The sequence below is a fragment of the Pseudoalteromonas sp. MB47 genome, assembly GCF_011319765.1.
GTDB classification, from domain to species: Bacteria; Pseudomonadota; Gammaproteobacteria; order Enterobacterales; family Alteromonadaceae; genus Pseudoalteromonas; species Pseudoalteromonas simplex.
In genome coordinates this window covers 230,686-346,028 of record NZ_VFBD01000020.1, presented here as the reverse complement: position 1 = coordinate 346,028, position 115,343 = coordinate 230,686, and the positions used below count along the sequence as shown (strand labels likewise).

Genomic DNA, 115,343 nt, shown 5'->3' with positions numbered 1-115,343 from the left:
TCAGATAAAGCATTTTTAGCCGATTGGACTAAAGCGATAATGACCGAATACCCAAACTTTAATATTGTTGGTGAAGAGTGGACAACCAACCCAGCAATTGCATCTTATTGGCAGCGTGGCAAAGTCAATCAAGATGGTTATACCTCTGAGTTACCAAGTGTAATGGACTTTTCATTACAAGAGGCGTTGATCCAAGCACTTAACGAAGAAGAAAGCTGGAATACAGGTTGGGTTAAAGTGTATCAATCGCTGGCGAATGACTTTTTGTATGCTGATACAGATAACATTTTAGTGTTTGCAGATAACCATGACATGAGCCGTGTTTACACTGAGCTGGGTCAAGACCTAGCAAAAACTAAATTAGCCATGACGCTGCTGTTAACAACTCGTGGTATTCCACAAATCTATTACGGTACTGAGCTGCTGCTCGATAACACACCTAGTAATGACCACGGTGATATTCGCATTGATTTCCCGGGTGGGTTTAAAGGTCAAAAAGCGAATGCCTTCACAGGTAAGGGGCTTTCAGCTGATCAGCAAGAGATGTTAGCTAGCATGAAAAAACTGCTTAAGCTTCGTCAAGAAAAACCAGCGTTAAGCGAAGGTCGTTTAATGCATTTTTCACCCAAGCAAGGCGTTTACAGCTATGTGAGAGAGCACAATGGCCAAACTGTATTGGTTGTTCTTAACAAAAACCAACAAGCTATTGATTGGGATTTAAGCTACATGCAAGAAGTGCTGAAAGGCAATAATAAAGGACGCGATTTAATCAGCGAAGAGCGTGTTGATCTTGCTGCGCCAATCCGCTTAAAAGCTATGCAAGCACGCTTAATCGAACTTGAATAATTGCAACTAATAGGCTGAATACGTATGCATTTACTGTCCGTATGCAGCCCTTAACATTAGTATGAACTTATATTTACAGAAAAATGAAGTAATGATGACAACATACAAACTAACTGCGTTAGTAGTGGCTTCGGTTTTAGGTTTAACTGCCTGTGGTAACGATGCGCCAGTACAGCAGAACACGCAACAGCAGCAATCAGAATCTAGCCAAGCAGCTATCTCTAAGCCTGTGGTTTACCAAGTATTCACTCGATTATTTGGTAACACTAACACCACCAATAAACCGTGGGGCACATTAGAAGAAAATGGGGTAGGTAAATTCGCTGATTTTAATGATGCAGCATTACAAGGCATTAAAGAGCTAGGAACAACACATGTTTGGTACACTGGTGTACCGCGTCATGCTTTAGTAACTGACTATACCGAATACGGTTTGTCTCAAGATGACCCTGATGTTGTAAAAGGCCGTGCAGGCTCGCCTTATGCAGTGAAAGACTATTACGATGTTAATCCTGATTTAGCAATTAACCCTGAGCGCCGCTTAGAAGAGTTTGTCGAGCTAATCAATCGCACTCATAAGCAGGGTATGAAAGTGGTTATTGATATTGTGCCAAACCACGTAGCGCGTAACTATGAGTCGGTTGCTAAGCCTGAAGGCGTAAAGGATTTTGGTGCTGAAGATGACACGACGAAAACCTATGCTCGCGATAATAACTTTTATTATGTAACAGGGCAGTCATTTCAAGTGCCAACAAGCGATAGCTACCAAGTGTTAGGTGGTAACTCGCATCCTCTTGCTGATAATCAATTTGCCGAAACCCCAGCAAAATGGACGGGCAATGGGGCCCGTGCCGCTAAACCTGACATTAATGATTGGTACGAAACAGTTAAAATCAATTACGGTGTGAAACCAGACGGTAGCTACGACTTCCCAACACTACCGGATGATTACGCTGATAAAGATTACCGTGCGCACTACGCATTTTGGCAAGACAAAGATCTACCAAATAGCTGGTATAAATTCCGCGATATCGCGCTTTATTGGTTAGATAAAGGTGTTGATGGTTTCCGTTATGATATGGCCGAGATGGTGCCTGTTGAGTTTTGGAGCTTTTTAAATTCATCAATCAAGATGCAAAAAAGCGATGCCTTTATTTTGGCTGAGGTATATAACCCAACGCTTTACCGCCCATATATCCAACAAGGTAAGATGGATTACCTTTACGACAAAGTCGGTTTTTACGACACGGTTAAAGCTGTAATGCAAGGCAAGCAATCAGCGGATACTATTTTCGATATTCAAAGCCAAGTGGCGGATATTGAAGAGCATATGCTGCACTTCTTAGAAAACCATGATGAGCAACGTATTGCTAGCCCAGATTTCGCTGGTAGTAGTGAAAAAGGTAAGCCAGCGATGGTGGTATCTACATTGATGTCGCGCTCGCCAACATTACTTTATTTTGGTCAAGCTGTCGGTGAAGATGGCTCTGAGGACGGTGGTTTTGGCGACCCAACGCGTACCAGCATTTTCGATTATATGGGTGTACCTGCGCATCAAGCATGGATGAATAATGGTAAATTCGATGGCGGTGCGCTTTCAAAGCAGCAAGCTGATCTTCGCACTTACTACACTAAGTTAATGTCGTTAAACACACTTCCTGCCATTGTTGGTGGTGACATGCAAGCGATTGAATTGACAGGCTCAGAGCAAGTCATTGCATTCACGCGAAAGCTAGGTCAACAACTGGTGCTCGTCGTAAGTAATTTTTCAGAAAACCCTCAAGATGTTGAACTAACACTTAACCAAACGTTGTTACCTAAGCTTAATCACAGTGGCTTAACGTTAATTGATAACCTAGAAAATCATGCCGACATTGCGATTTCTGAGGCAGCTACGAATGCGCCAATTCAATTACAGCTGAATGGCTTAAGCAGTGCAGTATTTACCTTAAAGGCTGACTATGAATAATAACAAACCAACGCTGAGCTTTTGGCAAATATGGAATATGTGTTTTGGATTCCTTGGTATCCAATTTGGCTTCGCATTACAAAACGGTAATGTAAGCCGTATTTTTCAAACTTTAGGTGCCAATGTTGATGATATTCCAATCCTTTGGGTTGCAGCACCATTAACAGGTCTAATTGTACAACCGATCATCGGTTACTGGAGCGATAAAACTTGGAATAAGTTAGGTCGTCGTCGTCCGTTCTTTTTCTATGGGGCTATTTTAACGACGTTATCGTTATTCATCATGCCTAACTCACCAAGCCTTTGGATTGCGGCGGGTATGTTATGGATCATGGATGCGTCAATTAACGTGACTATGGAGCCATTCCGCGCCCTTGTTAGTGATAACCTACCGAAAAAACAACGTGCAACTGGTTATGCGATGCAAAGCTTCTTCATTGGTGTTGGTGCGGTTGTTGCGTCTGCATTACCTTGGATGATGACTAACTGGTTCGATATTGCTAATACGGCACCTGCTGGGCAAATTCCAGATTCTGTAAAATTTTCGTTTTACTTTGGTGCAGTAGTTTTATTAGTTGCTGTGTTTTGGACCGTCTTTACTACTAAAGAATATTCACCAGAAGAACTTGAAAGCTTTCATGAACAAGAGCAAAGCGATGACTCGAGTGATGTTCAAAGTGATGTAAACTTTAACAAAGGCGCTGCAATCTTTACGGTTCTTGGTCTAGTAGTACTTGGTATTGTAACGGGTCTATCGCTTGAAAAAGAGCTTTATTTACTCGCTGGTGGTTTGATTAGCTTTGGTGTTATTCAATTTATTGCTGGTGCTTTAAAGGCTAAAAGCGCAACCAGTGGTGGCTTTTATCAAGTTGTGAATGATGTATTCACTATGCCAGAAACGATGAAACAATTGGCTTGGGTACAATTTTTTAGCTGGTTCTCATTGTTTGCAATGTGGATTTACACCACGTCGGCAGTAACTAGCTTCCACTACGGCAGCAGTGATACAAGCTCTCTTGCCTACAATAACGGTGCGGATTGGGTTGGTGTATTATTTGCCGCTTACAATGGTTTTGCTGCCATTGCAGCACTGTGTATTCCGATTATTGTTAAAAAAGTAGGGCTAAAAATGGCCCATGCTCTCAACCTAGTGTTAGGTGCATTGGGTCTGGTCAGCTTCATTATTATCAAAGATCCAAGTTTACTGATCTGGCCAATGATTGGAGTAGGGTTTGCTTGGGCGTCAATTCTCTCTTTACCATACGCAATGTTAAGTACCTCAGTACCAAGTAAAAAAATGGGTGTGTACATGGGTATTTTTAACTTCTTTATTGTTATTCCGCAGCTGTTAGCGGCAAGCGTATTAGGCCTAATTTTACGTCACTTTTTTGATAATCAACCGATTTATGCGTTAGTGCTAGGTGCAGTGTCATTCGTACTAGCAGCAATAGCTGTACTGCGCGTTAAGCAACAATAATAAGGACACACAATGAAAAAATTTAATCTTATTACAGCAAGCTTGTTAGCGTTAGGTTTAACAGCTTGTAGTTCAGAGCAATCAGTTAATACAGCCGCTGAGCAAGTGTCGGCGCCTGGCGCACCGGGCGTTGAGCCTTTTTGGGCATACTCAGGTAAAACGGGTATTGGTACCTCTTACGAGCAATACCAAGACGGCCACTACAGCGACGCAGCTGCTACTGGCAAAGTATCAAAAGTTTGGTTTTCAATCGCTAAAGGCATGATCACAGAAACCATGTTTGGTTTAATTCACCAAGCACAAATCAAAGATATGCAGTTTGTTGTAGTCGGTAAAGACTTTACCGTTACAGAGAGCGATGATCTCGATGTAAGCATTGATTATTTATACAAAGACGACGCTGGTCGCCCATTATCGCTTGCTTATAAAGTCGTTAGTAAAGATAAACAAGGTCGTTTCACTTTAGAAAAGCATATTTTTACAGATCCAAATGGCCAAACATTGTTTGTTCGTAGCGTATTTAATACCGACCTTGAAGGTGTGAAAGCCTACGTTAATGTGAACCCTTACATTGATAACAACGGTTTAGATGATTTTGCAAAAGTCACTGATAAGGGTCTAGTTGCGTGGCAAGATGATAACTTTTTATCTTTACAAGCCGCTCAACCATTTAAGCAAGCAAGCGTTGGCTTTACGGGTGTAAGTGATGGCTTAAAAGAGTTAAAAGCATCGCAATCACTATCAACGACTTACCAAAATACTGGTGATAAGTCGGGTAATGTAAGCTTACTTGCAGAGCTTGGTGAAGTATCAAAAAACACCACCTTTGATTTAGCGTTAAGCTTTGGTAACTCTGAAGCTGCAAGCTTAAAAGAAGGTCAAGCGAGTTTAAATCAAGGTTACCAAAAAGTGCTTGCAGCATATAACGGTGAAGGTGCTGCAATTGGTTGGCAAGACTATTTAGCAAGCCTTGAACCTTTGAGCACATTAACTAACAGCACCGCAGATAATGGTAAGTTACTTTATACCAGCGCCATGGTTTTAAAAGCACAAGAAGATAAAACGCATGCTGGTGCTTTAATTGCGTCACTGTCTAACCCTTGGGGTGAAACAGTATCAGCTAAAACAGGTTCTACCGGTTATAAAGCGGTTTGGGTACGTGATTTCTATCAAGTTGCGATGGCATTTATGGCCATGGGTGATACACGTACCGCAAAAACGGCGTTTGAATATCTAGAAAAAGTACAAGTAACAGATAACACACCAGGCAATGGTGGTGACACGGGTTGGTTCTTACAAAAGACTCACGTTGATGGTGAGCTTGAGTGGGTAGGTGTTCAGCTTGACCAAACAGCAATGCCAATTATGTTAGCGTGGAAACTACATCAAGCTGGCGTTCTTAGCTCTCAAGAGCTCACAGATTGGTATGGCAAAATGTTAAAGCCAGCTGCTGATTTCTTAGTTGATGGGGGCCTTGCGAAAATTCTTTGGAACGACACGCAAATTACACCGCCTGCTACGCAACAGGAGCGTTGGGAAGAACAAAATGGTTTCTCTCCATCAACAACGGCTGCGGTTGTTGCAGGCTTAGTCACGGCTGCTGATATTGCTAAAAAAGCAGGTGACACAAAAAATGCAGAGCGTTACCTAGCAACGGCTAAAACCTACAACAGTGAAATTGAAAGCACCATGTTTACGACTCAAGGTAACCTTAAGTCTGAAAATAGCGATGGTGAATATTTCATTCGTATTGGTCAAGACAAAGATCCAAACTCATCAACCACGCTTAATGCCAATAACGGTCGTGAAGGCTTTGATAAAAAGCAAATCCTTGATGGTGGTTTCTTAGAGCTTGTACGTTATGGTGTTCGTGATGCACTTGCGCCAAGCATTGTAAAAACATTACCAGAATACGATGACGAAACCTTAGTCGATAATCTGCAAGTGCGTTACACCTTTAATTTTGCTGATGGCTCAGGGTCATTCCCTGGTTACCGTCGCTATGGTAACGATGGTTACGGTGAAGATGAAGTGACAGGTAACAACTATGCTGAAGGTGGCAATAACACCCCTGGTCAACGTGGTCGTGTATGGCCGTTTTTCACAGGTGAGCGTGGTCACTATGAAATCGCTGCGGCAAACGCAACCAACAGCCTAGATGCGATGAAGCAACAAGCGATTAAAGACACCTATGTAAAAGGTATGGAAGCATTTGCCAATGAAGGCATGATGTTACCTGAACAAGTTTGGGATGGCGTAGGTAACAATAAAGCAGGCTATCAGTTAGGTGAGGGGACAAACTCAGCGACACCGCTTGCTTGGACTCATGCAGAATATATCAAGTTACTCCGTTCAGTGAGTGATAAACATGTATGGGATCATTACCCAGTGGTTGAAAAAGCCCTCAAGTAATACCTTATTAATAAGCCGCAATTCATTTGCGGCTTTTTAGTTTAAATTTGAGTAGACATTATGTTTAAGAAATTAATTTGTTTAACCTTGATGCTATTTTCAGGTGTCACTTTTGCAAATGTGATAATCCCTAAGGTGTCAGAAGGGCATCTTGATGTTAAGAAAAACTTTAGTTCAAAGTATGTTGAGAGCCGTTTTTTAAATATCTGGTTACCACCAGGTTATAGAAACACACGTAAGTATGATGTTTTATATATGCATGATGGTCGAATGTTGTTTGATGCCAAAACAACATGGAATAAACAAGAATGGCAAGTTGATGAAGTTGCCGCGAAGTTAATTCAAAGCGGTAAAGTTAAGCCATTTATTGTTGTTGGCATTCCAAATGCGGTAGAAAATCGTCATAGCGAGTATTTTCCGCAAAAAGTATTTGAAAGTTTAGCAAAGCAAAAACAAGCAGATTTATTTGAGTTAGAGAGGTATCCAGGGCAAAAGCTGTTTTACTCTAAGGTTTATTCAGACAACTATGCTCGCTTTGTTGTTGAAGAAGTCATTCCCTTTATTGAGGATAACTATTCAGTAAATAAAGGTTTTGAACATCGGTATATCGCAGGATCAAGCATGGGAGGGCTTATTTCTTGGTATACATTACTTCAATATCCAAATGAGTTTGCCGGCGCAATTTGTATGTCTACGCATTGGCCAGGGATTTTTACTTATGACAAACAAGTATTTACTGCTTTCAAGCAGTATATTTCTGACAATATTGGCAAACTAACAACACAAAAAGTTTACTTCGATTATGGAGATGGCACATTAGACTCCATGTATCCTGATCTTCAAAAACAAATTGATAATGTATTTATGCAACACGGTTATCCAGCTTCGTTATGGCAGAGTCAATATTTCCCAGGTGCGACGCATGCAGAAGTTGATTGGGCTAAGCGATTGCAAATCCCACTTGAGTTTATGTTCAGAGCAAACTCGCAAGCACTGTAATATTTGATTGATTAAAAGAATCGAACTGCTTCTGCTAGAGTAAATGTCTGTATTAGCCGTATTCATAGCACGAAGCTATATCGATGAAGTAAATATTTAATTACATACCCAATATTTATTGGGCATGGCTTTTGGTATAAGGAAAAATAATGTTAAAAAAACTAGCTTTATGTGCTCTATTAGCAGTAAGTACGCAAAGTAAAGCGGATGACTATTTGCTTTACTTTATGGGGGGCCAATCAAATATGGAAGGATTTGGCTTTAATAAAGATTTACCTGCGCAGTATAAAAAACCAGTTGAAAATACCTTACTCTTTTTTGGTAACCCTGTTGCTGATGATGCATTAAATGGTGGTAAAGGTGTTTGGACTAATTTAATGCCTGGTTTTGGAACAGGGGCAAGATCGACAGATCATTCAATTACTTTATCTGATAGATTTGGCCCTGAATTGAGTTTTGGTAAACGCTTATCTGAGATCACTGATAAGAAAATAGCCATTATTAAATATGCGCGGGGTGGCTCATCTATTGCGCTTGGGGCATCTGGCTTTGGTACGTGGGGGCAGAACTATGCTGACAACACCAAGATCAACCAATGGGATAACTTTCAAACTACCGTAAGAGCTGCGTTAGCTAACAATGATATAGATGGTGATGGTGAAGCAGATACTTTAGTCCCAGCAGGGATCATTTGGATGCAAGGCGAGGCCGATGCCTATCATGAGCAAGCATCTAAGGTTTATTTAGCTAATTTAACAAGCCTTATGAATGATATGAAAATGGCATTTGGTGATAAGGAGTTACCAATCATCCTTGGCAGAATCGAAGACTCTGGTAAAACACCTGAAACACGCATGATGCCACATATTGAGAGTGTATGGAATGCTCAGAAAAAGTACGTTAAATCAAATGCTAATGCTCATTTAGTTGCCTTTGATGAGCCTGTCGAATTCATTGAAGATAAATGGCACTATAAAAGTAATTACTATATAAAACTAGGTAACCTTTTTGCAGAGAAAGCAGCCGAAACATTAGCTAAGTAAGTTTCTTTTAAATATCTAATTAAATAATTAAACCGCCGAATTAACCTCGGCGGTTTTTTGTTTATAATAGGGCCAAATTTAAAATGGAATTTACCATGAATAAGCAAAATTTTATTCTTGTTATACTTATTCTCATTGCTTTACCTGTGTGCTTAATTAAAGCTGAGGCAGCTGAACTTAAACCCTTCACTACAGATGGTTGCAGCTCTTTTCCTGATGGAACGATAGAACACAAAAACTTATGGTTAGCTTGCTGCACTGCCCATGATCTCGCTTATTGGCAAGGCGGTACTTTTAAGCAACGTGAGCAAGCTGATATAGATTTAAAAGCGTGTGTTGCACAAGTGGGTGAACAAGAAATTGCGGTATTGATGCTTGCCGGTGTCAGAGTGGGAGGGACACCTTTTTTACCTACCAGCTTTCGCTGGGGTTATGGCTGGCCATACCCCAAGTTTTATAGCGAACTCACTGAGCAAGAACGCTTACAAGTTGAAAGCCGTTTAGCAGAATACGCTGATACTGAACAGCATTAATACTTAATAAAGAGAATGGGCAGAGAGCAACTTATTCGAGTTTTTTATAATTTTTAAAATGGAGTTTGTAGATGATCAAAACAGCCGGGATGTTATTTTTATTATTTGCTCTTAATTCTCAAGCAGAAAGCTTTCAATCTAAACTTGTTGAAGCTGCTAAAGAGCGTACTGAACACTTTGTAGTTTATAACGGAAGTTATCGAAAAATAGACTATCCCAATGGTGATGTGCCTAAGAATATAGGTGTATGTACCGACGTGGTTATTCGTACTTACAGAGCTTTAGGAATTGATTTACAAGCGCTTGTACATGAGGATATGCGCGACAACTTTAGCTTATATCCTTCAAAACGAATTTGGGGCTTAACCAAACCAGATACCAATATTGACCATCGCAGGGTACCTAACCTACAAGTGTTTTTTGAAAGACATGGTGAAAGTCATGTTACTAGTAAAGCAGCTGCTGACTATCAAGCAGGTGATATTGTGACTTGGGTTCTACCTAATAATAGGCCTCATATAGGTATCGTTACAGATGAACTATCGAAAGATAAATTAAGACCTCTGATTGTTCATAACATAGGCTGGGGGCCGAAAATGGAAGATATGCTATTCACTTACAAAATTACAGGGCATTACCGATATAAACCCTAACATTCACATTAGGCTTCAATTAGTTACCACTTTAATATACATTTAAGATATTCATGTACCTTAATTGGGTTTAGCTTAATTTTACTTAAAAGGGATTTATATGAAAAATGTGAGTAAATGCATTGCCAGCTTTTTGTTGCTACTTCCGACGACTATTTTTGCTTCTCAAGAAGTTGTGATCGAAAAGTCAGATAAATTTACCGAACTGTCAAAAGACTTAAAGATAAGTGTTAGAACTGGCCCTACAAAAAATGCCAAAATTTATGACTTTTCGACCAAAAAAATAACCATCAACGATGAGCATGGTGCGCCTTTTCAACGTTACTATTTGCAAATTGCCACAGCAGATAAAGAATGGGTTAAGGAAATCATTACGTTTGATGATAAAACAAATATAATTGATTTAAATGCACTACTTTTTGGTCAATTGGTAGACACTTCTGAACTGAAGAAATTAGACTCAGCGCATGCTTTTTCTTTATATAATCGCCTTGAAAGTGTTCTTTCTGAAGAATATGGCACATTTGAACAGGTTTACAATGATGGCCTTGCTGATTATTTAACTTATATGTCGATAGACGCTGGTTTTGAGAATTACATAGCAAGAACCGGGGGAGCGGGCGATAAACTCACAGAGTCACTAAAAGAAATAAAGATGCCGCCTCTTGTTGAACACCAACAATTAATAAGTGAGTTTATTAAGGCTGTAAATCAAAAAGACAAAACATGGTTGTTGGCCCAGCAAAGACCTAATTCCTCACAGCGAGACTCGGGAATTTATGCGCGCGGTTTAAACGTGCTGTTTGAGTATTTTGATAGCATAGGTAACCCTACAAAGTTTAGTGTTACCCGAGAAACACAAGGTCGCTCTTATGACCTTAATTCTAATACACACTTTATTGTTGAATTGCTTGAGCACAAAGGCCGACGAGAAAAAATAGAGATGGAGTTTATGTTTGTAGATACATATGGTGGCCGCTTTATTGCTGAATACGACATTACAGGTGTGCGTTTTCGTTAAGTAACGGTTTTAAGTAAAGCAGAAAAGCCGCAGGTTACGAAAAAATGCGGCTTTGATATTTCTTGGTTACAGCCCTGCTTTTTTAGCGCGGGCAGCGTGTAGTTTTTTGTAACTTTCGATTAAACGAAGGTGCCTGTCTAAGCCCTGAAGTTTCATGCTGGTTTCTGTTAAACCATAGAACATTACATCGCCGTTGATTGAGCCAACGACTGCATCCATCGTTTCTTGACCAAACATACGGGTGAAGCTATGAATGTAATCTTCAATCTCAAGGTCATCGCTGAGTGCAACTTCTAACGTTGCATGCATTGCTTGGTAGAATAGGCCGCGTTCAACAATGGTATTATCGTTATACTGTAAGAATGCTTCAACAAGCTCCATTGCTGCTTCTAAATCACCAAGTGCTAAGTAAATAAGTAGCTTCAGCTCAAGAATCGTTAACTGACCCCATACTGTGTTTTCATCAAACTCAATGCCGATTAAGGTGATGATATCAATGTAGTTATCAAGTTCACTTTCTTCTAAACGCTCAACTAAATCTGCAAGTTGATCTTCTGATAAACGATGCAGGTTCAGGATATCTTCACGGAAGTTAAGTGCTTTATTGGTATTATCCCAAATCAAGTCTTCCACTGGATACACTTCTGAGTAATCAGGCACTAAAATGCGGCATGCAGTACCAAGATCTGAGAACTCAGCAATGTAAGCTTCTTTACCTAAGCTTTCTAAAATACCGAATAAGCTCGCTGTTTCTTCTTCATTGCTACCTGAGAAATCCCATTCAACAAACTCATAATCGTGTTTAGCGCTGAAGAAACGCCATGAGATCACGCCAGTTGAATCAATAAAGTGCTCTACAAAGTTTTCTGGCTCCGACACAGCCATACTATTGAACGTTGGCTTAGGCACATCGTTTAAGCCTTCAAAGCTTCTGCCTTGTAATAACTCAGTTAAGCTGCGCTCTAACGCAACCTCAAAGCTTGGGTGCGCGCCAAAAGAAGCAAATACACCGCCTGTTTTAGGGTTCATAAGTGTTACGCACATCACAGGGAACTGACCACCTAGCGAGGCGTCTTTTACTACAACAGGGAAACCTTGTTCTTCAAGACCATTAATACCCGCAACAATACCTGGGTATTTATTTAAAACGTCCTCTGGTACGTCTGGTAAAACTATTTCTTGCTCAATGATTTGACGTTTAACGGCACGCTCGAAAATTTCAGATAAACATTGTACTTTTGCTTCGGCAAAATTGTTACCTGCGCTCATACCATTACTTAAGAATAAGTTTTCGATTAGGTTTGAAGGGAAGTAAACAGTTTCACCGTCAGAGTGGCGTACATAAGGAATCGAACAAATGCCACGTTCTTTATTACCTGAGTTGGTATCGATTAGGTGTGAGCCACACAGCTCACCATCTGGATTATAAATTTCACGGGTATAGTCATCTAAAATGCCATCAGGTAGAGAGTCATCGTCAGTCAGTGCAAACCACTTTTCATTTGGGTAATGAACAAACGCGCTATTGGCAATGTCTTCACCTAAGAATTGATCGTTATAGAAGAAGTTACAGTTTAAGCGCTCAATAAATTCGCCTAAAGCTGAGCATAGTGCGCTTTCTTTCGTTGCACCTTTACCATTGGTAAAACACATAGGCGAGGCTGCATCACGAATATGAAGTGACCATACATTTGGCACAATATTACGCCAAGAAGAAATTTCGATTTTCATCCCTAACTCTTCAAGGATGGCCGTCATATTTGCGATGGTTTCTTCAAGTGGTAAATCTTTACCTAAAATAAATGTGTTGCTGTCATCACCGGGTTTTGCCATCAGCATTGCTTGCGCATCAGCTTCGATGCTTTCAACAGTATCGATTTTAAATTCTGGGCCAGTCTGAATAACACGTTTAACTGTACAGCGCTCGACAGAGCGTAAAATACCTGTGCGATCTTTCTCAGAAAGGCTTTCTGGTAACTCAACCTGAATTTGGAAAATTTGGTTATAGCGGTCTTCTGGGTCAACGATATTGTTTTGCGCAACACGAATACCGTCAGTCGGGATATCACGTGAATTACAATACACTTTAATAAAGTAAGCCGCACACAATGCAGAAGATGCTAAGAAGTAATCGAATGGACTTGGTGCAGTGCCATCACCCTTATAGCGAATAGGTTGGTCTGCAATGACAGAGAAATCATCAAACTTTGCTTCAAGTCTGAGGTTGTCGAGAAAATTAACTTTAATTTCCATTAAAAAATTCCACCTTTGTGCGCGTTGTTATCTAAAGCATTGTTAGCCAGATAAGCATTTTCAACATAATAGGTGTAATTATCTGCTTTTTCGAAGTAATAGTCTTGGGTAAATCGAAAAAAAACTGATTTTAATGCAATAAGTGTCTGGTTAGGGAGGGAGTAGGCGATAACAAAGCTGTTATCGCTAAAAATTAAACACTTGAACCGCGAATAATTAACCGAGGTGGTAAAAGGGTATTCTCGACATCTTCACCACGAATAAGTTTGAGCAGGTTATCGACCAACATTTGTCCGGCGAGGGTGGTGTCTTGCTGAACAGTGGTAAGTGGTGGGTTTACAAAGCTGGCAACCGCAATATTATCAAAGCCAACAACGTGCACATCATCAGGAACCTTTATTTTTGCTTCTTTCAATGCGCGAATAGCTCCAATCGCAATAAGGTCACTGGCAGCAAATAATGAGTTAAAACGAATGTTATTTGCTAAGAGTGAACGAGTTGCGTGATAGCCTGATTCTTCTGTAGAAATAGCATTTGCCATCTTACGTTCGTTTAAATTCACGCCCTTGGCTAGAAATGCATCTTTAAAGCCTTGGTAGCGAGCAAAAAATTCTGGACTATGCTCAGATGCATCACCAATAAATGCACAATCGGTTCTTCCTGTTGCGAGTAAATGTTCTGCTGCTAATGTACCACCGCCGTAGTTATCACAGCTCACAGTTAAATCTGGGCGGTTATCGACGCTTGCACCCCAACAGACAAATTTAGTGTGCTGATCTATTAGGGTTTTAAATTTAGGTTGATAATCAAGGTAATCACCATAACCAAGCAGTATTAAGCCATCTGCACGATGGCTGTCTTCGTAATCGGCTTGCCAATCAGAGCTGCTCGACTGAAACGATACCAGTAAGTCGTAGCCTTCTTTTGCACAGGCTCTGGTTATACTGCCAAGCATCGCCAAAAAGAAAGGGTTTATTTGTGATTCATCCGAAGTGGGATCTTCAAATAATAACAGGGCGAGGGTGCTACTTTGCTGTGTTCTTAAGTTACTGGCATTTTTATCAACTTTGTAGTTGAGCTGCTTGGCTACCTCATGAACACGTCGACGGGTTTCTTCGTTGACCAAAGGGCTATTTCGCAGCGCGCGAGACACGGTTGACTGCGACACACCCGCATAATGTGCAATGTCAAAAGATGTCGCCTTACCTTTCATATGGTTACCAAATAACAGAACTAGTGATTGCCATTTTCGGCTATTTAATATTTTTTTCAAGCTATTTGTGATAAGCAGCGAGAGTGTGGCTGTTCTGTACACAGTTAGGTATTTTTTATGTGTTTATAAATGCCTTTTCGATACTTAATACGCAGGTTTTCTCATTAAATACGTATGCATGCACAAATAATGAAAATTTTTATTGATCCAAATCTGACACCGGTGTCATAATGTCACTGTTTTATCATTTTGTTGTCAAAACGTATTTGGCTGCCCATTCATTTGGGCAGCATTTTTTTAATACAAAAGATAGCTTCTTTGAGGCAATGACCCAAAGTTTAGCAGACACAGTGGCTTTGCCATTGAAAACTAGAACAATAAGCGGCAACTAGCTTAGACAAATAGAGAAAACATCATGAACACACAGACAACCACAGAATTCGCTCCTATTCTTGTTGCCGATATCGGCGGCACTAACGCTCGTTTCGCTTTAATCACTGACTTTAATGCACAAACTAACCAGTTTGTTATCGAGCACAATTTAACTTTTCCAAGTGCAGATTTTGGCTCTTTAGAAAGTGCGATTAACCAGTACTTTAGTCAAATTTCGTTTCCAAAGCCAAGCCGTGCATGTTTAGCAGTAGCTGGCCCGATTAAAGCAGGTCAAGTTCATTTAACTAACCTTGGCTGGCACTTTAACGTTGCCGATTTAAAAGCTGAGTTTTCATTTGAGCAACTTGAAGTAATCAACGACTTTGCAGCATTTGCTTATGCGGCACCTTATTTAGATGATTCGCAAAATATGGCTGTTAAAGCAGGTCAGGCGGATGAAAATGCGAATATCGCAGTTATGGGGCCTGGTACAGGTTTTGGTGCTGCATGTTTAGTTCGCACATCACAAGGCAGTGCTGTTCTTAGCTGTGAAGCAGGGCACATTACCCTTGCAGCTGTCACAGACTTAGACCGTAGACTGATTACTGAGCTTAAAAAGCAATTAAATCATGTTTCTGTGGAGACTGTGTTCTCAGGCCCTGGTATTGCTCATTTATATGGCGCTATGGCTGCGGTAAAAGGCGTTGAAGCGAAGAATTTAGATGCAGCACAAATTAGCGAGTTAGCAACCACTGGTCAATGCGAAGTCTGTGATGCAACACTTAATCAATTTTGTGATTGGATTGGTAGTGTAGCAGGGGACTTAGCCCTGACATTTGGTGCGTTAGGTGGCGTATTTATTGGTGGTGGTATTTTACCTCGTATGCAACAACGTTTATTATCTAGTCGATTTGTTGAACGTTTTGCAGACAAAGGCATTATGTCGCAATATACTTCACAGATCCCTGTTACGCTTGTAACACAAGACAACATTCCATTCATTGGTGCTGCTGCGTGTATACATGTTAAAAGTAACGCGTAATTAGCAGTTGGATGTAGAGCGGATGAAGAAAGTAACCATCAACAGTGTCGCCAGCTATGCCGGTGTATCGAAAAAAACAGTATCTCGCGTGCTTAACAATGAGCCAAACGTGAGTGATGCAACGCGCGAAAAAGTACTTAAAGTATTTAAAGAGCTCGATTACACGCCAAACCCAATCGCTAGAGGTTTAGCACAAAACCGTAGTTTTATTATTGGTTGCTTGTACGATAATCCTAGTAAAAGCTATATTACCCGGGTGCAAACTGGTGCCTTAGCGGCGTGCCATGAACTTAACTACAACTTATTGATCCATCCTTGCGAATTACGCGGTGATGAATTAATTAGTAACATTGAGCAATTAATTCAAACTTCTCGTTTAGACGGTATTGTATTGACCCCGCCATTTTCAGATTTTCCTGAACTTGTAAGCTTTTTAAAGTCGAAGAAGATCCCGTATGCTCGTGTCGCCTCTGCGGTACTTGAAGACGACTCTATTTCGGTAAGAAGTAATGACGAACAAGGGGCTTTTGAAATAACAGAGCATCTTATTAAGCTGGGTCATAAAGAAATCGCCTTCATTAAAGGTCACCCTGATCACAGTGCCACAGAGCAGCGTTTTAAAGGTTATCGAAGAGCACTTGCCTCAAATGGTATTGAGTTTGATGAACGCTTAGTTGAAGAAGGTAACTTCAGTTATCACTCTGGTGTTGATAGTGCCCGTACAATTTTAGATTTAAACCCTCGCCCAACAGCAGTTTTTGCTTCAAATGATTACATGGCAGCGGCAGTACTAAAACTTGCTACGCAAATGCAGTTAAGAGTGCCTGATGATATCTCTATTGCAGGGTTTGATAACGCACCAATTGCACGTCATATTTGGCCAGGGTTAACGACCATTGCACAACCGGTTGAAGAGATGACTCAGCAAGCAGTTAAGCAATTGATCACTCATATTGGTGATCCACAAGAGTCGCCTTATCAAGTAACCCTTGAAGCAAAACTCATTACGCGTGAGTCGACAGCAGCAATTAAATAAATTTCATCTTGTTTTTTTCACAGTAGCCCGAGAATGAGTGACGCGTTCTCGGGCTTTTTTATTTCAGGCTAAAAATTTTCATGATAACGCTATAAGTTACTGTTTTTAATTAAAACCAACCTCAAAGCTTGTCTTGTCTATACGCCTTTGATAGTGGTACTCCACATGAATTCTACTCATATTCTACTAAAATAAAATTGTTCATTATTTGGTCATTTAAAAAAATTAAACTAAATTTAACAGATAAGGTTGACACCGGTGTCACAGTCATGAGTTAATACAGTGACACCGGTGTCAGGTTGGTTGTGAGAGACAGCCTGTCAGCGTACCTTTGAACGGGTAAATCAAAGTTGCTCAGTACAATTATTTTCGTGGAGTCTGTAATTGTTACTGAGCCTTTATCCTCTAACTATAGAGATGAGTCGAATTTATATGTTGCATCCTCGTATCCAAGAAGTCACCGAACGCGTTATCGAACGCAGTAAAGAGACCCGCCAAGCTTATTTAGAGCGAATCGCGCACGCAAAAAAACAAACAAGAGTTCGTGCAGGTTTAGGCTGTGGTAATATTGCACACGTTATGGCTGCTTGTAGCAGCGATGACAAAGCTCGCTTAAAAGCAGACGAGCAACCAAACCTAGCTATCATCAACGCTTATAACGACATGCTTTCAGCGCATGTTCCTTACAAAGATTATCCGGAAATCATCAAAAGCCTTGCCACTAAGTTCGATGCTACAGCACAAGTTGCTGGCGGCGTACCTGCTATGTGCGACGGTGTTACTCAAGGCCGTGATGGTATGGAACTATCATTGTTCTCACGTGATGTGATTGCAATGTCTACAGCGGTTTCTTTATCGCATGACGTGTTCGACGGTGTTTTCTGTTTAGGTGTGTGTGACAAGATTGTCCCTGGACTTTTAATTGGTGCCTTATCATTTGGTCATTTACCAACGTATTTCTTACCAGCAGGTCCAATGCAATCGGGTATCCCGAATAAAGAAAAAGCCCGTGTTCGTCAAAAATTTGCACAAGGCTTAGTAAGTCGCGAAGAGCTGTTAGAAGCTGAAAGCGCATCGTATCACAGTGCGGGTACGTGTACTTTCTACGGTACCGCTAACTCGAATCAAATGTTAATGGAAATCATGGGTCTACATTTACCAGGTAGCTCTTTCATTAACCCTTACACAGAACTTCGTGATGGTTTAACAGGTCATGCTGTCGAAACCATGTTAAAGCAGTTAATCGAAACAAAAGATGCTAACTGCCTAGCTGACGTAGTCAGTGAAAAAACAATTATTAATGGTTTAGTAGGCTTGTTATCAACAGGCGGCTCAACTAACCACGCAATCCACTTAGTAGCAATTGCGAAAGCAGCGGGTGTAATCCTTACTTGGAAAGACATGGCTGACTTATCAGAAGTTGTGCCACTTCTTACACGTATTTACCCGAACGGCTCAGCAGATGTAAACCACTTCCAAGCAGCCGGCGGTATGGGCTTCTTAATGAAGCAACTACTTAGCAAAGGTTACTTACATAACGACGTGAAAACGATTGTCGGTGATGGCCTTGAGGCATACACCACAGAGCCAATGCTAGATAAAGATTCATCAGTGATCATGACTAACAGCACAGGCCCAAGCAAAGTTAAATGGGTTGCGTGTCCTGAAAAATCACATGATGAAGAAGTGTTACGTCCGATTGATAACCCGTTTAGCAAGCAGGGTGGTTTACAGCTTCTTACAGGTAACCTTGGCAAAGCCGTTATTAAAGTTTCTGCAGTGGCTGAATCTCACCAAGTTGTTTCTGCACCAGCTAAAGTATTTAGCTCACAAGGTGAGTTACAAGAAGCATATAGCCGCGGTGAGTTAAATACAGACTTTATTGCCGTAATTAAAGAGCAAGGTCCAAAAGCGAAAGGCATGCCTGAGCTTCACAAATTAACGCCAGTAATGGCAACACTACAAGACCAAGGCTACAAAGTGGCGATTGTGACTGACGGCCGTATGTCGGGTGCATCAGGTAAAGTTCCTGCTGCAATCCACTTAGCACCAGAAGCGGTTGAAGGTGGTGTAATCGCAAAAATTCACGAAGGTGATTTAGTGACGCTTGATGCACCAGCGGGTGTATTGAAAGTACACGTAAGCGATGAAGAATTAGCAAAACGTGAATTACAACTTAGCCAACCAAGCCAAACATATGGTACAGGCCGAGAGTTATTCGCAGGTTTCAGAAATATAGTAAGTAGTGCAGACCTTGGCGCAAGTGCCTTTGGTTTAGAATAATAATACGCCGTTACTGGGCTATGAGGAACAAACAATGAGCATTGAGAAAATTTTATCATCGGCACCTGTGGTACCGGTTGTTGTTATCGAAAAACTTGAAGATGCAGCACCCCTTGCACGTGCGCTTTATAACGGTGGCTTAAAAGCACTAGAAATTACTTTACGTACGCCGATTGCGGCAGAAGCTGTAAAGCTAATGAAAGAAGCCGTACCAGAAGCATACGTTGGCACAGGTACCGTGGTTGATAAAGCGACATTTAATGCATCTGTTGAAGCCGGTGCTGACTTCATGGTTAGCCCAGGTGTAAACGACGAGTTATTAGCACTGGCTAAAGACACTGGTATTCCATTTTTACCAGGTGCAGCAACACCAAGTGAAGTAATGAAATTAGCAAGCCATGGCTTTAAGTTCTTAAAGTTCTTCCCTGCAGAAGCAGCGGGTGGCACAGCAATGCTGAAATCAATTGGTGGTCCTTTACCACAAGTAACATTTTGCCCTACAGGCGGTATTAGCCTTGAAACAGCACCTAATTACCTGGCACTTAAAAATGTAATCTGTGTAGGTGGTACTTGGATGTTAGATAAACAACTTATTGAAAACAAAGACTGGCAAGCCATTGAAGCGCTTGCTCGCCAAGCAAGTGAAGTAAAATAATTAACGGGAGATATTAGAATGATTAATGTTGCAATTAATGGCTATGGACGTATCGGTCGTAACGTATTACGTGCCCTTTATGAGTCAGCTCAAAACAACGAAATCAAAATCGTTGCAATCAACGATTTAGCACCAGCAAATGTTAACGCGCATTTAACTCAATTTGACTCAGTACACGGTCAATTTTCTCAAAAAGTAACACTTGCTGAAAACACTATGCTAATTGGTAATGACGAAATTACCCTTACGCAAGAGCGTGATCCTGCAAACTTACCTTGGAAAGCACTAAACGTAGATATCGTTTTAGAATGTACTGGTTTATTCACGTCACGTGACGCAGCGGCTAAACACATTGAAGCGGGTGCTAAAAAAGTTATTGTTTCTGCACCTGGTACTGACATGGATGCAACAGTTGTTCACGGTGTTAACAGCGAAGTATTAAACGCAGACAGCAACATCATTTCAAATGCATCTTGTACAACAAACTGTTTAGCACCGATTGCAAAAGCAATCAACGACACAGTCGGTATCGAGCAAGGTAGCATGACAACAATTCATGCTTACACAAACGATCAAAACTTATCTGACGTTTATCACCCAGACTTATACCGTGCACGTAGCGCAACTCAGTCAATGATCCCAACGAAAACAGGTGCAGCTAAAGCAGTTGGTTTAGTACTTCCTGAACTTGCGGGTAAACTTGACGGCATGGCAGTACGTGTACCAACAATCAACGTTTCTTTAGTAGACTTAACGTTTGTTGCTAAGCGCGAAACAACTGCAGCAGAAATCAACGAAGTCGTTAAAGCAGCATCAGAAGGTGCAATGCAAGGTATTCTTGAATACAACGAACTACCACTTGTTTCTATCGACTTTAACCACAACCCAGCGTCTTCAATCTTCGATTCTACCCAAACTAAAGTAGATGGTAAGCTTGTTAAAGTGATGGCTTGGTACGATAACGAGTGGGGTTTCTCAAACCGCATGTTAGACCAAGTTAAAGCGCTAGGTCAGTTCTTATAATAGAACAGTAAAAGTTTAAGCTTTATCCAACAAAGCCACGTTTATCGTGGCTTTTTTGGTTTTAGTGCTTAGTTACTTCCTTAATATGGATTGATATAAATACTAAGCTATTTGATTTTTCTGTAAATTTTAAAAATAATGTTAAATGCTAAAAGGGGAAAGACGGTAACAATGGAATAAAACATAGATTGCCTAGTATCCAAAGGTGATGAAAGCCAGTGATATGTTATGGCTAAAAAAATTATAAAATAGATTGTTAAGTTAATTATTTTTATCATTATCCGACGCTCGTTGCTTTTTTAGCAAGTAGGACAAATAGTTTAAGTAAATAATAATTATTACTCCTGTTGAGAAGAAAGTAATATTTTGCAGCATGTCAGTGGAGGAGTGTAGCCATCCTAAAATGGCAATCACCTCAATCAAAAATACCCCTGCTGCTAATCTACTCATGTATTTCATTGCTAAATCGCTATTTAAGAATCAAAGTAGGCATTTTTCTTCATATATAAGATTAATAATAAGATAACACCCATCATGTTTTGGATAAGTATTATCTAAATTTAGTCTTTTGTATTTTTATTCCCTGCATTTCTGTGTTTTGATTAATTTTTTATGTAGAAAAATTACTATAAATGAAATAAATATAAATGATGGAAGTACATAAATAAAAAGAAAAGGAGCATTTTCAACCCTTTGTTCTTCATTCATAAATGGAATAGAGAGTTTCTTATAAGCTTCTAAAAACAACATGAAATTCGCGAATGCGCTAACTAAAATAAGACTTATATTCAAAAGATATGACTTAGCCTTTGACATAGTTATTTAATCTCCCAAAACCAAATATCTTTGCTGTTGTTAAGATCTGATACTACACCAAAGAATTCATATATTGATCTTGTCAGCATACCACCACTAGTAATTTGATCTTCATTCCAAAGATCGATGTGGTCCCCACTACGGTTAGTAACAGACTCACTGCCTCGTTGCCAATAATCTTTAAAAAATATAATTCCAGTTTTACCATCTAGGTCATCTTGGAAAGTTTTTGGATTAATTTTTTGTAGATCACCTAACCAATTAAAGTTTGAAGTTTTAAGCCAACTGGCCATTTCTTCTGCTAAAAGAATATGTTTCATGCCCGCGTGTCCCCAGCATTTCTTAACCTTAGCTCCTGCAGTTGATACGCCAGATTTAATTAATGCGTCACTTAAGTTAATAGCGCAATAGTTTCCGAATGGGGAAGAGCTATTAGTTTGCTTATTTTGACATCTTGCTCTGATCAGTTCTTTTTCAGGAAAGTTTTCCCATAAATCATTAAATTGTAACATTTTATATCCTTATAATAGAGATGGTCTTGATTGTAAATATCTTCAAAGGTTTGAACAAAATCGACTAAAGTTCATTTTTTGTAATTAATTACTATCGAGTATGGTACTTCAATAATTGCTGCTAATACTCTAAGTTAATCAGCCGAATTGCTTGGTAAATCGTATGGTAGGTTATTTATTGAGAAAGTAGACATTTTTATTCCTTTAAAAATAATTTACTTGTGCAGGTTAGTTTGTTCCTCATTTAAAGTCAATGAGGATTCTTTTGTATTTTAGTTGGCTACTTACATTTGATTCTATCGATACTTGCTAACAAACATTCACGCTGCTTTATAATGTCTTACTTTACAATATTTGTTCCTAAATTCTTCTGTGTTATGCTGCGAAAAATTGATAAATGGATTTTTATATCATGACACGTCTTTATCATCGGCTATTTAGAGCTGAGCAGTTTCAAGTGGGTGAGGGCAATATCAGTGGTTATATTGCTTGCTTCTTAGCGGTATTATCCTGTTTAGGGGTATTAGCTTTTCATTTTCCAGAGTACTTAACGACCCCAGAGCTCAGGCAAAACTACAGTGTTGAGTTTTTACGTCAGCTAATGTTTGTGGCATTAATTATTTCGGGCAGTTTAGGGCTTTTGAATTTTGTTCGTAATACTAATAAACGGCTGGGTGCAACGGCTTGGGTATTTATAGTTGTGGCAATTGCATTTGGCGGTCCGAATGTTGAAGTGGGCGACTTTAAAGATAATACGCCGTACTTGGGGCTGGATTGGTTCATTCTTGACTTACTTGGCTCCACACTGATTTTTATTCTAATTGAGAAGCTACTGCCGCACCGTAAAGAACAAAAAATTCTCCGCTCTGAGTGGCAGGGTGATTTAAATCATTTCTTTGTTAATCACTTAATTATTGGTTTTGTGTTGCTGGCAACCAATCAGTTCGTGCATCATGCTTTTGGCTGGGCTGTGTCTGATACAGTGCAAGGCTTTATTATTCAACTGCCATTTTTACTCCAATTATTTTTAATCATTTTAGTTGCTGATTTAATGCAGTACTTTGTGCATAGGGCTTATCACGAAGTGCCCCTGCTTTGGCGTTTTCATGCCGTGCATCACAGTGCAAAAGAGATGGATTGGCTTGCTGGCTCTCGTCAACATATTTTAGAAATACTCGTGACGCGCAGCTTAGTGCTTACGCCAATTTTTGTGCTCGGCTTTCCATCGGATGTCATTAGCTTATATGTCATTATTGTTGGCTTTCAGGCTGTGTTTAACCACGCTAATGTTCGGGTGAAGTTTGGTTGGCTAAAGTATTTGCTGGTTACACCTCAGTTTCATCATTGGCATCATTCATCTGATAAAGCGGCCATTGACCGTAACTATGCTGCGCATTTTTCTTTTTTAGATTATCTTTTTGGCACTGCTGTGAAAGGTCAAGCAGAGTGGCCCGATAAATATGGTGTGGTTGGCGATTACATGCCCGAAGGTATGTTAAAGCAGCAGGTGTTCCCGTTTAAAAAGCAAAAATAAAGCCTCATAGAGGCTTTATTTATAATTACACTACACTCATAATCGCGAAACTAGCTCAGAAAGGCGAGGGCGTTTGTCTGAGTTTAGTACCAAGCACTCTTGAGCGATGTCAGAAAGCATCTTAGTAATGTCGTTTTGTTCACTCACTACGGTCAGTAGATCATCAATGAAATAACCAAGGGCGCGCACTTCAATGCCTTCTAATAGCTGCTGTTGATCAGGCGTCAGCATTGATAAGTCTGTTGCTGCACCAAAGTCACCGAATAATAACTCGCCCTGTGAATTGATCATGCTGTTATGGGCATAAATGTCACCATGGCTTACTTGCTTTTGATGCAAATGAGCGAGGGTACTGGCCATTTGCTTGACGATTTTTAGCACCACTTCTGGCGCGTACTGGCAGTTGTCTTCGAAGGTATCACGGGTACAGCTTGCAAGGGAGGGTGGCAAACCAAGATTCGTGAACTCTTTACTGATAAGCTCCATCACTAAACCAAGTTGTTTCTCTTCATCGACATAGCCCAATGCTTTAATGAGATTTGGATGCTCACTGGCTTTTAAACAACAATTTAGCTCATCGAGTGGATAGCCATCACTGGTGATCTCGCCTTTAAATAACTTAAGGGCAACAGGACGTTGATGCCAATTGGCCAAATGAATAACCCCAGACGCACCTTGGCCAATCTGCTTTTTAACTTGGATTTCATTCAGTGTGATTTTGCTAAACTGCTCACAGTGTAAGCTAGTTGAGCGATTTAAATCGTTACCAGAGAAGGCAAGCCAAGCAAGTTTCGGTAAAGCTAAAAGCCAATCTTCAACTTTTGTAAGCTTATTGGCACTTAAACGTATTAGCTCAAGCTCGTTACAATTAGCCATTGAAGCTGGTAAATGAGTTAACTGATTACCTGCCAGTGCGAGCTTTTTAAGCTTGCTGTACTCACCAAATGAATCAGGTAAAGCGGGGATTTGATTATCCGTTAAGATCAGCCATTCAATCTGCGTTGGCAAACAGTGCGCTTTAAATTCAGTAATTTGATTACCTTTAAATGCCACCATGATTAAGTTAGGGCATTCTCTTAGCACGTCTGGAATATGTTTAAACTGATTAAATGATAAAAACAGCCGTTTGAGATTTTTTAATTTGTAAAAATCGTCAGGTAAATCACTTAGCTGGTTATTAGATAAATCGAGGATTTCTAACGTATCGGCTAGAGTATAAATTTCTTTTGGGAACTCGGTTAGTTTTGCAACAAGCTGAAGCCGTGTACAACCTTGTAGAGAACCGGCTTTTAACTCTTCGAGGGTATTCAATGTTGATTCCTTTGGGCTAAAAGGTAAAAGGCCAACTTGGTTGGCCTTTTTAATTAAAACTGTGCGTTATGGTAAACGTTTTGTACGTCGTCACAGTCTTCTAGCATGGCTAAAAAGCGTTCCATGACTTCAACGTCTTCACCTGCAATGGGTGCTTCTACTTGCGGCACAAAAGCAATTAGATCTTCGTGGAAATCAGTAATTCCCATTTCTTCAAGTGCTGTTCGGGTGTTGTTGTATTCAGTGTGTGGCGCGAATACCGTCACTTTACCGTCTTCAACTTCTACATCCGTTACATCTACATCAGCCATCATTAGCGCTTCTAAAACAGCTTCGTCATCATCACCATCAAAGACAAAAATAGCAAGGTGATCAAATAAGTGTGATACTGAGTTTTGCGCGCCAATTTTTGCATTTGCTTTAGTAAAACAAACACGTACGTCAGCGAATGTACGTTTGTTGTTGTCGGTTAAACAGTCAACAATGATCATACAGTTACCCGGGCCGTAACCTTCATAGCGAGTTGCTACATAATCTTCGCCGCCACCGCCTTTGGCTTTATCAATTGCACGCTCAATCACGTGCGTAGGTACTTGGTCTTTCTTAGCACGCTCAATTAAGCGACGAAGTGCTAAGTTGCCATCGGGATCAACACCACCATTCTTAGCGCAGATATAAATTTCTTTTCCGTACTTTGAATAAACTTTGGTTTTTGCACCCGCAGTTTTTGCCATTGAGTCTTTTTTGTTTTGATAAGCTCTGCCCATCTGCGTGTTGCCTTTTTGTTATAGATAAAAATAAAGCGGTTATTCTAATCATTTAACCTACTAGTTAACAGTGTTTATTCTTCGCTTTGCTGTAACTGCCACATTCGTGCGTATTCACCATTCGCTGCAAGCAGTTGATGGTGCTGACCTTGCTCAACAACCTGTCCTTGTTTCATAACAATAATTTTGTCTGCGTCAGTAATTGTTGATAAACGATGTGCAATAACCAAGCTGGTATGTCTTTGTGCGACTTCACGCATCGCGCTGAGAATGGCTTGTTCTGAATGTGAATCTAGCGCCGATGTTGCCTCATCAAATAATAAAATGGGTGAACCTTTTAAAATGGCTCTAGCAATTGCAATGCGCTGCTTTTCACCGCCCGACACTTTTAAACCGCGCTCACCAACAAGGGTTTTATCGCCTTTATCTAGGCTGGCAATAAATCCATCTAAATGGGCGAGGCTTATGGCTTTATCAATTTGATCTTCGCTTGCTGTTGGGTTTCCGTAGGCGATGTTTTCGCGAATGCTGGTATTAAATAGCACGGTATCTTGCGGTACGATGGCAATAGCTTGGCGTAAACTTTCAAGTGTCACTGTGCTGATTGCTTGCTCATCGATATAAATTTTACCTGCATCAACATCATAAAAGCGGTAGAGCAGGCGGCTTAGAGTGCTTTTACCTGCGCCACTGGCACCCACAATCGCCACTTTGCTGCCAGAAGTAACCTCAAAGCTTAAGTTATTTAAAATTGGCCGTTGTTTGTCGTAACTAAACGACACATTTTCAAATCGAATAGCCGCTTTGGTTACATTTAATGGTTTTGCATCTTTATCATCGCTAATGGCGGCTTTTCGATTTAATAGCCCCAGCATGTTTTCAAGGTCAGTCAGCGCACGGCGTATCTCACGATAAACAAAGCCTAAAAAGTTAAGCGGTAAAAATAGCTGGATCATGTAAGCATTGATCATCACAAGCTCACCTATTGTCAGCTCTTTATTGACCACTGAACTGGCACCTAGCCACATTAGCGCTGTAATAGCTGCGGCTATAATAAGTGCTTGCCCTGAATTAAGGGCCAGTAACGATAAACGATTTTTTAGCCTTGCTTGCTCCCATTTAGCTAAAAAGCTGTCGTAGGTGTTTGCTTCATATTGCTCATTGTTGAAGTACTTAACGGTTTCGTAATTTAGTAAGCTGTCGATAGCACGGGTATTAGAGTTGTTATCGGCAGCATTTGCTTCACGAATAAATCGGTTACGCCACTGAGTTACAATCACAGTAAAAGCAATGTAACTAGCAACCGCAATTAATGTGACCAGTGCAAACCAAGGTGAAAACAAGGTTGCAAAAATAATGGCTACTGTGATTATTTCAAATAGCGTTGGCACGATGTTAAACATCAAAAAGCGCATTAAAAAACTAAGGCCATTTGTACCACGCTCTATATCGCGACTGATACCACCTGTTTGCCTATCAAGATGAAAAGCAAGTTCTAAACTATGTAAGTGTTTAAATACTTTTAAGCCAATATGACGCATTGCGTGCTCTGTAACACGGCCAAATAATGCATCGCGTACTTCACCAAAAAATACACTGGCAAAGCGCAGTAAACCATAGGCGATCAGCAAGGCAATAGGAACGCTTAATAGCGGGTTGATACTCGCATCAACCGCGTCAATTACTTCTTTTAGTGCCCAAGGCATCAGCAATGTGGCGCCTTTTGCAGCAATAAGCGCTAAGACGGCTAAAATAACGCGGCCTTTAAAGGTCATTAAATAGGGCCAGAGTGTTTTGATGCTTTGTGATAGGTTCATTGCATCAGGCGATCTTGTCACCTGTTCTTTGCGGCTCATTCCACGCATGGGGGTCTCTTAAAATCAATTTGATAAAAATAGGCAAAAGCTTTCGTGTTTTAGGCAAGTGAACTTTGCAAATTTACCTCTATACTGAGTGAAGTATACACCAGTGCATTAGCAAATTAGTTAAATGCATGAGTTAAACACGAAGAAAATTAAGGAGTAAGCATGAAAACTGTCGGTTATGCAGCACATGATTCTGAAAAACCATTAGAGCCGTATCATTTTGAACGCCGTGCACTTCGTGATGAAGATGTATCAATTGAAATTCTGTATTGTGGCGTGTGCCATTCTGACTTACACACGGCAGAAAACGACTGGGGCTGGACTCAGTACCCAGTGGTACCAGGCCATGAAATCGTTGGTCGTGTTCTTGAAGTAGGTAGCGGCGTTACTAAATACAAAGTGGGCGATAATGTTGCTGTGGGTTGTATGGTTGATAGCTGTTTAAGCTGTGACCAATGTCATAACGGTGAAGAGCAGTTTTGTCGCGAAGGGATGGTAGGGACCTATTCAGGACAAGACCGTATTAGTGGTGAGCTCACTCAAGGTGGTTATTCAAAACACATTGTGGTGCGTGAAGAGTTTGTATTGAGTGTGCCAGAAGGCTTAGACCTTGCTAAATGTGCACCTATTTTATGTGCGGGTATCACAACGTATTCGCCACTACGTACGTGGAATGTCGGCCCTGGTAGCCGTGTTGGTGTGATTGGTTTAGGTGGTTTAGGCCACATGGCAATTAAAATCGCAGCTGCAATGGGCGCAAATGTTACAGCTATTAGCCGCAGTGATAAGAAAAAACAGCAGGTTTTATCTTATGGCGCAAAAGATTTATTGGTATCGAGCGATGAAGATGCCATGCAAGCGCATGCTAATCAACTTGATGTGATCATTAATACCATTCCGGTAAAACACGACTTTACGCCGTATATTCCGCTTTTAGATATTGATGGTACGCAAGTATTGGTTGGTCAAGTAGGTGAGCTTGCTGAGTCTAACTCAGTGCCGTTATTAATGGGGCGTCGCCGTGTTGCTGGCTCATTAATTGGCGGTATAGCGCAAACCCAAGAGATCCTCGATTTCTGTGCGTTACATAATATTCTGCCAGAAGTTGAAATGATCAAAATGGACCAAATTAACGACGCATTCGATAAATTAAAGCAAGGTGATATGGCCTCACGCTTTGTAATCGACATGTCATCATTAGAAGTTTAACAAAGTTAAATGACTAAGCGGGCCTAATTAGGCCCGCTATTTGTTTTAGTCACTTTTATTTAAGTAATACCTTGTGTTTTATTTTTTTACCCTCATTATATCCCTGTCATCCGCTTAATTTATTGGTCAGCTCTTGTTACGGTTTTTCTCAGTTATTATCTTGCTATTTACTGTGTTCTTTAGTGCACAGAGCATGGCTTTGCCTGACACTCAGTCACACTTTGCTGCGACTAAATTGTTCCAAGTCGAGCTGAATAAAGCCCCTGTTATTTCCCAAACTCATACAGCTGAGCATCCTAAACCGGATGAACCATCGGGGTTTGATACCCTTATGCCGCGTTTAACTGCCAGTAATTCATCATTATTTCTTTATCATAGTCAGGTTGATCCTGATTACGAACTATTAATTGAATTCTTTGCTGAAGATTGGGGGAAAGAGCACTTTTTAGCGCCGCCAGGTGCTGTGCGTGTGATCCCATGGTTTGCATTAGCCACTCAACGTAAATCCCGCATTAGTGGCTGGAAAGACGCTAATCTCTTGTACAAAGCCAATACGACCTACCATAGCTAAACGACTTCCTTCGTTACTTTTTATTTTTTGGAATTAAATTTTTACCGGCTGACAATGCCGGAAGGAAGTCATGTATGTCACATAAATCAAAGCCGGCGCTATGGCGTCGTCTAAAAATGAGTTATGTCGCTATGATAGCGGCGTGTATTTTATTAGCGGTTAGCGCACTACCTAACCTTTACCCTAACAAATCTTGGTTGCACATTAACTTGCTAGATCAGACTGTGACGCTGCAAAGTGTGACAACGGCACTAAATCAACATGGTTTTGAAGTGACAGAAGCCAATGATAGCCAAGCACAACTGGCTATTTTATTAGCTGAACCGACTCAAAGTGCCAATGCGTTGAGCTTTATAAAAACGCAATACCCACAGCTAGAGGCTAAAATTGTTGAGCATGCGACAAGCCCACAATGGCTTCAACAGCTTGGGCTTTCACCGATTAAGTTGGGACTCGACTTAAATGGTGGGGTGTTATTTGTGCTTGATGTTGACCTAGATAAAGCAATGCAAGAGCACTTAAACAGTGTCTATCAACAAACTAAATTAACGCTTCGTAAAGACAAAATTCGTGGTATTCGGGCAAGTGTTGTAAAAGAAGGGGTTGAGCTACAAATTTTACCAAGCGGCGAGGAGCAACTCGCAGGGCTTGTTTCAACGTTACAAGGTCAATTTAAAGGCCTGATGCAAACTAAATCAACAACGAATAACCTAACCACGGTATTACTGCATTTTAATGAGCAAAGCCAAAGCGAATTTAATAAACAAGTTATGGCGCAAAGCTTAACAACACTGCGTGGTCGTATTGAAGAGCTTGGTATCACTGAAGCGGTAACGCAAAGACAAGGTAAGCAGCGTATTCGCATTGAGTTACCCGGTGTGCAAGACCCATCAGAAGCGAAACGTATTATTGGTGCAACTGCGACTCTTGATTTTTACCAAGTCGTCGAAGTAGGTGGTAAAGCGTTTAATGTGCAAGGTGGTGGCGTTGTTAATTTAAATCCTGTTGCGATTTTTTCAGGTGATCACATTAATAATGCCAGTGTTGGCAAAGATGAATGGGGCAAGCCTTTAGTGCAGCTTAGTTTAGATTCGCAAGGTGGCGATGCCATGTCTGCATTTTCTAAGCACAACATAGGTAAGCCTATGGCCACGGTGTATTCTGAATACTCGCGGGATGCAAATGGCGACGTTGTGAAAAAAAGCGAAGTGATAAATGTAGCAAACATTGCCCAGCATTTAAGTTCACGTTTTAGCATTACTAATATGAAAAGCCCGCAAGCAGCCTATGATCTAGCGCTTTTACTACGCGCTGGGTCGCTCACAGCGCCAGTGACAATTGTTCAAGAACAAACCATAGGCCCAAGCTTAGGCAGTGAAAACATTGAACACGGTTTAGCAGCGTTAATGCTGGGTATCGGAATTACCCTTGCCTTTATGGCGCTTTGGTATCGTCGCTTAGGGCTGATTGCCAATATTGCTTTATTGCTTAATCTAACGGCTTTAGTTGGTTTAATGTCGTTATTACCGGGGGTTGTGCTGACCTTACCGGGTATTGCTGGGCTTGTACTGACGATAGGGATGGCAGTTGATACCAATGTGATTATCTTTGAGCGAATAAAAGAAGAGAAGCGTAAAGGCCGGCCTACTTATCAAGCGATAGAGCAAGGTTATAACCAAGCATTTTCGACCATTTTTGATGCCAATGTGACTACGATGATCACGGCAATTATTTTATATGCCATTGGTTATGGGCCGGTGAAAGGCTTTGCAATCACATTGGCGCTTGGGCTATTAACTAGTGTCTTTACTGGCGTTTATATTTCGAAAGCGCTTAGCCAAACACTCTACATTAAACTAACTAATTTAACGGGGGCTAAAGCATGAGTTGGTCAACATTAACTGCAGCTAGTAAAGCGCGCGTTTTAGGATTATTGCTTAGTTGTGTTTTAGTCATTACGAGCTTAGGTGTTTTATCTGTAAAAGGGCTAAACTTTGGTCTTGATTTTACAGGTGGCTACATCACGGAAATTAACACAGCGTCAGTCACAACAATTACAGATTTAAAGGCAAAGTTAAGCCCTGAGGTTGCGAGTAAATTAACTATAAGTAAAGCGGGTGAATATCACTTTGTTTTAAGAGAAGCACCAGAGGTTAGTAAAGCCAGTACTTGGCAAGCAGAGCTGAATGAGCAAGGGGTAGACTATACCGTTTTATCTAGCTCATTTTTAGGCTCACAAGTGGGTGATGAGCTTTTTGAACAGGGCTGTTTAGCTTTATTTGCAGCGCTGATTGCAATTATGGTTTATCTTGCTGTGCGCTTTGAATGGCGACTCGCGGTAGGTTCAGTGGTTGCACTGTTACATGATTTAATCTTAGTGCTCGGTTTATTTTCCTTACTTGGTCTTGAGTTTAATTTAACCGTGCTGGCGAGTTTACTGGCTATTATTGGTTATTCATTGAATGACTCAATTATTGTTGGCGACAGAGTTAGAGAGCTTTTACGTATTCAGCCAGACAATCAACGCATAAATACCCATGTTGTGATTAACGATGCAATTGGTTCTACCTTAACACGTACATTGATCACCTCAGGCACAACACTTGCGACCATTGCTTGTATTTGGCTGCTTGCAGGGGCTGCATTAACGGGTTTTGCTATCGCGTTATTTGTGGGTATTGTGGTAGGGACCTTCTCATCGATTTGTATCGCCGCGACCTTGCCGCAGTTATTGGGGTTAAGTTCAGAAAATTACACCCAAACACTGGATGATAAAACTAAAGCCTATATGGATATGCCGTAAGCCAGTTTTATAACTTACTTTCATCAGCCGCTATTTTTCCATAGAATAGCGGCTTTTCTGTTTTAGCTACTTTGATATGAATAAAACACACGTAATTGAACATTTACGCTTTGCGCTAGAGGCACAACTGCAAAACGCCAAAGCAGCGGCAAAAGCGGCCCATGATGCAGCAACTCACGAAGAAAGTGTTGCTGAAACTCAATACGATACCTTGGGTTTAGAAGCCGCTTATTTAGCCCAAGGGCAAGCTGAGCGAGTTAATGAATGCTACCGTGATATTCAGGCATTCAATGCGGTGTTTAAAGAAAGCGAGTTTAATAAGGTTCGTGAAGGTGCATTAGTGTGTCTTATCGATGAGCAAGATAACGCAAAGTGGTTTTTTATGGGCCCAAGTGCAGGTGGCTTAGTGGTTACCGTAAAAGAGCAGCCTATTTATGTTGTAACCCGAGAAGCGCCGTTAGGTAAGCAATTGATTGGAAAGAGCCTTGATGATGAAGTTGAACTCTCAATAGCTGGCAATAAACAACTGTACAGCATAGATCAGTTAATTTAATTATTGGTATTTTTAATCAGTAAATTTCATCTTCAAGTAAAAAATATCTCGTTGGTCACAAAGCAAAAAAACCTCTATAAATCACATCAAGCTTAAGGCTTATACCAATATGCTTAATTACCAATTATTGTGTTTTGGTATTTCAAGCACCCATCTAGTTAAGTGAAGTTTAGCCTCATGCGTTCACTTAATTGGTTGGGTGTTTTCATTTTTCTCATAAGACTTAATTTAGGAAAAGTCGTGTTTAAAACCTTGATAGTGGTTGATAACAATGAGCAACGTATTGCTCAAAATTTCGAAAATGTCATTACCTTTGACACCTACTTACGTGATTATCCAAAACATAATGAGCCAAAAACGCGCATTTTAAACTTGTGTGATACAGGGCAGTATTTAAGTAAAGGTTATTATTGTTCTTTGCTTGCTGAAGCGAGAAAGCATCAGGTATTACCGAGTGTAAAAACAATTAATGCGCTACGTAGCGATGAGCACAGCTCGCGTCATAAAGAACTTGCTGGTGGCACTGTATTTTTTGGCCATACAGATCAAGAGCAGCATAGTAAAGCAACCAAAGCACTATTCTCACAATATCCCGCACCTATTTTAGTGTGTGATGGGCAAGGAGTTGTTAAGCAAGGCACGATTGCATCATTAGATGACACAGCCTTTACAGAATTTGTAAAACAGCTCAGTAGTTTTACAGAGTCAGTATGGCGTATTCACGATAAAAAACGTCGTTACCGTTGGGATATGGCTATTTTGGTTGATCACCAAGAAAAAGTGCCGCCAAGTGATAAAGATGCCATTGCTAAATTCATTAAAGCAGCCGCTAAACATGGTATTTATGCTCAAGCACTGACATTTGATGAAATAACCAATATTGCACAATTTGATGCGTTATTTATTCGTCAAACAACGGCTATCGACCATCCAACTTATCGCTTAGCAAGTAAAGCACAAAGCTTAGGGTTAGTGGTCATTGATGATGCTGAGTCAATACTACGCTGTTGTAATAAAGTGTATTTGCACGATGCCTTTAATTATCAAAAAGTGCCGAGTTTAAAAACGCATGTTGTTGCTGATACAAGTGAAGAGGCAATTGACAATTTAGAAGCAAACTTTAGCTATCCGCTGGTATTAAAAATGCCAGAAGGCTCTTTTTCGAAAGGCGTATTTAAAGTTGCTACTCGTGATGAGTTAGTTGCTAAGTTAACAGAGCTGTTTGAGTTCAGTGCACTTGTGCTTGCACAAGAGTACATGTACACCGAATACGACTGGCGTGTCGGGGTGTTAAATGGCCGTGCAATTTATGCGTGTCGTTATTTAATGGCGCGTAATCACTGGCAAATTTACAACCATGATGCAAAACGCTTTTTCTCAGGTGGTTTTGAAACCTTGCCAACCTTTGAGCTACCTAAAGTGGTACTTGATGCAGCATTAAAAGCTTGTAAAACGGTGGGTAAAGGTTTGTATGGTGTTGATGTTAAAGAGCATCAAGGTAAAGCATACGTGTTAGAAGTGAATGACAACCCAAGTATCGACCATAAAGTCGAAGATGCCTATTTAGGTGATGAGCTTTATATGATCATTATGGATGAATTTAAACAACGCCTAGAAGCAAGAGGCCGCGGTTAATGAACGCATCTGTTTGTCAAATCCGCTTTGCACAGGCCACGGATTTGACGGCTCTTGTTGCCATTGAAGAGCAAAGCTTTAGCCGAGATAGATTAAGTAGCCGTAGTTTAAAACGCTGGATCAGCGCAACTCACGGCTTACTGATGGTGGCCGAGATAGATAATCAACTAGTTGGATATGGCTTAGTGTGGTGTCACAAAGGGACACGCCTTGCTCGGTTATATTCACTGGCGGTTTTGCAATCTCAGCAAGGTAAAGGTATTGCTGCGCAGTTACTGCTTGCGCTTGAAAATGAAACGGCTAAACGGGGCCGTTTATACATGCGCTTAGAAGTTGCGGTAAACAACCAATCAGCAATTCGTTTATATGAAAAACTGGGCTACCAAGTTTTTGGTCATTACAGTGATTACTATGATGACCACAGTGACGCCCATCGAATGCAAAAAAACATTCGTCGTAATATCGAATTTAATGCCGATAAACACACACCTTGGTACCAGCAAACTACCGAATTTACCTGTGGCCCAGCGGCGTTATTAATGGCAATGTCATCCTTGAATGATACCGCAATGAGCCAACACAAAGAGTTGGATATATGGCGTGAAGCCACGACTATCTTCATGACTTCAGGGCATGGCGGTTGTCATCCTCTAGGGTTAGCACTTGCTGCAATGAAACGTGGTTTTAAAGCTGATGTAGTTTTAAATACCCGTGATACCTTGTTTATTGATGGTGTCAGAAGCGAAAAGAAAAAAGCCATTTTGCATACCGTACACAATCAATTTGTAGCCGAAGCAATAGCTGCAAAGCTGCCAGTGAGGTATCAAGAGTTAACCTTGGCCTCCATTGAAGATTGGCTTGCTGAGGGTAAAGCGGTGGTGTTATTGATCAGCACTTATCGGTTTGATGGTAAAAAGTCACCGCACTGGGTGTGTGTAACTCATATTGATGAGCATTGCTTGTACGTGCATGACCCGTTTTGTGAGAACGAAAAGCAATTGGCGATTGATTGTCAGCATGTGCCAATAGCTAAAGCCGATTTTACTAAAATGGCTAGTTTTGGTTCATCGCGTCTCAGTACTGCGATGGCCTTTTATTTATAATTTTGATTGTTAGTTTGATTTGGAAGTGCAGTGACACTAAGTAGTTTATTTGATATTGCTCCTTATTCTTGGTCAGCAATAGGTAGCGCCGCATTTTGCGGCGCAATTATTGGTATGGAGCGTCAATTACGCGGCAAACCTGTGGGCATTCGTACTTCAGCGCTCATTGTGTTGGGTACTTATTTGTTTCTATCAACAGCGTTTATGTTACATGGTGAAGATATTGATCATTCACGTGTCGTTGGCCAGATCATTACTGGTATCGGCTTTTTGGGTGCCGGGGTGATGCTTGCAAAAGATGGTGCGGTTGTTGGTGTAACATCCGCTGCAACGATTTGGGTATTAGCATCAATTGGTGTTGTCATTGCCACTGACAACTTACTCGCTGCGATAAAGCTATCAGTGCTAGTGGTGGGGATTTTATATGGCGTAGATGTTCTTGAAGCTAAATTTAAGAGCCTAGGTCGTGGTGTGCATGCCCGTGTAAAACGCTACTCAAAGTTGTATTATCGAAAAGAAAAGTGACATAAGATATCAGATAAGAGTTATTCATGGAGCCTCTTTACGTAATAAAGCCAGCTAGATTAGAAGATTTGTTGTTTATAGATAGTCAAATACCAGAGTTTGATGGCCGAAATACCCTCAGTAAATTACAGGCACAGTGTGCAGATGTTGACCACCTAGCTTTAGTTGCTTATATCGATAATGAGCCTGTGGCCTACAAACTGGGTTATGCGTTAGATTCAAACACTTTCTATAGCTGGCTTGGTGCGGTTGCACCAAAATGTAGAGGGCAAGGCATTGCACAGGCTCTATTAAACGCGCAAGAAGCATGGGTTAAAGCCAACAATTACCTAACTATAAAGGTTAAGTCGATGAACCGTTTTCCTGCAATGCTGAGTCTGCTTATCAAAAATGGCTATTCAATTGTAGGTTATGAAGACAGAGGCAGCCTACAAACTAGTAAGATTTTATTTACGAAAGACATTTAAACTTATCAACTTACTTAGGCAAACTAATTAAAAAATGGGCGCCTGCATCACTTTCTTGTACACAAATATCGCCTTGCAGTTGTTGGCTAACTATTTTCTTCGCAATACTCAGGCCTAGCCCTAAACCTGATTGATTGCTGCTACCTTTAAAAAAAGGGGTGAAAATTGAGCTTAGTTCAGTGCTGCTGATACCGTTGCCGTTATCTTTATAGTGAATTTTTAACACCTCATCAAAATTAAAAATATTAATTTCTATAGCAGGGTCTGCAATATTGTTGAACGCATGCTCCATTGAGTTTTGTAGCAAAATAATGAGTACTTGCTTGAGTAGCTCTATTTCAACTTCAAATTGGCTATGTGGGTTTTGATAATTAATGTCTAATTTAATTGCACGATATTTTATTTGCTCTTTAAAGTGTTCTTGAAGTGATTCTGAAAGCTGAGCTAAGGTAATGACAGTTTTACTAGGTTGTGATTTGGTATACAGCAAATCTTGTAAAATTCGTATTTTATGTGCACATGCGGTTAAATTTCTATCTAGCAGTTCATTAGTGTTCTCTAATGTATCTAATGTGTTTTGTAGTGCTTGTTGGCTTAATTGTTTTTTTACTAGTAGGGATTTAGTGTCATTTAAGGCAAGTTTGGTTACATCAACGGTTGTAATACAGTTACCTAAAGGAGTATTAATCTCATGAGCAATGCCTCGAATTAAGGTCTCGAGCTCAGTAAACTGTTGCTGCTCAAACGCTTGTTTTTGCTGATGTAATAATTTTAGTTGCGTCTCGAAGCTTTGTTTAATGGTTTCGAGTAGCTTTATTATTGGCTCATTATATTCATGGGGTTTACTATCAAGGATACAAATAGTACCAAATGGGGTAGTATCTCCAGCACAGATTGGTAAACCCAAATAAGAAATCATATTCAACTTGATATCAGGGTTTTCTTTCCAATCATCATCAATAAGTGCGTTTGGAATATTCAGTAAGTTCTGCGTTTTTATGACATGCTCGCAATAGAGGCCTGAATCTTCTAACTCTTCGCTGTCACCAATTTCATAAGGATTTGCTTGGTTATCGTTTTTTGAAAACACACTAATAATATTGTTTTCTATTTTCATTACTAATGCGACGGGCACTTCAGCAATCAGGGCTAAAACAGCGAGCGTTTTATTCCAACTTTGTACTAACTCATCATAATTTGGCTGATACATTTATCAAATTTACTCAATTACTAATACAACAAGTCAAAGGATAGTAATAATCTTGAATTCAGCAACTTAAATATGATTAATCTGACTTAGCCTGAAATATATTTAGATACTTTAGTTTTAGCCAAATAGTTTTCGTCTAACAACTGTGCGATATTCACTGGGTGTTTGCGAAAGCACTTTCTTAAAAACTCGTGTTAAGTGACCTTGGTCGTTATAACCTACTTCCAGGGCAACTTCTTGAATAGATAAATTTGAAGACGCTAATAACTCTTTTGCAGTTTGTACTCTAAGCTGTTGCCAATACTCAACAGGAGTTTGGCTGGTGGCTTGACGAAATCGGCGCGTAAAGGTGCGGTAGCTTAAACTAAATTGCGCTGCAATTTCTTGCAGGGTTAATTCTGAGGTTAAATTGTTTTTCAGCCAAAATTGAATTTGTGCAATGAGCTCATCTGGGTGTTTATCAACGGCACCTTCAAGGTAGCGCTGATCTTCGTAAGGTTTACGAATTTCATGGGAGAAATTACGCTCAACATGTTGCGCCGCTTCTCGGCCGTAATATTGACTAATAATATGCACAATAACATCGGCAAGGGCATTTAAACTCGCAACGGTGTACATGCGCTCAGATTGTGTGATGAAAAAGTCAGGCTTAAGCTGTACTTTAGGGTAGTCACGTTTAAATTGTTCTGCGTAGTGCCAGTGAGTGGTAGCAGGGTGGCCATCTAGTAATCCCGCTTCGGCAACTAAACAATTACCTGTGCCAACACCAATGATATGGCTGCCTTGCTGCCAAGAATCACCAAGCCAGTTCACCAAACTCTTTTGTTTACTTACTACTGGACGCGGGTTTCGCCAAATCCCGGGAACGATAATTAAGTCACTTACAGGCGCTGTGACGGTTTCACAATCGGGCATAATCGAAAGCCCAGTACGATTGGGGATCGCTTTTAGACTACTTGCAACTAAATTGATGTTTAAGGGTTTAAATTCGTTTTGCTGACGATGGCTTTTAGCAAAGGCCTCGCCAGCTCTGAGCATTTCGATAGGCAGGGTTAAACTGGTTATTAATAAATGGGGATAAACCAAAATACTAATTTCAATAGCTTTTACTTGTTGAAGTTTCGTCACTCTAATTGCTCCGACCAGTTATTTTTGGCCTGTTATGCAGGTTATTTGGCTATTTAAGCATAAAGCGTGTTAATTAATCCATTTAAACTTGGCTTAATTCTCATAACACGTTTTCTCAAGGTTTTTTATGACAGCATTACCCGTTATTGTCGGTATGGGTGGTATAAATGCCGCTGGCCGCACTTCTTTTCATCAAGGTTATCGTCGTATCGTGTTAGACAGCTTGGACGCTAAAGCCCGTCAGGAGACATTCTTAGGCTTAGCGACATTAATGAACTTAGTCACCCTTACTGAAGGTTTACTAAAAGATGCTGACGGCAATACCATTGCCGAATCAGACATCGAAGCTAAGTTCGGTGAACAAATTTTAGCTGGTACACTTATTCGTAAAATTGAAAAAAATCACTTCGATGTTGATGCAACGCCATGGCAGCAAAAAATGACGTTAACAGCGTCTGATGAACAGCAGATTGTTTTTGAAACGCGCCGCCGTGATTTACCAACGCCGGTACCAAGTGCTTGGCAGGTTGAAGAATTAACTGATAAAAAAGTGAAAGTTACAATTAGTGCTGATCTTGCTATTAAACATGACAGTGCGCGCGATAATCCAATTAAAGCGGCCGGTCAATTACCAACAGGTTTTGAACCTTCGGCTATGTATAACAGCCGTTATCAACCAAGAGGCTTGCAAGCGACTATCTTTGCCGCAACCGATGCAATTCGTTCGACAGGTCTGGCGTGGCAGCAGGTAATGAATAGCGTTGAGCCTGATCAAATTGGCACTTACTCAGCTTCTGTGGCTGGTCAAGTTGATGATGAAGGATTTGGTGGACTTATTCGTGCGCGTCAGCAGGGCGACCGTGTGAGTACAAAACAGCTTGCACTTGGCTTAAACACCATGTCGACTGACTTTATCAATGCTTATGTAACAGGCAATGTGGGAACAACCTTTACTACATCAGGTGCTTGTGCAACGTTTTTATATAACCTACGTGCAGCAGTAAACGATATTCAAGCAGGACGTACGCGTGTAGCTATTGTGGCGTCTGTTGAGTGTGCTATTACACCTGAAATCGTTGAAGGTTTTGGCAATATGAGCGCACTTGCTAACGAAGAGGGCCTTAAGCGTCTTGATAATACAGATGTGGTTGATCACCGTCGTACCAGTCGTCCATTTGGTGAAAACTGTGGTTTTACAATTGGTGAAGGTGCACAAGTTGCTATTTTAATGGATGATGCATTGGCATTAGAGTTAGGTGCAGATGTGTTAGGCAGTGTTGCAGATGTGTTTGTAAATGCCGATGGCATTAAAAAATCAATAACAGCACCGGGCCCTGGTAACTACATTACGATGGCCAAATCTGTTGCACTAGCGAGCAGTATTGTTGGCCAAGAAGCAGTACAAAAGCGTAGTTTCATTTTAGCTCACGGCTCAAGTACACCACAAAACCGCGTAACAGAATCACTGATCTATCATAAAGTGGCAGAGACTTTTGCAATTGATAATTGGAAGGTTGCTGCACCTAAAGCGTATGTTGGCCATACTATAGCTCCTGCCAGTGGTGACCAATTAGCTATGGCATTAGGTGTGTTTAGTCACAATATTATGCCGGGTATAACCACAATTGATAAAGTGGCAGATGATGTTTATAGCGAGCATTTAGATATTCGCACTGAACATTATCAATGTGATGCCATGGATATTGCCTTTATAAATTCAAAAGGGTTTGGCGGTAACAATGCTACAGCGACTGTGTTATCACCTGCAATTACATTAAAGATGCTTGCAAAGCGTCATGGTGATGAGGTTATGGCGCAATATCAAGACCGTCATACTCAGGTAGCCAAAGCCCAAGCTGACTATCAGCAACAGGCAGATTTAGGTCAATATGAGCTAATTTATCGTTTTGGTGATGGCTTAATTGATGAAAGTGACATTGAGATTAGTGAAGATTCAATGACAATCCCTGGTTTTGATAAAAAAGTTTTATTATCAAAACCAAACCCTTACCAGGATATGTTTTAAGATCAAGGCATGTTTAAGCACATTCTTGACAGCAAGGCGCTTTTAAAGCGCCTTTTTTAGTGCTATAAATGTTCCTATCAAAGGGAATTGGAGCCATTATCATGATTAAATTCACTAAACTCGCAGCACTTTGTTCACTTATCGCATTACCAACACAGGCTTTAGCACGAGATGTCAACGACTTAGGTGTTGATTTACAGGCCGCCACATCAGCTTACATTGTTAAAAATTCAAACAAACGTTACCCAGGTAGTTATAACGGCTCTCGCCTTGAAGGTTGGGCATTAATGTCTTATGTGGTTGATACACATGGTAAGGCAAAAGATATTGAAGTGATCATGGCATCTGATACTCGCGGCAGCGAAGAAAACGCAGAGAAATACTTAACCAACTTAGAGTTTGCACCCGCTACAAAAGAAGGTAAAACCGTAGAAGGGGGTTACCTATTTTCATTTGAAGTAGGTAAGTATTTTAATGGTTACTCAAATGATAAAGCGAGCCGTGGTTTCATTAATGAATACGATGAAATCAATAAAATGCTACAAGCAAAAGAGTTTAATAAAGCTGAGCAAGCATTGGCTGAGTTATACAAAGACCATACTAAAAACACCTCTGAGCAGGCATTGTTTGCTTGGTTGAAAAGCCAATATTATTATCATCAACAACAATGGTTTGGCTTTGATGAGCAGTTGTCTGTAGCCTATTTACTGCGAGCTAAGTTGCCAACGGATATACAATATTTAGTCGCTAAAAGTGCGCTACAATGGTACAGCTTTAAGGGCGATTTTAATCTTGCTTACAATGCTATTTATGCGTTAGATAATATCGAGGGTAAACAGTTTTCAGAAGAAAACAAACTTGCCACCATCAAGCAAATTGATGACTTATTGGCGCGCACACCGCAGATTAATTCACAAATCAATGTTTCAAAAGATAAGCTGTCATATTTATCTTTATCTCGCGGTTCAATCAAAATTGAAGGCGCGAGCGATGTCACTAAATTACAGATCCGCTGTGCTGACCAAGTCGTTGACCTTGAAGCGAGTGAATCGGTTAAATACGTTATTGATGAGCAAAGCAGACGGTGCGGTTTATTAGTTAAATCTGCAAACCCTGCTGAGATTAAAGTGAAACAAACTGGCTATGCCATCGTTAACTCAAAATATGACGCTAGCTAATCGTTTACTTTAAGCGCTTAACATACCTTAGCGTTACGAAATTAATCAACGCCATTAAAAAAGCGATTTCGTAGCGACTAAATGCCACAGCAATGCCGATGAGTCCCATGTTCCAAATACTGGCTGCTGTGGCTGTTCCATACGTTGAATTCTTATTCTTCAAAATGGCACCACCGCCAATAAAACCAATACCCGTGATGATCCCTTCGAGTACTTTTGATTCTGCCTCTGAACTTGTTAAAACAGACATACCCACTAATGCATAACCACAAGATGCAACAGCGACTAATGGAAATGTTCTAAGACCTGCACCATTACTGGTTTTTTCTCGGTCAAATGCCATAGGAAGGGCAAGTAAGTAGGCAATGCCTAGGTGAATTAAATTATCGAGAATTTCATACCAATCAATATTAAAGTCCATGCTTTGTTCCTTGCTATAAAGATTATGATAGCTTTGCAATTTCAATACCCGATCAACAAATCACATAAAATGATGAAACTAGGGACATGTAGCCGGGTTTTTAAAAGCATGCCTTGCTATAATTTGCGATTTTTACGCAGTGCTATGTCATTTTTTCAGCCTTTTGGCTGTTTGAATTTAAGTCATGCTAACAGTATGCTAAACACGCTGACAAAATAGGCTTCACATTGAAACATTCCATCTCCTCTCTTGAAAAAACCGCGCTTGCACTGTGTATGTTTGGTGCACTGATTGCTGTGATTTTGCCTGATGTTATCACTGAGCAAGTTCAGCCGTTTGTACAAATGATTTTAAAATGGATTGGTAGTAGCTTTTTCTTATTGGTGAATTTTTTATTGTTTGCCATCATTATTTTAGCCATTAGCCCACTCGGTAGCCGTAAAGTAGGTGGCGAACACGCTGTTGTTGAGTATTCAAACTTTGGTTGGTTTGCCATGTTGTTTGCAGCAGGAATGGGATCTGGTTTGGTTTTTTGGGGCGTAGCAGAGCCTGCATTACATTCTCTCGACCCTCCACTTAAACAAAGCTTATACCCAGATAGACTAGCTAGTAGCCTCGCTTTAACCTTGGTTAATTGGGGCGCCCATGCTTGGGCACTTTATGCAGTATTTGCGCTCGTGCTTGGGGGATTAACGCAATACAGTGGTAAATCAGGAGATATTTGTGCCCCTGTTTTAACGGCGCTTGGTAATCGCTTTGATAAGTCTGCAAAATTTACTGTGTCGTTTATTGTTAAGTTAATTGCGGTAATCGCTATTTTTTTTGGGGTCGTCGGCACCATAGCTAATTCAACTTTATTGATAAGTAAAGGCGTAGAAATTGAGTTGGGGGTTACTTCAACTTTATTAGTAGGTTCATTAATCGTTTGTTTGTTAGCAGTTATTTATTCGCTGTCGGTTAAATTTGGATTACGACGCGGGGTACAGTCACTGAGTATATTTAACGTACTTTTAGCATTTAGTCTGCTTGTTTGGTTGCTACTAGTGGTGCCAATTGAGCCTATTATAAAGATTGCATTTGATGGAACTGGCTACTATTTACAGTTGCTTGCAACCGGCACTTGGCAATTTGATAGCCAGTTAAAAACGCCTGACTGGGCCACTCATTGGACATATAATTATTACTTTTGGTGGTTAGCGTGGGGGCCATTTGTTGGTGTGTTCCTAGCCAAAATTAGTCAGGGGCGCAAGGTTTGGCAATTTATTTTGGCGGTTGTGTGTATTCCAACTTTAGTCACTATAATTTGGTTTGCGACCTTTTCGGGGGCAGCAATTGAATGGGATAGACTCAATCAAGCAGGTATTTTAGTCGCAATAAAACAGGATTATAGCCAAGGCTTATTTGTATTTTTTAATCAACTAGACTGGCAAGGAACCGTGTTTATTTGGGCCAGCTTATTATTACTGTTGATATTTGTTGCCACATCCGCTGACTCTGCAATATTAGTCATAAGAGAACTGGTTAGCTCTGAGCAAAATAACCGCGTAACCCTCTATGCATGGTGTTTAGCATTATTCCTATGCAGCTTTGCATTATTAATGTTACAAGATGAGCCGTTAAATCGTAGCGTTGCAATTTTAGGCGCTTTACCTTTCTTATTAATATTTCTATTGCAGTTGGTTGGGTTTTTAAAAGAGTTTATTCGCGATATTTGTGATTAATCTACAGTTTTTTACAGTTAAACTACGCGTTTGTTATTATGCTTATAAAATAAGCTTAAGTGTATTGGAGGACCAATGCTTAAATCTCTGTATCTTTTACTTTCTGTTAGTTTGCTCAGTGGCTGTACTGCAATTGGCCTAGTTGCTGATGGTATTGGTGGGCGTGCTAGCCAAGCACAGCCTGCCAGTGCCTATGCAGATAAAAAAGATAATGACCGAGTGAACTATGGCATGACCATGACGATGCTAGGTTATGAAATCGACAAAGCGATTATTGAAGGCTTGGAGAGCGGTAGTAAAGACAAAGACGTTGAGCTTAAATGCCGCCAAATAAGTCGCACAGTAAAGGAATGTGTTGAGGTCAAAGCTGAGCCAAAAAAAAGACCTACATTAATGGATAGTTTTAATGAAGATTAACTTTTCAAAACTTGTTATTTGCTTAATTAGCTACCAATTAGTGGGGTGTACAGTGGCGGGGTCAATAGTCGATGGCTATGCAAAAAACTCACAACCAACAAATCTTGCAACTACAAATGCAAATCATACTAACAGTACTGTAACCGATGCCGACGGCTTTTCATTCGCAAAGTTAGGCTTCGAAATTGATAGCGCTGTTATTGGTTTACTCAAACCAAATGAAGAACAACCGCAATTAGTTTGCAGGCAAATCACACGCAGTATTAAAGAGTGTGAGGAAGCTAAGCCCTCACACTAAAAATTAAGTATTAATCACAGATACTTTTGATGAAACATTAGGTGTTCATCAATAAAGCTGCTGATAAAAAAGTAACTATGATCATAACCCGCGTGCATGTTAATTTCGGCTGGGTAATCTTTTTCGTTCACGACAGCAAATAAGTGCTCGGTTTTGAGTTGCTCAGCTAAGAAATTATCGGCCTCACCTTGATCAATACGCATGGGTAAATAATCATCAGTGACGGCATTTTTCATTAATTCACAGCTGTCGTATGCAAGCCAACTTGCTTTATTACTACCTAGGTAATTACTGAACGCTTTTTCACCCCAAGGGCAATTAATCGGGTTCACTATCGGGCTAAAAGCACTGGCGCTGACGTATTGTTTAGGGTTTTTAAGTGCAATCATCAATGCGCCGTGACCACCCATAGAATGACCGGCGATGGCTTTTTTGGTCGTCACAGGGAAGTGCGCTTCGATAAGTGCAGGTAACTCAGAAACAACATAGTCGTACATGTTGTAGTGCACATTGTAAGGCGCTTGAGTCGCATTGACATAAAAACCAGCACCTTGACCAAAATCGTAATTGTCATCATCAGGCACATTTTCACCGCGCGGGCTAGTATCTGGAGCGACAATCGCAATACCTAGTTCAGCCGCTTTTTTAAATGCTCCGGCTTTTTGCATAAAATTTTCATCAGTGCAGGTTAAACCTGACAACCAATACATGACGGGTACTTTGTTGGTTTCGCTGGCACCGGGCGGTAAAAAAATCGCAAAGCGCATAGCACAATGCGTGCTGCTCGCTTGGTGGGTATATTGTTTATGCCAGCCACCGCTGACTTTTGTTGAGCTTATGTTTTCTAGCATAACCATATCCTTGAAACAAAAGCGCTAGGTATCAACCTAGCGCCAAATAAAAGATTAATAATGAATAACTGAGCGGATGCTCTTACCTTCGTGCATTAAGTCGAAAGCTTCATTGATATCTTCAAGTTTCATGGTGTGTGTGATGAAATCATTTAAAGCAAACTCACCGTTCATATAACGCTCAACAATCTCAGGTAGTTCTGAGCGACCTTTAACGCCACCAAATGCACTACCGCGCCATACACGACCTGTTACTAGTTGGAATGGACGTGTTGAGATCTCTTGGCCTGCACCTGCAACACCAATGATTACCGATTCACCCCAACCTTTGTGACAACACTCAAGAGCAGAGCGCATTACATTAACATTACCGATACATTCAAATGAGAAATCAACACCGCCGTCAGTCATTTCAACGATAACCTCTTGGATTGGTTTGTCGAAGTCATTTGGATTGACTAAATCAGTTGCACCTAGTTTAGTCGCAAGATCAAACTTACTGGTATTGATATCAACACCAATAATACGGCTTGCGCCCGCCATTTTCGCACCGATTATCGCCGATAAACCGATACCGCCTAGACCAAAAATAGCAACGGTATCGCCTTTTTGAACTTTTGCTGTTTTAGTAACAGCACCCATGCCGGTTGTTACACCACAACCAAGTAAACAAATTTCTTCAAGCGGCGCTTCTTTGCTTACCTTAGCAAGTGAAATTTCAGGTAATACAGTGTACTCAGAGAAGGTAGAGCAACCCATGTAGTGATAAATTGGTTGACCATCTTTATAGAAACGCGTTGTTCCGTCAGGCATTAACCCTTTACCTTGCGTTTCACGTACCGCGGAGCATAAGTTTGTTTTGCCCGATTTACACATTTTACACTCGCCACATTCAGCAGTGTAAAGAGGAATAACATGATCGCCTACTTCAACATGTGTTACGCCTTCACCGATGGCTTCAACGATACCGCCACCTTCATGGCCAAGGATTGCTGGGAAAATACCTTCAGGGTCTTCACCAGATAAAGTAAATGCATCTGTGTGACAAACACCTGTAGCAACAATCTTTACCAGCACTTCGCCTTTTTTAGGCATCATTACATCCACTTCTTCAATTGATAGTGGTTGATTTGGACCCCAAGCGATAGCCGCTTTTGATTTGATAAAATCAGTCATAACGTTCCCTTATAGTTGTTGGAAGTAAGTATTAAACTTAGTCTATTTTATTTGTTTCTCAATGAATGATAATATTCGTTTTATTAAAACACTTTTACAGTATGGTAATAATGAGTCGTTGGCACGGAATTGATGAGTTTTTAGCGGTAGCAGAAACAGGCAGTTTTACAAAAGCAAGTAAGCTATTGGGTATGTCAGTGGCCCATGTAAGCCGCTATGTGAGCCAATTAGAAGAGCGATTAAACACCCAATTGCTAACCCGAACCACTCGTAAAGTGGTTCTAACGCAAGAGGGGCAGGTATTTGCGCATCAAACAAAACAATTACAGCATGCCATGGATGATGCTACGGCATTACTTGCAGAGCAGCAATTGACACCTAAAGGCAGTATAAAACTAACAGCTCCTGTTATGTACGGTGAAAGTTTTATCATGCCTGCGGTACATTCGTTTATGCAAAAGCACCCAGATATTGAAGTGATCAGCCATTTAAGTAATGAGCAAGTTAATCTATTAGAAGATGGGTATGATCTGGCTATTCGCCTCGGTCATTTAAAAGATTCATCTTTAAAAGCACGGCGCATTAGTCAGCGCAGGCTTGTTATTTGTTGTAGCCCTGAATATATCAATAAATTCGGCCAACCACACAGTGTCAGTGAATTACATCAGCACAATTGCCTTATTGGTAATAACAGTTACTGGCGGGTAAAAGAGCAGGGCCAAGATAAGCACATCAAAGTGGCTGGGCGTTTAGCCTGTAACAGTGGTTGGGCATTGGTTGACGCTGCTATCAAAGGGTTAGGCATCGTGCAATTACCAGATTACTATGTCAATGAACACTTAGCCGATGGCAGGTTGACTGCTGTTCTTTCGAATGTTGCACCTGAACCTGAAGGGGTGTGGGGGGTGTATCCACCAAGGCAGTTTATTGCAACCAATGTAAAAGCATTACTTGACCATTTGGTTGCTACTGTTCAAGTATCAGATTTATAATTATTTTTTACAATTTCGCGCATCCCATGCTAGCTAAATCTATGCTAACATGAGCGCATATTTAGCCCTTGGAATACCCATAATTTATTATGTTTCAACCTGTTAGCCTTTTTATAGGGCTGAGATATAGTCGCTCCTCAAAGGGCAATGCCTTTATCTCATTTATTTCATTTTTCTCTATCGCGGGCATTGCTATTGGTTTAATGGCCTTGTTTACAGTTAGTTCAGTAATGAATGGCTTTGAAAATAACCTTAAAACCAACATGCTAGGTTTAATTCCTCATATTGAAGTATCAGCCGAAGATAATTCGAAAGAAACCATGCTGCAGTTAAAGCAGCAACTAGCAAATTCTCAAGATGTTAAACAAGTTAACTTATACCGCCATGGCGAAGCCATTTTACAAACTAACCAAGATTTGCACGGCGTATTGTTACAAGGCCTTTATGATGAAGGAAGCTCCATCTATAACGTAAAAGATAAAATTGTTGCCGGCAATTGGTCACAAGTAATGGACAGCAACTACCATATTGCGATTAGCCGCTACTTGAGTCGAAAATTGGGTATTTCGCTTGGGGATAAAGTACGGGTGATCATGCCTAATGCCAGTTCATATACTCCCCTTGGTCGAGTACCTAGTCAGCGCTTGTTTACCGTTGCTGCACTTTATGAAACACAGTCAGAAATTGATATGTCATTGGCATTTACCAGTGGCTATTCGTTAGGCAGAGTTTTGAAACTAGCAAAGTCAGCAGCACCCAACTTGAGTGTATCGCTGTATGAACCATTTGCTGTTGAGCAAGTATTACAATCTCAGTTAGCTATTTTAAACGATTACAAAGTGACTGATTGGCGAGCTAGCCAAGGGACACTATTTGCCGCTGTGGCAATGGAAAAGCGTATTATGTCGATGTTACTTGGCTTAATCGTGCTCGTGGCAGTGTTTAATATCATTTCAGCATTAACCATGATGGTAAGCGAAAAACAAAGTGAAGTCGCTATTTTACAAACACTGGGTTTAACTCCGTTACAAGTGCAGCACGTGTTTATGATCCAAGGCTTATATAATGGCCTTATCGGTACCAGTATTGGTGCGTTACTTGGTGTGCTATTGAGTAGCAACATTAATGAATTATTGAATATGTTAGGCATCAATTTACTAGCGGGCGTGAGTTTACCCGTTAAATTTGATGTGATGAGTTTGAGTTTAATTGCCGCAGGGAGTATTGCAATGAGCTTTTTAGCTACCTTGTATCCTGCCAGAAAAGCTGCAAAAGTGAATCCAGCAGAGGTATTACGTTATGAGTGATTTAGTTATCAATTGTCAGCAGTTAAATAAAGTATATCAAGATGGCGATAACGAGGTTGCGGTATTAAAAGGGGTTGATTTAGCACTTAATCAAGGCGAAATGTTAGCCGTTGTAGGGAGCTCAGGCTCAGGAAAAAGTACTTTACTGCATATATTGGGTACCTTAGATAACGAAAGCTCAGGCAAGGTTGAAATTAAAGGCCAGCAAGTTTCTAAATTAAACCGTAAACAACAAGCCAGTTTCCGAAATGAAAATTTGGGCTTTATTTATCAATTCCACCATCTATTAATGGAATTTACTGCCATCGAAAATGTTGCAATGCCATTATTAATTAAAGGCTTAAGCGCAAAAGCGGCAACCGAAAAAGCCCGTAACATGCTAGATAAAGTTGGGTTATCTCATCGTAGCGAACATAAACCTTCGGCGTTATCAGGTGGTGAGAGGCAGCGGGTTGCAATCGCACGTGCATTAGTTACTGAGCCTGCTTTAGTGCTAGCCGATGAACCTACAGGTAACCTAGATAAACAAAACGCTATTAAAATTTACGATTTGATTAAAGAATTAAATACTAGCTTAAAAACCAGTTTTGTTGTGGTAACCCATGATTTAGAACTTGCAGATAAACTAGGCAAAATTGCCTATTTAGATGATGGTAAGCTTGCTATTAAAGAGTCTCAGCATGTTGCTTAGTGCCTTTATTTCTAAACGATTTCGTGCCCATAGTGGCCAAAAAGACGGACAAAACGGTTTTGTTAGCTTTATCGCTAAAGCATCGACAATCGGCATACTTTTAGGTGTCGCTGTGCTAATTGTTGCTTTGTCAGTGATTAATGGTTTTGAGCAGCAGCTAGTACATCGGCTTTTATCGGTTGTACCTCAGGTTGAATATGTTGCCCCTAACAAACCAATCAATAATTGGCAGTCAAAAGTTGCTCTACTACGCTCTCAAGCCGGTGTAACAGGTGCTGCGCCGTTTATAAGTGTTAACGGCATGGCACAATATAAAAGTGAGTTAAAAGCAGTTGAAGTGCGTGGTGTTAGCTCTGAATTTGAAAACCAAGTGTCGGCGTTAAACCAATTCACAGAAGGGCGCTTAGTTAGCCAGCTACAACAAGAAGATGTGCTTTTAGGGCAACAAATAGTCAACCGATTGGGCCTTAAAATTGGCGACCCAGTTACCTTATTAATCCCACAGATAAACCAGCAAAGTAACACTTTATTGGCTCCAAAGCGTGTTAGCTTGAATCTTGCGGGTATTATAAAAATGGGGGGGCCAATTGATGAAACAGCGGCTTTTATTCGCCTTGATAAAGCGCAAAGTGTACTTGGTTTCGATGAAAACCAAGTAACCGGTTTACGATTACAAGTAGCTGATGTGTTCGCAGCCCATCAAACGGCGATGCGTGTGGGGCAAGTTATACCAGATTATGTCTATGTCTCGAGTTGGTTTAGAACCCAGGGTAGCTTATATCAAGATATTCAAATGGTTCGCACGATTGTTTATATCGTGGTGTTTTTAATAATTGCGGTAGCGAGTTTTAATATTGTTTCGTCATTAGTGATGGAAGTACGTGAAAAACAGGCAAATATCGCAATTTTAAAAACCATGGGCGCACAAGATAGCACCATTTTAGCAACTTTTGTGATGCAAGGTTTTACACAAGCTTTAATCGGGGTAATTCTAGGCACGATTATCGGTGTGATGCTTGCGTTAAACATCAGTGAACTGTTCACTTGGGCAAGTAATTTATTTGGCGATAACCCGTTACAAGGGGTTTATTTTATTGAGTTTTTACCCAGTAAATTAGTTTGGCAAGATATCGTTATTACGGTGATTGTTACATTTGTTCTCGCTATTTTGGCAACCTTATATCCTGCGTGGCAAGCAACCCGTGTCGATCCTGCAAAAGTTCTTGGAAATTAAGGAAAGTTTATGGATAAGCAAAGGATTATCGATTTTTGGTTTGAGGAATTAGGCCCAGAAGCTTGGTATCAGCAATCTGATGAAGTTGATGCCTTGATTACGGTTAAGTTTTCACAATGCCTTTTACAGGTTATCGCTGGCGAGCATGCTAATTGGCGAGTTGACGCCCTTGGCTCTTTAGCTGAAATTATCGTGTTAGATCAGTTTTCACGCAATATTTACCGTAATACGGCGCAGGCTTTTAGCCAAGATCCACAAGCACTAAGCTTAGCGCAAAGAGCAATTGAACTTGGATTTGATAAAAAATTACCTAGCCATCAAGCTGCGTTTATTTATATGCCGTTTATGCACAGTGAATCGAAAGTTATTCATCAGCAAGCTGAGCAATTGTTTAAAGGCATGAGTAATTATGAATTTGAACTAAAGCACAAAGTGATTATTGATAGGTTTGGTCGCTACCCACATCGCAATAAGATTTTAGGTCGCGAATCAACTCCTGAAGAACTGCAATTTTTAACTGAGCCTAACTCTTCTTTCTAGGTTGATTGAATAGTACACAAGTAAATTTAAATGCTCTTTGATTGCCTGTAAACACTTGCACAGCGCCATTTTAAACCTTAAAGTGTCAGAAATGTTGTAAAAGAGTAACCACCATGGAACAAAAACAAGCAAGACCATTAACACCAGAAGAACAAGCTGAAGCGCAAAAACAAAGTGTTATTTGGCAAAGAGAATGTTTCGAAAATGCACAAAAGCATTTAGCTGAAAAAGGCGTTATTCCGCAAACTGTTGTAGAAAAAGAAAGCCGTTTTATTGCGCCATTAGTAGCTATTTGGAAATTTAAAGCACAAAACGGTAAGAGCTATTGGGTGATCACAGGTCGTTTACCAACTGATCACGCTGAAGCAAGTGCAGCAAACAATGCACGTGAAGTATTACGTTATTTCTCAATGCAGTGGCAAATGAAGGCTGATCAGCTAATGCAATCAGGTGCGGTAGATAAAACCAAAGCTGATTTTGCTAATCTGTTAATCAACCGTGCCCATGGCTTATATGAGTTATTTGAAAAAGAAGAAATGTGGCAAAACGAGCCAACATAACTAACTCTGCATACCTTCTAAGAAAAAAGCTGAATAATGTTATTCAGCTTTTTTGTTTTACATGTACCTTAATGCACCAAAGTGAATGGCCGCGTATCAAATTGCTTAATAGGGCAGAGCATTCGTTGCCTTGGAATACCAGCTTCCATAAACACTAAACCATCAGCCGAAAAACCATTTTGTTTGAATCTATCTACTTCATTCAATATGCAATTAATGCTGACACAATCACAGCCTTGCTTTTCAGCCAAATTAACTAAGTAATTCAATAATGATTTATAAACCGAACGATTACGGTGTTCTGGTAAAACTGCAATACGGCCGATAAGGCCATCATTACATAAACGCCCAGTAGCAACTGGGCGTTTACCTTCATCTGTAACGAGCACGTGATGTGCTATTTTATCTAGATGGTCAAACTCAATGTGTCTTGGGATATGTAGTTCATATACAAATACCCGCTCTCGGATTTGTTGTAAGAGTTCCTTGTCGATACTCCATTCAACTTCATCTATTTGATAGCCCATAAACACACACTCCTAACAAAACCAAATACCCTCATTTAAAAGTGTAGTAAAGGTTTTCAAGAAAATGTGATTATTTTTTGAACTATTTATGTCAGCAGCGGTCACCCATGTCTGATCGGTGAGCTTTGTTATTAATTCAAGGTCAGTTAAATCATGCATGTAATTAACACCATTAATACTTAAAAGTATTTTATCGTCAATTACTTGATAGATAGCGCGGGTACCACCTAAACGCTCAAAAACAACGTCTTCATCATTGAGTAAGTCATTTACGTCATCTAAAGTATATGGCTCTTCTAAAGGCGCTAAATCCATGTCATGCTTTGGCTGACTCATACTGTTACCAAGCCAAGTCTTGAATACTGCGTCATCATTAATTGCAGCAATCATAAGTTGTTTTACTTTTTCTGCTTCAGTTTGGTTAAGCTCACCTTTAGATGAGCGCAACTTAAGCTCTGCATCACCGTATCGTTGATTACCAAGCTCAGTATCGATAAGGTGATCGGCAAATTGTGATAATAAATCGCGTTGATTTGGCGCTCTAAAACCCACAGAGTAATTAAGTGCATTTTCAACTGCGTAACCTTCATGTGGGCAACCTGGTGGAATATAGAGAATATCTCCCGGCTCTAACACACAGTCGATCACGGCAGGAAATTGCTCAACTTGTAACAGGCTCTTATTTTGTGCAAATTGCTTTAAGTTCGCATCAGGTAAACCAACTCGCCAGTGGCGTTTACCTTCACCTTGAATAATAAACACGTCGTATTGATCTAAATGCGGGCCCACGCCACCACCCGGGGTAGAGTAGCTGATCATCAAGTCATCGATACGCCAGTTGGGAATAAAGCGAAATGGCTCCAATAGTTGCGCTGCATCGCTATGCCAATGGTCAACTGCTTGCACCAGTAATGTTGAGTGCTTTTCAGTTAGCAAGCTAAAGCCTTCAAAAGGACCATGGTATGCTTGCCAATCATCTGAGTGATTGGTCACAATACGTGATTCAATGCTTTCTTCCATGGCAAGACCGGCCAATTCTTCGGGCTCGATCGGATCTGCAAAATCCTTGAAGCCTTGCTTTATAAGTAATGGTTTTTTCTGCCAATACTCAGCTAAAAATTGCTCTTGGGTTAATGAGTTGATGGTTAATTGATACATAACATGACCTAAGCGAATTGATATAAAAAAAGCGAAAGGAAGGCCTTTCGCTTTTTTAAGTCTTAATTTGAATTTAAGCTAAGTTGTCGATGAACTCAACAGCACGACCAATGTAATTAGCCGGAGTTAATTTTTTCATTTCTACTTTTGCTTCTTCAGGTAACTCAAGGCCATCGATGAAATCAGCCATGATTTCTTGGTTTACGCGCTTACCACGAGTAAGGTCTTTAAGTTTTTCATATGGCTTTTCGATACCATATTTACGCATAACCGTTTGGATTGGCTCTGCTAGTAATTCCCAGTTTTGGTCTAGTTCTGCTAATAAACGCTCTTCGTTTACTTCAAGCTTGCTAACACCTTTTAATGTCGCTTGGTAAGCGATAAGTGTGTAGCCCATACCAACACCTAGGTTACGTAACACTGTTGAGTCAGTTAAGTCACGTTGCCAGCGAGAAACAGGTAGTTTTTGCGCAAGGTGAGTAAAGATAGCGTTAGCAATACCTAAGTTACCTTCAGAGTTTTCAAAATCAATCGGGTTTACTTTGTGAGGCATAGTTGATGAACCAATCTCACCTGCGATTGTTTTTTGTTTGAAGTGGTTTAGTGCAATGTAGCCCCAAACGTCACGGTCAAAATCAAGTAATACAGTGTTGAAACGTGCAACTGCATCGAATAACTCAGCAATGTAATCGTGTGGCTCGATTTGTGTTGTGAACGGGTTGAATGTTAAACCTAGGCTCGTTACGAACTGCTCAGCGTGGTTGTGCCAATCGTAATCTGGGTATGCACTCAGGTGAGCGTTGTAGTTACCTACAGCACCGTTGATTTTACCTAACATTTCTACGTTAGCAATTTGGTCACGTTGACGCTTTAAGCGCATGTAGACGTTTGCAAACTCTTTACCCATTGTCGAAGGGGTAGCTGGTTGACCGTGGGTACGTGTCATCATCGCAACTGACTTGTACTCAACTGCTTTTTCTTTTAATGCATTTAGAAGTTGGTCACAGTATGGAAGTAATACTTTGTCACGCGCTTCAGTAAGCATTAAACCGTGAGACAGGTTATTGATGTCTTCTGAAGTACATGCAAAGTGAATGAATTCGTTAACTGCGTTAAGCTCTGCGTTATCAGCTACTTTTTCTTTAAGTAGGTATTCAACTGCTTTTACGTCATGATTAGTTGTGCGCTCGATCTCTTTAACGCGTGCTGCATCCGCTTCGCTAAAGTTATCAACAATGGCATTAAGTAAAGCATTAGCCTCGTCGCTAAAAGCCGGTACTTCTTTGATTGCGCTAGCTGCAGATAAAGCTTGTAACCAACGAACTTCAACAGTTACACGGTATTTGATTAAACCAAATTCGCTGAAAATGCTGCGTAGTTCCGTGGTCTTGCTGCCATAGCGACCATCTACCGGAGAGATAGCGGTTAACGCTGAAAGCTCCATAATGACTCCTAAATTGTCTAGTTTGAACGATAATTAAATTGATTGTTTAGCAATGGCGAGGATTTTTCTTTTTGCAAAGAAAAAGTGACGGCGTTTACCGCCCATTTGTCGCCATAACACGGCACTACGAATTCCGGCCAATAATAGGGCACGAATTTTGTTTTGCGTGAGCTGCTGTTTTAATAACTCTGGCTTGCCATACACTTGAATACGATGCCCAAGGGGGCTTAGCACCGATGAGTAAATATCAGCAAGCGCTGCTACTACAGTATCATCTGTGATAGCAAAATGGTCGAGGCGACGTTTAACATCATCAATGCGACGACCTAATTCATTTAAACTGTTTTGTTTTGAACTTAATGCACGTTCTAATTGCATTAAACCACCCACATATTTTACGATTTCGACGTCTTTGTCGGCGCCAGCCGAAAGCTGTGCAATCAAAATGCGATAGCCTTCACGTAAATTATGCTTACCCTGATACACGTCTTCAGGGCTATTTGGTGATGTTTCAACAATACAGTTTAGTAATTTTTCTAATTCGTGATCACTGCCTTGGCCATATTGCGCAACTTTTTGTACTTGTTTAGCAACTTGACACATGGCAGCTAAAGCCATGACTTGGTGCTCTGTCATTATTTGATCACCGAATCAATAATGCCGCCACCTAAACAGACTTCGTCAGCGTAGAATACAGCTGATTGGCCCGGTGTCACTGCCTTTTGTGGCTCATCAAATAGTACGCGCGCCATACCATCTTCACCAACAAGTAAAGTACAGCTGATATCTTCTTGGCGATAGCGGGTTTTAACAGTGCAGCGTGTGGTCCCTTTCGGACCTTCGCGGTCAACCCAGTGCAGCTGGTTTGCATTTAAACCATTGCTGTACAGGCGAGGGTGGTCTTTACCTTGACCAACCACTAATACGTTACGCTCAACGTCTTTATCAACTACATACCAAGGTTCACCCGAACCTTCTTTCATGCCACCAATTAATAGACCTTTACGTTGACCAAGTGTGTGGTACATCAAGCCTTCGTGCTCACCCACTTCGTTGCCATCGGTATCTTCAATTTTACCTGGCTGTGCTGGTAAGAATTTTTGTAAGAAGTCTTTAAATTTACGCTCACCAATAAAACAAATACCAGTACTGTCTTTTTTATCGTGCGTAATTAAATCTTGCTCTTCAGCAATGCGGCGTACTTCAGGCTTAGCAATATCGCCAACAGGGAAAAGTGTTTGCGCAATATGCTCATGGCTTAAAGTGTATAAGAAATAGCTTTGATCTTTGTTGTCATCGAGGCCACGACACATTACAAATTTATCACCACGTTTTTCGCGGCGAACGTAGTGGCCAGTCGCGATGTAATCAGCCCCAAGTGCTTGTGCTGCAAATTCTAAAAATGCTTTGAATTTAATTTCTTTATTACACATGATGTCTGGGTTTGGCGTACGGCCTGCTTTGTACTCTGCTAAAAAGTACTCAAACACGTTGTCCCAGTATTCGGCTGCAAAATTTACAGTGTGAAGCTCAATACCTAGCTTGTCGCACACAGCTTGTGCGTCTTTTAGGTCTTCAGCTGCAGCGCAATATTCATCATTATCGTCTTCTTCCCAGTTTTTCATGAACAGGCCTTCAACTTGATAGCCTTGTTGCTTTAATAAATACGCTGATACAGAAGAATCAACACCGCCGGACATACCCACGATGACTTTAATGTGACTATTTTCGCTCATAATATTCGCTGTCATTTTTTAACTGCTATGGAAAGGCCGATATTATAGCATGCTTTTAGACGCCCAAACCAGCCAAAATCACAGCGCTTATTGGTAAATCAAACTAAGTGGGTAGGCTTTACCAGCTAAATGATCTTCAATGCATTTTAAAACCAGAGGGCTTCTAAGCGGCAGGCTTTTAATTTGCTCAAGGCTAAACCAATCTGCGCTGAGAATGTCATCATCTTTGGGAGATGGTTTAAACAGCTCTGGGCTATTAAAAGCAAAGCTAAAACGCATATAGTGAATGCCATTCGTGGCGTGTAAATTATAGATACCAACAAGGTGACTAGCATTTAGACTAATCCCTGTTTCTTCAATAAGTTCTCGATGAGCTGCTTCAGCTAAGGTTTCATTGGCTTCCAAATGCCCGGCAGGCTGGTTATAGCAAATCTCACCTGTGTGTTTATCGCGCTCTTTAACAAGTAAAAATTTTTCTTGGCATGTGACGATGGCGGCCACTGTGACATTGGGTTTATGCATCTGGGTTGTTCACTACTTTAAATTGACCACTGTCTAAGCCATCAAGGGTATAGTTACCAATGCTGTAACGAATTAATCGCAAAGTAGGGAAGCCAACATGCGCTGTCATACGGCGAACTTGGCGATTACGCCCCTCAGTGATAGAGATTTCTAACCAGCTGGTTGGAATGTTTTTACGCTCGCGAACGGGCGGGGTACGCGGCCAAATTGACGGCTCGTCAATACGCCTAACTTTGGCAGGCTTGGTCATGCCATCTTTAAGCTCTACACCTTTGTTAAGTGCAAAGATAGCCTCATCAGTCACATCGCCTTCTACTTGCACCCAATAAGTTTTAGCTGTTTTTTTATTGGGTTCAGTAAGTGTGTGTTGTAATTTACCGCAGTTGGTAAGGAGCAACAGTCCTTCGCTATCTCTGTCTAGGCGTCCTGCTGCATACACGTCTTTAATAGTAATAAAGTCGGCAAGCGTTTTGCGGTTTTGGTCATCGGTAAATTGGCAAAGCACATCAAATGGTTTGTTCAATAGCACCACTTTGCGCTGCTCTGGGCTAATTGCCTTTTTAACTTGGCGTTTTTGAGTAGGTCTTGAATAAGTACGACCGCTACTACGACGTGGTTTGCTATTGGCTTTGTTAACCATTAAATGCACCTAGCCGGTTTAGGTAAACCTGCAATTTTAGTCGCTTGCTTAGCGGGGCCTTTAGGGAATAGCTTATACAAGTACATGCTATTTCCTTTTTCTTCACCTAGCTTTTGGGCCATTGCTTTGACCAGCATGCGTATTGCCGGGCTGGTGTTGTACTCTACGTAAAAATCACGCACAAAATGCACAACTTCCCAGTGCTGCTCACTTAAGGTAATGTTCTCTTGCTCAGCAATAATAGGTGCAAGCTCTTCACACCAATCGTTTGAATCAAGTAAATAGCCTTGTTTGTCTGTTTCTATCTGTTTGTCATTAAATTCAAGCATGGTTTACCAAGTAATCGTGTTTTTTGCGTTTAAAGTCATTTCTACAAACTGCGCGTAGTTTATTGCGATATCGCCTTGATTAAATGAAATATCACGGGCTGCAGCGTCTTCTTCAAGTAAATGAATTGCTGCAGAGAACTGCTTAAACTGCATGTTGTTATAACAAGCATCACTAACAAGTAGCACTGTATCTTCTGAAGAAATTAAATTGGCCAACATATTATTGCAGTAGTGCGATAAAGGTTTTGAAAAAATATGCAAGGTACTCATAGTGTCACCACCTGATGTTGCTGGCTAATTAATTCACGCTGTTGCTCAAAGTTAGCTACTTTAACATCAATAATTAAGCTTTCTTGTGTGAGGTTAAAATCCATCAACGACTTTTCACATACATATATATTTTCAACATCGTATAATTCAAGCGTTTTAATGGTTTTAAAATAGTTTTTAATGCCAAGTTGCTCTGGCTGCTGGTTTTTCTTCAAAGCTAAAACAGCTTCACCACTGAGTAGCCAACTAATGTTTTGTTCAATAGCAGCAAAAATTAGTGTGGTGTCGAGTGATTCACGAATATGTTGATCATCAAATGGGCCATGCTGGCTGATCACTAAAATGTTTTTCATTTAAATTGCACCCATTTATCCGCTTCACTGACAAGCATCGCAAATTCTGCAAGCCCAGCGACGTTAAACACGCTTGTGTTATCGATATCTAAGCCTCGTTTTTCAGCAGCAGTGACACATAGCAGTAGGGGGACCTCTTGCTGACTCAACGACTGCCACAAACGATTAATTGGCAGCTCGTCACTGGCAAGTTCTAAATGGTTACTTGCGTGGTATACACCTGCTTGATAAAGAAAGATAGCTGCAATTGAGTGACCAGAGTCAAGACAGGCCTGTGCAAATTTAATTAGCCGTTGAGTTGTGTCGTGATCGGTCGGCGCGGTATGAAGAGAAAGTACAAATTGTGCCAAAACGCATCCAATAAAAAAGCCCCTAGAAAGGGGCTATTTTAGCAGAACTATTTAATTAGTCATCACTTGCACCAAGTAGGTGAAGAAGAGACGTAAATAAATTATATACGTTCAGGTATAAAGCAACAGTTGCGCGGATGTAGTTGGTCTCACCGCCATTAATAATACGGCTAGTGTCAAATAAGATTAAACCAGACATAATTAGCACAACTGCAGCATTGATAACCATAAAGGTGATTGAGCTGCCGATGAATAAGTTAACTAGGCTTGCAATAATCACTACGATTAAACCCACAGTTAAAAAGCCACCCATAAATGAGAAGTCTTTTTTCGTGGTAAGTGCATAAGCAGACAAACCAAAGAAGATTAACGCAGTAGAGCCTAACGCTTGCATAATGAGCATAGGGCCATTTGGCATTGCAGCATAGTAGTTAAGCATTGGACCGAGTCCTGCGCCCATCAAACCTGTGAATACAAACACCCAAGCAACACCTGATGCACTGTCTGCCTTTTTGTGAACAACAAAAAGCACACCAAGTGAAATCAAGCTAAAAACTATCCCCATAAAATAAGGTAGATTCATTGCCATTGAGATACCTGCTGTCACTGCGCTAAATGCCAGTGTCATTGCCAGTAAGAAATAGGTATTTTTTAAAACTTTATTGGTTTCAATAGTCGACATTACTGGTCTTGCAGTATTGTACGATTGATTAAACGCCATTGTCAGAGCTCCTTTAAATGAACTTATACGTTCGTTAGTTCCAATTATTAAACTGAACTAAGCCTATCAAGAGTTATATATTTGGGCAAACTATTGTGGATCAATAGACAAGATAAATAATTGAAAAGTTCAATGTTGCGCACAATCTAAACATTATTGTACTAATGCTGAGCAAATTAATTGTTTTTTAATCACTTAAACAGTTTTTTTGAAAAAAAGCTTCACAAACACGGCTGCCTTATCTATTATGCACGCCGTCGGAGAGATGGCAGAGTGGTCGAATGCACCGGTCTTGAAAACCGGCAGGGGTTTGTAGCCCCTCTAGGGTTCAAATCCCTATCTCTCCACCATTATTTTTACTACTGGCGTAAGCGGGTAGGTTTTCGCATTCGGAGAGATGGCAGAGTGGTCGAATGCACCGGTCTTGAAAACCGGCAGGGGTTTGTAGCCCCTCTAGGGTTCAAATCCCTATCTCTCCACCATCATTGAAGCCGCTGAATTTATTCAGCGGCTTTTTTGTTTCTTAAGCTTCTCATTTGTTCTGCAAATTACGACTATTGTCGATATTTCGCATTTTAACTAGTTAGTCCATGCTTAACACTTCTCGTATTATCTTTGTGACATTAGGGAATTTATGAAACATCGTTTAGCAAAGAGTGTAGGACTTTCTTTATTATCGCCTGTGATCATCGGTTGTATCTTAGGCCTTTATTATGCATTCACACTTGAAGGAAATGGTTTTAGCATTTTCTTTAATTTACTTGTTAGCGCAATTGCCAATGCACACATAGTAGGCTTAACTATGGCAGCATTTGTAGTGCCTGGTTATTTACTTATGTTTAAATATGCAAAGGTTAATTATTCAGGTGTTCTGACACTTGGCTTACTAGGTGGCGCTATTTTTAGCTACTTACTGAGCGCTACAACAGGTATGGCTTTTGTAGTCAATGCTATGATGTCTGCTCTGGCAGCTGGACTGTTTTTATTTGGTTTAAGACAGGGCCTTACAACACAATCTTCTCATCAATAGCAGAATATTTAATCAAGCTGACTGAAATTGAGGGCAAAATGTTTTTTTTTGCCCTTAAAAGGTTTCATTTGTCGTCTACAAAGAGTACCTTTAGCTACTGTATGTTTAATAAGAAGTAGTTTGGTATGCAAAAGCAAGATTTTTACCAGTCATTAGTTAAACAAACTGAGTCGCTAATCGCTGGTGAATCAAATGTTATTGCCAACATGGCAAATATTAGTGCGCTGTTATTTACCTCTTTAGAGGATATCAATTGGGCGGGCTTTTATTTAATGGATTCACCTGAAGAATTAGTGCTAGGGCCGTTTCAAGGTAATCCTGCATGTATCCGTATTCCAGTAGGTAAAGGGGTATGTGGAACTGCCGCGCAAACACAACAAACACAACTCATTGAAGACGTGCATGCATTTGCTGGTCATATTGCCTGCGATGCTGCATCTAACTCTGAAGTAGTTGTGCCGATTTTCAAAGACGGTAAAGTATTTGCTGTACTTGATATCGACAGCCCAAGCATTGCGCGATTCGATGCTGATGATCAAGCTGGTTTAGAAGCATTGGTAAAATGCTTTGAGGCAAATCTAAAATGAAAGATCTGCTAAATGTGCAAGATTACCTCTTTGCAATCCATGATGTTGGTGATTGGGAAGGGGAAGAAGAAGTTGTTGCCGAAAGGCTCAACGACTTGATTCACATGGCATGGGAGCGTCTACCAGATGACCTTGACTGTGAATCAATTGATGAAATTATAAATGGTATTTGGGAACACCTTCGTGGTGATTTAGCGCTTATTGAAGCGGACTTCGAAGAGTTGACCGACTGGGTAACACACTATGTCGATTCATCACTTGATGAAAAGATGTAATAAAAGGTTCTAACATGGAAACCACAAACAAGCTAAAAGATATTAATGAAGTATTGGATTTCTTATACCAAGAATTTCCACAATGTTTTAAACAAAAAGACGGTATTCAGCCGCTTAAAGTAGGTATCTTTAAAGATATCGCTGAGCGTATTGAAGGTTCTGAGAAAGTAAGTAAAACTCAGGTTCGTCAAGCACTAAGAAAGTACACCTCAAACTGGCGCTATTTAGAAGCGGTGACTAAGTCTGAGTTCCGTATCGATCTTGATGGTAATCAAGATGAAAAAGTAGAACAAGAACACATTGAGCACGCACAAAAAGCGTTAGAAGAAAGCCGCGCTAAAATGGCAAAGCGTAAGAAGCCACAACGTCCACGTAAAGACGGTGACACAAAATCTTACAAAAAGAATAGTGGCCACCACGCTAAATCTGGCGAAAAAGGCGCTAAAGTAAGTAATAAGCCTGCTAAAGCTGCTCCTGCAAAACGTTCAGGAAAAGTTGAACCTTTACCTGCCTCAGAGGTCAAGGTTAATAGCAAAGTTAAAGTTAAACTTGGCCAAGCACTTGTAAACGCGGTTATTACTGAAGTGAATAAAGATGAAGTTCACGTTGAGTTAGTAACAGGGATGCAAGTTAAGACCAAAGCAGACAGCCTGTATATCATTTAATAGCTGTAAAAAATAAAGGAGTTGTGTATGAGTAAAAAGTTTACGCTCATTCCGTTAGTCGCTGCCCTGTTTTCAGGTTCATTATTGGCATCTTCAGACAATTTGACTGAAAAAGACCTGCCAGTACTCAAGCAAGAAAGCCAACATAGTACGGCAAGCAAACGGGTGACAAACTTATTTACTCGTGCACACTACAAACCAATTAAATTTAACGATGAATTATCTGAGAAGGTTTTTGATCGTTACATTGAATCTCTCGACTACAATAAAAATGTGTTTTTAGCCTCTGATATTGCCTCGTTTGAGCAATATAAAGACCAGTTTGATAATGCATTGTCGACAGGTAAATTGGGATTTGCTTTTGATATTTTTAATTTAAGTTTAAAACGTCGTTTTGAACGCTATGACTATTCTTTATCGTTACTTGAAAACGAAATGAAGTTCGATAAAGAAGATGAGTACCTGTTTGACCGTGAAGACGCTGAGTGGGCAACAAGCCAAGCTGAGCTTGATGAACTTTGGCGTCAGCGCGTTAAATACGATGCTTTACGATTAAAAATGACTGGTAAAGATTGGCAAGGCATTAAAGAAGTCTTGACCAAACGCTACCACAACGCGCAAAAGCGTTTAGTACAAACGAACAGTGAAGATGCTTTTCAAATCGTGATGAACTCATTCGCACGAAGCATTGAAGCGCATACCTCTTATTTATCACCTCGTCGCGCTGAGCAATTCAAGATGGACATGGATCTTGAGTTAGAAGGTATTGGTGCGGTGCTTAGCTATGACGAAGATTACACGGTAATCCGTAGCTTAGTCCCAGGCGGACCGGCTGATAAGTCTGAACAAATAAAAGCAGATGACCGTATTATTGGTGTTGCCCAAGAAGGTGAAGAGTTTGTTGATGTGATTGGCTGGCGTTTAGATGACGTTGTTGATTTAATCAAAGGCCCGAAAGGGACAAAAGTTCGCCTGCAATACTTAAAAGGGGCGGATGCTCACGGTACACCAAAAGTGGTTGAAATCACGCGTGATAAAATTCGTTTAGAAGACCGTGCTGCAAAATCTGAAGTATTTGAAGCAAAATATTCAGACTTAACCAGCAAAATTGGTGTGATTGAAATCCCAGGTTTCTATAACAATTTATCGCAAGACGTAAAAGTTGAAATTGCAAAATTAAAAGAAGCCAAAGTTGACGGTATCATTATCGATTTACGTCAAAACGGCGGTGGCTCACTTTACGAAGCGACGCAACTTTCTGGCTTATTTATCGATCAAGGTCCTGTAGTACAAATTCATACGCTAAATAATCGTATTGAAGAGCAAAAAGACCGTGATGGTGTCACTTTTTACGATGGCCCACTGACAGTGTTAGTTGATCGCTACAGTGCGTCTGCCTCAGAAATTTTTGCAGCAGCAATGCAAGATTATGGCCGTGCAATTGTGATTGGTGAGCAAACCTTTGGTAAGGGAACTGTACAGCAGCATAAACCACTTGGCCGTGCTTATGACCTATACGACCACCCATTAGGTAGCGTGCAGTATACCATTGCAAAATTCTACCGAATTAACGGCGGAAGCACACAGCACAAAGGCGTGATCCCAGATGTGTCATTCCCATCGGCAATTGAGCCATCAGAGTGGGGTGAGAGTCAACAAGACAACGCGCTACCTTGGGATAGCATCATACGTGCTAAGTACAACTCTGTTGATAACCTCAAACCAGCGATTGCTTACGTTAATAAGCTTCATGATGCCCGTATTGCAGACGAGCCTGAGTTTGGCTATGTATTTGCTGACATTAAACGCTATCAAGAAGAGAAAGACCGTAAGACTATCTCATTGGTTGAAGCGACGCGTCTAAAAGAGAAAGACGAAGGTGAAGAACGCGCGTTAGACCGTGCTAATGAACGACTTGTTCGCCTTGGAGAAAAGCCAGTTGAGAAGCTTGACGATTTACCTGATAGCCTTGACGAGCTAGACCCTTTCTTAGAAGAAGCGGCATTAATCACCCAAGATTATATAAAATATGGTCGTATCGCTAAGAAATAATTAGCAATTAATTAGCAATATCGATTAATAAAAAGGCGCTTAAGCGCCTTTTTTGCTACCTAAAACAGGTTAGATTGGTATAATCACACAATCTGGCTGCATAAGGCCACTGAAGTTTTGCGTCAAAGCTTACAATAATAATTAAACACGCCACATAAGACGTGTAGGAGACTATCTTTTGAATTCAATTGAAGAGAAGCCAATTAAACAGGCCAGTTTTTTAGATGCCTTAATCCCAATTACTGTGCTCGTGTGCCTACTAGGCGCTGCTGTTTATTTATTCGGTGATAACTCATCATCTGGTCCTAACCAAATCGCTTTATTATTCGCTACATTTACCGCGGCATTAATTGGCTTAAAAAATGGTTACACCTGGAAGAAACTAGAACAAGCCATGATTGAGGGGATCACCTTATCCCTTGGAGCAATCATTATACTGTTAATGGTGGGTGCCTTAATCGGTACTTGGCTGTTATCAGGAACTGTACCCACTCTAATTTACTATGGCTTACAAATTATCAATCCGAGCTGGTTCTATGCCGCTAGCTGTTTGATTTGTGGCATTGTGGCTATGAGTATTGGTAGCTCTTGGACCACAGCTGCGACTATCGGTGTGGCGTTATTAGGTGTTGCAACTGGTCTTGGTCTTGAACCAGTTGTTACAGCAGGTGCGGTCATTTCTGGTGCCTACTTTGGTGATAAATTAAGCCCGCTTTCTGAAACAACTAATTTAGCGCCAGCAGTGGCTGGGGCTGATTTATTTGAGCATATTCATCACATGCTTTGGACTACAGTGCCAAGCTTCATTATTGCGTTAATTATTTTTATCTTTATGGGCTTTAATGCCGGTGGTTCAACAGAAGCGGGCCGTATTGATGAAATAGTTAATTTATTAGAGCAAAACTTTAATATTGGTTTTGAAATGCTAGTGCCACTGGTGGTGTTGTTGTTTTTAGCAATTCGTAAGATGCCAGCTTTCCCAGCTATTTCGATTGGTGCGGTGCTAGGCGCGATTTGGGCTATGTTATTTCAATCTGATTTAATCAATAGCCAAATTGATGCATCACAAGGCCAAGCAATTGGTTACTTCAAATTAGTTTGGACAACGTTCTTTGATGGTTTCAGCATCGACACTGGCGATGAAAAAATGGATTCATTATTGAGCGGTGGTGGTATGGCTGGCATGTTAACAACCACTTGGCTGATTATGACGGCCTTGATGTTTGGCGCTATCATGGAAAAAACTGGCTTACTTGATATGTTCGTTAAGAGCATCTTAAAAATTGCTAAAAGCACGGGTTCTCTTATCACTGCAACGATTGCAACCTGTATTGGTACCAATGCGGTTGCAGCTGACCAATATATCGCGATTGTCGTTCCTGGACGTATGTTTAAAGACGAATATGAAAAACGCGGTTTAAAGCCTGTAAATTTATCTCGCACATTAGAAGATGGTGGCACAATTACTAGCCCACTTATTCCTTGGAATACCTGTGGTGCTTACATGCAAAGTGTTTTACTAATCAATCCATTTGACTATGCAATGTACGCGTTCTTTAATTTAATTAATCCATTCTTAGCGGTTGTTTATGCCTATTTTGGTATTAAAATTTTACGTATTACCCCAAAACATCTTAAACAAGAAGCTAACGCCGAATAAACTATTTAGGCCCTGCTAAGCAGGGCCATTTGGAGTCAGTAATGTCTGCTACGAGTAAACCTCAAGCTCAATATTTAAAAGATTACCAAGCCCCACAATTCTCAATTCAACACATCGATTTACGCTTCGAATTAGCCCCTTTAAAAACATCAGTGCAGTCAACAATGACAATCAATCGTACCGATGAAAGCAATGCTGATCTTTTGCTTGATGGTGTTGATTTAACGCTAATTTCATTGATGGTTGATGACAAAGCGTATGATGATTACACGCTTGAGGATGAAAAGCTGATCATTCATAACTTACCTGAAAGCTTTATTCTGAAAATTGAAAACCATATTGACCCGCAAACGAATACCTCGTTAGAAGGTTTGTACTTGTCGGGTGGTGCTTACTGTACGCAATGTGAGGCAGAAGGTTTTAGAAAGATTACTTATTACCTTGACCGCCCAGACGTGCTTGCTAGCTTTGATGTAACCATTATTGCCGACAAAAAGTACACTCACTTGCTGTCTAATGGTAACCAAATTGAATCAGGTAACTTAGATGACGGTCGTCATTTTGTAAAATGGCAAGACCCATTTAAAAAGCCTAGCTACTTATTTGCATTAGTCGCCGGTGATTTTGACGTATTACGTGACCATTACACGACGCAGTCTGGACGAAAAGTTGAATTAGCCTTGTTTGTTGATAAAGGTAATTTATCAAAAACGCCTCATGCCATGACTTCTTTAAAGAAATCAATGCAATGGGATGAAGAGCGCTTTAACCTTGAATACGATTTAGATATTTACATGATTGTTGCCGTTGATTTCTTCAACATGGGCGCAATGGAAAATAAAGGCCTGAATATCTTTAACTCTAAATGTGTTCTTGCAAATCAAGAAACAGCCACAGACAAAGATTACCATACGATTGAATCTATTGTAGGGCACGAGTACTTCCATAACTGGACCGGCAACCGTGTGACTTGCCGTGACTGGTTCCAACTGTCGTTAAAAGAAGGCTTAACGGTTTTCCGTGACCAAGAGTTTAGTAGCGACTTAGGTTCACGTGCGCTTAATCGTATTGATGCCGTTAAAGTCATGCGTACTCACCAGTTTAGTGAAGATGCAGGGCCGATGGCGCACCCAATTCGCCCAGAAAAAGTCATTGAAATGAATAACTTTTATACAGTGACTGTGTATGACAAAGGGGCTGAAGTTATTCGCATGATGCACACCTTACTTGGAGAAGAAAAGTTCCAACAAGGTATGGCATTGTATTTCGATCGCCATGACGGACAAGCAGTTACTTGTGATGATTTTGTTGCAGCCATGAGTGATGCGTCTGGCATTGATTTAACACAATTTAAGCGTTGGTATAGTCAAGCGGGTACACCTAAGCTCAATGTAGAGCAGGCGTATGATGAACAAAACCAGACTTTCACATTAAGCATTGAGCAGTTTGCACCTGATAATCAGCCTAACAATGCCTTAATGCACATTCCTTTTGCTATTGAGCTTTTAGATAGTGAAGGGCAGTCATTACCTCTTGTGATTGATAATCAGCCGCAAGATTCTGTATTGAATGTCACTGAAAAAACGCAGCAGTTTGTTTTCGAAGGTATTAAACAGCGCCCAGTAGCAGTGCTACTCGAAGATTTCTCTGCGCCATGTATTGTTAATCAAAATACATCTGCCGCTGATCTGTTACATATTATGCGTTTTGCTCGCAGTGACTTTTCACGTTGGGATGCTCAGCAGCGTTTATTTACTAATGAAATGAAAGCAGCGATTGCCAGTGGTGAAGCTTGCTTATCTGATGATATCTTGTCGGCATTAAAGCTACTAGTTGATAATCGTGAAGGTGACCTTGCATTGATTGCGGAGCTGTTAAAACTGCCTAGCTACGATACTCTTGCAGCAGAATATGCCGTCATCCCTGTTGATGACATTATTGCTGTACAAAATGCATTTGAATCGCAAATTGCCAACTTCCTAATAGAATCATTGGTTAATTGTTATAACGTACTTGAAGATGATGGTTCAACATCCGCTACAGCCGTTGCAGTTCGTGCTCTTAAGCAACTTTGTTTATACTATTTAGCGAAAACAAATCACAGCGATGTTAATAGCCTCATCAGAGAGTCGGCCCACAGTAATAATATGACCAATGCCCTTGCTGCATTAAGTGCTGTTGTAAAAGCAAATCACTCACTATGTGATACGCTTTTAACAGAGTTTGATGCTAAATGGCGTCATGATGTGCTCGTTATGGATAAATGGTTTGCACTGCAAGCGATGAAAGATTCAGCAACGAGTATCAGCGATATAAAAGCGCTTTATGATCATCCAAGTTTTGACTTTGGTAACCCTAACCGTGTGCGTGCTTTGGTTGGTAGCTTTAGTCACTTTAATATCACTCAGTTCCACCGAGCTGATGGTGAAGGTTACCAGCTATTAGGTGACTTATTAGTGAAACTAAATGATATTAACCCGCAAAATGCATCGCGCATGCTGACACCTTTTATGTCATGGAAACGCTATGATGAAAATCGTTCAGCGGCAATGAAAGCACAATTGCAACGTTTAGCTGATTTAGATGGCCTTAGTGATGATCTGTTTGAAAAAGTAGAGAAAGCACTCGAAAGTTAATGACAGAATATTATTTTGCCTTGTATCTGAGTTACTCGGAATGTCTTGATTATTACCATGGTAAATATAAATCAGTGCAAGTTACAGAGGATGGTGGCAAGACAGTTCGCTTTGATGCTCACCATTTGCGTCCTTTTATTTCTTCGCTAGGAATAAGAGGGCGCTTTAGGCTGACATTAACGTCTGAAAATCAGTTTTTAAAACTCGAGAAAATTAGTTAAAAAAGCAGCTACGGCTGCTTTTTTTTGATGATTTTTCATAAAAAACACTAATTTTATCTATCCCCAATTCGCTAAATTTATTATATTTTTGTTAATTCGATTTGTTCTATTGTTAATTTACGTGTATAAATTATCTGGTATGACGTCTTACCAATACGTAAACGTCACATTTTTAAATAAATATTAACCGATTAGACGCGTTCTATATTGTAATTTTACTGTTTCGCTTCTATCGTTAGAAAGATACTAAAAACAACAATTTGATCACAAAACAACCCGTTACAGGGGGATGAACACAATGATAAAACGATCGCTTTTTGTTAAAAACAAAATAGCTTTGGGGCTTGCAGCAGCAACACTAGGTCTCTCAAGCACATCTTTGCACGCGGCTAATTTCGAGTTAGGTGACTTTGACATACGTTTTGACTCTAACTTTTCTTATGGTCAAAGCATTCGTGTTGAAGACCGAGACTTTCAACACATAGGTAAAAGTAATAATCCATCATTTGATTGGACGGGTTATCACTCAGCTCTAAACCCTATTTATTCTTCAGCTGATGTTTGGAACCAACCAGGTGCTTACTCAAATAATGGTGATGCCGGAAACTTAAACTTTGATAGTGGAGATTCATTCTCAAAGTTATTAAAAGGCACTCATGAGCTTTCTATCAGTAAAGATAACTTTGGTTTCTTCACTCGCTTTATGTATTTTTATGATTTTGCCTTAATGGATGGTGACTTTGCTTATACCAATCCAACGTCGGGTAAAAAAGTTGACCCTTGTGATGATGACGACACTAAAGAACAAGTATGTGCTGATTTACGTTTACTTGACGCTTATGTTTGGGCAAATTTTGATTTAAATGAAGGCCGTAACCCGCTGTCTATTCGTTTAGGCCAACAAGTTGTGAACTGGGGTGAGAGTACTTTGATTTCTCATGGTATTAACGTTAACCCTGTTGATATCGATCGTTTAAAAGCGCCAGGTGCAGAGTTAAAAGAAGCTTTCATACCTGTTGGTATGCTTTGGGCATCACTAGGCATCACAGATAACTTAACGCTAGAAGGTTTCTACCAATATGAATGGCATGAAACACGCCTTCCAGCGGCTGGTACTTACTTCTCGACGAACGATTTCGCGTCAGAAAATGGCTATCAGCAGAATATTCAATTAGGCTTCACGTCTAACCCAGATATCGATTTAGCATTCTTAACAGAAAGCTTAAATAATTTAGATGATATTGTTCGCTCGCAAGGTGTTGACCCTACATCAGCACAAGGCATAGCGATGATGTCGCAAATGTATCTCGCTTACCCAACCAAAGTTGCGTTGAAAGGTAAGGGCGGTGCAGGTAAAAATGAACCTGATGATGGTGGTCAATACGGTTTACGCTTGGGTATGTTTTTACCTGAGTTAAACGATACTGAAGTAGCGTTATACCACATTAACTACCATAGCCGTCGTCCTGTGATTTCAGGCCAGGTATCAAACTTCACTGATGCGGCAATCGCTGCTGATATCGGTATGTTATTAACAACAGATATCACTGAAGATAATGTAACTAGTTTACAAGCATTTACCAAAGGCCAGCTAGAATACCCAGAAGACATTAAGCTTTATGGCTTGAGCTTCAATACATCAATTGGTGAAACGGCTTTTTCTGGTGAATTTGCTTTCCGTCAAGATGAGCCTCTGCAAATTGATGACGTAGAGTTACTTTACGCGGGTATGCCAGAGCAATTGGCTGTTGCAGGTATTCGCCCTGATTTTGCAGGTATTTCGCAAATGAGTCCGGGTGATGCAACTAGCGTTGTAGGTCCTGGTGAAGTAGCACAAGGATTTATTCTTCGTAACACTGCTCAATTACAATTTACTGCAACACACTTATTTGGTCCATCATTAGGTGCTGATAGCTGGGCGGTAGTTGGTGAAGTTGGTGGCGTTAGAATTAACGATATGCCGGATTATGACGAGCTCCGTTTAAACGTTTCCGGTACTGGTCGAAGCGGCATTATGCAAGGCCCATTAAGTGATGATTACTCAACACTTCACCTAGGTCTGTCTAATGGTCCTGAAACAAACCCATTCCCAACAGCGTCTGCATGGGGCTATCGCCTTATCGCTAAGGGTGATTACTACAATATTTTTAGTGGCGTAAACTTCTCACCTCGTTTTGTTTTCTCACACGATGTGAATGGTATTACACCAGATCCAATGTATTTATTTATTGAAGACCGTAAATCACTCGGTGTTACTATGAACTTCAATTACCAAAATGCGTGGTCATTCGACTTTAGCTACAACTCATTCTGGGGTGGTGGCGCGACGAATACTTTCTCTGATCGCGATTATGTTTCATTTAATATTAAATATTCAATCTAAGGGTAAATTATGATTATTAGAAAACCTACCCTCATTGCTGCAGCGTTTTGCGGCGTTTTCGCAAGCTCAAGTGTACTTGCAAAAATTACCGCTGATGAAGCGGCACGTTTAGGCAATGATTTAACGCCAATTGGCGCTGAAAAAGCAGCGAATAAAGACGGTTCTATTCCAGCTTGGGATGGTGGTATCACAACACCGCCAGCAGGTTACAAACCGGGTATGCACCATCCAGATCCATATGCTGATGATAAAATTTTATTCACGATTGATAAATCGAACGTTGCCCAGTACAAAGACTACTTGAGCCCAGGTCAAATTGAATTATTCAATACCTATCCTGATACGTTCAAAATGAACATTTACCCAACCCGTCGTAGTGCGTCATATCCACAGTTTGTATATGATGCAACTAAAAAATATGCGACGACAGCTGAATTAGTTGAAGGTGGTAACGGTATTAAAAATACCGCTGTGGGTGTACCTTTCCCAATTCCTAAAGATGGTTTAGAAGCTATTTGGAACCACTTGTTGCGATTCCGTGGCCTATCAATTGAACGTTCTGGTGGTCAAGCTGCACCGACAGCCTCTGGTTCATATAACTATGTAGGTTTTGATGAGCAACTGTTAGTTGAGTACTCATCACCTGAAGCAACACCTGAGAAGCTTCAAGAATCTAATATCTTGTTTAAGTTTAAGCAAAAGGTAACTGAGCCTGCTCGTCTTGCTGGTACTGCGTTATTAGTACATGAAACCATGGATCAAATTTTAACACCACGCCAAGCATGGACATACAATTCAGGCCAGCGTCGTGTTCGTCGTGCTCCAAATGTTGCCTACGATGCACCGGGAACAGCAGCTGATAGCTTACGTACGACTGATGACTTTGATATGTTCAATGGTTCTCCGAATCGTTACAACTGGACATTAAAAGGTAAGCAAGAGCTTTATATTCCTTATAACAGCTACAAGCTTCACAGCGATAAACTAAGCTACGATGATATTCTACAAGCAGGTCATATCAACCCTGAGCATGTTCGTTATGAAAAACACCGTGTTTGGGTGGTTGAAGCGAACCTAAAAGAGGGCACGCGTCATATTTATAAGAAACGTGTCTTTTATATTGACGAGGATAGCTGGCAAGTACATGTAGCGGATATCTATGATAACCGTGATCAAATGTATCGTGTAGCGATGGCACATGGTCTTAACTACTATGAAGTACCAACTCATTGGAGTACGTTAGAAGTTTATCATGACCTTAACTCTCGTCGTTATTTAGCAATTGGTTTAGACAACCAAGAAAAAATGTATGATTTCTCACAATCATTCAACGATAACGAGTTTACTTCAAGCGCATTACGCCGCGAAGGTCGTTAATCCATTTAAGGCACCTGACTCCAGGTGCCTTTTGCAATTCGCGTAAGTCATCAGTACACGCATTAGGTTTCCCAGTGACTTTTTTGACTTCTCTTTTTATTTTTTCGAAGGCGATTTATCTTTATGAAGTATTTGCTTTATGCCTGTCTTGCTTATAGTGCTTCATGTTTTGCTCAAGACATGCCTATGCCACAACAAGCCATTAGCGCTGTTAACGCAAACAAAACTCTTCTCACCGACATTGAACTAGCTGGCCCAAATCTCATTGCAGTTGGCAAACACGGTGTGGTTATCACAAGTACAGACGCTCAAACCTGGCAACAAGCCAGTGTGCCTACTCAAGTGCTGCTAACAGCCGTTGATTTTTATAATAGCGATTTAGGTTGGGCATGTGGCCATGATGCTACCATCATCAATACCGTAGATGCAGGTAAAACGTGGCAATTACAGCAATCATTACCAAACATGGATAAGCCATGTTTAGACATTTTATTTACTACAGACAAACAAGGGTATGCAGTCGGTGCATATGGAATGTTTTATGAAACTAACGATGGTGGACAAACTTGGCAGAAACGTTTTTTAGATAGCCTGTTATTTGAAGAAGACCGTGAATACCTCAATGATTTAAAAGACAGTGATCCAGAAGGCTATGAAATTGAAACTGCTTCAATACTGCCGCACTTTAATCGCATCGTTAAAACCGATGAGAGTCTATTTCTAGCCGGTGAAATGGGTTTAATGGCACAAAGTGTCGACAATGGTCAAACCTGGCAGCGTCTTGAGGAGATATATATGGGCTCTTTCTTTACGTTTGCGTCAACTGCGGATCAAGGTGGGGAAGACCTAGTTGCAGGCCTTCGAGGCAACATTTTCACTCGCCAAGCAGGCAGCGAACAGTGGCAACAAATACCACACGACAATTATGCAACCGTAAATAGCGCGATTAAATACAACAACCAGTGGTTATTATTTGCCAATAGCGGGGTGATATTCCAAATTGAGGATGGCCAATTATCAGAACAACAAATGGCCGATGGTAAATCGTTACTTGATGGTGTTGTGTTTCAAGACAAACTAGTTATGGCTTCAGAAAATGGCATTAAAGTGAAGGAGTTGAATCCGTAATGCGTGGTTTTTTAGATATTTTAGAAAGAGCGGTGTTTCGTCATCGCTTATTCGCAATTATTTCCTTTGCTTTGATCACTTGTTTCTTATTATTCAAAGCAACACAAATTCAATTAGACGCGTCGTTTAATAAAAATATTCCGCTTAATCATGACTACATGAAAGTTTACACCAAACATGAAAAACAGTTTGGCGGAGCTAACAGCATTTTAATTTCAGTCTGTGATGCAGATGGTGATATTTTTAATGAGGAATTTTTCACCCAACTTAAAGCAGTTCATGATCAGCTTTACTTTATTCCAGGTGTAAATCGCCCGTTAGTTAATTCAATCTTCGCACCGAGTGCGCGTTTTGTTGAAGTAGTTGAAGATGGTTTTGCTGGCGGTCCAATTATTCCGGCAAACTTCACTGCTGATAAACGTGGTCTTGCGGTTGTAAAAGAAAACATCGAAAAAGCAAAAGTCGTTGGCCGTATGATTGCCAGTGACTATTCGTGTGCAATGGTAACCGCTCAGCTACTTGAGACTGATCCACAAACGCAAGAAAAACTCGACACTTTAGCATTTGCAGAAAAGCTAGAAACGCAAGTTCGTGAACCGCTCAGTACGGACAAGGTTAGTATTCATATTATCGGTTTTGCCAAAATGGCAGGGGATGTCGCAGAGGGCGCTAAGGGCGTACTGCTATTCTTTGCTATTGCCATTGCTTTCACATTTGTGATGGTTTGGCTGTTCTGCCACTCTTTAAAACTGACAATTTTACCGATTGCCTGTTCAATCATTGCCGTTGTTTGGCAGTTAGGCTTGCTTTCAAGCTTAGGCTTCGGTTTAGATCCTATGTCAATTTTAGTGCCGTTTTTAGTGTTTGCGATTGGTGTAAGCCATGGCGTGCAAATGATCAATGACATCGGCAAAAAAGTGTCTACGGGTAGTTCAACTCGGGTTTGCTGTCAGGCAAGCTTTAGAGCACTTCTGATCCCGGGTGGTATTGCACTGCTATCAGACACAATTGGTTTTTTAACTTTACTCACCATTGATATTGGTATTATTCGTGAACTTGCTATCACAGCAAGTTTGGGTGTAGCGGTAATTATTTTCACTAATTTAATTTTATTACCTGTATGGGCATCGTACATGCGCTTTGAAGGCTCTGTGCATATTCAAGCAGGTACTCACACAGACAAACCAAATCTACTAGACAAGTTACGCGAGCTATTAGTAAAAGCCACAGACCGTAAAACGGCGGGTTTTATTATCGCCTTTACGGCTGTGTTATTTGCAGTGGGTTACTGGCAAGCTGACAAAATGCGTATTGGTGACTTGCATGCTGGTGCGCCATCTTTGCACCAAGATGCCCGCTATAACCAAGACACCTTTTTGATTTCTGATAAATACACTATTTCTTCAGATATCCTAAAAGTGATTGTAGAAGCGTATCCTGCTGCGTGTACGGAGCATGATGTTATGGAGCGTATTAGTCGTTTCCAATGGCAGATGGAAAACGTTGCAGGGGTACAATCGGCTGTGAGCTTAAGCTCAGTTGCGCAATCTGTGAACGCCGGCTTCAACGAAGGTAACTTAAAATGGCAAAGCCTGCCGCGCAATACGGCAAGTTTAGTGCAAGCTACTTCACGGGTTGAAACAAGCTCAGGTTTACTTGATGGAAACTGCTCTGTAATGCCAGTGATTATTTTCTTAAATGACCACAAAGCAGAAACGATTGACCATGTGGTAGCGAAAGTTAAAGAGTTTGCTAAGGCAGAAGAAACCGATGAATTAAAGTTTAAGCTAGCGTCAGGCCCTGTCGGTGTTATGGCCGCAACGAACGAATCGGTATCAGCTGCACAGCTACCTATGATGCTTTACGTTTACGGCGCCGTAATCCTGCTATGCTTAATTAGCTTTAGAAGTGTTAAGGCAACGGTCGCGGTTGTATTACCTCTGTACATCGTATCAACCTTAGCGCAAGCGTTGATGGTACAACTTGAAATAGGTTTAACAGTGTCGACATTACCAGTTATCGCTTTAGGTGTTGGTATTGGTGTCGATTACGGGATTTACATACTTTCATCAATGATGGGGCAGCTAAAACAAGGTGTGGCACTGGAAGTCGCTTATCGTAATGCATTAGCAGAGCGAGGTAGTGCAGTGCTGTTCACAGGTATTACCTTAGCCATTGGTGTTAGCACATGGATTTTCTCTGATCTGAAGTTCCAAGTGGATATGGGTATTCTTTTAACCTTCATGTTTTTGGTTAACATGTTGGGTGCAGTACTACTTTTACCTGCAATTGGTAGCTTCCTCTGGACTGACCAGAAAAAATAATGTGAATAATTGTGCTCCAATATGGCCAGTAATGGCCATTTATATCTATATTTTGTGAATAGATGACCAAATAGCTGAAAAGCTTAAAATGATTTCATCGAAAAGGCTGTTTATTAGCTGTAAAAGAGTTAGAATTTACCTGACTCCACGCTAATAAATGGCTGTACAAATATTCTACTAATCGATAAGTAGTATAGATTAAGGAACATACAATGACACGAAATGAAGGGCAAGCCTCGGTTATCTTAGATAATGTCTGTAAGCTGATCCAGAAAAAAGTTCACGCTGATAATGTGTTACTCGTTGAGAAATTCGCCAAAGCCTTGTACAGCAATATGTCTAAAGAGGATTTGGCTCATCGCAACGATAGTGACTTATATGGCGCTGCACTAAGCCTATGGAACTCGCTAGAAAAAAATAATTCTGATGACGCGGTTGTCCGTGTTTTCAATCCTGAAGTAGCAAAAGATGGCTGGCAGTCATCGCACACCATTGTTGAAATCATCGCGAAAGACATGCCTTTCCTCGTTGATTCTGTGCGTATGGCCATGACCCGCGCAAACATCGCTTCTCACTTATTACTTCACTCTCCGTTGAAAATCCAACGTGATAAAAATGCTAAAATCACCGGTATTTCAAGCTTAAAAGCAGAGCAAGAATCAACGTCGACAAAAACTGTGTTCTTTATCGAGATTGATCGTCAAACAGATGCAAAAGTAATTGAGTCTTTCAAAAAAGAACTTGAGTCTGTGTTAGTTGACGTATCTATCGCTGTAGAAGATTGGCAGCCAATTCGTGAAAAGCTTATTGCGGTAACGAAAGACTTACCAAAACGCCACCATAACAATAACGAAAGCGAAGTTGCAGAAACGGTAGAGTTTTTAGATTGGTTAGCTAAAGATAACTTTACGCTAATGGGTTACCGTGAGTATGAACTTTCGCCAGTGCAGGGTGATTACCAGTTAAAAGGTAAAAAAGGTACCAGCCTTGGTCTCATGAAAAACACAGACGAAGAGCATAGCCGCTTACTTTCTGAGTTACCTGAAGTAGCGCGCCAAGAAGCGCGTAGCAGTAACCTATTAATTTTAACGAAAACAAATTCAGTGTCTCGTGTACATCGTCCAGCCTATATCGATTATGTAGGTATTAAGCGTTTTGATGATGAGGGCAATGTAATTGGTGAAGACCGCTTCCTTGGTTTATTCTCATCAAGCTTTTACAACAACAGCGCCGCTGATGTACCTGTACTGAAAAGTAAAATTAACCGCATTATGGAAATGTGTGACTTTGCTAAAGGCACCCATGCATACAAAGCGGTATTAAATATTTTAGAAACGTATCCACGTGATGAGCTTGTGCAAGCACGTGAAGCTGAACTACTTGAAGTTGCCATGGGTGTATTACAAGTACAAGAGCGTGATATGTGCCGTATTTTTGTGCGTAAAGACGCATATGGCCGTTTCTTCTCTTGCATGGTTTATGTACCGCGTGAGCGCTATAACACAGCACTACGTCGTGAAACGCAGCGTATCTTAGCCAATGCATTTAATTCTGACGATAAAGTCGAATTTACTACTTTCTTCTCTGAGTCAACATTAGCCCGTACACATTACACGGTGCGTGTGACTGACAATAATATTGAATATAACGTGAAAGACATCGAAAACAACCTAATTGAAGCTGCCCGTACTTGGGAAGATAGACTCCAATCTGCACTACTTGAAAGCGCAGGTGAAGCACGCGGTAAAGAATTAAACCGTAAATATGCACAAGCGTTTGCAAGTGCGTATAAAGATCAGGTTTTACCAAGTGCAGCGGTTGTTGATATTGAAAAGCTAGAACTTCTGAATGACGAGAACAAACTAGAAATGTTGTTCTACCGTCCACAAGAAGAAGCAAACACTAATGTTGTTCGTTTAAGCTTATTCCATAAAGATGAGCCAATCCACCTGTCTGACGTTATGCCAATGTTAGAAAACTTTGGTTTACGCGTAGTTGGTGAAACACCTTACTCAGTGAAAACGACTGACGGTAAAGTTAATTGGATCATGGACTTCACCATGCTAATTGACAACAAGGGCATTGCTGATTTTGATAAAGTGTCAGCGCGTTTCCGTGCAGCGTTAACGAACGTGTGGAATAACCGTTTAGAAAACGATGGTTTCAACCGTTTAGTATTAATGGGTGGCTTAACAGGTCGTGAAGCGTCTATTCTACGTGCCTACGCTAAATACATGCGCCAAATTGGTGTAACTTTCTCGCAAACTTACATCGAAAGCACATTTGCAAATTACCCACACATTGCATCGCAAATCGTTAACTTATTCACTAAAAAGTTCTCAGTTAAGAACCCAGGTAGTGAAAAGACACTTGAGAAGCTAGTTGCACAAATTAATCTTGAGCTCGAAAACGTAGCAAACCTAGATGATGACCGTATCATCCGTTTATACGTTGATATGATCAATGCAACTCTTAGAACGAACTTCTTCCAAAAAGAAGCGGATGGCCAATTTAAGTCATACGTATCATTCAAAGTTCAGCCTTCTATGATCCCAGAAATGCCATTACCACTGCCTGCGTTTGAGATCTTTGTATACTCGCCGCGCGTTGAGGGTGTGCATTTACGTGGTGGTAAAGTTGCTCGTGGTGGTTTACGTTGGTCTGACCGTCGTGAAGACTTCCGTACTGAAGTACTGGGTCTTGTTAAAGCGCAACAAGTTAAAAATACGGTTATCGTGCCAGTCGGTTCGAAAGGTGGCTTCGTATGTAAACAGCTACCGACAGACCGTGAAGCATTCTTCAAAGAAGGCCAAGAGTGCTACAAGATTTTCATCCGTGGTTTATTAGATATCACAGATAACATTGAACGTGGTGAGATAGTTCCACCAGTTGATGTTGTTCGTCATGATGAAGATGACCCGTATTTAGTTGTTGCTGCCGATAAGGGTACTGCGACTTTCTCTGATATCGCTAACGGCATCGCAAATGAATATAACTTCTGGCTAGGTGATGCATTCGCATCAGGTGGCTCAGTAGGTTACGACCACAAGAAAATGGGTATCACTGCAAAAGGTGCGTGGGAATCTGTTAAGCGTCATTTCCGTGAAATGGACATTGACTGTCAAACAACTGATTTCACTGTTGTGGCAATCGGTGACATGGCGGGTGACGTGTTTGGTAACGGTATGTTGCTTTCTAAGCACATTCGCTTACAAGTAGCGTTTAACCACATGCACATCTTTGTTGATCCAAACCCAGATGCAGCGACATCTTACCCAGAGCGTGAGCGTTTATTTAATCTACCGCGTTCTTCTTGGGAAGATTACAACAAAGACCTCATTTCTCAAGGTGGTGGTATTTTCTCTCGTGCGGCTAAATCAATTAGCTTAAGCCCAGAAATGAAGAAAATGCTTGGCACTAAGAAAGCGAGCATGACACCTAACGAGTTAATCAAAGCAGCTCTAATGATGGAGTTTGATTTACTTTGGAATGGAGGTATCGGTACTTACATCAAGAACTCTAAAGAGACTGATGCTGATGTGGGTGACCGCGCGAATGATGCACTTCGTATTAACGGTTCTGAGCTTGGTGCGAAGATCTTAGGTGAGGGCGGTAACTTAGGTGCGACTCAATTAGGTCGTATCGAATTTGCGGCTAAAGGCGGTCGCGTTAACACTGACTTCATCGATAACGTAGGTGGTGTTGCGTGTTCAGATAACGAAGTAAACATCAAAATCTTACTTAATGGCCTAGTTGCTGAAGGTGACTTAACACGTAAACAGCGTGATGAGTTACTTTATTCAATGACTGATGAAGTGTCTGAGTTAGTATTAAAAGACTGTTATCGTCAAACGCATACCTTATCGATTACTCAATCAAAAGGTACGTCAACGCTTAAAGAAAAAGTACGTTTCATCCATGCCCTTGAAAAAGATGGCAAGCTTAACCGTGCAATCGAGTTCATTCCAACGGATGAAGAGCTTGCAGAGCGCGCAGCAGCGGGTAAAGATTTAACTCGTCCAGAGCTTTCTGTACTTGTTTCTTACGCGAAGATGGTTCTTAAAGAGTCTCTAGTGGTTGATGAAATCACTGAAAACCCTTACTACCGTCAGTTATTAGTTAAGTCGTTCCCAGTGCCACTTCGTGAGAAGTTTAACGATGCAATGGATAACCACCCACTTCGTAAAGAGATTATCGCAACGAAACTTGCAAACAACATCGTTAACGATATGGGCCTTAACTTTATGGTTCGTATGCACGAAGAAACAGGTGCTAACGAAGCTGAAATCGCACTTTGCTACTCAATTGCAAAAGAAGTGTTCCAGATGCCAGAAACATGGTCATCAATTGTTGCACTTGATAATAAGATCCCAGCAGCTGTACAAACAGAAATGCTATACCAATTACGTCGTACGGTTCGTCGTGCAACACGCTGGTTCTTACGTCATCGCAATAAAGCACAAACGATTGAGCAAGCAATTGAATTCTTTGCACCAACATTTGCTGATTTAAGTGAAAACTTAAACAGCTACATGGTTGAAAAAGAAAGCGAGCGCCTAGTTAAAGCGGCAGATAAGCTAATTGAGAGCAATGTACCAAAAGCACTTGCAACACGTATTGTGTCACTATCAAGCTTATTCTCTGTAATGGACTTAGCTGAAATTGCTAACAATTCAGAGCGTAGTATTGATATGGTTTCTAATACCTACTTTAAGCTTGGTGCGCGTATGGGCTTACATTGGTTCCTTGACCAAATCACCAACCAACCAGTTGCGAACCACTGGCAAGCACTTGCTCGTGCTTCTTACCGTGAAGAGCTGGATTGGCAACAACGTACATTATCAGCTGTGGTACTTAATAGCTTTGCTGCAGACAGCAAAGACATTGATGCACAAATTGATGAGTGGATGGATAACCAAGATCTACTATTACAACGTTGGAAGCAGATGCTATCTGAGTTCAAAACATCGCAAAGCCATGATTTTGCGAAATTCTCAGTGGCACTTCGTGAACTAATGTTGTTAAGCCACAACTGTGACACTTCCAAATAAGTGAAAAGTCGTTAAAATACATACCCCAGCTCGCTGGGGTATTTTTTTGCCCTTAATTTGCAATGGTCCGTTTATAAACGGTTACCTTGTTTATTTTTACCTAAGGAACAAACCATGTTTTATGATCTAGCTCGCCGTTTTATGTTTACCCGTGATGCGGAGTGGGCTCATGAATTTGCACTTAATAATTTACGCCGATTTGCTCATACGCCATTGAGTGCTGCGTGGTCTCAATCTGTCCCTAATAAACCCGTCAATTTTCTAGGTTTAGAGTTTAAAAACCCAGTCGGTTTAGCGGCAGGCTTAGATAAAAATGCTGAGTGTATTGATGCTTTTTCGCAAATGGGTTTTGGTTTTGTAGAAGTAGGTACTGTTACACCACGTCCGCAAGCGGGTAACGATAAACCGCGAATTTTCCGTTTGCCTGAATCAAATGCGATTATTAACCGCATGGGCTTTAACAATAAGGGCGTTGATAACCTAGTTAACAATGTTAAAGCGGCGAAATATGACGGTATTCTAGGTATTAATATTGGTAAAAATAAAGATACACCTAACGAGCAGGGTAAAGATGATTACATTCACTGTATGCGTAAAGTATTTGAGCATGCATCGTACATCACAGTAAATATTTCTTCACCGAATACCCCAGGTCTTCGTGACTTACAATATGGTGAAGCACTTGATGACTTATTGCAAAGCTTAAAGAATGAACAACTTGATCTAGTTGCTAAACATAACAAACAAGTGCCTATGCTAGTTAAGATCGCCCCTGATCTTGATGAAGTACAAATTGGCCAAGTTAGTGAGTCATTGATCAACAATAAGATCGATGGTGTTATTGCTACAAATACCACGCTTGAGCGCGCGATGGTACAAGGTCAACAATACGCAAACGAAGCGGGTGGATTATCTGGCCAACCAGTACGTCAGCGTTCAACCCACGTGGTTAGTGAGCTTAAGCGTTTAACCGAAGGTAAACTACCTATCATTGGTGTGGGTGGTATTGATGATGCGGATTCTGCAAAAGAGAAATTTGCAGCAGGTGCAGACCTTGTACAAGTTTACACTGGATTCATTTATAAAGGCCCAGAATTGGTAAAAACGATCCTAAATAGCTTATAAGGATCAGTTATCTAAGCAATTGATCATTAATAAAATGTTCTAAGAAATCATTTTATTAATGATCTGCTTTAGTTATAATTTATGATTAAGCGCACAGTATTTATTCGTTAGGGAGGAGACATGTTACAAGCATCTAAGCAATGGAAATGGCTTGCTTGTGCGAAAAATAATCGTCTTTTGGTTGACCTTGACCAAGATATGCAACTGTGCACGCCTTACAAACTTCGCCAACTTACTGATGCTGTTTTACAAGAGCCAAACTTTAGCCTTGAAGATGCTGCATTTTATCAGCAAGTTTATCAATACCTCGAAACATTCTCACTGTGGAACCCTGCACAGCTTTGCCAAATCGCGCTAAATGCCACTGCGGTCAAATTTCATTTAAAGCCTGTACTTGCAAAAAGTTGGTTCTTTCATGAGTATCATGGCAGCCAGCCAAGTGTTGAAGCAGTGGTTAAATTGTGCTCGCAGGCACAAGAAGGTGAGTTTTTAATTGTTGACCACTCGAGCGAAGCCTCAGTGTGTATTAACCTAAGCCAACACTTTCAATTAGACGAAAACCTTTCTCTTGAACAGTTTGAAGCTATTAAGGTTTTAAATAACCGTATCCATCCTGTTTATATTCAACAAAAACAGTTCAAATCAGCCTAGGGCGTGTTGACCTTTGTGAATTAAAATTTGTTCACTCTAGGGGCGATTTAATCGCGGCGCGAGATTTGTAACCTAGTGGGCTAAGTAAAAATCCAGCTAATATCCCTGCAAATGTTGGCGTTTTTGTTCGCCAAGCTATGCTATAATCCTGCGCAATTAGCATTTAAGGGTTTTTACTTTGCAATTTATCGCACTTACTTCTATCGGAATAGAAAATTTACTTGTTGATGAGCTTACAGCACTCGGTGCCGAAGTCTCAAAACAAACCGTGGGCTCTGTACGTTTTGAAGCAGATAGCTTATTAGCACAAAAGATTTGTTTATCGAGCCGTTTTGCGACTCGTATCATGATGCTGATAGAAGAAAAAGAAGGCGTAAAAGACAAAGACAGCCTTTATCAATTTGCACGCTTACAGCCTTGGCAGGAGTGGTTTGGCCCTAAGCAAACCTTTGCTGTTGATTTTAGTGGTACAAATAACGATTTAAAAAATACGCAATTTTCAGGTCTAGTTGTAAAAGATGCGATTGTTGATTACTTCGCGGATTTATTCGAACAACGTCCAGATGTTGATAAATACAATGCCAACGTTCGAGTTGTAGCAAGATTGAACCGTCAAGGTGTTGCGCTTTATATCGATTATTCTGGCCCGCGTTTATCTGAGCGTGGTTATCGTCAAGATCAAGGTAAAGCGCCGATTAAGGAGCATTTAGCTGCTGCTCTTGTAAAAAGAAGTGGTTGGCTTGAAAACGTGCAACAACCTTTATTCGATCCATGTTGTGGTTCGGGTACCATTTTAATTGAAGCCGCAAGCATGGCTCGCAATGAAGCACCGGGCTTATTCCGTGAAGGTTTTGCCTTTGAGCGCCTGCCTAGTTTCCGTATTCAAAAGTACAAAGAATTAAAAGCAGAACTAACTGCACAAATTACAGATCCTAAACTTTGGCTTATTGGCCATGATATTGACGGAAGTGTGATTGCAAAAGCGCAAGAAAACGCAGAGCGTGCAGACCTTGCTAATGTGATTAAGTTTAAACAAAGCGATGCCACTAAGTTAACCTCCGTTGCGAAACTACCTGGTGTGGTGATTTCAAACTTACCTTATGGTGAACGTTTAGGCTCAATGGCTGAGCTGGTTAACTTACACCGTAGCTTAGGTGTTGGCTTCAAAAAGCACTTTAATCATTGGAAACTTGCTTTACTTGGCACTGACGAAAGCTTATTTAAGTTATTAAAGTTAGTTAAGTTAAAACGCTATAAGTTTAAAAATGGCCCGTTAGATGTTGTATTAAATCTTTACCAACTAGACGATAAACAAGTAGAACTTAGCAAAGAAGATAAGCCAGCTCTTAACTTTGAAGGTTCAACCGCCTTTGCAAACCGTTTAAAGAAAAATAAGCAAAATTTAAAGAACTGGTTAAAGCAAAATGAAGTGAGCTGCTACCGTGTTTATGATGCGGATATTCCAGAATATAACGTAGCTGTTGATGTATACGATGATTCAGCGGTTATTTTTGAATATGCTGCACCGAAAGAAATCGACGATAATACGGCTCAAAAACGTTTGCAAGATGTGATCAGCCTGACTGCAGAGCAGTTAAATATCGCACCAGAAAATATCGCAGTTAAAGTTCGTAAAAAACAAAAAGGTGAAGAACAATATACCAAGGTAGCAAAACAAAATCGTACGCAAGTCGTTGAAGAGTTTGGCGCTAAATTCAAAGTTAATCTATTTGATTATCTAGACACTGGTTTGTTCTTAGATCACCGTTTAGCTCGTCGTTATATCCAACAAAACGCACAAGGTAAACGTTTCTTAAACTTGTTTGCTTATACGGGCAGTGCATCTGTGCATGCTGCTGTGGGTGGTGCTAAAGCCATTACCACCGTTGATATGTCAAAAACCTACTTAAAGTGGGCGCAAGAAAACTTTGCCCTGAATGATATCAGTAATACACGCTATCGTTTTGAGCAAGCAGATTGCTTGAAGTGGCTTGAGTATGCACAAGGCCAATATGATTTAATTTTCTTAGATCCACCGACGTTCTCAAACTCAAAACGTATGAAAGATGCGTTTGATGTTCAGCGCGACCACATCAAACTTCTTACCTGGGTTAAGAAGATTTTAAGCCCGAACGGTACGCTTATATTCTCAAACAATAAGCGTGGCTTTAACATGGATGAAGTAGGACTAATGGGGCTGGGTTTAAAAGCAGAAAACATTTCTGACAAGACTTTATCACCAGATTTTAAACGTAATAAGCAAATTCATAATAGCTGGCTTATTACTCATGGCTAATTTTACCCTGTACCACACTGATGGCTGTCATCTGTGTGAAATGGCCGATGAATTATTAATTGCTGCAAACGCTTCGTTTGTAGCAAAAGACATTATGGACAGTGAACAGCTGATTGAACTTTACCAAACCAGTATTCCGGTTGTGGAATCTCATCAAGGCGAGAAATTATTTTGGCCTTTTGATGCTGAGCAATTAGCGCAATTTATTGCTGATAATAAAGAATAAGAGTAGTAATCACGATGGATTTAATCAGAATAGCCAAAGCTCAACTCGCTTATGGTACGCATCCACTACTAGATGATGCCGATGCCGTTATTGAGTCAGGTGAGCGTGTTTGTATCGTTGGTCGAAACGGTGCAGGTAAATCAACACTATTAAAAGTGCTTGATGGCCAAGTGACATTGGATGATGGTGAAATCAACCAATTAGGCGGTATTCGCATTTCACGTTTAGAGCAAGATCCACCAAAAGGGGCGGAAGGCTCAGTATTTGATTATGTAGCGCAGGGTATGCCTGACATCGCTAACTTACTGATAGAATATCACCAAGTTAGTAATCAAATGCAAACTGACTATAACGATAAATTGCTTAACAAATTAGAGCGTTTATCTAATCAATTAGAAACCGTTGATGGCTGGCGTTTTGATACCCGTATTCAGCTCGTTTTATCTCGCTTAGAGCTAGATCCAGAAGCCAAGCTTGAATCATTATCGGGTGGTTGGCTACGTAAAGTTGCCCTTGCACGAGCCTTGGTTAGTGAACCCGATTTACTGCTACTTGATGAGCCTACCAACCACTTAGATATGAGTAGTGTTATTTGGCTTGAGCAGTTTTTAAAAGAGTTTAAAGGCGGTATCGTTTTTATTTCTCACGACCGTGCATTCATTCGAGCAGTTGCAACCCGTATTCTTGACTTAGACCGTGGTAAGCTGGTTTCGTACCCTGGCGATTACGCGACGTACCTTGAACAAAAAGCGCATGATTTAAAAGTAGAAGAAACACAAAACGCACTATTTGATAAACGCTTAGCAGAAGAAGAAGCGTGGATCCGCCAAGGTATTAAAGCACGTAGAACGCGTAATGAAGGCCGTGTGCGCGCTTTAAAAGAGTTACGTAAAGAGCGTAAGCAGCGTGTTGATCAGGTCGGTAAAACCGATTTCAATATTGAAACAGCGGAGCGTTCAGGTAAATTAGTATTCGAAGCGAAAAACATCTGTCATGCATTTAAAGATAAAGTGATCGCGAAGGATTTCTCGACCCTTGTTATGCGTGGCGATCGTGTTGGCCTTGTCGGACCCAATGGTATTGGCAAAACAACACTGCTTAAAATTTTATTTGGTGACTTAACACCAGATAGCGGCAGTGTTAAGCAAGGTGTTAATTTAGAGTTTGCTTATTTTGATCAGTATCGTCAAAAGCTCGATGAAGAAGCCACAGTACAAGATAACGTAGCTGAAGGTAAGCAAGAAGTGATGATGGGCGGGCGCTCACGTCATGTGCTTGGTTACTTACAAGACTTCTTATTTCCACCGGCAAGAGCGCGTACGCCAGTAAAAGCGCTATCAGGTGGTGAGAAAAACCGCTTATTATTAGCAAAGTTATTTTTAAAGCCATCTAACATTATTGTTCTCGATGAGCCAACCAATGACCTCGATATTGAAACTTTAGAGCTCTTAGAAGAGATCATCAACCAATATCAGGGCACCGTGCTGATTGTAAGCCATGACCGTGAATTTATTGATAATACCTGTAATTCTGTATGGGCATTTGAAGGTAACGGCAAGATAACCGACATTGTTGGTGGTTATAGCGACTATGAAGCGTATGCCGCTCATTTAGCTGAGCAAGAAAAACAACAACAGCAACAAATTAAGCAAGAAAAGCCGGCCGTTGTTAGCCAAGATAAAACACCAAAGAAAAGTAATAAACTCTCTTACAAATTAAAACTTGAATTAGAAGAATTACCCAGTAAAGTGGAACAACTTGAAAAAGCGTTAGACGCTCAGCAAGTTGTGGTTAATGACCCTGACTTTTTTAAGCAAGATGCTGCAATTACAACAGAAGCATTGAACCATTTAGCCGAGTTAGAGTCTGAGCTTGAAGTCGCTTTTGAGCGCTGGGAAGAACTCGAAGATTTAAAGAATCAGTAGTAAGGATTAAAATGAAATACAAATTACTCGCTGCCAGTATTTTAGCCACCCTAAGTACCTCAGCGATGAGCGCAACCTATAAATTAGAAGAATTAGGTGGCGTTGATGGCGCTAAATTTAACTACGTAACAGATGTTAGTGAAAACGGTCACATCATAGGCTTAGCAAACGGTCTTTATAAGCTACCTATTGATATTTCATATATTGATTTCACAGATGATAGCTATCTTGAATCAGCTTATGATACTGCTGAAGCGCAATACGAACTCATTGATAAAGAAATTACATTCACACTTGACGATATTGCTAGCAACGATGCGGTAAATACCAATGCAGATGCACATTCATTTATGGTTAGTTTTTTAACTGGTCGCTCAACTGACTCTGAATATCAAAAACTATCAAGTGCAATTGCAACGCTTTACACATCTGAAGGTGCTTCAGAGCAAGTTTTGTTTGATGAACAGTCACTTGATTTTGATGGCTTAACACGTTCAACTTCTAACTTACTAAATGCTGTAACAGATGACGGTGTTATGGTTGGTTGGGGAAGCGCACCTTACGAAAAAACATCATTCACACAAACAGATGAAGACGAAGAAGAAACCCACTTTTTAAGAGACTTCATTAGCCGTGCAATTGTTATCACCGAAGACGGTGTAAAAGTAGAACTTGCACCAGAGTTTGATGAGTACGGTGGTGTTAGCTCAGCAAATGACATTATCAAAACAGCAAATGGCTATGAAGTTGTAGGCACTGTCTCTACTGATATTGCGGTTGATCCACTGGATGATATTACTGATAACTGTGATGGCGAAGATGAACCAGTTTCAGACTGTGTTGAAGCGTACAACCGTACTTATTCAACGGGTATTTATAATAAACGAGCTGTTAAGTGGACATTAGACAGTAATCTAAACATCACCAATACAGAAATGTATGGCTTAGGTTTAACGCCTGAAGATGATGAAGATTTCGCGTTCCGTAGTAACGCACTTGCGATAAACGAAAATGGTTTAGTGGTTGGTACGTCTGATGTGCGTTACAAGAGTAATAGCACACGTATTAGTATGCCTGTTATTTTCGAAAATGGTGAAGTGAAAGAGTTTATCGACCAAGAGGACGATTGGATTTCAGGTCAGCCATTAGCTGTTAACAATGATGATGTTGTAGTCGGTTATGCAACTAAACGTATTGATGGTACGAATAGAACTAAGTTCTTTTACTATGATAAAAATAGCGACAGTGTTGTTTTCCCAACGGATTACTTCTCAAGCTCAAGCTCATTAGCTAACGATATTAATGATAATGGTATTGTTGTTGGTGAGGGTGAAACAGATATTTATAATACTTCTACGCGTCGTCGTGAAGGTTTCATGTACACCATTGGTGAAGATTCAGTTGTTAACTTAAACGATTTATTACCTTGTTATGAAGAAGATGGTGAGACTCGCTTTAAATACACGGTTGCTGAAGCGAAATCAATTAACAACAATAATGAAATCTTCGGTGTTGCGACTAAAACTGTTGAAAAGACAGATTCATTCGGTAACGTTGTAGTCGATGTTAATGGCAATATCGAATATGAAAGTGTCGCAGTGGCTGTTAAGTTAACACCAATTGATGGCAGTGTTGAAGAGTGTCCTGCAGAAGAGATTGAACAATACGAGCGTCAATCAGCAAGCTTCCCATGGTATGCTTTATTGCTATTACCATTTGCAGCTGCACGTCGCTTCTTTAAAAAGTAATCGTTTCGTAATCGAGACTTACTAATCAATATTAAAAAACCCAGCTTTAAGCTGGGTTTTTTGTCTATACTGAAATCAGTTATTTTTTATGGCGATGTATCCATGCTTTTCGGACTGAGCGTTTCCAAAGCATGTCGGTAGCAAAATAACCGATGATAGCAGCAGCAGTAGCACAAATAAGTGAGCCAACTAAAAAGGCTGGGCCAATTGTTGTAAGGCTATCTATAAACCATTGCCAGCTTGGTTCAAATTGGAAGTGCTGTTGTGGCTGAGCAAGGGCAATTGTGCCTACAATATATGAACAATAGAAAATAGGAGGCATGGTTAGTGGGTTCGTGATCCACACGGTTGCAACAGAAATCGGTAAATTTACTCGAAATGGAATAGCCAGGGCGGCTGCAAGAACCATTTGAAAAGGAACAGGGATGAACGCAAAAAATAAACCAACAGCAAATGCACCGCGTGCTGAGCGTCTATTTAAGTGCCATAAATTGGCATCATGCAATAAACGACCAAAAATTCTTAAATACTTGTGTTCTTTTACCTTGTTATGATCAGGTAAAAAGCGTTGGATCGTTTTCTTAGCCATTTAAAGCAACCATTTACATCTATTTGGTTATGCAGCGGCTTTGTCATAGGCTGTTTTTTCACCCTATATACATTTGACACTGCGGCGTTTTATATAATGAGTTTTGCTGTATTGCTAGCAGGTGCCTATTTTAAGCCTTTTTTAACTCTATTGTCAGGGTTTATTTGCGCTATTTTGGTAGTGATTTTTCATTACTTCATCTTTTACTCAATCTCTGACTGCGAAATCGATTATCAACAAAGCCGATTAGTTCGATTTGAGGTAGTTGAAACATACAGTGAACAAAGCCCTTACTACATTAAAGCAAGTCTGAAACATATTGAATCTTGCCCTACAAGCATCCGACCTGCTCCTAATGCAATGCTCAGCATTACTTCAGATAAACCTGTTACTAGTGGAGATGAATTAAGCGCAGTACTCAAACTTAAACCTTATCGGTCAGTAAAAAATTTCTACAGTTTTAATAGAGAACGGCAAGCATTACTTGAGCGAGTATTTTATAAAGGCCGAAGCGTAGGAGAGATAAGCTATTTAAATCATCATCAATATGACTCCCTGCGTGTGAGTTACCGCACTTATATTGATAAAATTACGGCAAACACACGATTACAATGGCTTTATTATGCACTTTTAACCGGTGATAAAAGTAAAATAGGTTATGAAGATAAAAAGCACTTGCGTGAATTAGGATTGTCTCATCTACTTGCTATTTCGGGTCTTCATATCGGACTTATCTTCGCAGTCGGTTTTTATAGTAGTAAGTGGCTGTTAAGAGTGAGTCACTTTCGTGTAAGCCAATCAATTCAATTAAATAAGCTATTTGTTGTAATAGGGTTCAGTTGCTCGCTCGTTTATGTTTACTTAAGTGATTTTATAGTTTCTGCAAGCCGGGCGCTGCTAATGTTAGGCTGCTACCTTGTAATCTATAACTTAGGAAAAAACCCAGTGCGTTGGCGTTCAATTTTGTACGCCTTGAGTGTGGTGTTGTTTATAGACCCATTTACGCTGTTGAATCCTGGGCTCTATTTCAGTTTTTTGGCCGTTACGATCATCTTTCTACTGACTAAAAAAACAATTAATTTGTCACTTAGTTTTTTAAAGCGATTTGTACAGCTACTGCAAGTTCAATGCGCTTTATTTGTTGGTTTACTACCGCTATCCTTATATTACTTTTCAGGTACTAGCGTGATAGGTTTATTGATTAACCTTATTGCTGTGCCCTTGGTTGGTGTGCTGTTATTGCCTTTGTTGATTTTTTATAGTCTGATTTCTAGCCTACTGGATATTTCAGGTCTGTTATCACTGATCGACAGTGCCCTGTATTTTAGTTATCAACTATTGCTTTCTATCCCTAATGACTGGCGTTGGTTGTCGTTCAATGAGTTTAATTTCTCATTATTGATCATCAGTTACATAACACTTCTGCTGTTGTACTTTAGCCCTAATAAATATGTGTGTTTAATTCCTGTTTGTATATATGCCGTTGATAGTGAATTACAGCCAGAAGCTAATTTTCGGATGGATGTGTTTGATGTCGGGCATGGCTTAATGGTGATGGTAAGCAGCAAAAATAAAGCGATAATTTATGATTTAGGCCCACAGTATTTTGGCCGTTATGATTATGTACACCGCGTATTACTTAACAACATCAATAAACAGCAGCTATCTGTGATTGCCACCATAGTAAGCCACTTAGATAACGACCACTCTGGTGGTTTAGCAAGTTGGAAAGTGGCTGGCTATCAACACACTTTAGCTACTTTTCATCCTCAGGGACTGTTAAATAAGTGCAAAACAACCAACCTCAAACTTGCTGAGCTCAATATCAGAAGTTTTACAGCAAAGGTAGAAAAAGCGAGTCGCAATGACCAGTCTTGCTTATTAAAAGTAACAGGTTTTAATTATTCACTTTTACTAACTGGAGATATATCAGCAGCGGCAGAAGCTAAACTTATTGAAGAGGAGGTGGATTTACGAGCGACTATTTTAATAAGCCCCCATCATGGCAGTAATACCTCTTCCAGTTATGAATTTATAGATGCAGTAAATCCTGAAGTAGTTATCCATTCATCTGCTTACCAAGGGCAATGGCACTTTCCTCACCCAGAGGTTGTAAATCGTTATAACCAACACCATATACAGCAGTTATCGACGGCAAAGTATGGCCATATACGCATAAAATTTTACGAAGATAAATATCGCTTAGAATTTGCGCGAGAGCAGGAAAGTTATTGGTTCGAACAAGATTGACGTTTTGTTTTTACCCCCTAAAGGCTACAATAGTCGAAGTCTATGAATAAGAGAGTGTTATGGATCAAACTACATCCCAAATCTATAAGCGATTAATCAGTTATGTGGGTGATTATAAGTTAATCGCGTTTTTCGCCATTGTAGGCATGATTGGCTATTCAGCCATGGATGCATTGTTTATCAATTTAATGAAGCCCTTCATTGATGAAGGTTTAAATGATCGTAACACTGATGTTTTAACTTATGCACCATTTGTTGTGATTGCATTGGTATTAGGTCGTGGCATGTTTAACTATATGTCGTCGTACTGTTTAAGTTATGTTGGCTCTCAAGTTGTAAGAACGTTGCGCCAACAATTATTCGAACATATTTTACACCTGCCGGTGTCTTTTCATGATAAAAATTCAAATGGCGATTTAATCTCTAAAATCACCTTTGATACTGAGCAGGTTCAACAAGCCATTACCAAAGCCCTGTTAATTGTTGTTAGAGAAGGGGCGTTTGTTGTTTTCTTACTTTTTAATATGTTTTATACCAGCTGGAAGCTATCACTAATATTTTTAGTTATTATTCCGCTTGTGGCCGTGATCGTTGCCTTTGTATCGAAACGCTTTCGTATGATTTCGAAAAAAATCCAATCTGCTATGGGCCAAGTAACTCGCAGCTCAGAGCAAATGCTATCTGGTCATAAAGTGATACATGGCTTTGGTGGTCAACAGCAAGAGATATCGCAATTCTCGACTATTAATAATCATAATCGTCAGCAGCGCATTAAAATGGATGCAACTAAAGCGTTAAGCGTTTCTGTTATCCAAATTTTGGCAGCAAGCGCGATGGCCGTGATTTTATGGGTTGTTTCTATGCCGTCGATGATTGATACCATCAGTTCAGGTGACTTCGTATTACTTATTTCATCAATGATGATGTTATTACGGCCACTGAAGCAACTTTCTAACGTTAATAGTGATTTACAACGTGGTATTTCGGCAGCGCAAAGTATCTTTTTAGTACTTGATGAAGAAGTAGAAAAAGACACTGGCACTTACAGCGTTGATAAAGTAACTGGGAAAATTGAAGTAAACAATGTGACCTTTAAATACCCAACGAAAGATGAGCCTGTATTAAAGAATTTATCACTTTCGATTAATGCCGGCGAAAGCATCGCATTGGTTGGCCGTTCTGGCTCAGGTAAATCGACCATCTCAAATTTATTGCCGCGTTATTATGAGCTTGAAGGTGACAGTGAAATTTTGCTTGATGGCGTCAACATCGCTGATTACAAACTGACAGACTTACGTAAGCAATTTGCACTGGTTTCACAGCAAGTGGTTTTATTTAACGACACCATCACGAATAATATTTGCTATGGCCTTGACCGCGAATTAACAAGCGAGGAGTTAATGGCGGTTGCCAAGCAAGCCCATGTTTGGGAGTTTGTTAAAGACTTACCAGAAGGGTTAGATACCATGGTGGGTGAAAACGGCGTTATGTTGTCAGGCGGCCAGCGTCAGCGAATAGCCATTGCACGTGCAATATTAAAAAATGCCCCTATTTTGATTCTTGATGAGGCGACATCTGCACTTGACACTGAATCTGAAAAACTGATTCAGCAAGCACTTGATAGCTTAATGAAAGAAAAAACATCGATTGTGATAGCACACCGTTTATCAACAATAGAAAACAGTGATTGCATTTATGTTATCGACCATGGTCAAGTTATCGAAAAGGGCACACATAGCGAGCTGCTTGAAAAAGACGGTACCTATAGTGCGTTATGTAAGATGCAATTTGGTGAGCAGTAGTGAGTGTTATTGAAAAAAGCTGGTATAAAAAACCAGGCTTACTCAGCGTTCTGCTGTTACCTTTCAGTGTGCTTTTTTGGCTAATCTCAACGCTTCGTGCTTTGTTTTATAAGCTAAATATACTAAAAGCATTTAAAGCGCATGTTCCGGTTATTGTGGTTGGTAACATTAGTGTGGGTGGAAACGGCAAAACGCCATTTGTTATTTGGCTTGCTGAGTACTTACAGCAGCAAGGTTTAAAAGTGGCTGTGATCAGCCGTGGCTACGGTGGTCAGTCTGATTCGTATCCTTTGTTAGTGACTGAACAAACGACGACAACGCAAGCGGGTGACGAACCTGTACTTATTAAGCGCCGCCTAGGTTGTGTTGTAATGGTTGGCCCTGACCGACAAGCGAGTATAAAAAATTTAGAGCAACATGATATAGATGTCATTATTTCTGATGATGGCATGCAGCATTATAAAATGGCGCGTGATATCGAATGTTGTATCGTTGATAGTGAACGCCAATTTGGTAACGGTTTATTAATGCCTGCTGGTCCACTTCGTGAAACCAAAGCACGCTTAAAGTCGGTTGATTTAGTCATAGAAAATGGTGGCAACGCTCAAAGCCGCTATAATTTAGCATCAAGCCCATTTCGAACCGTAAGTAATTCAGAACTTGCCAATTCAGTTCAAGATAAAGGCCATGCGGTCAGTGCTATTGGTAACCCCAAACGCTTTGAAATAAGTCTTGAGCAGCAAGGCATTAACTTACTATCGACTCATCATTTTCGTGATCATTATGCCTACCAAGCAAATGACTTTAGCGATTTTGCAGATGACGCTGTATTTATGACAGAAAAAGATGCAGTTAAATGCTTTAGTTTTGCTAAACCAAATTGGTATTATTTACCTGTTGATGCAAAGCCAACAGCAGCAGTTATCGAAAAACTTAATTTATTATTAAAACAAAAAGGGATCCTCAATGGCCTTTGATACAAAATTACTTGAAATTATCGCTTGCCCAGTGTGTAAAGGTAAATTACGTCTTGATAAAGAGAATCAAGAGCTTATCAGTACTGCTGCGAAACTAGCGTACCCCATCAAAGACGATATCCCGGTGCTTTTAGAAAATGAAGCCCGTGAATTAAGCCAAGAAGAGGTTGATAAGTGGAATTCGTAGTCGTTATCCCAGCTCGCTACGCATCGACGCGTTTACCAGGTAAACCACTTGCTGATATTTGTGGTAAACCAATGATCCAACATGTTTATGAAAAAGCGGTTGCTTCAGGTGCATCACAAGTTTATGTAGCGACTGATCATCAAACAGTGTTTGATGCAGTAAAGAACTTTACTGATAATGTATTGATGACACGAGAAGATCACCAATCTGGCACAGAACGTTTAGCTGAAGTTGTTGAACAGTTAAAACTTGAAAGTGACACTATTGTTGTCAACGTGCAAGGTGATGAGCCTTTATTGGCAAGCGAAAATGTATCTCAAGTTGCCATGCTACTTGCTGATTCTGATGCGCCAATGGCGACTTTGAGCACCAGCATTGATGAGATTGATGATATATTTAATCCCAATTGCGTGAAAGTCATTAACGATGCAGACAACAACGCACTGTATTTTTCGCGTTCGCCAATCCCTTATCATCGTGATGCGATGATGAATGATGACCGAGATAAGCTAAATCTTGCTGATTTTGCGCGCCATATTGGTATTTATGCTTATCGTGCTGGCTTTATTAAGGACTACATCGAATTACCAGAATCTCGATTAGAGCTTTTAGAGTCATTAGAGCAGCTTCGCGTACTTTATCATGGTCACAAAATTAAAATCGCAAAAGCTCTGTGTGCACCGCAAGCAGGCGTAGATACCCCTGAAGACTTAGCGCGCGTTATTGCAGTGCTTGGTAACTAGAAATGCATGATGTAAACAATGTTCATCTTCATGCCATTGAAGATGACTTCTTTGTTTTTTATAAACCAGCAGGAGTGAGCTTTCATAGTGAACAATGTGCTGGTTTTGTCGTACTTGCTGAAGAGCTTGTTAATGAGAAGCTCTATCCGGTTCATCGGCTAGATAAAGTGACATCAGGTTTAATTATATTAGCCCGTAACAAAGAAGCTGCAGCCGAATTCACTTCACTATTTTCTGATCATAAAATAAATAAGTTTTATCTCGCAGTGAGTGATGCTAAGCCTAAGAAAAAGCAAGGTTGGATAAAAGGGGATATGCAAAAAAGTCGTCGTGGTGCATTTAAGCTGTTAAAGAGCCAAGCGAATCCTGCTATCACACGCTTTTATTCAAAAAGTATTCGACCAGGGCTTCGTGCATACTTGTTAAAGCCATTCTCTGGTAAAACACATCAGCTTAGAGTCGCAATGAAAAGCTTAGGCGCTCCAATTCTAGGTGATAGTACCTATGCGGGTAGTGAAGACGAGCGCACAAACTTGCATGCCTATGCACTACAATTTAGCTATAAAGGGCAGCTTAAAGAATATCGATGCGATTACACTTTAGGTGCTCATCTTAATGAAGTTTTTAACTCAGACGAATTCAAAGAGTGGACAGCTCCTTGGACGTTGGATTGGTAAATGAAAGAAACAACACAAGACATCCGTTTTGGTGGCATTAAACGTTTATATGGTCATCAACAATTTGATTGGTTACAACAAGCACATTTTTGTGTCATTGGTATTGGTGGCGTAGGTAGTTGGGCTGCTGAAGCATTGGCTCGAACGGGTGTAGGGCAATTAACCCTCATTGATTTAGATGATATTTGTGCAACCAATGTTAATCGTCAAATTCATGCTTTAACTGGCACCGTAGGCGAAGCAAAAGTAGAAGCGATGAAAACACGTTGTGAGTTGATAAACCCAGATATCAAAATTAATGTTATTGACGATTTCATTACGCTAGATAACATTCGTGAGCATATTCAAGGTTTTGACTATGTGATTGATTGTATTGATGCTGTAAAAGAAAAAGCTGCGCTTATTGCTCACTGTAAACGCATAAAACTACCGGTTATTACCACCGGAGGCGCAGGCGGGCAAACCGACCCGAGTCAAATCAGTTTTGGTGACGTTGCAAAGACAACTCATGATCCATTGCTTGCAAAAGTACGTTATATTTTGCGAAAACAGTACAACTTTAGTAGCAATCCAAAGCGAAAATTTAACGTCGATTGTGTTTATTCTACAGAGCAGCTTGTATATCCAACCTCTGAAGGTGAGGTTTGCCAAGCAAAACAAGGTGCAGATGGTTCAATGAATATGGACTGTAATAATGGTTTTGGCTCTGCAACTATGGTAACAGGCAGCTTTGGCTTTTTTGTTGCAGCCAAAGCGATTAGAAAATACCTCGATAAAAAACAGCGTAGTTTATAAAACTTATTGTTTTTGTTCAGCCATGGTTTGAATTTTATCAACCATGGCTTTTATACCATTACCACGAGAAGGACTCAAATGGCTAATTAGACCGAGTCGTTCAAATTCATCATAGGCATTAATTTGCGTTGCTTGCTCCGGTGTTAGACCATTGTATAAGGCTAAAATTAAAGCTAATAGTCCTTTAACGATGCGAGTATCTGAATCGCCTGCTAAAACCAGGCTGTTTTCAGTATGATCAAAGTCGATATATAGCCACACTTTACTTTCACAGCCTTTAACTAGAGCATCATCTACTTTGAGTACTTCAGGCATAACAGGTAATTGCTTACCTAAGAGCATTATTTGGCGATATTTTTGCTGCCACCCAGCAACTGTTTCAATGTTTTTACTAACGGCTTCAAACGCTGAATTCATAACTTATCCAAAATTAATCTAATAACTCAATACTACTTTTAACAGCACTGATAAAGGCATCGACATCAGCTTTAGTGTTATATAACGCAAAACTTGCTCGTACAGTACCTGGGATGCCTAAATGACTCATTATAGGTTGCGTACAATGATGGCCACTACGCACGGCAACACCAAATCCATCAAGTAGGGTGGCTAAATCAAACGGATGTTCATCACGATAATTAAAACTAATGTTACCGATGTTATCTGTTTGGTTTGAATAGATATTAATACCATCAATAGCTGATAATTGTTTTATCGCATAGTCAAAAACTGTATGCTCATGTTGACGCATTTGCTGAAAATCTAACGATATTAAATAATTTATTGCCTCAGTAAAGGCAATGACACCTGCAATATTGGGTGTTCCTGCTTCAAATTTACCCGGCGCATCACGAAAAGTGCTGTGTGTTAGGTTCACTGTTTCGATCATTTCGCCACCGGTTTGATATACATCGAGCGAATTTAACAGCTCAAATCGGCCATATAGGCCTCCTAAACCTGTCGGCCCGAGCATTTTATGGGCAGAAAACACGTAAAAATCACAGGAAATTTCTTGTAAATTAGGGCGTAAATGCATCGCTGCCTGCGCACCATCAATAACCGAAATAGCATTAATGGCTTTACATGCGCTAATGATTGGCGCTAAATCAGTAATATTACCTAGAGTATTTGATGCATGGGTAATAGCGACTATTTTAGGCTTTTGTTGCTTGATAAATTCACTACAGTGCACGCTATTAATAGTTAAATCATTTTCTATCGGCAAAATAATGACTTCTGCACCGGTGCGCTGTGCTAGCTGTTGCCAAGGGACTATGTTGGCGTGGTGTTCAATAGCAGATAGGGCAATTTTATCGCCAGGATTGAGCCTCGAAGCCAGACCATTTGCGATTAAATTAATCGATTCGGTTGCCCCTTTGGTCCACACTATCTCATTATTTTTTACAGAAAAATAATCTGCAAGTAGCGTTCGTGTATGCTCATATTGGCGTGTCGCGTTTTCACTGAGTGTATGGCGGCCGCGGTGCACATTGGCGTTCTCGTGACTATAAAAACGGCTAAGAGCATTAATAACTGCCTGTGGCTTTTGCGAGGTCGCTGCTGAGTCTAAATACACCAAAGGCTGCTCATTGACTGTTTCATTCAGTATTGGAAAGTCAGCACGTATTTTTGTGATATCGAACATGAAAGGCCTTAAGCTACAAGAATGCGACGATTTTAATTACTTTGCACAAATAGACAAGTGCAGGGCAACAAAAAAGGCCGCATAGCGGCCTTTTTTAAACGCAAATTCGTATTAACGCTTGTCTGTTGGTACGTAATCGCGTGAAGTTTCACCAGTGTATAACTGACGAGGACGGCTGATCTTGTGACCAGGTTGAGAAAGCATCTCATCCCAGTGAGAGATCCAACCAACAGTACGTGACATTGCAAAGATTACAGTGAACATGCTTGTTGGAATACCGATTGCTTTTAAGATGATACCTGAGTAGAAATCTACGTTAGGGTAAAGTTTCTTCTCAACGAAGTATGGGTCTTCAAGTGCAATTTGCTCAAGCTTCATAGCGATATCAAGAAGTGGATCTTGAATGTTTAGCTCAGCAAGTACTTCGTGACATGTTTGACGCATTACTGTCGCACGTGGGTCGAAGTTTTTGTATACACGGTGACCAAAGCCCATAAGACGGAAAGGATCAGACTTATCTTTCGCTTTAGCAACGTACTCATCGATACGGTCAACAGAACCAATTTCTTCTAACATGTTAAGACATGCTTCGTTAGCACCACCGTGCGCAGGACCCCATAGAGATGCGATACCAGCCGCGATACACGCGTAAGGGTTAGCACCTGAAGAACCTGCTAGACGAACAGTTGACGTTGATGCGTTTTGTTCGTGGTCAGCGTGAAGCATGAAGATTTTGTCCATTGCTTTGGCAAGAACAGGGCTTACTTTGTATTCTTCAGCTGGTACTGAGAACATCATGTGTAAGAAGTTTTCAGCGAAGCTTAAGTCGTTACGTGGGTAAACGAACGGTTGACCTACATTGTATTTGTAAGCCATCGCAGCGATAGTTGGTAATTTAGCAACTAGCTTGATTGCGCTTGTTTTACGTTGTGTTGCGTCAGTGATGTCTAAATCTTCGTGGTAGAAAGAAGAAAGAGCACCTACAACACCACACAGCATTGCCATTGGGTGAGCGTCAAAGCGGAAACCTTGGAAGAAGTTTGCGATTTTAGTATCAAGCATTGTGTTGTGCGTGATTTCTTGAGCAAACGCTTCGTATTGTTCTTTAGTCGGTAATTCGCCGTTTAATAGTAAGTAGCAAAGCTCGATGTAGTTTGATTCATCAGCTAATTGCTCGATTGGGTAACCACGGTGTAATAGAACACCTTTGCCGCCATCGATGTAAGTGATTGAAGATTCACAAGAACCGGTCGACATAAAACCTGGGTCGTAAGTGAAGTGACCGTGTGAACCTAACGTACGTACGTCGATTACGTCTTGGCCAGCAGTGCCTTGGTAAATTGGAAGTTCGATTGGATCAAGACCATCAATATGGACCGTGGCTTTCTTATCCGCCATCTATTTATCTCCTATTAAGATAACAACTCTGATTGTTATGTTCTGAATCTGTTTAAGCACATTCTTTTCATTTTAACGTGAAAGAGGGGTATAAAGTCAATTTTTATAAACATTATGCACAAATGGATAATAAATATTCTGTCAGGATTAAATATTATACTATTGGCTAATTCGCAAACGTCTCTTACTAAACAAGAATTGTAAAAAGACCTTTGGCTATATATACTATCCAAGGTTTTATACCGTATTGTCTGTAGGTAAACTTTATTTTTACATTTGAGTTTTGCATAAGTGTGAACTTTTTGTGTATCAACACGGTTTACTTAGATAGTTCCATCGAAATTCATTTTGATGGGTTTTAGAAAAACAAGTAGATGAGCCCGATAAGGGCAAGATGGGCAAGTAACTGTGAAAAAGCAAAGACCTGTAAATCTAGATCTAACAACTATATCTATGCCGGCAACGGCTAAAGCATCAATTTTACACCGCGTCACCGGTGTTGCATTATTTTTTGCTTTAACGTTTGTCATTTGGGCTTGGTCTGAGTCTCTTTCTTCTGCAGAAGGTTTTGAATTCGTCAAGGGTCTGTTCAGCGGATTCATTGCCAAATTCATAGCATGGGGCACCATTTCTGTATTGGCGTATCACTTAATTGGTGGTATCCGTCATATCATTATGGACATGGGTCACTGGGAAGAACTTGAATCAGGTAACTTCAGCGCTAAAGTTGCATTAGCTTTAGGTGTTGTAGCTGCAATTCTAGCAGGAGTGTGGATATGGTTTTAAATCAAGCAACTCTTAAACGTGATGGTGTACAAGATTTCGTATCACTACGTGCAACAGCATTAATAATCAGCGCTTACGCGATTTTTATTATCGGCTATTTTTTATGTACGCCAGAAGTCACTTTCGAAGCCTGGCAAGGCCTATTCTCTAACCTAGCAATGAAAGGGTTTACCTTAATTACCCTAGTTTGCATCATGGTTCACACCCGTATCGGCCTTTGGCAAGTTCTTACTGACTATGTTAAATGCGCTAAATTACGTGCTGTTTTAGGCTTTGTATTAAACCTTATGGCTGTTGCTTACGTAGCAATTGGTCTAATCGTTTTATGGGGTGTTTAAGTGAATTATTCTGTTCGTGAATTTGACGCTGTAGTGATTGGTGCCGGTGGTGCGGGTATGCGCGCAGCACTAGCTATCACTGAATCAGGCAAAACCTGTGCACTTATCTCAAAAGTTTTCCCTACACGTTCTCACACTGTGTCTGCACAGGGTGGTATTACGGTTGCGCTGGGTAACTCACATGAAGATAACTGGGAATGGCACATGTACGATACTGTTAAAGGTTCCGATTTTATCGGTGACCAAGACGCTATCGAATATATGTGTAAAACAGGCCCAGAAGCTATTACTGAATTAGAAAACATGGGTTTACCATTTTCTCGTTTTGAAAATGGCCGTGTTTATCAACGTCCTTTCGGCGGCCAGTCGAAAAACTTTGGTGGTGAACAGGCTGCACGTACTGCAGCAGCAGCTGACCGTACAGGTCACGCGTTATTACACTGTTTATACCAACAGAACGTTAAAAACAAAACTAACGTATTCTCTGAGTGGTACGCACTAGATTTAGTTAAAAACAGCGACGGTCACGTTGTTGGTTGTACAGCAATCGACATCGAGTCTGGTGAAGTTGTTTACTTCAAATCAAAAGCTGTTGTTTTAGCAACAGGTGGTGCAGGCCGTATCTATGCATCGACAACGAATGCACACATCAACACTGGTGACGGTGTTGGTATGGCTACACGCGCTGGCGTTGCAATGCAAGATATGGAAATGTGGCAGTTCCACCCAACAGGTATCGCCGGTGCCGGTGTACTTGTAACTGAAGGTTGTCGTGGTGAAGGTGGTTACCTTCTAAATAAAGACGGCGAACGCTTCATGGAACGTTACGCTCCAAATGCAAAAGACTTAGCGTCTCGTGACGTTGTTGCTCGTTCAATGATGACTGAGATCCGTGAAGGTCGTGGTTGCGATGGTCCTTACGGTCCACACATCAAGCTTAAGCTTGACCACTTAGGTGAAGAAACACTTAACTTACGTCTTCCAGGCGTATGTGACCTTGCGAAAACATTCGCACACGTTGATCCAGCTAAAGAGCCAATTCCAGTTATCCCAACATGTCACTACATGATGGGTGGTGTTCCAACTAACGTAAATGGTCAAGCATTACAAATTGATGCAAACGGCCAAGAGAAAGTAGTTGAAGGTTTATTCGCTGTTGGTGAGATTGCATGTGTATCTGTACACGGTGCTAACCGCCTAGGTGGTAACTCACTACTTGACTTAGTTGTATTCGGCCGCGCAGCTGGTAACTTCTTAGGTAAGTACCTTAACGGTGTTGAAGCAGGTAAAGATGCGTCTGATTCAGACCTTGAAGCATCACTTGCACGCTTTAACCGTTGGGAAAGCTCTAAAGCTGGCCAAGGTGAAGACCCAGTACAAATCAAGAAAGACCTACAAATGTGTATGCAACTTAACTTCTCGGTATTCCGTGAAGGTGATGCAATGGCAACAGGTCTTAAAGAGCTTAAAGAAATTCGTGAACGTCTTCAGTACGCTCGTCTTGACGACAAGTCGACTGAGTTCAACACTGCACGTATCGAATGTCTAGAGCTTGATAACTTGATGGAAACAGCTTACTCAACAGCAGTAGCTGCAAACTTCCGTACAGAAAGCCGTGGTGCACACTCTCGTTTTGACTTCCCAGATCGTGATGACGAAAACTGGTTATGTCACTCAATCTACGATCCTAAGAGCGAAGAAATGAGCAAACGTGATGTAAACTACGCGCCGAAACTGCGTGAAGCTTTCCCACCTAAAGCACGTACATACTAGGAGCGAGACGATGGCACAAGTACAATTTTCGGTTTATCGTTACAATCCAGATGTTGATAATGCACCACGTATGCAAGACTTCTCGCTAGAAACGCAAGAAGGCCAAGATATGATGGTATTGGATGCCCTTATGCAATTGAAGGAGCAAGATCCAACATTATCATTCCGTCGTTCATGCCGTGAAGGTGTGTGTGGTTCAGACGGTATCAACATGAATGGTAAAAATGGTTTAGCGTGTATCACGCCTTTATCAACGCTACTTAAAGGTGGCAAAGGTAAAATCGTAATTCGCCCATTACCAGGTTTACCTGTGGTACGTGACCTTGTTATTGACATGAGTCAGTTCTACACTCAATACGAAAAAGTTAAGCCTTACCTAATTAACGACACGCCAGCGGCGGGTGAGCGTCTTCAGTCAATCGAAGAACGTGATAAGTTAGATGGCTTATATGAGTGTATCTTATGTGCATGTTGTTCAACATCGTGTCCTTCGTTCTGGTGGAATCCAGACAAGTTCATCGGTCCTGCGGGTCTTCTACATGCGTATCGTTTCTTGGCTGATAGCCGCGATACAGCTACTGAAGAGCGTCTTGCAGACCTTGACGATGCGTTCAGCGTGTTCCGTTGTCACAGTATCATGAACTGTGTTAGCGTGTGTCCAAAAGGTCTTAACCCGACCAAAGCAATTGGACAAATCAAATCAATGCTTTTAAACCGCGCTGTTTAAAGCTTGAATATGTAAGGTGGTTAAGTGATTAACCACCTTGTTTTTACAACAATTAATTTCTGCGCTAAAGAAAAGGGCTTATAAATGCACGAAGGTGTGATGAAGGCATGGCTAGAATCTTCTCACTTAAACGGCGGTAACGTTGCTTACGTAGAAGAGCTTTATGAAGCGTACTTAGATGATGCGACTTCTGTGCCAGAAGAATGGCGAGAAGTGTTCGAACAATTACCAAAAGTTGATGGTGTGGATGTTGACGTTAAACATTCAGAAGTTCGTTCACAATTTGCACAGCTTGCTAAAAACAAGCATAGAGAAGTAGTGATAGCAGAGGGTGGCTCTGGTGATCCTAAACAGGTCAAGGTGCTACAACTTATTAATGCTTTCCGTTTCCGTGGTCACCAAAATGCCAACCTAGATCCATTAGGTATTTGGCAACGCGAACGTGTTCGTGATCTAGAATTAGAGTACCACGATTTATCTGAAGCTGATTTTGACCGTGAATTCAATGTGGGTTCGTTTGCTGTCGGTCGCGAAACCATGCCATTAGGTGAGCTATATCAAGCACTCAAAACGACTTATTGTGGGTCGGTTGGTGCTGAGTATATGCACATCACTTCAACTGAAGAAAAGCGTTGGTTACAACAACGTTTAGAATCAGTGCAATCACGTCCAACGTTCTCTAAAGAAGAAAAGCTACGTATCCTTAAAGGATTAACAGCTGCAGATGGTCTTGAAAAATACTTAGGGGCTAAGTTCCCTGGTGCAAAACGTTTCTCACTTGAAGGTGGTGATGCGTTAGTACCAATGCTTAAAGAACTAATTCATCGTGCAGGTGAAAGCGGACAAAAAGAAGCTGTTATTGGTATGGCTCACCGCGGTCGCTTGAACGTACTAGTGAACGTTTTAGGTAAAAACCCATCAGAATTATTCGATGAGTTCGCTGGTAAACACAAAGACACATTAGGCTCAGGTGATGTTAAATATCACATGGGTTACTCATCTGACTTTGCAACTAAGGGTGGCAACGTGCACATGGCACTTGCATTTAACCCGTCTCACTTAGAAATCGTTAACCCAGTGGTTATGGGTTCGGTACGTGCTCGTTTAGACCGTCTAGGTGATAAGTCAGGTATTAAAGCATTACCAATTACTATTCACGGTGACTCTGCAATCGCAGGTCAAGGTGTTGTACAAGAAACATTTAACTTATCGCAAACTAATGCATTTAGTTGTGGTGGTAGTATCCGTATCGTTGTAAATAACCAAGTTGGTTTCACAACGTCTAAACAGTCTGATGTACGTTCTACACCATACTGTACTGATATTGCGAAAATGGTTCAGGCACCAATTTTCCACGTTAACTCTGACGATCCTGAAGCGGTTGCATTTGTTACTCAAATCGCACTTGATTTCAGAAACCAGTTTAAACGTGATGTAGTGATTGATTTAGTATGTTATCGCCGTCATGGTCATAACGAAGCGGATGAGCCGAACGCTACTCAACCACTTATGTACCAAAAAATCAAAAAGCATCCAGTACCTCGTCTAATTTACGCAGACCAATTAGTTGCTGAAGGTTCATTCTCAGAAAATGAAGTAAAAGCACTTGCTGATGATTACCGTAACGGTTTAGACAAAGGCAACTGTGTTGTTGAAGAAATTCAACTAGAAACATCACACTCTTCTGATTGGGCTAAGTTTGTTGGTCACGATTGGGATGTTGAGTACGATGCAACAGTATCGGTTGAAAAGTTAAAAGAGCTTGGCGAAAAAGTAGCAAGCTTCCCAGAAAGCCACAAAGCACAGTCGCGCGTTAAGAAAATCTACGACGACCGTAAGTTAATGGCAACAGGTGAAAAACCACTTGATTGGGGTATGGCTGAAACACTTGCTTATGCAACGCTTGTTGATGCTGGTACAGATATCCGTTTAACAGGTCAAGATTCAGGTCGTGGTACATTCTTCCACCGTCATGCTGTTGTTCATAACCAAAAAGATGCATCAACATACTTGCCGCTGCAAAATATCAGCGAAAAGCAAGGTGCATTTGAAGTGTATGACTCAGTTCTTTCTGAAGAAGCGGTACTTGCGTTTGAATATGGTTACGCAACAGCTGAACCTACGTCACTTGTAATGTGGGAAGCACAGTTTGGTGACTTCGCGAATGGTGCACAAGTTGTATTTGACCAATTCTTAAGTTCAGGTGAGCAGAAGTGGGGTCGTTTATGTGGTCTTACATGTTTACTTCCACACGGCTACGAAGGTCAAGGTCCTGAGCATAGCTCGGCACGTTTAGAGCGTTTCTTACAGTTGTGTGCTGATCACAATATGCAAGTATGTGTTCCTTCAACTCCAGCGCAAGTTTATGCAATGCTTCGTCGTCAATCAGTACGTCCACTTCGTCGTCCATTGATTGTTATGACGCCTAAGTCGCTACTTCGTCACCCGTTGGCAACATCTTCACTTGAAGAGTTATCTGAAGGTGTGTTCCACAATATGATCGATGAAATTGATGATATTGCAGCAGATAAAGTAGAACGCGTTGTATTCTGTAGCGGTAAAGTTTATTACGAGCTACTACAAGAGCGTCGTAAGCAAGAATTAAATAACATTGCTATTGTTCGTGTAGAACAATTATATCCATTCCCACACGCTGAGATGGATACAATCATGCAGCGTTACCAACACGTTAAAGATTTTGTTTGGTGTCAAGAAGAGCCACAAAACCAAGGTGCATGGTATTGTTCTCAACACCACTTTGTTGATGCAATCCCAGCCGGTGCTAAATTAACTTACGCAGGTCGTAAAGCATCAGCATCACCAGCGTGTGGTTACATGTCAGTGCATAATAAAGAACAACAAGCGCTCGTTGCAGATGCGCTTACTATTGAAAAGAAAGGATAAGCAATGAGCACAGAAATTAAAGTTCCTGTACTTCCTGAGTCGGTTGCTGATGCTACTGTTGCAACATGGCACGTAAGTGTTGGCGACAAAGTAAGCCGCGACCAAAACTTAGTAGATATCGAAACAGATAAAGTTGTTTTAGAAGTTGTTGCACCAAATGACGGTGTAATCACTGAAATTTCACAAGAAGAAGGTGCAACGGTACTTGGCGAACAAGTAATTGCATTACTTGGTGATGCAGATGCTGCACCAGCAAGTGACGACTCTGCACCAGCTAAATCAGAAGACGCGCCAGCGGCGCAATCAGCACCAGCATCAGAAGGTAAAGAAGTGGACATTAAAGTACCTGTACTTCCAGAATCAGTCGCAGACGCGACAATTGCTACTTGGCACGTTCAACCAGGTGAAGCGGTAACACGCGACCAAAACCTTGTTGACATCGAAACTGATAAAGTTGTTCTTGAAGTTGTTGCTCAAGAAGACGGTATCATGGGTGAGCACATTCACGCTGAAGGCGAAACAGTACTTGGTGAGCAAGTAATTGGTACAGTTAAAGCGGGTGCAGCACCGGCAGCAGCAGCTCCTAAAGCTGAAGCAGCACCAGCAAGCGAATCAAATGACAGCTCTGACGTATTAACACCGTCAGTTCGTCGTTTAATCGCTGAGAAAGGTCTTGATGCATCAAAAATCAAAGGTACTGGCAAAAATGGCCGTGTAACTAAAGAAGATGTTGATACATTCTTAAAAGCACCGGCAGCAGCGCCTAAAGCAGAAGCAGCAGCGCCAGCAGCACCTATGGGTGACCGTACGCAAAAACGTGTTCCTATGACTCGTTTACGTAAAACAATCGCTAATCGTCTTCTTGAAGCGAAAAACTCAACTGCAATGTTAACGACTTTCAACGAAGTTAACATGAAGCCAATTATGGATCTTCGTAAGCAGTACCAAGAAGTATTCGAAAAGCGTCACGGTATCCGTTTAGGTTTCATGTCTTTCTACGTGAAAGCAGTAACTGAAGCACTTAAGCGTTTCCCTGAAGTAAATGCGTCTATCGACGGTGATGATATTGTTTATCACAACTACTTCGACATCAGCATCGCGGTTTCTACACCACGTGGTCTTGTTACTCCAGTTCTTAAAGACTGTGACAAGCTATCAGTTGCTGAAATCGAAAAAGGTATCCGTGAGCTAGCGCTTAAAGGTCGTGACGGTAAATTATCAATTGATGACATGACAGGTGGTAACTTCACTATCACTAACGGTGGTGTATTCGGTTCATTACTATCTACACCAATCATCAACTTACCACAGTCTTCAATCTTAGGTATGCACAAAATCCAAGAGCGTCCTATGGCTGTAAATGGTAAAGTTGAAATCTTACCAATGATGTACTTAGCGTTATCTTATGATCACCGCCAAATCGATGGTAAAGAATCAGTAGGTTTCTTAGTAACAATTAAAGAGTTACTTGAAGATCCGACTCGTTTACTACTAGATGTTTAATCTGGTTGTATGAAAACTAAGCTGTGAACCTCGTTCACAGCTTTTTTTTTGCGCCTTTGGTCTAACTGGGGTTTTCATGTGGAGCCTTGGGATTTATACTAAGTGCGCAATTTGGGATAGCTGTTTATTTTGCATAAATATTCAGCTCTTTTAGTATAAAAAATTGGATAAAGCATCATGAATTTGCATGAGTATCAGGCAAAACAACTTTTTGCCGAATATGGTTTACCAGTTTCTCAAGGTTTCGCTTGCGATACACCTGAAGAAGCTGCAGCAGCTGCTGAGAAAATCGGCGGTGATATGTGGGTTGTTAAAACACAGGTTCACGCAGGTGGCCGTGGTAAAGCTGGCGGTGTTAAGCTAGTTAAAACAATCGACGAAGTTAAAGAGTTCGCTGCGAACTGGTTAGGTAAAAACTTAGTTACTTACCAAACAGACGAAAATGGTCAGCCAGTAGCTAAAATCCTTGTTGAAAGCTGCACTGACATCGCTAACGAATTATACCTTGGCGCTGTAGTAGATCGTGCTTCTCGTAAAGTTGTTTTCATGGCATCTACTGAAGGTGGTGTTGAAATCGAGCAAGTTGCAGAAGAAACTCCAGAATTAATTCACAAAGCTGAGATCGATCCATTAGTTGGTCCTCAAGCTTACCAAGCTCGTGAATTAGGTTTCAAACTAGGTTTAAACCCTACTCAAATGAAACAGTTCGTTAAGATCTTCATGGGTCTTGCAAACATGTTCAACGATTTCGATTTCGCATTATTAGAAATCAACCCGCTAGTAATTACAGACGAAGGTAACCTTCACTGTCTAGACGGTAAAATCGGTGTAGATGGTAACGCGCTTTACCGTCAACCTAAAATCCGTGAAATGCACGATCCTTCACAAGAAGACGCGCGTGAAGCTCACGCTGCAAGCTTCGAGCTTAACTACGTTGCACTAGACGGTAACGTTGGTTGTATGGTTAACGGTGCAGGCCTAGCAATGGGTACTATGGACATCGTAAACCTACACGGTGGCAAGCCAGCTAACTTCCTAGATGTTGGTGGCGGTGCAACTAAAGAGCGTGTATCTGAAGCATTCAAGATCATCTTATCTGACGACAACGTTAAAGCTGTTTTAGTTAACATCTTTGGTGGTATCGTTCGTTGTGACATGATCGCAGAAGGTATCATCGGCGCAGTTAAAGAAGTAGGTGTTAACGTTCCTGTAGTAGTACGTTTAGAAGGTACTAACGCTGAACTTGGTCGTGAAGTACTAGCTAGTTCTGACCTTAACATCATCGCTGCTGAATCACTAACAGACGCAGCTGAAAAAGTTGTTGCTGCTGCGGAGGGCAAATAATGTCTGTATTAATCAATAAAGATACAAAAGTTATCTGTCAAGGTTTCACAGGTGGCCAAGGTACTTTCCACTCTGAGCAAGCGCTTGAGTACGGTACACAAATGGTTGGTGGTGTAAGCCCAGGTAAAGGCGGTCAAACGCATCTTGGTCTTCCAGTATTCAACACAGTACGTGACGCTGTTGAAGCAACTGGCGCAACTGCATCAGTTATCTATGTACCAGCACCTTTCTGTAAAGATGCAATCTTAGAAGCTATCGATGCTGGCATCGAGCTAATCGTTTGTATCACTGAAGGTATCCCAACACTAGACATGGTTGACGTTAAAGTTAAGCTTGATGAAACTGGTGTTCGTATGATCGGTCCTAACTGCCCAGGTGTTATCACTCCGGGTGAAACTAAAATCGGTATCATGCCTGGTCACATCCACAAGCCTGGTAAAGTAGGTATCGTATCACGTTCTGGTACTCTTACTTATGAAGCGGTTAAGCAAACTACTGACGCTGGTTTCGGCCAATCAACATGTGTTGGTATCGGTGGTGACCCAATCCCTGGCACTAACTTCATCGACGTTTTAGAAATGTTCGAAAAAGACGAGCAAACTGAAGCTATCGTTATGATCGGTGAAATCGGTGGTACTGCAGAAGAAGAAGCTGCAGAATACATCAAGCACAACGTGACTAAACCTGTTGTTTCTTACATTGCTGGTGTTACTGCACCTGCAGGTAAGCGTATGGGTCACGCTGGTGCAATCATCGCAGGCGGTAAAGGTACTGCTGATGAGAAATTTGCTGCATTAGAAGCTGCTGGCGTAAAAACTGTACGTTCACTAGCTGACATCGGTAATGCACTTAAAGAGAAGACAGGCTGGTAATCAGTTCTAATCTCTTAAAAAAGGCTCGCTTATGCGGGCCTTTTTTGTATCTGCCACTATCTTATAACATGCACGAAAATTCCACCTGCAAATTAAGAATAATAATGCTTTATTTGTGAATATAAATTCTCTACACTTGTGGCTTGTATATCTGTTTTTATTAAAACATTCGACTTTAATAAGGTAAATATTACGTGCGTACCACAGAATTGGTAGATGGATTTCGCCAGTCAACTCCATACGTTAATGCTCACCGCGGTAAAACATTCGTTGTTATGCTTGGCGGAGAGGCGATCGATCAGTCTGGTTGTCGCAGCATCATCAACGATGTCGCGCTACTAACTAGTCTTGGTATTAAGATTGTTTTAGTGTTTGGTGCTCGTCCACAGTTTAACGCAGCGCTTGAACAAGTTGGCATAACTAGTCAGTTTCATAATGAGATACGGGTAACTGATAACGCAACATTTGATGTAATTAAAAAAGTTGCGGGTGCAATGCAGTTCGATATAACCGCGCGTTTATCTACGTCTTTAAGTAGTACACCTATGTCTGGCTCATTTTTAAATGTGGTGAGTGGTAATTTTGTTATTGCTCAGCCTTTAGGTGTTGATGAAGGTGTTGACTATCATCATTCAGGAAGAGTGAGACGTATCGATGTTGCAGGTATTCGCCACCAGTTAGATAACAACGGAATTGTGCTGCTTGGGCCAATAGCGGCGTCTGTTACAGGTGAAAGCTTTAACTTAACCGCTGAAGAAATTGCTACGCAAGTAGCTCTCAAACTACGCGCCGATAAAATGCTTGGTTTTTGTAAAGAAGCCGGTATTTTGGATGAAAATGGTGAAGCAATTGCAGAGCTAATGCCAAATGAAGCTGAGCAGCTATTAGCAAGCTATCGCAAGCAACCTGACTCATGTGTCAGCGCCACTGTTTTCTTACAAGCTGCAATTGATGCTTGTCGAGGTGGCGTGCATCGTTGCCATCTTGTTAGTTACAAAGAAGATGGCGCCTTATTACAAGAGCTGTTCTCTTTAGATGGTATTGGTACACAAATCGCACCACAAAGCTCTGAGCAATTACGAAGTGCAAGTATTGCTGATATTACCGGAATCATTAACCTTATTAGACCCCTTGAACAACAAGGCTATTTAGTGCGCCGTTCTCGTGAACAGCTCGAAATCGAAATTGAACAATTTACGGTTATTGAGCGTGATGGACTTATCATTGCCTGTGCGGCTTTGTATCCGTTTGCAGATGAACAAGTAGGGGAGTTCGCAAGTTTGGCTGTTCACCCTCAGTACCGAGATGCCGACCGCGGAAGTTATCTACTGAGGTTTATTATTAACAAGGCTAAACGTGCTGGTTATTCGCATTTATTTGCTCTCACCACACGCAGCATTCACTGGTTTTTAGAGCAAAGTTTTGAAATAGTGACAGTTGAGGAGCTACCTGCGAAGAAAAAAGCGCTTTATAACCATGAACGCCGCTCTAAAGTATTGCGTCTAGATTTAACTAAGCTAGGTAATAAGAGGTGACGCATGTGTCACCTCTTATATACCCAAACCACCCCAAGGTGCGAGTTTCAGCATATTGAGGGGCTTGGGTATACTCTTAATATTGATAGTTAATGTGCTGATAAAAACGCACACGTAAATCTTGGCGAGTTGGATTAAATGCCAGCTCGTCAGTAACTTCATTTATCGCACTTTGCACTTGATTCATAAACTTACCATAACCAATGTCATGCTTGTCTTTATCGGCTGCGGCAATCACAAAATGTAGCGAATCTACAAGTTGATCAGCATCCCAGTACTGTTGTAATTGCACCTGCTCAGAGCTGCAATCAAAGGTTAGTTTTTGCAGTTCGCTGTTACTTTGTGCGTTATCAATATTGCTATTACGAACAATAGGGCGGGTACCGTTAGCGATGAAAGCGCCGAGTGTTAAGCCGCGTTTATCACATGCTCGTTTGAACGCATCAAAGATATATTGATAAAACTGCGTATAATTCTCTTCATTCAACATATGCTGAAATTGCGTTTTAATGGCACGAGTTACTGGAATCGAAAACCCAGCGTATGTCATCTCACTGTGTTCATTTGGCACATGACATTGGCGAGACTGGTAACGTGGGTATAAGCTACGTAATTTATAGCCATAGCTTTCTTTGTGACCTTTTGCTTTAGCAAATAAATCATAAGTTAGATGTTGGTGGTCACGAATTTTAAGAGGTGGTTGGCCGCTTAGTAGCTTTTCTTGTAATGAGTTGATCACTCTTTGCACATTATGATGAAAACTAGCCGCATGAGCGCGAATATCTTCACCAGTCGCTAAGAATAATAAACGAATTTTTTTGCATTTTTGCTCACCATCAGCAAATACATTATGTGCTTCATGGTATTGTGGGTTATAGAAAAACAAAATCTGCTTAGCGGTTTCTAAGCTATATGCCTCATCATGGTAACGAACCACGGGTAATTTATCGTTGGCGATTAGGTGTACATTATGTAATTCATACTCATCACATAGTGCAAATAACTCCCTTGCAAGACGCTTATAAGCACAGCTCACATTGGTGAACTGGGCAAAAAACTCATCAGTAGGTTTAAATTCAACTAACACATACTGGTTTGCACGTGCTGAGCTTGGAATATAGACTCGATGTTGATTGAGCGAAGCCATCTTTTTTCCTTATTGGTAGTGAAACTGACGGCACTATATCGCTAGTCAATGATCATTTTATTGCGTTAGAACAATTTTTTTACCGATTTTGTCGAGTCTGTGAACTATGTATTCAACAATCGACGTAATATCTTCAATAAACATGATGCAACCACTGTATGTTAGGGTTTGTTTTTGTAATAATGCATTAGTTTTGTCACCATGCAATATTCAGAGGATTATGCTCCTATGGCGGAAATTGAGAATCGCCCAAGTAACTTTATTAGAACGCGTATCGACGAAGATCTAGCAAGCGGTAAGCATGCGACTACACACACGCGTTTTCCACCAGAACCAAACGGTTTTTTACACATTGGTCATGCAAAGTCTATTTGTTTGAATTTTGGTATCGCCCAAGATTATCAAGGTCTTTGTAACTTACGTTTTGATGATACGAATCCAGAAAAAGAAGACATCAACTACGTAAACTCGATTAAAGAAGATGTGCAGTGGTTAGGTTTCCAGTGGGATGGTGAAATTAAGTATTCATCTAACTATTTCGATGCGCTATATGGCTATGCTGTTGAGCTTATCGAAAAAGGCCTAGCATATGTGTGTTTCTTATCGCCAGATCAAGCCCGTGAATACCGTGGTACTTTAAAAGAGCCGGGTAAAAACAGCCCATACCGTGATACGCCAGTTGAAGAAAACCTAGCGCTATTTGAAAAAATGCGTAATGGCGAGTTCAAAGAAGGCGAATGTGTACTGCGTGCTAAAATCGATATGGCAAGCTCATTCATGGTATTGCGTGATCCAATTTTATACCGTGTACGTTTTGCTCATCACCACCAAACCGGCGACAAGTGGTGCATTTACCCAATGTACGACTTCACGCACTGTATTTCAGATGCGCTAGAAGGTATTACACATTCATTATGTACGCTTGAGTTCCAGGATAACCGTCGTTTATACGATTGGGTATTAGATAACATCAGCCTTGAGTGTCATCCGCAACAAATCGAGTTCTCACGATTAAATCTTGAGTACACCATTATGTCTAAGCGTAAATTAAACGACTTAGTGGTAAATGGTCATGTTGAAGGCTGGGACGACCCACGTATGCCAACGATTGCAGGTTTACGTCGTCGTGGTTATACACCTGCATCAGTGCGTGAGTTCTGTTCTCGTATCGGTATCACTAAACAAGAAAACATGGTTGAAATGGGCATGCTAGAAGCTTGTATCCGTGAAGACCTAAATGAACATGCACCGCGTGCAATGGCTGTTCTTGATCCGGTGAAGATTGTTATCGAAAACTATGACGCAGATAAAGTAGAAACATTGTCTGTAGCAAATCACCCGAATAAAGAAGAGATGGGTCGCCGTGACGTACCTTTCACTCGTGAACTTTATATCGAGCGTGAAGACTTCCGTGAAGAAGCAAACAACAAGTTTAAGCGTTTAGTTCTTGATAAAGAAGTACGTTTACGTGGTGCGTATGTAATTAAAGCTGAGCGCGTTGAAAAAGACGAAAACGGCGAAATTACGACTATCTTCTGCTCTTACGATCCTGAAACTCTGGGTAAAAACCCAAGTGATGGCCGTAAGGTTAAAGGTGTAATTCACTGGGTATCAGCGAGTGAATCTATCACAGCTGAAGTTCGTTTATACGACCGTTTATTTAACGTGCCAAACCCAGCGGCAGCAGAAG

Annotated in this window: 100 protein-coding genes and 2 tRNA genes (2 of these 102 only partly in view); 73 read left to right on the top strand and 29 right to left on the bottom strand. The window is 40.7% G+C overall.

Annotated elements, in window-relative coordinates; translation table 11 throughout:
• From IMPJCBKJ_RS11155 to IMPJCBKJ_RS11115, 9 genes are all read left to right on the top strand, one after another.
• Window positions 1–846, top strand: partial view of a glycoside hydrolase family 13 protein gene (locus tag IMPJCBKJ_RS11155; protein WP_166340343.1) — the end only. 1,005 nt of this gene lie to the left of the window's left edge; 846 of the gene's 1,851 nt are visible here — the last part of the coding sequence; its start codon lies off the left edge, out of view; its stop codon occupies window positions 844–846.
• Between the two features lie 91 nt (window positions 847–937).
• A complete protein-coding gene (locus IMPJCBKJ_RS11150) occupies window positions 938–2,815 on the top strand; it encodes an alpha-amylase family glycosyl hydrolase (RefSeq protein ID WP_166340438.1) in 1,878 nt (625 codons plus the stop codon).
• Window positions 2,808–4,292, top strand: coding sequence for an MFS transporter (locus IMPJCBKJ_RS11145; protein WP_166340341.1), 1,485 nt, complete (start codon window positions 2,808–2,810; stop codon window positions 4,290–4,292). Before IMPJCBKJ_RS11150 ends, IMPJCBKJ_RS11145 begins: the two co-directional genes overlap by 8 nt.
• Before the next feature lie 12 nt (window positions 4,293–4,304).
• Entirely contained in the window at window positions 4,305–6,704 is a 2,400-nt protein-coding gene (locus IMPJCBKJ_RS11140; protein ID WP_166340339.1) for a glucan 1,4-alpha-glucosidase, read from the top strand.
• A 60-nt stretch (window positions 6,705–6,764) separates the two neighbouring features.
• Entirely contained in the window at window positions 6,765–7,703 is a 939-nt protein-coding gene (locus IMPJCBKJ_RS11135) for an alpha/beta hydrolase-fold protein (RefSeq protein ID WP_166340337.1), read from the top strand.
• 149 nt (window positions 7,704–7,852) lie between these two features.
• Window positions 7,853–8,746 carry a sialate O-acetylesterase gene (locus IMPJCBKJ_RS11130; RefSeq protein WP_166340335.1) on the top strand — a complete coding sequence of 298 codons (894 nt, stop codon included), beginning with the start codon at window positions 7,853–7,855 and terminating at the stop codon, window positions 8,744–8,746.
• A gap of 95 nt (window positions 8,747–8,841) precedes the next feature.
• Window positions 8,842–9,279 (top strand): hypothetical protein, encoded by a 438-nt coding sequence (locus IMPJCBKJ_RS11125; protein WP_206004199.1) that lies wholly within the window; start codon window positions 8,842–8,844, stop codon window positions 9,277–9,279.
• Window positions 9,280–9,350: 71 nt separating this feature from the next.
• Window positions 9,351–9,932 (top strand): DUF1287 domain-containing protein, encoded by a 582-nt coding sequence (locus IMPJCBKJ_RS11120; protein WP_166340333.1) that lies wholly within the window; start codon window positions 9,351–9,353, stop codon window positions 9,930–9,932.
• Window positions 9,933–10,032: 100 nt separating this feature from the next.
• Window positions 10,033–10,953 (top strand): hypothetical protein, encoded by a 921-nt coding sequence (locus IMPJCBKJ_RS11115; protein ID WP_166340331.1) that lies wholly within the window; start codon window positions 10,033–10,035, stop codon window positions 10,951–10,953.
• Window positions 10,954–11,019: 66 nt separating this feature from the next.
• Here the strand turns inward: IMPJCBKJ_RS11115 and IMPJCBKJ_RS11110 are convergent, their stop codons facing one another.
• Together IMPJCBKJ_RS11110 and IMPJCBKJ_RS11105 are read right to left on the bottom strand one after the other, a co-directional pair.
• Complete coding sequence (locus IMPJCBKJ_RS11110) at window positions 11,020–13,206, bottom strand: OsmC domain/YcaO domain-containing protein (protein ID WP_166340329.1); 2,187 nt, start codon at window positions 13,204–13,206, stop codon at window positions 11,020–11,022.
• A 193-nt stretch (window positions 13,207–13,399) separates the two neighbouring features.
• Window positions 13,400–14,419: a LacI family DNA-binding transcriptional regulator gene (locus IMPJCBKJ_RS11105; protein ID WP_166340327.1), complete on the bottom strand. Its 1,020-nt coding sequence runs from the start codon at window positions 14,417–14,419 to the stop codon at window positions 13,400–13,402.
• Window positions 14,420–14,834: 415 nt separating this feature from the next.
• On the opposite strand from IMPJCBKJ_RS11105, the gene glk reads away from it, so the two are divergent.
• The 5 genes from glk (at window position 14,835) to gap (ending at window position 20,830) form a co-directional block, all read left to right on the top strand.
• Window positions 14,835–15,833, top strand: a complete 999-nt coding sequence (gene glk / locus IMPJCBKJ_RS11100) for a glucokinase (protein ID WP_138600575.1) — start codon at window positions 14,835–14,837, stop codon at window positions 15,831–15,833.
• Between the two features lie 22 nt (window positions 15,834–15,855).
• On the top strand, window positions 15,856–16,869 hold the full coding sequence (locus tag IMPJCBKJ_RS11095; RefSeq protein ID WP_054551441.1) for a LacI family DNA-binding transcriptional regulator: 1,014 nt from the start codon (window positions 15,856–15,858) through the stop codon (window positions 16,867–16,869).
• A 432-nt stretch (window positions 16,870–17,301) separates the two neighbouring features.
• Window positions 17,302–19,152 (top strand): phosphogluconate dehydratase, encoded by a 1,851-nt coding sequence (gene edd, locus IMPJCBKJ_RS11090; RefSeq protein ID WP_054561636.1) that lies wholly within the window; start codon window positions 17,302–17,304, stop codon window positions 19,150–19,152.
• A gap of 34 nt (window positions 19,153–19,186) precedes the next feature.
• Window positions 19,187–19,807 (top strand): bifunctional 4-hydroxy-2-oxoglutarate aldolase/2-dehydro-3-deoxy-phosphogluconate aldolase, encoded by a 621-nt coding sequence (locus IMPJCBKJ_RS11085; protein WP_166340325.1) that lies wholly within the window; start codon window positions 19,187–19,189, stop codon window positions 19,805–19,807.
• Window positions 19,808–19,825: 18 nt separating this feature from the next.
• Window positions 19,826–20,830, top strand: a complete 1,005-nt coding sequence (gene gap, locus IMPJCBKJ_RS11080) for a type I glyceraldehyde-3-phosphate dehydrogenase (RefSeq protein WP_054551438.1) — start codon at window positions 19,826–19,828, stop codon at window positions 20,828–20,830.
• Between the two features lie 261 nt (window positions 20,831–21,091).
• On the opposite strand, the gene IMPJCBKJ_RS11075 is transcribed toward gap, so the two are convergent.
• Window positions 21,092–21,280, bottom strand: coding sequence for a hypothetical protein (locus IMPJCBKJ_RS11075; protein ID WP_135924920.1), 189 nt, complete (start codon window positions 21,278–21,280; stop codon window positions 21,092–21,094).
• Between the two features lie 368 nt (window positions 21,281–21,648).
• Window positions 21,649–22,158, bottom strand: coding sequence for a type VI secretion system amidase effector protein Tae4 (locus tag IMPJCBKJ_RS11070; RefSeq protein ID WP_166340323.1), 510 nt, complete (start codon window positions 22,156–22,158; stop codon window positions 21,649–21,651).
• 412 nt (window positions 22,159–22,570) lie between these two features.
• Here IMPJCBKJ_RS11070 and IMPJCBKJ_RS11065 point away from each other — a divergent pair, with 412 nt between their 5' ends.
• Window positions 22,571–23,692, top strand: a complete 1,122-nt coding sequence (locus IMPJCBKJ_RS11065; protein WP_062564589.1) for a sterol desaturase family protein — start codon at window positions 22,571–22,573, stop codon at window positions 23,690–23,692.
• A 36-nt stretch (window positions 23,693–23,728) separates the two neighbouring features.
• Here IMPJCBKJ_RS11065 and IMPJCBKJ_RS11060 read toward each other — a convergent pair whose 3' ends face one another.
• From IMPJCBKJ_RS11060 to IMPJCBKJ_RS11050, 3 genes are all read right to left on the bottom strand, one after another.
• On the bottom strand, window positions 23,729–25,003 hold the full coding sequence (locus tag IMPJCBKJ_RS11060; RefSeq protein ID WP_166340321.1) for a protein kinase: 1,275 nt from the start codon (window positions 25,001–25,003) through the stop codon (window positions 23,729–23,731).
• 53 nt (window positions 25,004–25,056) lie between these two features.
• On the bottom strand, window positions 25,057–25,770 hold the full coding sequence (locus IMPJCBKJ_RS11055) for a YebC/PmpR family DNA-binding transcriptional regulator (protein WP_166340319.1): 714 nt from the start codon (window positions 25,768–25,770) through the stop codon (window positions 25,057–25,059).
• Between the two features lie 74 nt (window positions 25,771–25,844).
• On the bottom strand, window positions 25,845–27,626 hold the full coding sequence (locus IMPJCBKJ_RS11050; RefSeq protein ID WP_240921028.1) for an ABC transporter ATP-binding protein/permease: 1,782 nt from the start codon (window positions 27,624–27,626) through the stop codon (window positions 25,845–25,847).
• Window positions 27,627–27,797: 171 nt separating this feature from the next.
• Here IMPJCBKJ_RS11050 and IMPJCBKJ_RS11045 point away from each other — a divergent pair, with 171 nt between their 5' ends.
• The 9 genes from IMPJCBKJ_RS11045 (at window position 27,798) to IMPJCBKJ_RS11005 (ending at window position 36,501) form a co-directional block, all read left to right on the top strand.
• Window positions 27,798–28,844 (top strand): NAD(P)-dependent alcohol dehydrogenase, encoded by a 1,047-nt coding sequence (locus IMPJCBKJ_RS11045; RefSeq protein WP_166340317.1) that lies wholly within the window; start codon window positions 27,798–27,800, stop codon window positions 28,842–28,844.
• Between the two features lie 193 nt (window positions 28,845–29,037).
• Window positions 29,038–29,415, top strand: a complete 378-nt coding sequence (locus IMPJCBKJ_RS11040; RefSeq protein WP_166340315.1) for a hypothetical protein — start codon at window positions 29,038–29,040, stop codon at window positions 29,413–29,415.
• Window positions 29,416–29,489: 74 nt separating this feature from the next.
• Window positions 29,490–31,301 carry a protein translocase subunit SecD gene (secD, locus tag IMPJCBKJ_RS11035; protein ID WP_166340313.1) on the top strand — a complete coding sequence of 604 codons (1,812 nt, stop codon included), beginning with the start codon at window positions 29,490–29,492 and terminating at the stop codon, window positions 31,299–31,301.
• Entirely contained in the window at window positions 31,298–32,218 is a 921-nt protein-coding gene (secF, locus tag IMPJCBKJ_RS11030) for a protein translocase subunit SecF (protein ID WP_054551430.1), read from the top strand. Before secD ends, secF begins: the two co-directional genes overlap by 4 nt.
• A gap of 76 nt (window positions 32,219–32,294) precedes the next feature.
• The gene (locus IMPJCBKJ_RS11025) at window positions 32,295–32,771 is read left to right on the top strand and encodes a transcription elongation factor GreAB (RefSeq protein ID WP_054551429.1); all 477 of its coding nucleotides are present in this window, start codon (window positions 32,295–32,297) and stop codon (window positions 32,769–32,771) included.
• Between the two features lie 240 nt (window positions 32,772–33,011).
• A complete protein-coding gene (locus IMPJCBKJ_RS11020) occupies window positions 33,012–34,406 on the top strand; it encodes a RimK family protein (protein ID WP_166340311.1) in 1,395 nt (464 codons plus the stop codon).
• A complete protein-coding gene (locus IMPJCBKJ_RS11015) occupies window positions 34,406–35,509 on the top strand; it encodes a GNAT family N-acetyltransferase/peptidase C39 family protein (RefSeq protein WP_166340309.1) in 1,104 nt (367 codons plus the stop codon). The genes IMPJCBKJ_RS11020 and IMPJCBKJ_RS11015 overlap by 1 nt, the downstream gene beginning before the upstream one ends.
• Before the next feature lie 30 nt (window positions 35,510–35,539).
• Window positions 35,540–36,034, top strand: a complete 495-nt coding sequence (locus tag IMPJCBKJ_RS11010) for an MgtC/SapB family protein (protein WP_054551426.1) — start codon at window positions 35,540–35,542, stop codon at window positions 36,032–36,034.
• Between the two features lie 26 nt (window positions 36,035–36,060).
• On the top strand, window positions 36,061–36,501 hold the full coding sequence (locus IMPJCBKJ_RS11005) for a GNAT family N-acetyltransferase (protein ID WP_138600714.1): 441 nt from the start codon (window positions 36,061–36,063) through the stop codon (window positions 36,499–36,501).
• Window positions 36,502–36,511: 10 nt separating this feature from the next.
• Here the strand turns inward: IMPJCBKJ_RS11005 and IMPJCBKJ_RS11000 are convergent, their stop codons facing one another.
• Complete coding sequence (locus IMPJCBKJ_RS11000) at window positions 36,512–37,711, bottom strand: ATP-binding protein (RefSeq protein ID WP_166340307.1); 1,200 nt, start codon at window positions 37,709–37,711, stop codon at window positions 36,512–36,514.
• Window positions 37,712–37,828: 117 nt separating this feature from the next.
• The gene (locus IMPJCBKJ_RS10995; protein ID WP_166340305.1) at window positions 37,829–38,839 is read right to left on the bottom strand and encodes a helix-turn-helix domain-containing protein; all 1,011 of its coding nucleotides are present in this window, start codon (window positions 38,837–38,839) and stop codon (window positions 37,829–37,831) included.
• Window positions 38,840–38,966: 127 nt separating this feature from the next.
• On the opposite strand from IMPJCBKJ_RS10995, the gene IMPJCBKJ_RS10990 reads away from it, so the two are divergent.
• Window positions 38,967–40,865: a beta-ketoacyl synthase gene (locus tag IMPJCBKJ_RS10990; RefSeq protein WP_166340303.1), complete on the top strand. Its 1,899-nt coding sequence runs from the start codon at window positions 38,967–38,969 to the stop codon at window positions 40,863–40,865.
• Between the two features lie 101 nt (window positions 40,866–40,966).
• Complete coding sequence (locus IMPJCBKJ_RS10985) at window positions 40,967–42,043, top strand: energy transducer TonB (RefSeq protein ID WP_166340301.1); 1,077 nt, start codon at window positions 40,967–40,969, stop codon at window positions 42,041–42,043.
• A gap of 4 nt (window positions 42,044–42,047) precedes the next feature.
• Here the strand turns inward: IMPJCBKJ_RS10985 and IMPJCBKJ_RS10980 are convergent, their stop codons facing one another.
• Entirely contained in the window at window positions 42,048–42,464 is a 417-nt protein-coding gene (locus tag IMPJCBKJ_RS10980; RefSeq protein ID WP_054561617.1) for an MgtC/SapB family protein, read from the bottom strand.
• Between the two features lie 227 nt (window positions 42,465–42,691).
• Here IMPJCBKJ_RS10980 and IMPJCBKJ_RS10975 point away from each other — a divergent pair, with 227 nt between their 5' ends.
• From IMPJCBKJ_RS10975 to IMPJCBKJ_RS10965, 3 genes are all read left to right on the top strand, one after another.
• Window positions 42,692–44,185 (top strand): BCCT family transporter, encoded by a 1,494-nt coding sequence (locus IMPJCBKJ_RS10975; protein WP_228482525.1) that lies wholly within the window; start codon window positions 42,692–42,694, stop codon window positions 44,183–44,185.
• A gap of 75 nt (window positions 44,186–44,260) precedes the next feature.
• On the top strand, window positions 44,261–44,602 hold the full coding sequence (locus tag IMPJCBKJ_RS10970) for a hypothetical protein (RefSeq protein WP_166340299.1): 342 nt from the start codon (window positions 44,261–44,263) through the stop codon (window positions 44,600–44,602).
• Complete coding sequence (locus IMPJCBKJ_RS10965) at window positions 44,592–44,900, top strand: hypothetical protein (RefSeq protein ID WP_166340297.1); 309 nt, start codon at window positions 44,592–44,594, stop codon at window positions 44,898–44,900. The genes IMPJCBKJ_RS10970 and IMPJCBKJ_RS10965 overlap by 11 nt, the downstream gene beginning before the upstream one ends.
• A gap of 14 nt (window positions 44,901–44,914) precedes the next feature.
• Here the strand turns inward: IMPJCBKJ_RS10965 and fghA are convergent, their stop codons facing one another.
• Window positions 44,915–45,751 carry an S-formylglutathione hydrolase gene (fghA, locus tag IMPJCBKJ_RS10960; protein WP_166340295.1) on the bottom strand — a complete coding sequence of 279 codons (837 nt, stop codon included), beginning with the start codon at window positions 45,749–45,751 and terminating at the stop codon, window positions 44,915–44,917.
• 54 nt (window positions 45,752–45,805) lie between these two features.
• The gene (locus IMPJCBKJ_RS10955; RefSeq protein ID WP_054551417.1) at window positions 45,806–46,927 is read right to left on the bottom strand and encodes an S-(hydroxymethyl)glutathione dehydrogenase/class III alcohol dehydrogenase; all 1,122 of its coding nucleotides are present in this window, start codon (window positions 46,925–46,927) and stop codon (window positions 45,806–45,808) included.
• A gap of 110 nt (window positions 46,928–47,037) precedes the next feature.
• Here IMPJCBKJ_RS10955 and IMPJCBKJ_RS10950 point away from each other — a divergent pair, with 110 nt between their 5' ends.
• The 6 genes from IMPJCBKJ_RS10950 (at window position 47,038) to IMPJCBKJ_RS10925 (ending at window position 52,251) form a co-directional block, all read left to right on the top strand.
• A complete protein-coding gene (locus IMPJCBKJ_RS10950; RefSeq protein WP_166340293.1) occupies window positions 47,038–47,919 on the top strand; it encodes a LysR family transcriptional regulator in 882 nt (293 codons plus the stop codon).
• 89 nt (window positions 47,920–48,008) lie between these two features.
• On the top strand, window positions 48,009–49,226 hold the full coding sequence (locus tag IMPJCBKJ_RS10945) for a lipoprotein-releasing ABC transporter permease subunit (protein WP_166340291.1): 1,218 nt from the start codon (window positions 48,009–48,011) through the stop codon (window positions 49,224–49,226).
• On the top strand, window positions 49,219–49,917 hold the full coding sequence (gene lolD / locus IMPJCBKJ_RS10940) for a lipoprotein-releasing ABC transporter ATP-binding protein LolD (protein ID WP_054561609.1): 699 nt from the start codon (window positions 49,219–49,221) through the stop codon (window positions 49,915–49,917). Before IMPJCBKJ_RS10945 ends, lolD begins: the two co-directional genes overlap by 8 nt.
• Window positions 49,907–51,151, top strand: a complete 1,245-nt coding sequence (locus IMPJCBKJ_RS10935) for a lipoprotein-releasing ABC transporter permease subunit (RefSeq protein ID WP_166340289.1) — start codon at window positions 49,907–49,909, stop codon at window positions 51,149–51,151. Before lolD ends, IMPJCBKJ_RS10935 begins: the two co-directional genes overlap by 11 nt.
• A gap of 9 nt (window positions 51,152–51,160) precedes the next feature.
• Entirely contained in the window at window positions 51,161–51,691 is a 531-nt protein-coding gene (locus tag IMPJCBKJ_RS10930; protein ID WP_166340287.1) for a DUF924 family protein, read from the top strand.
• Between the two features lie 113 nt (window positions 51,692–51,804).
• A complete protein-coding gene (locus IMPJCBKJ_RS10925) occupies window positions 51,805–52,251 on the top strand; it encodes a DUF4826 family protein (protein ID WP_166340285.1) in 447 nt (148 codons plus the stop codon).
• A gap of 68 nt (window positions 52,252–52,319) precedes the next feature.
• Here IMPJCBKJ_RS10925 and IMPJCBKJ_RS10920 read toward each other — a convergent pair whose 3' ends face one another.
• The 12 genes from IMPJCBKJ_RS10920 to IMPJCBKJ_RS10865 form a co-directional block, all read right to left on the bottom strand.
• Window positions 52,320–52,778 (bottom strand): GNAT family N-acetyltransferase, encoded by a 459-nt coding sequence (locus IMPJCBKJ_RS10920; protein ID WP_138615853.1) that lies wholly within the window; start codon window positions 52,776–52,778, stop codon window positions 52,320–52,322.
• A gap of 12 nt (window positions 52,779–52,790) precedes the next feature.
• Complete coding sequence (locus IMPJCBKJ_RS10915) at window positions 52,791–53,936, bottom strand: cupin domain-containing protein (protein WP_166340283.1); 1,146 nt, start codon at window positions 53,934–53,936, stop codon at window positions 52,791–52,793.
• A 73-nt stretch (window positions 53,937–54,009) separates the two neighbouring features.
• On the bottom strand, window positions 54,010–55,380 hold the full coding sequence (purB, locus tag IMPJCBKJ_RS10910) for an adenylosuccinate lyase (RefSeq protein WP_166340281.1): 1,371 nt from the start codon (window positions 55,378–55,380) through the stop codon (window positions 54,010–54,012).
• Between the two features lie 33 nt (window positions 55,381–55,413).
• Complete coding sequence (gene hflD / locus IMPJCBKJ_RS10905; protein WP_054561602.1) at window positions 55,414–56,016, bottom strand: high frequency lysogenization protein HflD; 603 nt, start codon at window positions 56,014–56,016, stop codon at window positions 55,414–55,416.
• Complete coding sequence (gene mnmA, locus IMPJCBKJ_RS10900) at window positions 56,016–57,116, bottom strand: tRNA 2-thiouridine(34) synthase MnmA (RefSeq protein ID WP_119852693.1); 1,101 nt, start codon at window positions 57,114–57,116, stop codon at window positions 56,016–56,018. The genes hflD and mnmA overlap by 1 nt, the downstream gene beginning before the upstream one ends.
• An 87-nt stretch (window positions 57,117–57,203) precedes the next feature.
• Entirely contained in the window at window positions 57,204–57,638 is a 435-nt protein-coding gene (locus IMPJCBKJ_RS10895; protein WP_138600628.1) for an NUDIX hydrolase, read from the bottom strand.
• Complete coding sequence (locus tag IMPJCBKJ_RS10890; RefSeq protein WP_138600630.1) at window positions 57,631–58,278, bottom strand: rRNA large subunit pseudouridine synthase E; 648 nt, start codon at window positions 58,276–58,278, stop codon at window positions 57,631–57,633. The genes IMPJCBKJ_RS10895 and IMPJCBKJ_RS10890 overlap by 8 nt, the downstream gene beginning before the upstream one ends.
• Complete coding sequence (locus tag IMPJCBKJ_RS10885; RefSeq protein WP_054551404.1) at window positions 58,278–58,607, bottom strand: TusE/DsrC/DsvC family sulfur relay protein; 330 nt, start codon at window positions 58,605–58,607, stop codon at window positions 58,278–58,280. Before IMPJCBKJ_RS10885 ends, IMPJCBKJ_RS10890 begins: the two co-directional genes overlap by 1 nt.
• Before the next feature lie 3 nt (window positions 58,608–58,610).
• Entirely contained in the window at window positions 58,611–58,877 is a 267-nt protein-coding gene (locus IMPJCBKJ_RS10880; RefSeq protein WP_138615845.1) for a DsrH/TusB family sulfur metabolism protein, read from the bottom strand.
• Window positions 58,874–59,230, bottom strand: coding sequence for a sulfurtransferase complex subunit TusC (tusC, locus tag IMPJCBKJ_RS10875; protein WP_138600636.1), 357 nt, complete (start codon window positions 59,228–59,230; stop codon window positions 58,874–58,876). The genes IMPJCBKJ_RS10880 and tusC overlap by 4 nt, the downstream gene beginning before the upstream one ends.
• On the bottom strand, window positions 59,227–59,580 hold the full coding sequence (tusD, locus tag IMPJCBKJ_RS10870) for a sulfurtransferase complex subunit TusD (protein ID WP_166340279.1): 354 nt from the start codon (window positions 59,578–59,580) through the stop codon (window positions 59,227–59,229). The genes tusC and tusD overlap by 4 nt, the downstream gene beginning before the upstream one ends.
• Before the next feature lie 55 nt (window positions 59,581–59,635).
• Complete coding sequence (locus tag IMPJCBKJ_RS10865) at window positions 59,636–60,301, bottom strand: Bax inhibitor-1/YccA family protein (protein ID WP_054551400.1); 666 nt, start codon at window positions 60,299–60,301, stop codon at window positions 59,636–59,638.
• 259 nt (window positions 60,302–60,560) lie between these two features.
• On the opposite strand from IMPJCBKJ_RS10865, the gene IMPJCBKJ_RS10860 reads away from it, so the two are divergent.
• The 21 genes from IMPJCBKJ_RS10860 to IMPJCBKJ_RS10760 all read left to right on the top strand — a co-directional run bounded on the left by IMPJCBKJ_RS10860 (window position 60,561) and on the right by IMPJCBKJ_RS10760 (window position 89,661).
• Window positions 60,561–60,651, top strand: a tRNA-Ser gene (locus IMPJCBKJ_RS10860).
• Between the two features lie 41 nt (window positions 60,652–60,692).
• Window positions 60,693–60,783 (top strand) — tRNA-Ser (locus tag IMPJCBKJ_RS10855).
• A 152-nt stretch (window positions 60,784–60,935) separates the two neighbouring features.
• A complete protein-coding gene (locus tag IMPJCBKJ_RS10850) occupies window positions 60,936–61,331 on the top strand; it encodes a hypothetical protein (RefSeq protein WP_054551399.1) in 396 nt (131 codons plus the stop codon).
• Window positions 61,332–61,456: 125 nt separating this feature from the next.
• Window positions 61,457–61,918, top strand: a complete 462-nt coding sequence (locus tag IMPJCBKJ_RS10845) for a GAF domain-containing protein (protein WP_166340277.1) — start codon at window positions 61,457–61,459, stop codon at window positions 61,916–61,918.
• On the top strand, window positions 61,915–62,193 hold the full coding sequence (locus IMPJCBKJ_RS10840; RefSeq protein ID WP_054551397.1) for a hypothetical protein: 279 nt from the start codon (window positions 61,915–61,917) through the stop codon (window positions 62,191–62,193). Before IMPJCBKJ_RS10845 ends, IMPJCBKJ_RS10840 begins: the two co-directional genes overlap by 4 nt.
• Before the next feature lie 14 nt (window positions 62,194–62,207).
• Window positions 62,208–62,858 (top strand): RNA chaperone ProQ, encoded by a 651-nt coding sequence (proQ, locus tag IMPJCBKJ_RS10835; protein WP_166340275.1) that lies wholly within the window; start codon window positions 62,208–62,210, stop codon window positions 62,856–62,858.
• A gap of 27 nt (window positions 62,859–62,885) precedes the next feature.
• Window positions 62,886–64,910, top strand: coding sequence for a carboxy terminal-processing peptidase (gene prc, locus IMPJCBKJ_RS10830; RefSeq protein WP_166340273.1), 2,025 nt, complete (start codon window positions 62,886–62,888; stop codon window positions 64,908–64,910).
• A gap of 178 nt (window positions 64,911–65,088) precedes the next feature.
• Window positions 65,089–66,570: a Na+/H+ antiporter NhaC gene (gene nhaC / locus IMPJCBKJ_RS10825; protein ID WP_166340271.1), complete on the top strand. Its 1,482-nt coding sequence runs from the start codon at window positions 65,089–65,091 to the stop codon at window positions 66,568–66,570.
• Between the two features lie 41 nt (window positions 66,571–66,611).
• Window positions 66,612–69,206: an aminopeptidase N gene (pepN, locus tag IMPJCBKJ_RS10820; protein ID WP_166340269.1), complete on the top strand. Its 2,595-nt coding sequence runs from the start codon at window positions 66,612–66,614 to the stop codon at window positions 69,204–69,206.
• Window positions 69,206–69,427 (top strand): DUF2835 domain-containing protein, encoded by a 222-nt coding sequence (locus IMPJCBKJ_RS10815; protein WP_082389168.1) that lies wholly within the window; start codon window positions 69,206–69,208, stop codon window positions 69,425–69,427. The genes pepN and IMPJCBKJ_RS10815 overlap by 1 nt, the downstream gene beginning before the upstream one ends.
• Before the next feature lie 298 nt (window positions 69,428–69,725).
• Window positions 69,726–71,810: a DUF1302 domain-containing protein gene (locus tag IMPJCBKJ_RS10810; protein ID WP_054551392.1), complete on the top strand. Its 2,085-nt coding sequence runs from the start codon at window positions 69,726–69,728 to the stop codon at window positions 71,808–71,810.
• Window positions 71,811–71,822: 12 nt separating this feature from the next.
• On the top strand, window positions 71,823–73,187 hold the full coding sequence (locus tag IMPJCBKJ_RS10805) for a DUF1329 domain-containing protein (protein WP_166340430.1): 1,365 nt from the start codon (window positions 71,823–71,825) through the stop codon (window positions 73,185–73,187).
• 123 nt (window positions 73,188–73,310) lie between these two features.
• Window positions 73,311–74,315, top strand: coding sequence for a YCF48-related protein (locus tag IMPJCBKJ_RS10800; RefSeq protein ID WP_138600646.1), 1,005 nt, complete (start codon window positions 73,311–73,313; stop codon window positions 74,313–74,315).
• The gene (locus tag IMPJCBKJ_RS10795; RefSeq protein WP_166340267.1) at window positions 74,315–76,639 is read left to right on the top strand and encodes an MMPL family transporter; all 2,325 of its coding nucleotides are present in this window, start codon (window positions 74,315–74,317) and stop codon (window positions 76,637–76,639) included. The genes IMPJCBKJ_RS10800 and IMPJCBKJ_RS10795 overlap by 1 nt, the downstream gene beginning before the upstream one ends.
• Before the next feature lie 212 nt (window positions 76,640–76,851).
• A complete protein-coding gene (locus tag IMPJCBKJ_RS10790; protein WP_166340265.1) occupies window positions 76,852–81,690 on the top strand; it encodes an NAD-glutamate dehydrogenase in 4,839 nt (1,612 codons plus the stop codon).
• A 114-nt stretch (window positions 81,691–81,804) separates the two neighbouring features.
• Window positions 81,805–82,815, top strand: a complete 1,011-nt coding sequence (gene pyrD / locus IMPJCBKJ_RS10785) for a quinone-dependent dihydroorotate dehydrogenase (RefSeq protein ID WP_054561585.1) — start codon at window positions 81,805–81,807, stop codon at window positions 82,813–82,815.
• Between the two features lie 120 nt (window positions 82,816–82,935).
• Window positions 82,936–83,466 carry a cell division protein ZapC domain-containing protein gene (locus IMPJCBKJ_RS10780; protein WP_138600650.1) on the top strand — a complete coding sequence of 177 codons (531 nt, stop codon included), beginning with the start codon at window positions 82,936–82,938 and terminating at the stop codon, window positions 83,464–83,466.
• Window positions 83,467–83,644: 178 nt separating this feature from the next.
• Window positions 83,645–85,762, top strand: a complete 2,118-nt coding sequence (gene rlmKL / locus IMPJCBKJ_RS10775; RefSeq protein ID WP_166340263.1) for a bifunctional 23S rRNA (guanine(2069)-N(7))-methyltransferase RlmK/23S rRNA (guanine(2445)-N(2))-methyltransferase RlmL — start codon at window positions 83,645–83,647, stop codon at window positions 85,760–85,762.
• Entirely contained in the window at window positions 85,755–85,988 is a 234-nt protein-coding gene (locus tag IMPJCBKJ_RS10770; protein ID WP_054551385.1) for a glutaredoxin family protein, read from the top strand. Before rlmKL ends, IMPJCBKJ_RS10770 begins: the two co-directional genes overlap by 8 nt.
• Before the next feature lie 14 nt (window positions 85,989–86,002).
• On the top strand, window positions 86,003–87,913 hold the full coding sequence (locus IMPJCBKJ_RS10765) for an ABC transporter ATP-binding protein (protein WP_166340261.1): 1,911 nt from the start codon (window positions 86,003–86,005) through the stop codon (window positions 87,911–87,913).
• A gap of 11 nt (window positions 87,914–87,924) precedes the next feature.
• Window positions 87,925–89,661, top strand: a complete 1,737-nt coding sequence (locus IMPJCBKJ_RS10760; protein ID WP_166340259.1) for a DUF3466 family protein — start codon at window positions 87,925–87,927, stop codon at window positions 89,659–89,661.
• A gap of 79 nt (window positions 89,662–89,740) precedes the next feature.
• Here the strand turns inward: IMPJCBKJ_RS10760 and IMPJCBKJ_RS10755 are convergent, their stop codons facing one another.
• Window positions 89,741–90,250, bottom strand: a complete 510-nt coding sequence (locus IMPJCBKJ_RS10755; RefSeq protein WP_054551382.1) for a DUF2062 domain-containing protein — start codon at window positions 90,248–90,250, stop codon at window positions 89,741–89,743.
• Between the two features lie 96 nt (window positions 90,251–90,346).
• On the opposite strand from IMPJCBKJ_RS10755, the gene IMPJCBKJ_RS10750 reads away from it, so the two are divergent.
• From IMPJCBKJ_RS10750 to tcdA, 7 genes are read left to right on the top strand one after another with little or no spacing between them, the layout of a single operon-like run.
• Complete coding sequence (locus IMPJCBKJ_RS10750) at window positions 90,347–92,500, top strand: DNA internalization-related competence protein ComEC/Rec2 (protein ID WP_166340257.1); 2,154 nt, start codon at window positions 90,347–90,349, stop codon at window positions 92,498–92,500.
• A gap of 59 nt (window positions 92,501–92,559) precedes the next feature.
• A complete protein-coding gene (gene msbA, locus IMPJCBKJ_RS10745) occupies window positions 92,560–94,302 on the top strand; it encodes a lipid A export permease/ATP-binding protein MsbA (protein WP_166340255.1) in 1,743 nt (580 codons plus the stop codon).
• Window positions 94,302–95,279, top strand: a complete 978-nt coding sequence (gene lpxK / locus IMPJCBKJ_RS10740; RefSeq protein WP_166340253.1) for a tetraacyldisaccharide 4'-kinase — start codon at window positions 94,302–94,304, stop codon at window positions 95,277–95,279. The genes msbA and lpxK overlap by 1 nt, the downstream gene beginning before the upstream one ends.
• Window positions 95,269–95,466 (top strand): Trm112 family protein, encoded by a 198-nt coding sequence (locus IMPJCBKJ_RS10735; protein WP_036968654.1) that lies wholly within the window; start codon window positions 95,269–95,271, stop codon window positions 95,464–95,466. The genes lpxK and IMPJCBKJ_RS10735 overlap by 11 nt, the downstream gene beginning before the upstream one ends.
• Window positions 95,454–96,209 carry a 3-deoxy-manno-octulosonate cytidylyltransferase gene (gene kdsB / locus IMPJCBKJ_RS10730; protein WP_166340251.1) on the top strand — a complete coding sequence of 252 codons (756 nt, stop codon included), beginning with the start codon at window positions 95,454–95,456 and terminating at the stop codon, window positions 96,207–96,209. The genes IMPJCBKJ_RS10735 and kdsB overlap by 13 nt, the downstream gene beginning before the upstream one ends.
• 2 nt (window positions 96,210–96,211) lie before the next feature.
• On the top strand, window positions 96,212–96,886 hold the full coding sequence (locus IMPJCBKJ_RS10725) for a TIGR01621 family pseudouridine synthase (protein WP_166340249.1): 675 nt from the start codon (window positions 96,212–96,214) through the stop codon (window positions 96,884–96,886).
• Complete coding sequence (gene tcdA / locus IMPJCBKJ_RS10720) at window positions 96,887–97,681, top strand: tRNA cyclic N6-threonylcarbamoyladenosine(37) synthase TcdA (protein ID WP_054561573.1); 795 nt, start codon at window positions 96,887–96,889, stop codon at window positions 97,679–97,681.
• A 3-nt stretch (window positions 97,682–97,684) separates the two neighbouring features.
• Here the strand turns inward: tcdA and IMPJCBKJ_RS10715 are convergent, their stop codons facing one another.
• The 3 genes from IMPJCBKJ_RS10715 to IMPJCBKJ_RS10705 form a co-directional block, all read right to left on the bottom strand.
• Window positions 97,685–98,098: a SufE family protein gene (locus tag IMPJCBKJ_RS10715; protein WP_166340247.1), complete on the bottom strand. Its 414-nt coding sequence runs from the start codon at window positions 98,096–98,098 to the stop codon at window positions 97,685–97,687.
• A gap of 13 nt (window positions 98,099–98,111) precedes the next feature.
• Entirely contained in the window at window positions 98,112–99,326 is a 1,215-nt protein-coding gene (locus tag IMPJCBKJ_RS10710; RefSeq protein WP_166340245.1) for a SufS family cysteine desulfurase, read from the bottom strand.
• 111 nt (window positions 99,327–99,437) lie between these two features.
• Window positions 99,438–100,724 carry a citrate synthase gene (locus tag IMPJCBKJ_RS10705; RefSeq protein WP_054551373.1) on the bottom strand — a complete coding sequence of 429 codons (1,287 nt, stop codon included), beginning with the start codon at window positions 100,722–100,724 and terminating at the stop codon, window positions 99,438–99,440.
• A 408-nt stretch (window positions 100,725–101,132) separates the two neighbouring features.
• Here IMPJCBKJ_RS10705 and sdhC point away from each other — a divergent pair, with 408 nt between their 5' ends.
• The 9 genes from sdhC to argA all read left to right on the top strand — a co-directional run bounded on the left by sdhC (window position 101,133) and on the right by argA (window position 112,506).
• A complete protein-coding gene (gene sdhC / locus IMPJCBKJ_RS10700) occupies window positions 101,133–101,510 on the top strand; it encodes a succinate dehydrogenase, cytochrome b556 subunit (RefSeq protein ID WP_082389167.1) in 378 nt (125 codons plus the stop codon).
• Window positions 101,501–101,848, top strand: a complete 348-nt coding sequence (gene sdhD / locus IMPJCBKJ_RS10695; RefSeq protein ID WP_054551371.1) for a succinate dehydrogenase, hydrophobic membrane anchor protein — start codon at window positions 101,501–101,503, stop codon at window positions 101,846–101,848. Before sdhC ends, sdhD begins: the two co-directional genes overlap by 10 nt.
• Window positions 101,849–103,621: a succinate dehydrogenase flavoprotein subunit gene (gene sdhA, locus IMPJCBKJ_RS10690; protein WP_054551370.1), complete on the top strand. Its 1,773-nt coding sequence runs from the start codon at window positions 101,849–101,851 to the stop codon at window positions 103,619–103,621.
• 10 nt (window positions 103,622–103,631) lie between these two features.
• Window positions 103,632–104,348 (top strand): succinate dehydrogenase iron-sulfur subunit, encoded by a 717-nt coding sequence (locus IMPJCBKJ_RS10685; protein ID WP_054551369.1) that lies wholly within the window; start codon window positions 103,632–103,634, stop codon window positions 104,346–104,348.
• Window positions 104,349–104,432: 84 nt separating this feature from the next.
• Window positions 104,433–107,252 (top strand): 2-oxoglutarate dehydrogenase E1 component, encoded by a 2,820-nt coding sequence (locus IMPJCBKJ_RS10680; RefSeq protein WP_166340243.1) that lies wholly within the window; start codon window positions 104,433–104,435, stop codon window positions 107,250–107,252.
• 3 nt (window positions 107,253–107,255) lie between these two features.
• Window positions 107,256–108,755, top strand: coding sequence for a 2-oxoglutarate dehydrogenase complex dihydrolipoyllysine-residue succinyltransferase (odhB, locus tag IMPJCBKJ_RS10675; protein ID WP_166340241.1), 1,500 nt, complete (start codon window positions 107,256–107,258; stop codon window positions 108,753–108,755).
• 177 nt (window positions 108,756–108,932) lie between these two features.
• Window positions 108,933–110,099, top strand: a complete 1,167-nt coding sequence (sucC, locus tag IMPJCBKJ_RS10670) for an ADP-forming succinate--CoA ligase subunit beta (protein ID WP_054551366.1) — start codon at window positions 108,933–108,935, stop codon at window positions 110,097–110,099.
• Complete coding sequence (gene sucD / locus IMPJCBKJ_RS10665; protein ID WP_054551365.1) at window positions 110,099–110,971, top strand: succinate--CoA ligase subunit alpha; 873 nt, start codon at window positions 110,099–110,101, stop codon at window positions 110,969–110,971. The genes sucC and sucD overlap by 1 nt, the downstream gene beginning before the upstream one ends.
• 194 nt (window positions 110,972–111,165) lie before the next feature.
• The gene (argA, locus tag IMPJCBKJ_RS10660; protein WP_166340239.1) at window positions 111,166–112,506 is read left to right on the top strand and encodes an amino-acid N-acetyltransferase; all 1,341 of its coding nucleotides are present in this window, start codon (window positions 111,166–111,168) and stop codon (window positions 112,504–112,506) included.
• A gap of 76 nt (window positions 112,507–112,582) precedes the next feature.
• Here the strand turns inward: argA and IMPJCBKJ_RS10655 are convergent, their stop codons facing one another.
• On the bottom strand, window positions 112,583–113,653 hold the full coding sequence (locus tag IMPJCBKJ_RS10655; protein ID WP_166340237.1) for a DUF3083 family protein: 1,071 nt from the start codon (window positions 113,651–113,653) through the stop codon (window positions 112,583–112,585).
• A 228-nt stretch (window positions 113,654–113,881) separates the two neighbouring features.
• Here IMPJCBKJ_RS10655 and glnS point away from each other — a divergent pair, with 228 nt between their 5' ends.
• A protein-coding gene (gene glnS / locus IMPJCBKJ_RS10650) for a glutamine--tRNA ligase (RefSeq protein ID WP_166340235.1) crosses the window boundary here: on the top strand, window positions 113,882–115,343 show its 5' portion. It continues 206 nt past the right edge of the window; the window shows 1,462 of its 1,668 coding nt (coding positions 1–1,462); its start codon is at window positions 113,882–113,884; the stop codon falls past the right edge of the window.

Coding starts and splice junctions, on each gene's coding strand:
- IMPJCBKJ_RS11150 (WP_166340438.1), top strand. CDS start 938: ATGATGACAACATACAAACTAACTGCGTTAGTAGTGGCTTCGGTTTTA.
- IMPJCBKJ_RS11145 (WP_166340341.1), top strand. CDS start 2,808: ATGAATAATAACAAACCAACGCTGAGCTTTTGGCAAATATGGAATATG.
- IMPJCBKJ_RS11140 (WP_166340339.1), top strand. CDS start 4,305: ATGAAAAAATTTAATCTTATTACAGCAAGCTTGTTAGCGTTAGGTTTA.
- IMPJCBKJ_RS11135 (WP_166340337.1), top strand. CDS start 6,765: ATGTTTAAGAAATTAATTTGTTTAACCTTGATGCTATTTTCAGGTGTC.
- IMPJCBKJ_RS11130 (WP_166340335.1), top strand. CDS start 7,853: ATGTTAAAAAAACTAGCTTTATGTGCTCTATTAGCAGTAAGTACGCAA.
- IMPJCBKJ_RS11125 (WP_206004199.1), top strand. CDS start 8,842: ATGAATAAGCAAAATTTTATTCTTGTTATACTTATTCTCATTGCTTTA.
- IMPJCBKJ_RS11120 (WP_166340333.1), top strand. CDS start 9,351: ATGATCAAAACAGCCGGGATGTTATTTTTATTATTTGCTCTTAATTCT.
- IMPJCBKJ_RS11115 (WP_166340331.1), top strand. CDS start 10,033: ATGAAAAATGTGAGTAAATGCATTGCCAGCTTTTTGTTGCTACTTCCG.
- IMPJCBKJ_RS11110 (WP_166340329.1), bottom strand. CDS start 13,206: ATGGAAATTAAAGTTAATTTTCTCGACAACCTCAGACTTGAAGCAAAG.
- IMPJCBKJ_RS11105 (WP_166340327.1), bottom strand. CDS start 14,419: ATGAAAGGTAAGGCGACATCTTTTGACATTGCACATTATGCGGGTGTG.
- glk (WP_138600575.1), top strand. CDS start 14,835: ATGAACACACAGACAACCACAGAATTCGCTCCTATTCTTGTTGCCGAT.
- IMPJCBKJ_RS11095 (WP_054551441.1), top strand. CDS start 15,856: ATGAAGAAAGTAACCATCAACAGTGTCGCCAGCTATGCCGGTGTATCG.
- edd (WP_054561636.1), top strand. CDS start 17,302: ATGTTGCATCCTCGTATCCAAGAAGTCACCGAACGCGTTATCGAACGC.
- IMPJCBKJ_RS11085 (WP_166340325.1), top strand. CDS start 19,187: ATGAGCATTGAGAAAATTTTATCATCGGCACCTGTGGTACCGGTTGTT.
- gap (WP_054551438.1), top strand. CDS start 19,826: ATGATTAATGTTGCAATTAATGGCTATGGACGTATCGGTCGTAACGTA.
- IMPJCBKJ_RS11075 (WP_135924920.1), bottom strand. CDS start 21,280: ATGAGTAGATTAGCAGCAGGGGTATTTTTGATTGAGGTGATTGCCATT.
- IMPJCBKJ_RS11070 (WP_166340323.1), bottom strand. CDS start 22,158: ATGTTACAATTTAATGATTTATGGGAAAACTTTCCTGAAAAAGAACTG.
- IMPJCBKJ_RS11065 (WP_062564589.1), top strand. CDS start 22,571: ATGACACGTCTTTATCATCGGCTATTTAGAGCTGAGCAGTTTCAAGTG.
- IMPJCBKJ_RS11055 (WP_166340319.1), bottom strand. CDS start 25,770: ATGGGCAGAGCTTATCAAAACAAAAAAGACTCAATGGCAAAAACTGCG.
- IMPJCBKJ_RS11050 (WP_240921028.1), bottom strand. CDS start 27,626: ATGAGCCGCAAAGAACAGGTGACAAGATCGCCTGATGCAATGAACCTA.
- IMPJCBKJ_RS11045 (WP_166340317.1), top strand. CDS start 27,798: ATGAAAACTGTCGGTTATGCAGCACATGATTCTGAAAAACCATTAGAG.
- IMPJCBKJ_RS11040 (WP_166340315.1), top strand. CDS start 29,038: ATGGCTTTGCCTGACACTCAGTCACACTTTGCTGCGACTAAATTGTTC.
- secD (WP_166340313.1), top strand. CDS start 29,490: ATGTCACATAAATCAAAGCCGGCGCTATGGCGTCGTCTAAAAATGAGT.
- secF (WP_054551430.1), top strand. CDS start 31,298: ATGAGTTGGTCAACATTAACTGCAGCTAGTAAAGCGCGCGTTTTAGGA.
- IMPJCBKJ_RS11025 (WP_054551429.1), top strand. CDS start 32,295: ATGAATAAAACACACGTAATTGAACATTTACGCTTTGCGCTAGAGGCA.
- IMPJCBKJ_RS11015 (WP_166340309.1), top strand. CDS start 34,406: ATGAACGCATCTGTTTGTCAAATCCGCTTTGCACAGGCCACGGATTTG.
- IMPJCBKJ_RS11005 (WP_138600714.1), top strand. CDS start 36,061: ATGGAGCCTCTTTACGTAATAAAGCCAGCTAGATTAGAAGATTTGTTG.
- IMPJCBKJ_RS11000 (WP_166340307.1), bottom strand. CDS start 37,711: ATGTATCAGCCAAATTATGATGAGTTAGTACAAAGTTGGAATAAAACG.
- IMPJCBKJ_RS10990 (WP_166340303.1), top strand. CDS start 38,967: ATGACAGCATTACCCGTTATTGTCGGTATGGGTGGTATAAATGCCGCT.
- IMPJCBKJ_RS10985 (WP_166340301.1), top strand. CDS start 40,967: ATGATTAAATTCACTAAACTCGCAGCACTTTGTTCACTTATCGCATTA.
- IMPJCBKJ_RS10980 (WP_054561617.1), bottom strand. CDS start 42,464: ATGGACTTTAATATTGATTGGTATGAAATTCTCGATAATTTAATTCAC.
- IMPJCBKJ_RS10970 (WP_166340299.1), top strand. CDS start 44,261: ATGCTTAAATCTCTGTATCTTTTACTTTCTGTTAGTTTGCTCAGTGGC.
- IMPJCBKJ_RS10965 (WP_166340297.1), top strand. CDS start 44,592: ATGAAGATTAACTTTTCAAAACTTGTTATTTGCTTAATTAGCTACCAA.
- fghA (WP_166340295.1), bottom strand. CDS start 45,751: ATGCTAGAAAACATAAGCTCAACAAAAGTCAGCGGTGGCTGGCATAAA.
- IMPJCBKJ_RS10955 (WP_054551417.1), bottom strand. CDS start 46,927: ATGACTGATTTTATCAAATCAAAAGCGGCTATCGCTTGGGGTCCAAAT.
- IMPJCBKJ_RS10950 (WP_166340293.1), top strand. CDS start 47,038: ATGAGTCGTTGGCACGGAATTGATGAGTTTTTAGCGGTAGCAGAAACA.
- IMPJCBKJ_RS10945 (WP_166340291.1), top strand. CDS start 48,009: ATGTTTCAACCTGTTAGCCTTTTTATAGGGCTGAGATATAGTCGCTCC.
- lolD (WP_054561609.1), top strand. CDS start 49,219: ATGAGTGATTTAGTTATCAATTGTCAGCAGTTAAATAAAGTATATCAA.
- IMPJCBKJ_RS10935 (WP_166340289.1), top strand. CDS start 49,907: ATGTTGCTTAGTGCCTTTATTTCTAAACGATTTCGTGCCCATAGTGGC.
- IMPJCBKJ_RS10930 (WP_166340287.1), top strand. CDS start 51,161: ATGGATAAGCAAAGGATTATCGATTTTTGGTTTGAGGAATTAGGCCCA.
- IMPJCBKJ_RS10925 (WP_166340285.1), top strand. CDS start 51,805: ATGGAACAAAAACAAGCAAGACCATTAACACCAGAAGAACAAGCTGAA.
- IMPJCBKJ_RS10920 (WP_138615853.1), bottom strand. CDS start 52,778: ATGGGCTATCAAATAGATGAAGTTGAATGGAGTATCGACAAGGAACTC.
- IMPJCBKJ_RS10915 (WP_166340283.1), bottom strand. CDS start 53,936: ATGTATCAATTAACCATCAACTCATTAACCCAAGAGCAATTTTTAGCT.
- purB (WP_166340281.1), bottom strand. CDS start 55,380: ATGGAGCTTTCAGCGTTAACCGCTATCTCTCCGGTAGATGGTCGCTAT.
- hflD (WP_054561602.1), bottom strand. CDS start 56,016: ATGACAGAGCACCAAGTCATGGCTTTAGCTGCCATGTGTCAAGTTGCT.
- mnmA (WP_119852693.1), bottom strand. CDS start 57,116: ATGAGCGAAAATAGTCACATTAAAGTCATCGTGGGTATGTCCGGCGGT.
- IMPJCBKJ_RS10895 (WP_138600628.1), bottom strand. CDS start 57,638: ATGCATAAACCCAATGTCACAGTGGCCGCCATCGTCACATGCCAAGAA.
- IMPJCBKJ_RS10890 (WP_138600630.1), bottom strand. CDS start 58,278: ATGGTTAACAAAGCCAATAGCAAACCACGTCGTAGTAGCGGTCGTACT.
- IMPJCBKJ_RS10885 (WP_054551404.1), bottom strand. CDS start 58,607: ATGCTTGAATTTAATGACAAACAGATAGAAACAGACAAACAAGGCTAT.
- IMPJCBKJ_RS10880 (WP_138615845.1), bottom strand. CDS start 58,877: ATGAGTACCTTGCATATTTTTTCAAAACCTTTATCGCACTACTGCAAT.
- tusC (WP_138600636.1), bottom strand. CDS start 59,230: ATGAAAAACATTTTAGTGATCAGCCAGCATGGCCCATTTGATGATCAA.
- IMPJCBKJ_RS10865 (WP_054551400.1), bottom strand. CDS start 60,301: ATGGCGTTTAATCAATCGTACAATACTGCAAGACCAGTAATGTCGACT.
- IMPJCBKJ_RS10850 (WP_054551399.1), top strand. CDS start 60,936: ATGAAACATCGTTTAGCAAAGAGTGTAGGACTTTCTTTATTATCGCCT.
- IMPJCBKJ_RS10845 (WP_166340277.1), top strand. CDS start 61,457: ATGCAAAAGCAAGATTTTTACCAGTCATTAGTTAAACAAACTGAGTCG.
- IMPJCBKJ_RS10840 (WP_054551397.1), top strand. CDS start 61,915: ATGAAAGATCTGCTAAATGTGCAAGATTACCTCTTTGCAATCCATGAT.
- proQ (WP_166340275.1), top strand. CDS start 62,208: ATGGAAACCACAAACAAGCTAAAAGATATTAATGAAGTATTGGATTTC.
- prc (WP_166340273.1), top strand. CDS start 62,886: ATGAGTAAAAAGTTTACGCTCATTCCGTTAGTCGCTGCCCTGTTTTCA.
- pepN (WP_166340269.1), top strand. CDS start 66,612: ATGTCTGCTACGAGTAAACCTCAAGCTCAATATTTAAAAGATTACCAA.
- IMPJCBKJ_RS10815 (WP_082389168.1), top strand. CDS start 69,206: ATGACAGAATATTATTTTGCCTTGTATCTGAGTTACTCGGAATGTCTT.
- IMPJCBKJ_RS10810 (WP_054551392.1), top strand. CDS start 69,726: ATGATAAAACGATCGCTTTTTGTTAAAAACAAAATAGCTTTGGGGCTT.
- IMPJCBKJ_RS10800 (WP_138600646.1), top strand. CDS start 73,311: ATGAAGTATTTGCTTTATGCCTGTCTTGCTTATAGTGCTTCATGTTTT.
- IMPJCBKJ_RS10795 (WP_166340267.1), top strand. CDS start 74,315: ATGCGTGGTTTTTTAGATATTTTAGAAAGAGCGGTGTTTCGTCATCGC.
- IMPJCBKJ_RS10790 (WP_166340265.1), top strand. CDS start 76,852: ATGACACGAAATGAAGGGCAAGCCTCGGTTATCTTAGATAATGTCTGT.
- pyrD (WP_054561585.1), top strand. CDS start 81,805: ATGTTTTATGATCTAGCTCGCCGTTTTATGTTTACCCGTGATGCGGAG.
- IMPJCBKJ_RS10780 (WP_138600650.1), top strand. CDS start 82,936: ATGTTACAAGCATCTAAGCAATGGAAATGGCTTGCTTGTGCGAAAAAT.
- IMPJCBKJ_RS10770 (WP_054551385.1), top strand. CDS start 85,755: ATGGCTAATTTTACCCTGTACCACACTGATGGCTGTCATCTGTGTGAA.
- IMPJCBKJ_RS10765 (WP_166340261.1), top strand. CDS start 86,003: ATGGATTTAATCAGAATAGCCAAAGCTCAACTCGCTTATGGTACGCAT.
- IMPJCBKJ_RS10760 (WP_166340259.1), top strand. CDS start 87,925: ATGAAATACAAATTACTCGCTGCCAGTATTTTAGCCACCCTAAGTACC.
- IMPJCBKJ_RS10755 (WP_054551382.1), bottom strand. CDS start 90,250: ATGGCTAAGAAAACGATCCAACGCTTTTTACCTGATCATAACAAGGTA.
- IMPJCBKJ_RS10750 (WP_166340257.1), top strand. CDS start 90,347: ATGAGTTTTGCTGTATTGCTAGCAGGTGCCTATTTTAAGCCTTTTTTA.
- msbA (WP_166340255.1), top strand. CDS start 92,560: ATGGATCAAACTACATCCCAAATCTATAAGCGATTAATCAGTTATGTG.
- IMPJCBKJ_RS10735 (WP_036968654.1), top strand. CDS start 95,269: ATGGCCTTTGATACAAAATTACTTGAAATTATCGCTTGCCCAGTGTGT.
- IMPJCBKJ_RS10725 (WP_166340249.1), top strand. CDS start 96,212: ATGCATGATGTAAACAATGTTCATCTTCATGCCATTGAAGATGACTTC.
- tcdA (WP_054561573.1), top strand. CDS start 96,887: ATGAAAGAAACAACACAAGACATCCGTTTTGGTGGCATTAAACGTTTA.
- IMPJCBKJ_RS10715 (WP_166340247.1), bottom strand. CDS start 98,098: ATGAATTCAGCGTTTGAAGCCGTTAGTAAAAACATTGAAACAGTTGCT.
- IMPJCBKJ_RS10710 (WP_166340245.1), bottom strand. CDS start 99,326: ATGTTCGATATCACAAAAATACGTGCTGACTTTCCAATACTGAATGAA.
- IMPJCBKJ_RS10705 (WP_054551373.1), bottom strand. CDS start 100,724: ATGGCGGATAAGAAAGCCACGGTCCATATTGATGGTCTTGATCCAATC.
- sdhD (WP_054551371.1), top strand. CDS start 101,501: ATGGTTTTAAATCAAGCAACTCTTAAACGTGATGGTGTACAAGATTTC.
- IMPJCBKJ_RS10685 (WP_054551369.1), top strand. CDS start 103,632: ATGGCACAAGTACAATTTTCGGTTTATCGTTACAATCCAGATGTTGAT.
- IMPJCBKJ_RS10680 (WP_166340243.1), top strand. CDS start 104,433: ATGCACGAAGGTGTGATGAAGGCATGGCTAGAATCTTCTCACTTAAAC.
- odhB (WP_166340241.1), top strand. CDS start 107,256: ATGAGCACAGAAATTAAAGTTCCTGTACTTCCTGAGTCGGTTGCTGAT.
- sucC (WP_054551366.1), top strand. CDS start 108,933: ATGAATTTGCATGAGTATCAGGCAAAACAACTTTTTGCCGAATATGGT.
- sucD (WP_054551365.1), top strand. CDS start 110,099: ATGTCTGTATTAATCAATAAAGATACAAAAGTTATCTGTCAAGGTTTC.
- IMPJCBKJ_RS10655 (WP_166340237.1), bottom strand. CDS start 113,653: ATGGCTTCGCTCAATCAACATCGAGTCTATATTCCAAGCTCAGCACGT.